The organism is Aldersonia sp. NBC_00410, assembly GCF_026342035.1.
In the GTDB taxonomy this organism is placed as follows: Bacteria; Actinomycetota; Actinomycetes; order Mycobacteriales; family Mycobacteriaceae; genus Aldersonia.
In genome coordinates, this window is record NZ_JAPENM010000008.1 from 115,166 (window position 1) to 230,508 (window position 115,343).

Below are 115,343 nucleotides of genomic sequence, written 5' to 3' on the forward strand. Positions count from 1 at the left end.
TGGAGGCTTCCCTTCCGGGGGAAGTCGACCACAACAGGTTTGACGGCGATGATCGACGGACTCCGGGCCGCTGCGCCCTGGCTCGATCTCGGTGCCTTTCGCGAGCAGGTGTCAACCCAGCACGACGCGTTCGACGCCGTAGTCGCGGCACTACTCGCGCGTGCCGTCGCGATCGGCGCGACCTACCTGCCGGACGAAGCGGAGCGCGCCGTCGCGGTACGGGAGGGCTGGGTGCACGTACCGCGCAATCCGCTCTCGGCCTTGATCTCTCAGGCGGGCTCGACCGACGAAATCACGTAGCGCTGCACCTCGGCGGCGACGATCCGGGTCTGCTGTTCGTCCGACGGACCGGAGCCGCGAAAGGCCAGCAGCGAAGGCTCGTCGGTCCACCGTTCGTAGATGGTGATGCGTTCGGTATCGACCACATCGGCGGCGATGGCAAAGTCGAGGCAGCCCGGCGCGGCACGCGCGGCGCGGACCACCTCGGCGCTGTCGGTGACGTATTGGTCGCGCTCGCCGGCGGCGACGCGGAGCCACCCGGAAACGATCAAGCCGGTCTGTGCAGGATCCGTCATGGTGTGACGGTATCCCGGCATGCGACACCTACCATGGGTGGACATGACGGCCCCTCCGCTCGCGGCGTCCGTAACCGCCGCCAACGACCTCACCGCGCGCTGGTGCGCCGCGGCCCGGCGGGGCGAGTTCGTCCTGTCCGGCGCGGGATTGTGGCCGCTGCTTGCCCTCCTGGCCTCGGCCGCGGACGGCCCGGCCCGTGACGAGCTACAACGCGCGGCCGGCGAAGGCCACGGCACAACCGAGGCGATCGAGGTGCTGCGCGCCCTCTCCGGTGGAGTCGCCACCTCCGCTGCACTCGGCGTGTGGGTGCGCGCCGACCTGCCGCTTCATCGGGACTGGGTTTCGACGCTGCCGGTCGGTGTCGTCGAAGAATTGACCGGCCAGCAGCGCCTCGACGCCTGGGCCGCCGAGCACACCCGCGGCATGATCGAGCGGTTTCCCCTTCAGGTGCGTCCCACCGACCTGCTGGTGCTCGCGACGGCGCTCGCGGCGAAGACGCGCTGGCGCGAGCCCTTCGACCCCGGACCGGTGCTGACCCGATCGACTCACGACCTGGACCAGATCGCGGTGCTCGGCGGGTCGGTGACCCGGGTGGTCGTCGAGGGCGAAGACGAACTCGACGTACACCTGCTGCTCGGCCACGACGCGTTGGGTGTCGGGATCGCCGCGCTCGATGGCACGGTGGGACTGCGCTCGGGCAGCTCGCTCGAAGATGGGTCGGCGGCCCCGGGCCTGACCGTGCGAACGACACGGGGTGAGGCCGACTCGGTGCGAGTGTCGTTGCCACCGTTCGAGATTCGCTCTTCGCACGATTTGTGCGCAGATCCCGAGCTGTTCGGACTCACGAGCGCGATGGACACCGAACACGGCCACTTCCCCGCGATCAGCCCCGAGCCGCTAGCCATCAGCCAAGGCGCACAAGACGTCTACGCGGCGTTCTCCGCCGAGGGTTTCGAGGCGGCAGCGGTCACCGCGTTCGCCATGCAGCTTGCCGGAGTGTTCATGCCGCCGCGCAAGCGGGTGCGGCTGATCGAGGTGAAGTTCGAGCCCCCGTTCGGGTTCCTCGCCGTGCATCGGCCGAGCGGGCTGGTCGTGGTGGCGGGACAGGTGGCGCCGTAGGCTGCCGCTCAGCCACCCTCTGGCAGGCGTCGCTCCACCTCGACCGCCAGGCAGAGCTCGGCAACATCGCGGGGCCGCGACAATGATTTGCCGGTCCGCTCCTCGATGCGACGCAGGCGATGCCGCACCGTATTGGGGTGGCAGAAGATCTTCGCGGCGGTCTCGTTGGCGGATCCGCCGGCATCGACCCAGGCCTCGAACGTCGTCACCAGGATCGCGCGTTCCTCCGCCGGTAGGTCGTCCAGTCCGGCGAGTAACCGACGCCCGATCCGCGTCATCGCCTCGGGCGCACTCAACGCCGCCAATGCCAGCGGCGAGTCGTCGAACACGGTGATCAGCGAACCGTCCGGCGATCGTTCCGCAGCCGCCGCGCGGGCCAGCAGGAGCGCCTCACCGGTGCCGGACAGTTCGTCGAACTTGGGGCTGACGCCCACCCGCTCCCCTGCCGTCGCGCTCAACACCTCGATCAAGGCGCGTTCGGAACCCGCACGCGGCAACGCGACGAGGCCGATCTGCAGGTCGGGATCGAGCCGCCAGGCCGAGCGGACGTCTCGCGCGTCCAGCTTTGCCGCGATCTGCGGCAACGCGGTCTTGCCGATCGCCGCCAGCCGGGCCGCCACCACGACATAGGGTCCACGGGTCGGCATCCGGAGCGCATCCGCGACCTCCCACAGGCTGCGGGTATCGGTGATCTGTCCGTACAGCAGCGCTTCCACCAGCGCCGCTCGCTCGGCTTCGTCACCGAGGATCTGGATCGTGAGCTGATCGCGGTAGGCGTCCGTCATCGCCTGGGTGAACTCGTCCTGCGTGATCATGATGTGCGTGGTCGCGTCGAGAATTGCGTCCGGTGTCAGGTCGGGGTTGCGCCGCGCCTGCGCGAGCGTCTCCTCCCACATGAACCGGAAGCCGACCCGGTAGGCAGCCATCACCGAGGCCAGCGGTGCCCCCGCCGCCGCCCGTGCCGTGCCGGTCTCCCGCGCCGCCGATACGTCCGCTCCGGGCTCCCCCCGGATCGACCGGAAGACGAATCGCATGTTCGCCGCACAGCTGGTCACCAGCTCGTCGCGGGATACCAGGTCGCTGTTCGCATAGAACGGGATCTCGGCACAGATGCGCTCGGCCAGCTGATCGGCCAGCTCGGAAATCCGGGCCAGCATCGCCGAGGCCAGGTCCACGATGTGCTGATCGGGTCCGGTACTCGCCGGCGAGCGAACTGCCATAGGGGACACCCTAGGCGCGCCAAGACCTGCGCGGATGTGCTCGGGAACATTCTGCGGGGCCCGCTGTTGTTTGCGCCACCATCGACTATGCCGCCGGACCGGCCCAGGATTGGAGTAACGGAAATTACACCCGACCCTGGAGGGCGATGTGACCAACATCAGCACGAATCTTGTTGCCTCGGCACAGAAGTACGCGGACAAGGCCGCCCTTCGCTGCGGCGAGGCGACGTTGTCGTTCGCGGAGTTCGACGCTGCCGCCGCTCGCGTCGCGACCTTCTTGGAGCGCGCCGGCATCGGCCCCGGCGACCGGGTGGGCGTGATGTTGGGCAACACCCCCGCATTCGCCATCGCTTTCTACGGCATCATGCGTCGCGGCGCAGTCGCGGTTCCGATGAATCCGCTGCTCAAAGCGCGCGAAATCGAGTTCTACCTGACCAACACCGGCGCCGCCGCGCTGTTCGCGACTCCCGCATTCGAGGCCGAGGCCACTGCGGCAGCCGACTCGACCGACACCACGCTGTGGGTCGTGGACGACGCCCGCCTCGCCGCCCTGATCGCCGATCTGCCCGAGCAGGACGCGCCGGTGGAGCGCACCGACAGCGACACCGCGGTCATCCTGCACACCTCCGGTACCACCGGGAAGCCCAAGGGTGCCGAGCTCACGCACGGCGGCCTCGGCCACAACGCGGACGTCACCGCGCACACGCTGCTGAACCTCGGCCCCGACGACGTGGTGATGGGCTGCCTGCCGCTGTTCCACGTATTCGGTCTCACCTGCGCGATGAACACCTCCGCGCTCGTCGGTGCCACCCTGACGCTGATTCCCCGGTTCGATCCGCGGGAGGCGATCGAGGTCGTGCGACGCGACGGCGTCACCGTGTTCGCCGGTGTGCCGACGATGTACTCGGCACTGCTCGGCGTCGCCGCCGAGTTCGACAAGGCCGCCACGTCGACGCTGCGCGTGTGCGTGTCCGGCGGTGCGTCGCTGCCCGTGCGCGTCATCACCGACTTCGAGCAGACCTTCGACGCCATCATCCTGGAGGGTTACGGCCTGTCCGAGACCTCGCCGGTCGCCTCCTTCAACCACCCCGACCGTGAGCGCAAGGCCGGTTCGATCGGCACCCCGATCGCGGACGTACAGATGCGTGTCGTCGACACGGCCGGCGTCGAGGTCGCGGTCGGTGAGCCCGGCGAAATCCAGATCAAGGGCCCGAACATCATGGCCGGCTACTGGGGCCAGCCCGAGGCGACCGCAGAAGCGATCTCCGCGGAGGGCTGGTTCTCCACGGGCGACGTCGGCAAGGTCGACGAAGACGGCTACTTCTACATCGTGGATCGCAAGAAGGACATGATCATTCGCGGCGGCATGAACGTCTACCCGCGCGAGATCGAGGAAGTGTTCTACGAGCATCCCGCCGTCGCCGAGGCCGCCGTGGTCGGTATCCCGCACGACTCGCTCGGCGAAGACGTCGGTGCCGCAGTCGCATTGAAGGCCGGCGCGCACGCCGAGCCCGAAGAGCTGATCGCGTTCGTCAAGGAACGCGTCGCCGCCTACAAGTACGCACGCGAAGTCTGGATCGTCCCCGCCCTGCCCAAGGGCCCCACCGGCAAGATCATGCGCCGCGAGATCTCCATTCCCACCTTCGAAACGAGCAAGTGATACCCATGGCCACCTCCGCCCCGAAGAAGACGACCAACCGTCCCGACGAGCTCGCCGCGCCCCTGGATTTGCTGCTCACCGGCTCGACGCGCAGCGTCGCCGGCCGAATGCTGCCGAGCCGCTCGTGGACCCGGATGGCGACCGGGCTCGCCGGCAAGCCCCGCACCGTCGCGGGCCGCGGCACCGCGCTCGTTCGCGAGCTCGGTTCCGTCGCGACCGGCAGCTGCACCCGTGCCCCGGCGCGCGCAGACAAGCGTTTCGCCGACCCGGCCTGGAATCAGAACCCCTTGCTGCACCGCACCATGCAGGCCTACCTCGCGACCGCCGACACCGCGAACTCGCTGCTCGATGACGCCGAGTTGGAGTGGCGCGATCAGGAGAAGATGCGCTTCGTCTTCGACAACCTGCTCGAGGGCCTGTCGCCGAGCAACAACCCGTTCATCAGCCCGCTGGGCTGGAAGGCGATGATCGACACGGGTGGACTGTCGATGGTGCGCGGCCTGAGTGCCTTCGCTCGCGACATGGCGTCCAAGCCACGGGTGCCCGCGATGGTGGAACCCGACGCGTTCGAGGTCGGCGAAACGGTTGCGGCCACGAAGGGTGCGGTCGTGTTGCGCACCCGCGTGTTCGAGCTGATCCACTATGTGCCGCAGACCGAGAAGGTCCGCGAGATCCCGCTGCTGATGGTGCCGCCGGTGATCAACAAGTACTACATCACCGATATCGCGCCTGGCCGCAGCATGATCGAGTACTACGTGCAGCAGGGCCAGCAGGTGTTCACCATCTCGTGGCGCAACCCTCAAGCGCGGCACCGGAGTTGGGACCTCGACACCTATGGTGCCGCAATCATCGAGGCGATGGACGCGGTGGAGGCGATCACCAACACCGACAGCACCCACCTGTTGGCGAGCTGCTCCGGCGGCATCATCGCGGCGATGGTCGCTGCACACCTGGCCTCGATCGGCGAGGGCGAACGGGTTGCCGGGCTTGGCCTCGCGGTCACCGTGCTGGATCAGAGCCAGGCCGGCTTCGCCTCGGCGGCGCTGAGCGAAAGCGCCGCCGAGAACGCGATCAAGCAGTCCGCGAAGAAGGGCTACCTCGACGGCCGCACCCTGGCCGAGATCTTCGCCTGGTTGCGTCCTACCGACCTGGTTTGGCGTTATTGGGTGAACAACTACGTGCAGGGCCGCTCCCCCGCCGCGTTCGACGTGTTGTTCTGGAACGCCGACACCACCCGCATGGCGGCCGGCCTGCACCGCGACATGGTCCAGCTGGGTCTGCAGAACGCCCTGACCACGCCGGGCGCGGTGTCCATGCTCGGCACCCCCATCGACCTCGCGACGATCGCCGCGGACGCATATGTGATCGGCGGGATCGCCGACCACATCTCGCCATGGCAGGCCTGCTACCGCAGCGCGCGGCTGCTGGGCAGCAAGGACAACCGGTTCGTGTTGTCCACCAGCGGGCATATCGCCGCGCTGGTCAACCCGCCGGGGAACCCGAAGGCGTCCTTCCGTGCCGGTCAGGTCGGCGAGGGCACGCCCGAGGAATGGCTCGACACTGCCGAGACGAGCAAGGACTCCTGGTGGCCCGACTATGTCGCGTGGCTCGCGGAGCGTAGCGGCGCCGAAGTCGACGCTCCCGCGGCACTCGGCAACGCACAGAACCCCCCGGTCGCACCTGCGCCCGGCGTCTACGTCCACCAGAAGTGAGGGCATTAGCTGTGTCGACAGTGCACACCGTCGACGGCGACGAGGTGCACTATGTCGCCGTGGGCGGGCAACGGATTCGCGTGGCTGTCCGCCGCGGTACGGGAGTACCGCTGGTGGTGTGCAACGGGATCGGCGCGAGCCTGGAGGTGCTGACGCCGTTCGTCGACGGACTCCACGGTGAGTCCACGGTGATCCGCTTCGACGCCCCGGGTACCGGCGGATCGGCAAAATCGTTCGCGCCGTATGGCTTTCCGTATCTCGCCTGGGTGCTCGGCCAGGTGCTGGACAAGCTTGGCTTCGGCGTCATCGACGTGCTCGGGCTGTCCTGGGGTGGTGCGCTGGCGCAGCAATTCGCGTTCCAGAACCCGCGTCGCTGCCGGCGACTGGTCCTCGTGGCGACCGGCACCGGCGCAATGATGGTGCCGGCGCACCCGAGCGTTCTGGCGAAGATGGTCACCCCGAAACGGTTCGCCGATCCCGAGTACGCCGCCGCGATCGCCGGTGAAATCTACGGCGGTACCGCGCGCAAGCGCGGGCGCGAGATCGCCGCGATTTTCGACGAGCAGGAGCACGCCGGGTCCCAGATCGGCTACGTGCATCAGTTGCTTGCGGGTGCGGTGTGGACGAGTCTGTTCGCGCTGCCGGCGATCCGGCAGAAGACGCTGATCGTGGCAGGCAAGGACGATCCGATCATCCCGCTTGTCAACGCGCGCATCATGAATCGGCTGCTGCCGCATTCCGTCCTGCATGTGCACGGCGGTGGGCACGTCGATCTGATCACCAATGCGGGCGAGCTGGCGCCGGTGATCGAGAAGTTCCGCAAGAGCTAGCGATCGGCGAACTCCGATACGGGCGGCGCGCCGGTTTGGCAGGATCGAATGCGTGGAGACACTCGGCTCGCGTCAGGTGTACGCCAACGCGTGGATGACCGTCCGCGAGGACGATGTGCGTCGCGACGATGGTTCGCTCGGCATCTACGGGGTAGTGGACAAACCGCACTTCGCACTGGTGATCCCGCTCGACGGCGACCGTGTGCACCTGGTTGAGCAGTTCCGCTATCCGGTGGGCGAACGGCGCTGGGAATTCCCGCAGGGCACCGCGCCGAATCGCGCGGAGTTGGCCGCCGCCGAACTTGCCGGGCGTGAGCTGCGCGAGGAAACCGGGCTGCGGGCGGGACGGATGGACAAGATCGGCGAACTCGATGTGGCGCCGGGTATGTCGAGCCAGCGCGGCTCGGTGTTCCTCGCCACCGAACTCGTCGAGGGCCCGCACGAGCGGGAGGACGAGGAGCAGGACATGCGGAACGCGTGGTTCAGCCGTGCGGAGTTCGAGGCGATGGTGGCGCGCGGGCAGGTTTCGGATGCGCAGAGTATTGCGGCGTGGGCTTTGCTGGGGTTGTGGGAGAAGCGCCACTAGAAGGCGGCTACCACCGCGGGGTTACCTGGCAGGGCACACCCTCTACCGGCATTAGCGTGACCCCGGAGATCAGCCGGACTTGGCCGGGCGGCGTTTCGAAATCGAACTGCTGCACCAGCCGCGCCAATGCCAGGCTGGCCTCCAGCATCGCGAAGTGCTGTCCGATGCAGCCGCGTGGACCGTGCCCGAATGGGAACCACGCGTACTTGTGCATGACCTTCTTGCGTTCGGGAGAGAACCGATCCGGATCGAACACCTCCGGATTCTCGAACAGATCGGGCCGGCGTTGGATGACCCAAGCCGACGGTGCCACGTCCGCGCCGGCGGGAATGCGATAGCCGCATAGGTCGACTTCCGCGGAACTCCGGCGACCCAGGAAGGGCACGGGCGGGTACAGCCGGGTCGCCTCCTCGAGCACCATCGTCGTGTAGGCCAGATGCCGTGCGTCTTCGGAGGTCGGGGATCCGGTGAGCACCTCGTCGGCTTCCGCGCGCACCCGCTGCTGAATCTCCGGATGGCGACCGAGCAGCCACAGCGCAAAGGTCAGCGCCAGCGACGTGGTTTCCTGGCCGGCGAACAGGAAGATCAGAATCTGGTCACGAACCTCGCTGTCGCTCAACGCGTCTGCGCCGTCACGCGCCGCGACAAGGCGACCGACCAAATCGTCGGTGCTGGCGTCGGACGCTCGCCGCTGCTCCACAATCTCGTCGCAGATGCGGTACACCCGCTCGCGTTCGCGCCGTACCCGGTGGTTCAAGGGGGTTGGAAATCCCAGCGGCGTCCGCACCGCTGCGAATCCCCGGAGTGTGACGGCCCGGCTCATCACCGGAAAGGTCTCGTGCAGCACCTGCGTCATTCGACCGGCGTCCTCACCGAACAGAATCTGTACCGCCAACGGCAAGGTCAGGTTCGTCATCTCGTCGAACAGGTCGACGATTCCGGCCGGCCGGGAGCGCCGCTCCGACACATAGCGCTCGATTTCGTCCGCCATCGTCGCGGCGTAGCCGTCCACCCGCCGCGTGGTGAACAGCGGCTGGATGAATCGCTTCTGCCGCAGCCAATCATCGTCCTGACTGGTCACCAGCCCGTTGCCGAAGATCTTCCGCATCTCGTTGTACGGGTTGGTTTCCTTGCGAAACTTCTCCGAGCCCGACGCATCCAGCACCGCGGCCGCCGCATCCGGGTGGTACCCACCGATGAACGACGCGCGCAGTCCGGGCGGACCGACCTCGAACCGCACTACGTCGCCACACTCGCGGTTCGCGCGGACGCTCAGACCGAGCGGGTCGCGCAGCAGCTCACGTAGTGATCCGAGCAGTCGGGGAGCCGGTACGAGCGGCACCTCTCGCAAAGCTGTCGTCATGGTGACCTCTCGATGCAGATTCGCCCGGTGCACCGAGTATCGGGGACAAAGCGGCTGAGCACACCAGTACCGCACTACCCGATTGTCCGGACCGGCCGGCGGGACGCGAGCGTCTCCGTACACAGCGAAAGTGCCCGGTCGGGGAACCGGGCACCTTCGTCGAGAGTCAGGCTCTTGGGCGCTGGTGACCATGTGGCCTACATGGTCGACATTCTGTCCAAAGTCTTGGCGGCTCTTCACTTTTTGCGGGTGTTCATCGCATCCGTGTTTTCAACCGCGCCTTCGTGCGTATTCAGTCCCCCGGGGTCGCTGGATCCGGATCCATCGGCCGGGCTATATGAAGGTGTACGACCATCTGCAGCAGGTCCTACCGCACTCCGGTTGGTCTGTCGATTTTACGGCGACGGCCGCGCAACGACAAGGGAAATTGTGCCGCCTGATCGCCGAGCGCGTAGCCCCCGACTGCGCATCGCGATCGGCACGCAGAGGATCGTCGAGGCGGTGTAGTACAGCCGGCCGACGGTCGTGAAGTTGTCCTCTACCGCATCCGTGGCGAATGGTTCCACGAGCAGCCAGGTGTCGTCCGGTGCCAGCGCCTCGCGCACGTGCTCGGTGGCCGCACGCGGGTCGCCCATGTTGTGCAGGCAGTCGAACATGGTCACCGTGGCCTGCGGATAGGCCTGCGCAAGCAGGACCGAGGACGACCCCCAGTCCGCAGCCGACGTCGGCGACCCGCGCTCCCGTCATCGTCGTGCTCGTGCCAGGCAACGCCCTCCCCCGGTACGGAACGCCTCGGCGATGTGGGGTTGGGCGCGTGTCCAACGCGGCGACGAATGCCGCGGCTACGTCGGGGCCGATTGTGTTTGCAAGGCAGGTTCCAGCGCGCTATCCGGCAGCGCACGGGTTGCCCTGCACATTTCACGAATTGTCATCAATTGCCTTCGAAATCATGGCGTTTCGGGTCACCGGCGCGGTCAACGGTCATGGTCAGGAAGCCCGGCAAATCACGATTTGATCTGTAGATCGAACCCATCGTGCCGTCGGCACGTGTGACCACAGTCCAGCGAACGACAAGGATCGGAAAATAACGATGCCGAAGTATCTGATCGAACGGCCAGTCCCGGGAGTCGGCAAGTTGACCGCCGATGAACTCCAGGCGGCAGCGCGGAAGTCCAACGAAGTGCTCGACGTGATGGCCGGGCGGGCGCAGTGGATTCAGTCCTACGTCAGCGACGACACGCTCATGTGCGTCTACATCGCCGCCGACGAGGACGCTGTCCGTGAGCACGCCGAGACCAGCGGGTTCCTCTACGACAAGCTCTATCAGGTGCACGGGATCATCGATCCAACCACCGGAGAGGGCTGATCGTCGGCCGGGCGGCGAGGGTGGCGCCGCCCGCCAGGGCTCAGCGGCCCGAATTCCCCGTCACCCAAAATGTCTGTGACCTCTCACCACCAAGACTTCGGAGGGGCGGAACGCCGGGCGATCCGCCGCCCTGAAGCACGATCCACTCCCTCGACACCTGCAACGGACGCGCCGGCAGCGGCTTGGTGGCAGGCCCGACAGCGACGCTGCCGTCGAGATTGAAATTGCTGCTGCGGCAGGGGCAGTTGACCTCTCCGGCGGAGATCGATTCGACGGCACAACCCAAATACGTACACACCGAGATTATTCCGCGAAGGCGCGGGCTCTGGCTGAGTCACCACGATATCCCCGCGATCACGCCCGCGCCCACCTGGACGTCAGTTTGGTGCTCGAGCCGGATGAACTCGATGTCCTGCAGGCGCGGGCGCTGTTCGCCGAGGCGCAGCGGTACAAGACCGACGCGTACACGAAATTGGAACAGGCGCACGCACTCTGGCGCGGACCCGGTACTGGCCGAACTCACTGACATCGTGCCGATCGCGACCGCGGCGCAAGGGTATTCGCAGCTGCACGAGGAGGTGACGGACGCGCTGATCGCGGCCGGACTCGCCGACGGGCGTGCCGACGAAATCGGGCAGCACGCCGCGGCGGCTGCGACTGCCGATCCACTGCGTGAGCCCGCGATCCTGCTGCATATGCGCACGCTGGCGGCGAGCGGCCAGGTGCCGGAGGCACTGCGCACCGGGAGGGCATTTCGGCGCCGCCATCGACGATGACAGGACATGATCCGACCGGGCTCTGGGCGAGTCCGAACACGAGATCATCAGTGGTACAGCGGGTATCAGCGAATGCCTTTCTCACGGATCCAATGCGACCGCCCACGCGTCTGCTCGGGCGTGAGGATCAACTGGTTTCTGCATCGGACAAACCCTGCAACGCCTGCAGCATGATCACCGCAGCCATCACATCGCCCGGCACACTGGGCCACCCTCGGCGCGAGGGGAACAAGTCCACGAGCATGTCTTCCGGGAACAACCGCTGCCGATGCCCCGCCACAAACGCGAACACACTGCCCGGCCTCAACAACGGCCCGCCACCGATTCCGCGTCGAGCAAATCCCGCCGGCTCTCCGAACGACCTTGCACAACCATAATTGTCCCGAACAACCAGGTTCGACATGCGCACCGGCAGGCCGAATTATTCAGGAGTCTCCTAGAGCGCCTCGACCAGCTCGACCGGCTGCGCCACCGGCTCCGCGGCAACGGTCGCAGCGCACTCCCCGTCTCGGTATGCGAGCCAGTGATGCTCGGTGACGCCGCGGATCTCCAGCGAGCGGATCAGCTAGGTTGTGCGCGCCGCGGCGAGGCGGTGCGGTGGCCATTTCTCCGGATCGGGCGTACCGAGTTCGCCTCGGGTTGCGCCCAGATTCCGAGGATGGTGCCGAGCTCAGCGACTCGCGCCACCCTGGCGATGCATTCGGTGTGGGCGGCATCGGTGGTTCTCATCGTGCCTCCTTGAGGTGGTTGGCATCGATGGTCGAGGGGCGGGCTTGCAGCGGGCTAACGCGGGGCTGTCACGGATTGTGTCGGCCGAGTTCTTTGTCGAGCGAGCGACATTGAGCGGGTTGTTCGACCAAGTCTTCGACTAGTGCGCTCACGGACTCTCGGACCGGCTCGCTCGCTCGCAACGGCCAGGTACTGCGGCAAGAGCTTCCGTGTCCTCCTTTCGCCTGTCGTCCACTGTGAGTAACGTCAACTAAGTTTGGTCTCTACGCGGTCGAAAGGGGAGGTCGCATGGACGCCTTCGGTGTCCTTGACGAGGTTCTGGGCGACTACGAGAACTTCGTCAAGGGCTTTCTGGAGATCAAGGATGACCAGATCCGCGACAAGGTCGAAAGTGAGATCGCCAGCGGGCTGCTGTGGCCGGAACCGTGGCTCGCGCTCAATCCGGCGTTCGAGTCCGGCGGAGCAGTCGGTGAACTGGTCAACAGCCAAATCCTGCATCCCGATGCGATCAAAGTGTTCCGGGCACGATCCGAGCAAGACCCGCTCGGCCAGGAGATCACCTTCCACCGCCATCAGTCTGACGCTTTCGAGATCGCCAACCGTCGCGAGTCCTATGTGCTCACCACCGGAACCGGCTCAGGCAAGTCGATGGCATACATCGTTCCGATCGTTGACCGGGTGCTGCGCGAGGGCTCGGGCAAGGGCGTTCGGGCCATCATCGTCTATCCGATGAATGCCCTGGCCAACAGCCAGCGCAACGAGCTGGAGAAGTTCCTCGGAAAGACGAACCCCAAGGTCAGCTTCGCGCGGTATACGGGGCAGGAGAACAGGGAGGAACGTGAGAAGACCCTCGCCTCTCCCCCGGACATCCTGCTGACGAACTACGTCATGTTGGAACTGATGCTCACCCGCCCGAAAGAGCGCCAGGCCCTGATAAGTAGCGCAGAGAACCTCTCATTTCTGGTTCTCGACGAGCTGCATACCTATCGCGGTCGGCAAGGGGCCGATGTGGCGATGCTGGTTCGCCGGTTGCGGAGCGCCGTCAAGTCGAATGACGTCCAGTGCATCGGTACCAGTGCGACGCTCGCCGGTCCCGGTACGAAGGCCGAGCAGCGTCAGCAGGTCGCCGAATTGGCGACGAGGATCTTCGGGGTCGAGATCCCTGCAGCCAACGTCGTCGGAGAAACCCTACGACGTGCGACGGCGGGCGATGCAGAACCGGCTACGCTCACGGCACGGCTGGCAGCACCGACGCCGGCGGAGTGGGAAGACCTTAAGGCCGACCCGCTGGCCGTCTGGACCGAGCAGCACTTTGGGTTGCACACCGACGATGAGGGCAAGCTCGCCCGGCGCCTACCTTCCAAGCTCAGCGATGCCGCCATGAAGCTGCACGACGAGACCGGCGTAGACGAGGTCGTCTGCCGGGAGAAGCTGCAGGAGCTACTGCTCGCGGGCTCACGGGCCCGCGGCCCGCAAGGAAGCTCGCTGTTCGCCTTCAAGCTGCATCAATTCATCGGTAAGGGCGACACGGTCTACACCACCCTGGAACCCGCGGCGAAGCGGTTCCTCACCACCCAGTACCAGCGCAGCGCACCCAACAGGCCTACGGGTCAACCTCTGTTCCCATTGGCGTTCTGTCGCGAATGCGGCCAAGACTTTCTCGTCGTGAACCTAGAGCGCGGCGGTGAGAGCTTCAGCCCCCGAATCCCGAATTCCGATCTTGTTGAAAATCCCGACGCTGACGGTCTGTTGCTCCTGACAGAGAAGCCATGGCCCGATCCCCACGATCCCGCTTTGCTCGACCTCGTCCCTGAGGATTGGGTGGTGTCCAGCGGGAGCGGTCAGGTTCTCGATAAGGCCCGAATTACTAAGCTGCCCAATTCATTACGTGTCGACCAGTTCGGAACCATCACCGACGACGGTATGCCGGTCGCGTTCTTCGAACGGCTCGAATTCTGTCCGTCATGCAAGACCAGTTACGAGAGCAGCCGCCAGTCTCAGTTTTCCCGCGTCGCCAGTCTTGGTACTGAGGGTCGCGCGAGCGCCGTGACGGTTCTCTCGCAGTCAATCGTCCGGACCCTCAGAAGCGAGTCCGACCTGGATCACGATGCACGAAAGTTCCTGGCATTCAGCGATAACCGCCAGGACGCGAGCCTGCAAGCCGGTCATTTCAACGACTTCGTGCTGGTTGGGCTCATCCGTTCAGCCTTGTACCGAGCGGCCTGCGATTTCCAGGAACAGAACCCCGGAGAACCGCTGACCGACGAGAACCTCGGACCCGAAGTGGTGAAAGCGCTTAGCGGCAAGAGCCTGAAGTTCTTCGCCCGTGACGAGGAGACCGCCGATGAGCACGTCCCGCGGAAGAAGATTGCTCGCGCCCTGCGCGATGTCGTCGCGTATCGCTTGTGGGCCGATCTCAAGCGGGGCTGGCGTATCACCATGCCGAACTTGGAACAGACGGGACAACTGCGCCTTGCGTATGAGGGCGTGGACGAGCTGGCTGCCAACGACGGCAAATGGGCAAGCTATGGCGAGCCGCTCGCGGGCGCCAGCACCGAAACACGACGTGAGGTAATGCATGTCCTCCTCGACGAACTTCGCCGAAACCTCTGCATCGACACGGAGTTCCTGACCGACGAGAAGTTCGATGCCGTCCGGCGTGCCAGTAGGGAGTGGTTGAAAGACCCGTGGGCCATCTCCGACGATGCCGGGACGTACAGCGGCCTGGCATACCCCGGTGGCCGGCCGAAGGGCGTGGCCGGAATCGGCGCGGACCTACACCTCTCAGGGTTGGGTGCCTACGGGCGGTGGCTGCGACGCCCCAATCGCTTCCCCGGTTTCCAGCATGCCCTCAAGACCGCCGACGCCCAGGGCCTCATCGATAGCCTGATGGACGTCATGGCCGGCGCCGGGATCTTGGTGCGCATTCCGATTCCCAAGCGACCGACCGGCTACCAGCTACGTGCCGATCTCATCGCCTGGCATCCGGGCACCGGCGAACATCGCGCCTCCGACCCCATTCGCAGCAATCAAACCGAAGGCAGGGTCAACCCGTACTTCCGCGATCTCTACGCCGAGACGGCCAAGGCGCTCATCGGCTTGGAGGCACGCGAACACACCGCTCAGGTCGAGCCGTCCAAACGTCAGAAGCGGGAGGACGAGTTCAGCGAGGCCAGGCTTCCGGTGCTGTACTGCTCGCCCACGATGGAACTCGGCGTCGACATCAAGAGCCTCAATGTGGTTGGCATGCGTAATGTTCCGCCCACCCCAGCCAACTACGCGCAGCGTTCGGGACGTGCCGGTCGGTCAGGTCAGCCAGCGATCGCCCTGACGTACTGCGCTACCGGTAATGCGCACGACGCCTATTACTTTCGGCGCAGTCAGGACATGGTCGCCGGGGCGGTCGCCCCGCCGCGGTTGGAACTTGGCAACCAGGATCTGGTGCGCGCACACGCCCACTCGATCTGGCTGGTGAAGTGCGGCCTGGACCTGAAAGCCAGCATGGTCGACCTGCTGGATATCGACGAGCCTGGCCAACCGCTGCGCGCCGAGGTACTCACGACGATCGAATCCCCGTCGAGTCGCAGCGCCGCCACCGCCGCGATCACCGACGTCTTGACGGCGACTACCGAAGTGACCTCCGCTTCATGGTGGACGGCGACTTGGATCGCTGACACCGTCGAGCAGGCCCCATCTCGCTTCAATCACGCTGCGGACCGGTGGCGCGGGCTCTATAACGAAGCCCAGAACGAGCTCGACAGTGCAAACCAGGTCTTGAAAACCATCGGCGCGTCTGAAAGTTCGAAGCAACGTGCCCGCGGCCGCATTTCAGAGGCGCGTGCTGCTCTCGACCTCCTCAAAGGCCAGGTCGACGACGTGTTTCAAGGCGATTTCTACACCTACCGTTACTTCGCGTCGGAGGGCTTCCTGCCCGGTTATTCGTTCCCGCGACTGCCGCTGTCGGCGTTCATTCCAGCGGAGCGTCGCACCCGTAGCGGCGGTGAAGGCGACTTCATCCAGCGCCCTCGGTTCATGGCGATCAGCGAGTTCGGCCCCGGAGCATTCATCTACCACGAGGGGGCGCGGTACGAAGTCAACCGCGTGAGCCTGCCCGCGCGAGACGACGGCACTGGTGTCAACATCACCGAGAGCAAGCGCTGCAGCGCGTGCGGGTACCTCCATGAGTCCACCGACGCCGATCTCTGCCAGCATTGCGGTGCGCCGTTCGCGCCGGAAAGCACACTGACCAACTTGATGCGGCTGCTGTCGGTCAAGACTCGTCGCCGTGACCGGATCAGCGCCGACGAGGAGGAACGCCAGCGCGCCGGACACGAAATCGTCACGACCATTCGCTTTGTGCCACATGGAGTTCGGGCCGGGCAACTCACCAGCACGATCACCGAGGGCGGACACGAGCTCGGCACCATGACCTACGGCGACAGCGCGCTGATCCGCCGGATGAACGTCGGTCTGCGACGCCGCAAGGACAAGGACGTCCGCGGATACGTGCTGGACACCGTGGAGGGGCGCTGGTGCAAAGAGGCAGACCTGGCCAAGAACGTACACGGCGAGGCCCCGCGGTATCAGCGGGTGATCCCCCACGTCGAAGACCACCGCAATGCGCTGCTGCTGAACCTCGACCCAACGATCGGCACGGATCAGCGGATGGCCGCGATGTATGCACTCAAACGTGGCATCGAGGCCGCATACCAATTGGAGGGTTCCGAGCTGGCGGTGGAAGCACTGCCCAGCAACACCGGTGACCACGCCTGGTCGCGGTTGTTGTTCTTCGAGGCCGCCGAGGGCGGAGCCGGCGTGTTGCGTCGCCTTGCCACAGAAGATGGCCAGCTCCGCCGGGTGGCACGAAAGGCATTGGAAATCCTGCACTTCGACCCCGACACCGGACACGACCTGCACCGCGCGCCGCACGCGATCGAAGACTGCGCGCAAGCCTGCTACGACTGCCTGCTGTCCTATAGCAACCAGTGGGATCACCAGCACTTGGACCGACATTGCGTTGTCGACCTGCTCAGGAGCCTTGCCTCGTCGAGTGTGGCTGTCGGAGCCGGCGGCGAGGACCGTGCCGAACAGCTCGAACGCTTACGAAAAGCCTGCGACAGTGAGCTGGAGAAGAAGTTCCTTGCTTTGCTCGAAGAGCGCGGCTACCGGCTACCGGACGACGCCCAAACGATCGTCGAGGGTTACTACGTCCGGCCCGATTTCGCATATCACAGCGACGGCATGGATGTCGCCATCTTCATCGACGGTCCCATCCACGACACCGAACACCAGCACGAAAAGGACGAACAGGCACGCATGAAGCTCGAAGACGAGGCGGGATGGCTGGTGCTGCGCTTCAACCACAACAACGTTGAGGCCGGTTGGCTGACGGCCATAGCGGAGAACCAAGGCATTTTCGGCGAGGCGAAGGCGGCAACCGCATGACAGTCGTCGATTACCCCGCCGGCAGCCTGGTCAACGCCCGTGGCCGGGACTGGCTCGTTCTCCCCGGCTCCCCCGAGGGCACGCTGCTGGTTCGCCCTCTCGGGGGTCACGAGCACGAAACCACCGTGTTGCTGCCGGAGATCGACGACTTCGGGGCCGCCACATTCGGACCACCCACGGTCGACGACCGCGGGGACGCCGGCCGGGCCCGCCTGCTTCGCGACGCGCTCAGGCTCTCGTTTCGCGCCAGCGGCGGCCCGTTCCGCTCGTTCGCACGCCTGGCCGTCTCGCCCCGCAACTACCAACTGGTTCCCCTGATGATGGCGGCCAACCAGGATGTCACCCGACTGCTGATCGCCGACGGCGTCGGCATCGGGAAGACGGTCGAGGCGGGACTCATCGCCGCCGAGCTGCTGGCCACCGGCGAAGCGCAACGCCTGGCGGTGCTGTGTTCACCCCAGCTGGCCCCGCAATGGCAGGGCGAGCTCCGACACAAGTTCGGCATCGACGCGCAACTTCTGTTGCCGTCCACGGTCAACCGGCTGATGCGCGGCGTCCCGTTCGGATCCAACGTCTACGAGCACTACCCGTATCTGGTGATCTCTACTGATTTCATCAAGCAGAAGTCCCGCCGTGACGAATTCGCCTTGTACTGCCCGGAATTGGTGATTGTCGACGAGGCGCATACCTGCGTGGCATCCGCTGGCGTGGGCAAGTCCTCCCAGGCGCATCTGAGATATGCATTGCTTCGCAAACTCGCCGACGACCAGCAGCGTCACCTGCTGCTGCTGACCGCGACTCCACACAGCGGCGACGACACCGCCTGGCAGTCGCTGATCGGCTTGCTCGACGACCGCCTCGGTGACCTGCCGGCAGACCTGTCCGGCCGCGCCCGCGAAGAAGACCGCAAACTGCTGGCCAAGTACATGATCCAACGCCAACGCGCCGATATCCGCGAGTACCTCGACGAGGACACCCCGTTCCCCGACCGCGAAACCACCGAGACCGCGTACAAACTGACCGCGGGATACCGCCAACTGTTCGACGACGTGATGGACTATGTCCGCGAACAGGTCGCCGACCCGAAGCTCAGCGCCGTGCGGCAGCGCGTCCGGTGGTGGTCGGCGATCGCGCTGCTGCGGTGCCTGGCCTCCAGCCCCGCAGCGGCCGAGCAGACCCTGCTCAACCGTTCGGCGGTCGCAGCCGCTGACGACGCAGTCGAGGTCGACGCCTACGCCGAACCCCGAGTACTGGACACCGATCTCGACGACACGCTCGAAGCCGAGGACGTCACCGTCGGCGCCGACACCAGTGACACCGACACGCCCGACACGAGGAACCGAAAGCGACTGCGCGAGTTGGCAACTCAGGCTGCATCCCTGAAGGGTCCGCGGTCCGACGCGAAGCTCAAACGGCTCATCCCGCTGCTCAAGGAACTCCTCGACGAGGGCTACCACCCGATCGTCTTCTGCCGCTACATCCCCACCGCCGACTATCTCGCCGAACACCTGAGTTCAGCCCTGTCGAAGGTCAAAGATCTCAAGATCGACGCCGTGACCGGAACTCTCCCTCCGGAAGAACGTGAATCCCGCGTCGACACCCTCAGCGCCCAGGACGGCCCCAGCCTGCTGATCGCGACCGACTGCCTGTCGGAGGGCATCAACCTGCAGGACGGCTTCACCGCCGTGGTCCACTACGACCTGGCGTGGAACCCCACCCGCCACGAACAACGCGAAGGCCGCGTCGACCGATTCGGCCAGCAGGCCCCCACCGTGCGGACTGTGACGTATTACGGCGAGGACAACGGCATTGACGGCATCGTGCTGCAGGTCCTCATCCGTCGCCACGAGAACATCAAACGCAGCATTGGCGTCTCGGTGCCGATCCCGGTCGATCCCACCACCGTGATGAAGGCGATCTGGGAGTCGCTGCTGTTGCGCGGCAAGGATGCCGAACAGCTGACCCTCGACTTCGCCGAGGCCACCTCCAAATCTCTGGCCGAACAAGTCGACGTCGAATGGATCAACGCGGCCGAACGGGAGAAGGTGTCGCGTACGCGGTTCAGGCAGGCCGGACTCAAACCCGACACCGTCGAACACGCCCTGGCCGAGGTGCGCCGCGCCCTCGGCGGGCCGGCCGATGTCGAAACCTTCACCCGCACAGCCCTATCCATTCTGGGTGCTCCGGTCAGCGACACCGACGATGGGTTCACCGCGATCATCACCGCCCTCCCGGCCGCGGTGCGTGATCAACTCCCGCCCACCAAGAACGGGCAACTGCAGTTCCACCGCTCGCTGCCCGTCCCGGCCGGGCACAGCGTGCTCACCCGCACAGACGCCACGGTCGATTCGCTGTCGCGTTACGTCCTTGACGCCGCACTCGACTCCCGGCTCGACCCGACGGCCCGGCCGGCCCGCCGCGCGGGCGTGATGCGCACCCGCGGAGTCGCCAAGGTGACGACCTTGCTGATGGTGCGGCAACGGCTGGAGATCACCATCCCCGGCTCGGCCAGCACCGTCACCCAGGTCGCCGAGGAAGCCAAGTTCCTTGCCTTCACCGCGAGCGGCGACACCCTGACCTGGTTACCGCAGGCCGAGGTCGACGCCCTGCTGTCCTTGACGCCCTCGGGCAACGTCGACGACGCACTGGCCCGAATGCAGTTGAGCCGTGCGCTGGGGCGCTTGGACGCGCTCACCGGGCACCTCACCACAACCGGCAAAGACGCGGCCAAGGACCTGGTGTCCGAACATCAGACGGTGCGCAGCGCCTCCAAGGCCGGCGGACGCGCACCCACCGTCCAGTTCCTGCCGCCTGCCGACGTCCTCGGCCTCTACGTGTTCCTACCGGAAGCAGGTGCCCGGTGACCGCGCTAACCGTCTTCCGCGCCGTCCGCACGGTAGGCACCGCGCTTCCCGCCGAAGCCCTCCCGCGGGCCAACGAACTGCGCATGCCCGGCCAGACCGCGGACGCCTACCAGCTGTCACCCGGGATGGCGGTCAACGGTGCCATCGCCCGCGCGTGGGAAGCCATGCTCGCCGCGCACCACACCTGGCGCGCCGCCCTGGAGCGGCTCCCGGACGGTGACGCCGCCACCAAACTCACCCGGGACAAATGGCTGCTTCCGCTGCTCTACGAACTGGGCTGGGGCCGGCCCGATGTCATCAGCGGCGGCCTGCCCGTACCGCCTGGCCTCGGCGAGACCGAGGCGCCGCACTTCCCTATCTCGCACCGGGTCGCCTGGCCCGACGCCGCGAACGCCACAGCGTGGGTGCCGCTGCACCTGGTGGGTGCCGGAATCGACCTGGACACCAAGACCGCGGGGGTGACCGCCCGGGCGCCGCAGGCCATGGTGCAGGACTACCTCAACCGGGAAGACCACGCGCTGTGGGCGATTGTGTCCAACGGCCACCAGCTGCGGCTGCTGCGCGACGCCTCCAGCCTCACCCGGCAGTCCTTCGTCGAATTCGACCTGGACGCGATCTTCACCGACCAGCTCTACGCCGACTTCCGCATCCTGTTCCTGACCATCCACGCCAGCCGGTTCGCGCCCCGCTTGGATGACAAGTCCGCCAAAATCGTTTCCGGCAGCGAGGACTCCGGTGAGGACGCCGAGGTCGAGCAGGCCGAACCCAAACTCGACAACTGCTGGCTGGAGCGCTGGCGCACCACCGCCATCGACGATGGTGCCCGCGCCCTGCTGAACCTGCAACACGGCATCGCGGTCGCGCTGCAAGAGCTCGGCACCGGGTTCGTCGCACACCCAGCCAACGCCGCCCTGCGCGAGACGCTGGCCGCCGCCACCGATGCCGACCGCGACCTACAGCGCGCCCTGTTGCGCATCGCCTACCGGCTCATCGTGCTGTTCGTGGTCGAGGACCGCGATCTGCTGCACCGCTCCGACGTCCCCGAGAGCGCCCGCACCCTGTACGCGGACTACTTCTCCACCGCACGGTTGCGGCGGATGGCTGCCGAGCCGATCGGCGGCTGGCACACCGACCTTTGGCAGGCGCACCAGATTGTCACCGACGCAATTGCCGGCGACGGACTGCCCACACTGGGGTTGAGCGGCCTTGGTGCCACCCTCTTTTCGCGGGACGCGCTGAGCATCCTCGCCAGTGCCGAGTTGCCCAACCGAGCGCTGCTCGCTGCGGTGCGAGCGCTGTCGCAGATCGACGACCCGGTCACCGGGCTTCCGCGCCCGGTCGATTACCGCAACCTCGACAGCGAAGAACTGGGCGGCATGTACGAAGGATTGCTGGCCTACACACCCCGGTACCACGCCGACGAGCGAGCCTTCACCCTCGACGTGTCCACCGGCAACGAGCGTAAGAAATCCGGCTCGTACTACACCCCCTCAGATCTGATCGCGCTCGTCCTGGACGAAGCGCTGAACCCGCTGATCGACGAGGCCATTCGGGGATCCAATCCCGAGCAGGCGCTGCTGGGTCTCAATGTGGTCGATCCAGCCTGCGGCAGTGGACATTTCGTCGTTGCCGCGGCCCGCCGGATCGCAGCCGCGCTGGCCACCGTGCGCACCGAAGAGACCGAACCCACGCCCGCTGATCTTCGGTTGGCCACCGCCGATGTCATCGAACGCTGCGTTTACGGCGTAGACCTCAACGACCTGGCTATCGAGATCACCAAGGTGGCGCTGTGGCTGGAAGCCTTCGACGCCGACCGGCCGTTTCCGTTCCTTGATGCGCACTTCCGGGTCGGCAATGCACTGCTGGGCACCACCCCGGAACTGCTACGCCACAACATCCCCGACACGGCATTCGTGCCTCTGGGTCACGACGACAAGACGTGGACATCCAAGCTCAAAGCCCGCAACAAGTCCGAACGTCGAGCCGACCAGGACCAATTGACTCTGACCTTCGGCCCCGAAACCCTCAACGTCGAAACCAGCCAGTTCACCAAAGCCGCCCACAAAGCCGATACCGGCACGGTCGCTTCGGTAGCCGCCCTGCGCGCCCGGGCCGACGCGTGGCGACGGCTGGAAGCCGACCCCGACCTGTTGGCCGCCAAGTTGGTGGCCGATGCGTGGTGTGCGGCGTTCGTGCAGCCCAAGTCCGGGGCGACGGCCTCGGGTCAGGGCATCACTCATGCGATCGTGCGCGCTATGTCCGAGACCCCGGAATCAGTGCCAGACACCATCATCACGTTAGTCAGTGCGCTGGCCCGGCAGTACCGGTTCTTCCACTGGCACTTGGAGTTCCCCGGCATCTTCACCGTTCCCGACGACGGCAGCGCCGACGCCGGTACTGGGTGGACAGGCGGATTCTCCTGCGTCGTTGGCAACCCGCCCTGGGAGCGGGTGAAGATCCAGGACAAGGAGTTCTTCGGCAACGCCGGTCGCCCTGATATTGAGGGCGCGGCGACCGCGGCGATCCGCAAGAAGATGATCGACAAACTCGCCGAAACCGACCCCGACCTGCATTACGCATACCTGGCGGCGCTTCGGCAGTCGGACGGCACCGCGCACCTCCTGCTGAAGAGCGGCCGCTACCCGTTCACCGGGCAAGGTGACGTCAACACCTACAGTGTGTTCGCCGAAACCATGCGCACCGTCACCAATCCCGAGGGCGCGGCCGGAATCATCACCCCGACCGGCCTGGCGACCGACAAGACGACGTCGCCCTTCTTCGCCGACACCTTGAGCAATCACCGGCTCTATGCGTTCTACGACTTTGAGAACGAAGCCAAGATCTTCCGCGACGTACACCACGCATACCGATTCGCCGTCACGACCATGACCGGAACTCAACGCACGGTGCAGCGCACCAAATTCGCATTCCTCAACCGCCACATCTCCGATGTGCCGGACAACCGATTCCAGTTGGCAGCCAAAGAAGTTCTCACGCTCAACCCGAACACAGGCACGCTGCCGATGTTCCGCAGCCGCAAGGACGCCGACATTACCCTCGGCATCTACTCGCGGTACCCTGTGCTCATCCGCGACGAGGACCCCGACGGCAACCCGTGGGGATTATCTTTCGCGCGATTGTTCGACATGGCCAACGACTCTGCCCTCTTCCACACAGCAGACGACCTCGCCGACGCGACGTTCAACGGCTGGTCCTACAAGGGCGACGGCAAGGAATATGTGCCGCTGTACGAGGGGAAATTGCTGTGGCACTTCGACCATCGCTTCTCGACCTACCGCAATGCGACGCAGGCGCAGCTAAGAATGCAGACTCTGCCGAGACTCACCGACGCAGAACATGGCGATCCGAATTTGGAGTCGCTCGCGCGCTACTGGGTCGACAATGCGGAAGTAGCCGCGCGACTCGAGAGTCGATGGGAAGATGAGTGGCTTCTTGGCTGGCGAGATATCACGGGCACCGAGAAGGCACGCACCTTCGTACCTTCCGTCTGCCCAACATCAGCGGTGGGCCATAAGTTCCCCCTCGCCTTCCCTGCCGAACCGCGATACGCGCCCTTGCTCCACGGGGTTTGGTCATCCATGGTTTTCGACTACGTTGCCCGGCAGAAGCTCAGCGGCACGGGTATGACCTACTTCATATTGAAGCAGCTTGCCTGTCCCCCACCCGATCAGTTCTACGCCCCAACACTGTGGCGTCGTGGCGAGTGCCTCGATACGTGGCTCAAGCCTTATATTCTCGAACTGGCATACACGTCGTACCGCCTGCGGCCATACGCCCAAAACCTCGGCGATGAAGGCCCGCCTTTCCACTGGCTCTCAGAGCGCCGTGCACGATTGCGGGCGGACGTCGACGCCGGCTTCCTCCATACTTACGGTTTGGGTCGCGGCGAAGCTGAGCACGTGCTCGACGCCTTCCCGGTCGTCCGCAAGTATGACGAACGCGACTTCGGCGATTACCGCACCAAACGCCTCGTCCTGGAAGCCTACGACCGCATGGCCGAAGCTATTGCCAATGGCGGCAAAGGCTGGAAGCCGCTCGCCGATCCCCCGGCCGGGCGCGGTCCCCGTCACTCCGAATAGTCAAGTAACGGAGGAAGAATGCCACTCGCGATCGACAAAGGATTCCTCAAGGACCTGGGCAGGCTGGAGAAGCCCGTCTACAACCGGGTCACGGAGGTCTTCGACGAGTTCGACGCCGCGACCCACACCGGCCTTCATCTGGAGAAGATCGCCAACGCCCGCAACCCGCGGTTCCGGTCTATTCGCATCGACCAGGCCTGGCGGGGCATCGTGCTCGCCCCTGCCACCGGCGATGTCTACACCCTGTTGAAGGTGCTCCATCACGACGACGCGTACGCGTGGGCGCAACGCAGCAATATCTCGGTCAATTCCGCCACCGGCGGTATCGAGATCCGCGACGAAGCCGAACTCGACCGTCAGATCCCCGAAAGGGCAGAAGCGGCCAAGTCTGCCGGCACCCCGATCTTCGCCAACGTCAAGGACGGCGAGCTGACCAAACTCGGTATCGACCAGAAGGTGCTTGCGTTCGCGCGGACCGTCACCGATGCCGCACAACTCGACGCGGCAAAATCCTTTCTGCCCGAAACACAATGGGATGTGTTGTTCGGTCTCGCCGCCGGCTTCACCCCGGAAGAGGTGTGGGCAGATCTCGGCGCGCAAATCCTGAACGAGCCCGTCGACACCGAGGACATCGATGCGGCCATCCTGCGCAGCAGCGACCGTGTCGTCCTCGTCAGCGGACCCGACGAACTGATGGACGTGTTCGCCTACCCGTTCGCCACGTGGCGGGTGTACCTGCACCCGACCCAGCGCGCCGTCGCCGACGCGGCCTACAAAGGCCCTGCCCGCGTCACCGGCGGCCCCGGCACCGGAAAGACCGTCGTCGCTCTGCACCGCGCGCACATGCTCGCCAAGCGGGGTGGCGGCAAGGTTCTTGTCACCACCTTCACCTCCACCCTGTCCGACACGCTGCAGTCCGGACTCGACATGCTCGTCGACGACGAGAAGGTCGAGGACCGGCTCGAGGTGTCACACGTCGACCGGATCGCCCACCGCGTCTTCCGCAAGGGCCACGGCGCACCGCACATGCTCGGTGCCGAGGACGAGAAAGCGTTGTGGGCCGGTCTGATCGACGAACTCGGGCTCACCTTCACCCCCACGTTCCTGTCCGAGGAATGGCGGCAGGTGGTCCTGGCGCGTCGCATCGGCACCGCGGACGCCTACCTCGCCGCTAAGCGGACCGGGCGCGGACGAGCGCTTGGAGCGGCCCAGCGGGCCCAGGTCTGGCAGGCCATCTGGGAGTTCGAACAGGCCCTCACCCAGCAGGGCGTCTGGACGCACGAAACCATCCGACGCGAAGCGACCCGCCTGCTGGAGGAGTCGTCCGATAAGCCGTTCCGCCACATCATCATCGATGAAGCGCAGGACCTCAGCCCCGACCAATGGCGGCTGCTGCGGGCCGCGGTCGCCGAAGCACCCGACGACATCTTCATCGCCGGTGACACCCACCAGCGCATCTACGACAACCGCGTCAGCCTGCGCGAGGTCGGAATCAACATCGCCGGCCGGTCCTCACGATTGAACATCAACTACCGCACCACCGCCGAGATTCTCGGCTGGAGCTTGGGCCTGCTGCGCGGCGAGCCGATCGACGACATGGAAGGCGGGCTGGACTCCATCGCCGGCTGCAAGTCCTACGTGCACGGACAGCCGCCCGCATTGAGTGGATATCAAAGTGCCGATGCCGAGGCCAAATTCATCGCCGCAACCGTCAGGGACTGGATCGACAGCGGAATCGCACCGTCCGAGATCGGAATTGCGGTCCGCGCCAAGTGGTCGACCTCAAAAATCGAACACGCCCTCAAGGCGGCCGGGATCGACAGCGTCGACCTGGCGAGGGCGGCGGATGACGATAATGCCGTCCGCGTCGGAACCATGCACCGCATGAAGGGCCTAGAGTTCCGCTGCATGTGTGCCGCCGGTGTCAGCGCCAAGCAGGTGCCCGCCGCCAACGCCGTCACCCCGATCGAGGACGACAAGCAGACTCATAACCAAGACCTGGAAAGGGAACGCTGCCTGCTCTTCGTGGCCTGCACGCGGGCCCGCGAGGAATTGCTCGTCACCTGGCACGGCGAGCGCAGCCCATTCCTGACCGCCCTAGAGAAGAACCGAACAGGAGATATTGAGTGACCCGCCTGTCTACCCTGCTGGACGAAATCGATTCCGGCGTTGTGCTTCTGCCGGAGTTCCAGCGCGGCTATGTGTGGAACCGCGACCAAGTCCGCGGCCTGATGCGGTCGCTTTACCGTAGCTACCCGGTCGGCGGCCTGTTGGTGTGGGAAACAATGTCGGAGGACATCACCGTGCGGGGCGCCGCGGTGGGTACCGGCACTCGGCAGCTCCTGCTCGACGGCCAGCAGCGCGTCACGTCCCTGTACGGGGTCATCCGCGGTACACCTCCGCCATTCTTCGAGGGCGACAAGTCCGCGTTCACCGGGCTGTACTTCAATGTGGAGACGGAGTCCTTTGAGTTCTATGCGTCCACCAAGATGGCCGGCGACCCGACCTGGGTGAACGTAACCGAGTTGTTCGGCAAGGGTCCGACGAAGTACCTCAGAGCCTTTCCCGACGTCGATGACGACACGCTTGACACCTACATCGACCGGTTGAACAGGATCACCCAGATCGCTAACCGCGACTTCAACTCCGAGAAGATTACGGGCGCGGGCAAGACTGTCGACGAGGTGGTCGACATTTTCAACAAGGTCAACTCCGGCGGCACCAAGCTTTCCAAGGGCGACCTCGCCCTAGCCAAGCTGTGCGCCGAGTGGCCGGATGCACGGAAGGAACTGCGCGACAATCTTGACCGGTGGCACAAGGCTGGATTCCGGTTCTCCCAAGAGTGGCTCTTGCGCAACGCCACCGCGGTGGCGCGGGGACGCGCGTTGTTCTCCTCACTCGGCGACGTCTCGGCCGATGAGTTCCAGTCAGCCTTGAAGCAATCTGTCAACCACATCGGTACATTCCTGGATGCCGTCTCCGGCCGCCTCGGTCTAGATCATGATCGGGTTTTCATGGGCCGCTACGCCACGCCCGTCATCAGTCGGCTGCTGCAGCTCAACGGCGGGGGCTTCACCGATAGCGCTCACCGGGACAAAGTGTTGTACTGGTATGTCCATTCCGCGCTGTGGGGCCGGTTCAGTGGGAGCACCGAGACGGTGCTGCAGCAGGACTACGAGGCAGTCGAACGCGGCGGAATCGATGCGTTGATATCGAACCTGGAGCGGGCCCGCGGCGGCCAGCTGTCGGTCGCGCCGGACGATTTCGCCGGTGCCACGCGGGGCGCTCGTTTCTATCCCCTGCTGTATCTGCTCACCCGCGTCGACGGTGCACGCGATTTCGGCAGTGGGCTGCAGCTGCGCGCTGAGCTTCTCGGCAAGCTGACGTCGTTGCAGGTTCATCACATCTTCCCGAAGGCTTTGCTACGCAAGCACGGCCTCGAGCGCAACCAGATCAACGCACTCTCGAACTTCTGCTTTCTCACGCAGGACACCAACCTCAAGATTGGCAAGCGTGAGCCCTCCCAGTATCTACCTGAAGTGCAGGCCAAGCATCCCGGGGTGTTGGAATCACAGTGGATTCCCACTGATCCCGAATTGTGGCACGTGGATCGCTACCTTGACTTCCTCGCGGCTCGACGAGAATTGCTCGCCTCGTCCGCGCAGACGTTCCTCGAAAGTCTCCGCAACCCTGAGGCGCAGCACGAAGAGATAGCGCTGGAGCGTCTGCAGGTCGCCGAGGAAGATGTCGATGATCCACGCGCTGAACAGATCAGAGCGCTGATCAGCACTCTCGAAAGTCGCGGTTTCGCAACGCCAGATATCGATACCGAGATCGCCGATCCCGTAAATGGCACCGAACTGGCGGTCGCCGAGGCGTTCTGGCCAGACGGGCTTCAGCGCGGCCTCGGTTCACCGGTCGTGCTGGAACTCGACCCCGAGGATGCCGACCTTCCCCGGCTGGAGGAGCTTGGGTATCAAGTGTTCACCTCCGTCGATGCACTTCTGGGTTTCGTTGAAAATGAGGGGGCCGCCGCGGCCGGTGAATCCCCGGCGACGCGCGAACTCTCCAGCGAGTCACAAGAAAGCGCCCTCGAATCAGAGTTCTCGCAACGGATGAGAGCTGTCTACGACCGCGGCCGAGCGGAAGCCGGCTACAACGCCACCTACTTTCTGGGCATGTTGTCGCAATACGGACCCAAGGAGACCGCGCACAGGCTCCTGGCATCTCGGCGCCTGTCCGATGGATTCTCCGAGCTCTGGGAGCGCGGGCGCCTCGACCTCACTGTCGAGGCGGTTGTCCTCGATTCTAGATTTTCAGAGTTATTCAGTGCGAACGAGATCGCGGTCGCCCAGCGCAGGCTCGAGCAGTTCGGGTACAAGTCTTAGGAAGATCGTGGTGTCGGAACGCGCGACCACCACACGCACCGTCAGCGCACTCACGGCGTTCGAGCAGGCCGTTTGGAAGGCCGGCGTCGACTTGACCGGATCGGTGAAAGCTTTGCGCTGGTCGCTGGACGGTCGCGCCTACCGCGCCTTGGAGCGTGCGGCTATCGCCGAGGTGCGTTCGCCGGGCTCGTTGACGTTTGTACATCCGACCTACGTCGACGCAAGCGACGTGCCGGCGTTCCTGGCGCTGGGAGTCCTCGGAGGCGACGGATTGAAGGTTCGGGTGTTCCGGAACCGGTACGACGCGGCCGCGATCGCGCCGGGCACGGACGAGCTCGAAATCGCGCTCGCAGGAGCAACCGACTCTCGAATCGGCGATCTCGGGGAAGAAACTGCAGCAATCTATCTCGCCGATGTCCATGGCGCGACGATCGTGACGATGGGTGATTCGGGCATCCCCCGCTCGGTGGGGCGGCAGGACCTCGACCTCGTCGTAGTGATCGGCGGGGAGTTGGCCGTAATCGAGGTGAAGACCCGGTCTCGGCGAAGGGCGCAGGCCGCCTGACCCGCGCCGGGAACTTGTCGCGGTCAGCATGCGCCGACCAGCTTTACTGCGAGGGCGCCGGCCGGGCAGCCAAGCCTATGCGTCCGACCGACTCCACGATGTCATCAATATCGATGCCGGTTATGCCGGTGTCGAAGTTCGCCTCCTAGCGATCGACCTCATAGCCATGCTCTTACAACAATTTACCGTGAGCAACGTTGGCAGACGGACGACACCGCTTGCGCCGCCAGATGATTGCCGCGCCCCGCTCGGCGAGCCTTGGCGGCGATCATCGAACAGAGGTCCCACCTGTAACGCCGCCACCCCGCTTGCCGCGAACGAGACAGTGCATCGTGAAGTTCACAGTGCCAGCTACTTTGAAGCGTCGGAGCGGTGACGCCAGATCTCGATGACGAACCTCGTGGTCTCTTGCTCACAAACGCATAGTATGCTGGCAGTCGGGCGCCGAAACGCCGACCGCGACACCAGTATCGGTAGGAACTCCCTCATTCGACTGCGCTGGATTCGGTCTCGGCAACGACGTTGATCACGCATCCGATCGGCGACGGCCTTGCCTAGGAACACGCGTATCGCGAGAATACGACTCCGGGGGTCGCCCTCGGTAGCCGTCGCGCCGGGCAGTGCGCTGTTGCAACGCATCGCTTCGTGCACGAAAATTAGTCGAAGCGTGACTACCGTCGGGCACGGCGGTTGTATCAATCGCTGATTTGATTCAGGGTGTCGGGAGGGTATGGGGTGGCGAAGCCTACCGGAAGATGCACCAAGCGATCATCTCACCAGCAGCGCGCACGAGTTGCTCCTCGAAGCGGACCACACTGCAAGGGCAAACGGATCCCCCGGAACAGCAGCAGCTTGCCGGGATTTGTTAAGTAGTTGCGGAGAAGAACGCGCAGCACCCGGACTGCCGACGCACCCCAACTCGATCGGATGAGTGTTTGAAGACTGGCGGCGACCGCAACGTAGCTGCTGGAACATAGAAATTCGTGAATTAAGGCGAAGGGAGAGACGCGTATGCGGGTTGCGCGACTGCGGCTTCAGCGTTTCAGGGGCTTCGAATCAGCGGTCTTTGTATTCGACAGCCACACGGTAGTCGCAGGCGAGCCGCGAGCTGGCCGCAGCGACCTCATCGAAGCGTTGCGTCGGGTACTCGACTACAGAAGCACGCGAAGCCGCGTGAATCCGCTCGACATCTACCGCTCCGTTCGGTCCGACTCAGTGACGGACCCAAGTGGTGTCGGCACGAGTTCGGCCCCGACGAACAACGTGGATCCAGGAGTGACAGATGAACCCGATCGGGCAGGCACTGAGCCCGCCACGGAAGCGGTGGGCACGGTTGCTTCTGGCACGAGTCAAGTAGGCCCTGGTCCGGAGTCAGAAGAGGATTCCGGCGCGGAAACCGCGCCGCTGGTTACCGAAGTGGAAGTCACGCTGCTCGATCTCGGCGTCGATCTCGAAGATCTCTTCGACGACTATCTCGAGGCATTTAATCCACATACCGGCGAACTAGCAGCAAGCGACACCGCAGGTGAGGCCGTGCTCGGGATGCGCATGTGCTACCGCGCTCAATACGATTTTGAGACCGACACGGGCGACCATTGGGTGGACAGCCCGGCTCGCAGCGATCCCCCAGCCAATCGCTTCAAGAGGATCCCGCGATCTGATCGGGCGGCAGTACCGACCCTCTTCATCGAGCCCGGGCTACCGTTCCAAGTCCGGGCCGAAGGCGCCTTTCGTGAGCTGATCGCCAACGCGGACTCGACGGGACTTGACGATGCTCTCGCCGAGCTTGATCGAGGTGTTCGAGAAGCCACACAACGGTTCTCACGGACAGATCCAGTCAGCTATGGGAGCGTGCAGGTCATCGAGTCCGGCGCTTCTGACCTGCTCGGTGTTACGTCGGCTGACGAAATAGAACTTGTGGCGGACGATGGATCGCTAGCTGGGCTCCTCAGGTCCTTCCAGCCCGCAATCAGCCTGGACCACGCGGGTGTGTTGCCTTTGCGGTCGCACGGGTCGACCGCGCAGAGTGTCCTGTCAACCGCCGAGGCGATCTCAGCCACGTCTGCCATGAGCGGCGAACTCGTCGTACTGGCAGATGACTTCGGTGACGGCCTTGACGCGCCGGCATCTGAGCACTTGGCCTATCTGCTACAAAAGGCTTCGAACCAAGTCATCCTCACAACTCGGAGACCGGAAGTGGTGCGCGCGTTCGCGCCCGAGCAACTGCTGCGGCTCACTCGAAGTCACGGTCGACGGCGACAGCACAGGCTCAACACGGCCGATAAGCGCACTCGCATCGTCCGGCGCTTGGCGCTCGACCAGTTGTTAGCAGCACTTACAAGCCGAACAGTCGCGCTGCTCGAAGGTCCGCTCGACGTTGAGGGCTACGGTACGCTGGCTGCCCGGCTCGCCAAGAAGACGGGCTCACGTCAACACAGCTTGCCGGCGAATGGAATCCGCCTCGTCTGCCCACCAGGATCGGACGGAGGCATTACGCGCCTGAAAGGTCTAGCTGAGCTTGCAGTTGAGATGGGATTCCATGTCAAGGCGGTCGTCGACAGCGACAAGCCAGGTGCTTCGGATTCTGTAATCGTTGATTTGTTGAACACCGTCGAGCAAGTCATTGTCTTGCCCACACGGACCGCCGTCGAAGCGGCGTTGATTCGCGGAGTGCCCGCCAGGCGGCTTCGGGCAACTGTGGCGGCGCTCCAAGAAGGAGTTGGCTTTCCATCCCTGCCTGCAGACTTACCCGATGCTGAGGTTGCCAAGTACCTCATCGACAAGAAGATTCTGAAGACTCAAGGGCTACACGTTCTTTGGGCCCAGTCCGTAACTGCGCGGCCTCCCGTCGCATGCGCGGTTATTGAAGCGTTGTGCAATGACGGAACTGGGCGGTTCGATGTTCCGGACGCGACATGACCTTCACGCCTCGCGGGTCGGAACAGAAACAGATCATCGAATCGGAAGCCAAGCTGGCGGTCGTACTCGGCGGCGCCGGAACTGGTAAGACAACATGCGCGCTTGCCGCGGCCAAAGCGCATCTCGATCGGGTGACACGACCTGACCGTGACCGTGTGCTGTTCCTGTCGTTCTCGCGTGCGTCAGTTGCTCGTATATCTGATCGCTCGAACGGCATCCTCGGTACCCATACAGACCATATCGATGTATCGACCTTTCACGCCCTGGCCTACTCGATCGTGCGCAGGTTCGGCCGCCTAGTTGGGCGCGCAAACGCAGTGCTAGTAAGCCCTCCTCGCGAACGATTTGGAACGGATCCGGAGAGCATTGGCTACTCACAGCTAATGCCTCTAGCGCTCAAAATTATTCGGTCGGCACCGGCGGTTGCGGATCACCTTCGTTCACGTTGGGGACTTGTCATCGTTGACGAGTTTCAAGACACAGGCGACATGCAGCACGAGCTACTAAACGAAATCGCCTTCGGCGCTCGCGTCTTGTTGCTTGGCGATCAGAATCAATGTATATACACCTGGCGCACCGAAGATGGTGTTCGACTCGAGCGCATCTCCGAGGCCGTCGAGGCTGCCGGTGCCGAGAATACAATCCAGTTACCCGAGGTGTCGCACCGCGACCCTAGCGGAATCATTCCAAGTGTGGCGCGTGCAGTCCTGCAACGTGACTTCGCGTCACCAGCGATTGTGACGGCGGTTGATGACCATCGACTTGAAGTCAGGTCGGGTATACGCCTTGAACATGAGGTCGAAGTAGTTACGCGAGTGGTGAAAGACCTGCAGGACGAACAATATGGGGTTGCGGTATTCACCCACCACAACGACATGCTGGCTGCCTTGTCCGATGGCCTAGAGGCCGACGGCATCCAGCACGAGATAGCAGGACTCAGTGATGCACTAGCATGCGCGCTCGATACACAAGTGGCAATGTTGCAGGTCACGGTGGGAACCGGCGCGTGGTCGAGCGTGCTCGATGCGCTCGCGGTGTTTGTGACCAGCGCCCAGCGGGGAAGAGCTATTCCTCAGCTTGCCACCGAGATACTTGACGCGACCGGGACGTCGAATCTGCATTCCAGACTGAGCGAAATACGTACGCGGCTCGAAATCGCTTCTAACTGTGAAGAGGCCCTACACGTTGCCTCCCACGCACACGAATCCATCGGCCTAACAAGCAAGTCAGCTGCATGGGAACAAGCAGCGAAAATAATACGCCCCATGCGGGCTCGCGCAGTACGGCAACTCGGCGCCGCGGCGAGCGAGCGGCTGATCGCGCGCAATATAGCCTCAGCCGCAAGGGAAGCCACCTACTCGGCGCTGACCGACATCAGTGTAAATCCCAAAGACGTACAGCTCATGAACCTCTACCAAACCAAAGGGCGGGAAGCTGACGCAACAGTTGTGGTCTTGCGCGAAGGCGACATCATGGGATTCGAGCGCGAGCCGTTTCCGAGCACGAGTCGACTGCTCTATGTCGTCTTCTCCCGTGCGCGGCACCGTATAACAGTGCTGCTCGTCGGTCACACGCTGCACCCGGCGGTGGCTCCACTCGCACATTTGACCACCATTGCCCTTGTCTCAGATGGGTCTTCGGATCCGTGAGCGGGGCTAGTACGCGGTCAAATCGGTCCTTGCGGCGTGTCCCCAGTGGATGAGTCCGGTGGTGTTCTAGTGGAGGGAGACCTTCGTCGCCGCCAATCGGACGAGGCCGGCGGACTGGCCGTTGATGTGCCACCAGGTCCGGCCAAGCCACCTTGTCGGCGTCGGCGCACTGGCAAGATTCGCATGAGGGAATAGGCCTACGGCGCTGTCGAGGTCCGTGTGGGCACCAGCGCATCCGGGAACTGGTAGTCACACCCGATCTCGTCCGTCGATTCGACCGCACAGTGGTGCCGCAACCACGCGACGCACGCATCGGCGACGAGACGGACGTCGCGGGTGGACAGGTAGCCGTCGGTGCAGTCCTCGAAGTGACCGTCGAAATTCCACTGGTCGAGCTCGAGCCTGTCGATCGAGTAGTCACCGAGCAGCAGCCGGCCGGTGCAGGAAGGTTCGCGAACGGCGCACCATCAGCACACCGTCGGCCAGCATCTGTACTTTGGGCGCAGACGACAACATCGGGGTCGTCGCCCGAAACGAAGGACCGCGGACCCAGGTCGAGCACGAAGGCCACCGGCTTACCGCGCAGGGTGTCGACTAGCCACGTGGTCATGGCCTCGCACGACGTCGACGGGGAACCGGTGAACTCGGTCATGCCGGAGTTGTATCAGCGAGCACCGACCAGGTCGGGTCAGGACCGCCGACCACCTGCGCATATCAATCCCCCGCGCTCAGGTAAACCGGCAAACTCGCCACATCGTTCTGCGTCAGCACCGGCAGATTGGGGATCTCACCTAAGGGGACGGCCAGTCGCAGATCCGGGAAACGCGCGAACAGCGCCGGCAGCGCGATGCCGGCCTCGAGTCTTGCCAGCGCCGCACCCGGGCAGATGTGCGGACCGTAGCCGAAGCTGATGTTGCGCTGCGCCGTACCCCGGTGCACGTCGAACACATCCGCGTCCGCGCCGTGAATCTCCCGGTCTCGGCCGATCGCGCGGTAGGAGATCACCACCCCGTCGCCCTTGGGAATCGTGAAACCGTCCAGCTCGATGTCCTCGATGGCGAAACGCATCAGCAGATGACTCACCGGGCCGTCCCAGCGCAGCGTCTCCTCGATCACTGCCTCCCACGGCACCTTCCCCGACAGCACATCGGCAAGCTGCACGGGATTGCTCAGCAGCGCCCGCACCGCGGACAAGATCAGGCTCACCGTAGTTTCATGGCCCGCTGCCACCAGAGCTTTCAGGTTGCCGACGACCTCCTCCTCGGTCAACGGTTGACCTCCAGCGTCGGCCAGGATCAACCCCGACGTGAGGTCGTCTGTCGGTTCGGCCGCCTTCTTCCGCACCAAATCCACGTAGTACTCGTCGAGTTCGGCCATGATCCGGAGCCGGTCCTCGTGCGGGGTCAGCACCGAGAAGAACGCCTTGTACGAGCTGAGCAGCATCGGCTGATCGGCCCGGTCAACACCCATCAGCCGACTGACCACCTGCATCGGTAGTGGGTAGGCGAACGCCGTCTTCAGGTCGACGATCTCGCCGTCGCGCCCCGCCTCGGCCACCGCATCCAGCAGCTCGGCGGTGTAGCGCTCGATACTGGGCCGGAGCTCGTCGAGTCGCCGCCTGCTCAACGCCTGATTCGTTTCAGCGGCCAGTCACGCGTCACGGTGCCGTTGCGCCACAGCGACCAAGCGTCGATGGTCTTCACCAATCGCGCATCCACCAGCAACTTCCGGGCCAGCGGGTGGCTACGCACCGCCCACGCCGGAACACCCAGCAACTCAACGGGACTCACCGGGTCAGCAGTGACCAGATGCGCGGTCTCCCCCGCGAGATCACCCACAATGGGATCGATGACGAGGGGCTGGGCGTGCGGGCAAACCTGGGTCACAGCAACCTCCTACAGAAGGGACTGGGGTCGACCTCAAACTGGGTGATTCAAACGGATGCAAAGTCATACCGCGCAGGAATACTGCCGATTTCCCCCGGCAAGCCTCGGCGAGCAGTCTAGTTGCAAAGACCCGCAGCCCGTGTGGGAGACCGCGTTCGACCCACACATACCCGCATCGTGTTCAATATCGGCATGCTCGACGGCCTCCATATGCTCTTCCACCTCGCCCGCGGCAACCGCGTTGCCGAGGACCGGCAGACGACGCACACCACGATCGACGACCGTCCGCACCGTGTGCTGCGTCGCTACGGCACCCTCGCCCAGCTCGACGCTGCACGCGCTGCCGGCGCTCCCGCGGTCCTGCTGATTCCGCCGCTTGCGGTCTCGGCCCGCTGCTACGACCTCGCACCGGGCATGTCGCTGGTGGAGCATCTGCTCGACACCGGCCGGGTCCCGTATGTCGTCGATTTCGGCGACATGACCTATGCCGACCGGCACCTCGGTTTCGAGGACTTCTTCGATGACATCGTGCCGGGCGCCATTCTCGCGGTGCTGGACGACCACGGCTGCGACGAAGTCGATCTGGTCGCGTGGAGCATCGGCGGCACGATCGCGCTGATGGCGACCGCGGCGCACGCCGACCTTCCGGTGCGCTCGATCACTGGGATCGGAACGCCGCTGGACTACAGCCGGATCCAGCCCTATCCGCTGGCCAAGCAGCTCACCAAACCGACTGGCGGCAAGGCGGTCACACTGGGGCTGCGCTCGTTGGGCGGTATCCCTGCACCGCTGGTCCGCATCGCCTATCGCGCCACCGCGTGGCAGCGCGAACTCCGCAAGCCGCAGTACATCGTCCGCAACGCCGACAACCTCGACGCGCTTGCCCGCATGCAGGTCATCGATCGGTTCCAGGAGACCATGCCTGGTTATCCGGGCAGGGTGGCCGAGCAAATGTGGGAGAACCTCATCTACCGTGACGAAATCGCCAGCGGCGTACTGCGATTCGGTGAACGCACTGTCGACCTCACCTCGATCGCGGCGCCGATCCAGTTGTTCGGTAGCCATCGTGACGCGATTGTCAGCTGGCCTGCGGCGTACCACGGGGTCGAGATCTTCACCGGCTCCGCGCATGTCGAGTTCGCCACCGTGGAGACCAGCCACCTGGGTCTACTCGCAGGTGCCGATGCCGCCGCGTTCACCTGGCCGCGGATCGACGACTTCCTCGCGTCGTTGGATCGCGCGGTCGTCACTGCGGACGCGTAGACGCCCGCAGGATCAGCCGGCCGGGCGCTACTCCCCTGCCGGAACATCCGGGTCAGGAGTACTCGCCGTCGCCGCAGCCGCCGCCCGAACCTGCGGCGCGACCAAAACAATCTGCCCCAGCACCCCGTTGATGAACCCCGGCGAGTCATCGGTGGACAGCGCCTTCGCCAACTCCACCGCCTCGTCGACCGCGACGACAGGCGGAACGTCCGTGGCGTGGAACAACTCCCACACCGCGATGCGCAGGATCGCGCGGTCCACGGCCGGCAGCCGCTCCAGCGTCCACTCCTGCAGATACGACTCGATCGTCCCGTCGAGCCGGTCGAGATCGTCGGCGACGCCGTTGAGGATGGTCGCGGTGTAGGGGTTCACCGGCGCGACCTGGTCGTCCGCGATCGAGAGTTCGATGCGCTCGGTCACCAGCACCGCGGGATCGATATCGCGCGCTTCGGCTTCGAACAGCAAATCCACTGCGCGCTTGCGGGCCTTGTGCCGGGCGCCCAGCTTCTTCTGCGGAGCCGCCACCGTCCGTCCCCCGCCCGTGCTCAGGAGTTCACGCGGCCGAGGTAGTTCCCGTCGCGGGAATCCACCTTCAGCTTGTCGCCGGTGTTGATGAACAGCGGAACGTTGATCTCGGCGCCGGTCTCGAGGGTCGCCGGCTTGGTGCCGCCGGTCGAGCGGTCACCCTGCAGGCCCGGATCGGTGTGCTTGACCACGAGCTCCACCGTGACCGGCAACTCCACGTACAGCGGCGCGTCCTCGTGGGTGGCGACCTGCACGGTCATGTTCTCGAGCAGGAACCGCGCGCCGTCACCGATGGTGGCCTCATTGACCGAGATCTGATCGAAGGTCTGGCCGTCCATGAACACGTAGTCGGTGCCGTCGTGGTACAGGTAGGTCATGTCGCGACGGTCGACGGTGGCGGTCTCGACCTTCACACCCGCATTGAAGGTCTTGTCGACGACCTTGCCGGACAGCACGTTCTTCAGCTTGGTCCGCACGAACGCGGGGCCCTTGCCCGGCTTGACGTGCTGGAATTCGATGATCTGCTGAAGGTTGCCATCGATCTTCAGCACGAGCCCGTTCTTGAAATCGCTGGTGTCCGCCACTTGACTCGCCTGTCTCCTGTTCGCATGTGTCGTCTCGCTCAGACGACGGTCAGTTCCTTGCTGGTGAGGGTCAACAGTTCGGGACCCTGGTCGCGCACGACGAGTGTGTCCTCGATCCGAACGCCTCCACGTCCGGAGAAGTACACGCCGGGCTCCACGGTCACAACTGCGCCGGTAAGGAGTGTACCGGTGCCACCTTTGCCGATTCCCGGCGCTTCGTGGATCTCGAGCCCCACGCCGTGCCCGAGACCGTGCAGGAACAGCTCCCCGTGCCCGGCGGCATCGATGACGTCCCGCGCCGCGGCGTCCACCTCCGTCACCGGCGTCCCCGGTACGAGCGCCGCCCGACCCGCGGCCTGCGACTGCAGCACGAGGTCGTACACCTCGCGCTGCCAATCCGCGACCGAGCCGAGCACGAACGTGCGGGTCATGTCGGAGTGGTAGCCGCGCAGCGTCGCACCGAAGTCGAGTTTGACGAAATCTCCGTGCGCCAGGATCGCCTCGGTGGGCCGATGATGCGGGACCGCCGAGTTCGCCCCCGCGGCGACGATCGTCTCGAAGGAGATGCCGTCCGCCCCCTGCTCGAGCATCAGGAATTCCAGCTGTCGGCCGACCTCGCGTTCGGTGCGCCCCGGCCGCAGTCCACCGTTCTCGATCAGCAAGCTCAGCGCCGCATCCGCCGCCGCGCACGCCCCGCGCAGCAGCGCGACTTCCTGCTCGTCCTTCACCATCCGCAGCTGCTCGATCAGCCCGCCCAACCGCACCAATGCGACCTCACCGGCCACCTCGGTGTAGGCGCGATGCTGGTCGACGGTAATCACGTGGCTTTCGAAACCGAGCTTGCCGACGCCGTCCTTTCCCGCGAGTTCGATCAGCCGGGTACCGACCGCGCGGGTGATCTCGGCGCGCAGATCCGGCACCTGTTCGGAGACCTGGGTCAGGTACCGGCCGTCGGTGCTGATGATCGAGCGGGACTCGTCTTCGGTGTCGTCGGTGACCACCAGCAGTGCGGCGTTCGACCCGGTGAAACCGGTGAGGTAGCGGATGTTCAGCAGGTTGGTGACCAGCAGCGCATCCGCGTTCCGGTCGGCCAAAAGGGCGCGCAGCGCAAGGCGGCGGCGACGGTGGTCCTCGGACATGCGTCCAAACCTACCGCCGCACCGAAAACGCTGGTGTGCATCCCGAAACCGCGATCGGGATGTGGCCTCTGCCACAGCCCCTACCTCTACGGCTACTGTGTATCCCTATGAATGCGTGGTTGGTGCGGGGTCTCACCCTCGCTGTGCTCATTGTCGCCGTCCGGACCCTGCTCGGATTCGGGATCGGCGAATGGCCGCTGCACGGTACGCCGATGCGATTGCTGTCGTTGCTCGTCGTGATCGTCGCTGCCTTGGTGTGGGGCCTGCTCGATGCGCGACGCGACCGTGCGGCAAACCCCGGGGGCTCGGACCAGGGCACCGACCTGACCATGCTGTGGCTGAAGGCGGGTGTCCTCGCAGGTCTCGCCGGTGGGGTGCTCGCGTGGATCGTCGACAAGATCGGAAGCTTCGACCTCGGCGACAATCCGCTGTTCTTCGAGCTCAGCGCCAGCGCCGCCTTCTTCATCCTGCTGACGTTCATTCCGGCCATGATGGGTGTCGGGATCGGGCACCTGCTCGCGAACCGGGCCGAGAACAAGGAACCGGTGCGCAAACGCGAGCGTTCGCCCGAGCCGGTCGCGGTCGGCGCCTCGGGCGGCTACGAGAACGAATCATCCGAATACGACGAGTCGATCTTCCCGTCGCACTCGAGCGGCAGCGAAGCATCCTCACACTCGCGCCGCGGTGAGGCGGACGCGGTCACCGAGGAGTTCCCCGCGATCAACGACGAGTCGCAGAACGGCCGCAGCAGCTAGAGCAGGATCGCGCCGCCGCCGTTCGGGGTGTCTTCCCGAGCGACCGCGGAGTACGCGGCGGCGAGCAGCGCCGGGTCCGGACCTTCGAGCCGACCCGGCTTGGCCAGCCCATCGAGCACGACGAAGCGCAGGATCCCGGCCCGATTCTTCTTGTCGGTCTGCATGCCTTCGAGCAGCTGCGGCAGCGCGTCGGCGTCGTAGCCGACCGGCAGACCCACACTCGTCAGCACACGGCGGTGCCGGTCGGCGGTCTCGTCGTCGAGCCGGCCCGCGAGGCGACCCAACTCCGCGGCGAACACCAGGCCCACCGACACCGCGGCGCCGTGGCGCCAGCGGTAGCGCTCACGGCGCTCGATGGCGTGGCCGAGCGTGTGACCGTAGTTGAGGATCTCGCGCAGGCTCGACTCCTTGAGATCGGCGGCGACGACCTCCGCCTTCACCTGAATCGAGCGGCGGATCAGCTCGGGGAGCACCGATCCGGTCGGGTCCAACGCGGCCTCGGGATCGCGCTCGATGAGCTCGAGAATGACCGGGTCCGCAATGAACCCGGCCTTGATGATCTCGGCCATACCCGCGACGATCTCGTTGCGCGGCACCGTCTCCAGCGTCGCCAGGTCGACCAGCACCGCGGACGGCTCGTGGAACGCCCCGACCAGGTTCTTGCCTGCCTCGGTGTTGATTCCGGTCTTGCCGCCGACGGCGGCGTCGACCATTGCGAGCAGCGTGGTCGGCACGTGCACGATCCGCACCCCGCGCATCCAGGTCGCCGCGACGAATCCGGCGAGGTCGGTCGCCGCTCCTCCGCCGAGGCTCACCACGGCGTCACTGCGGGTCAGCCCGATCCGGCCGAGCACCTCCCAGCAGAACCCGGCGACGGCGAGGTCCTTACCGTCCTCGGCGTCGGGGATCTCCACCCGGTGTGCGTCGACGCCCTGTGCGGCCAATGCCTCGCGGATCGCCTCGGCGGTCTGTGCGAGCGGCGGCTGATGGAAGATCGCAACGGTGCGCACCGACTTCAACTCGTCGACGAGTTCGCCGAGCAAGCCGCGACCGATGATCACCGGGTACGGGCTCGCCGTCCGGACCTCTACGGTCTGTGGCTCTTTTGCAGTCTCCGCGCCTGACGACGGCTCGCTCACGACTTCTGCTCCGTTTCCTTCGGTTGGGCGCTCAGCTTGGCGACGATCTGTTTCACCACGCGACCCGGGCTGCGGCCGTCGGTTCGCACGCGGATCGTGGCGACCTCGCGGTAGAGCGGGCGCCGTCGCCGCATCAGTTCACGGTACTTCGCTCCCGGGTCGGGCCCGGCCAGCAGTGGTCGCTTCGTGTTCGCGCCGGTGCGACGCAGGCCCTCGGCAACGCTGATCTCGAGGTAGACGACGGTGTGGTCCTTCAGCAGTGTCCGCGTCTCGCGGGACAACACGGCGCCACCACCGAGTGACACCACACCGGTCTGCTCGTGCACGGCCCGCCGGACCACGTCCGCCTCGATTTTCCGGAACGCCGGTTCGCCATCGTTGGCGAAGATGTCCGCGATCACGCGGCCGGTCTCGTGCTCGATGGCGTGGTCGGTGTCGTACAGCGGCACCCCGAGGGCGCGCGCGAGCCGGCGCCCGATCGTCGACTTGCCCGCGCCGGGTGGGCCGACCAGGACGGCCCGCGGACGCCGCGCGAGGGCGGCGTCGGTCATCGCGGCGGACGGGCGGCGGCCCGCTCCAGGTAGGCGGCGACGTTCGCGGTGGTCTCCCGCAACGAGTCGCCACCGAACTTCTGCAGCGCCGCCTGGGCGACCACGAGCGCAACCATCGCCTCGGCAACCACACCGGCTGCGGGCACCGCACACACATCGGAACGCTGGTGGATCGCGACCGCTTCCTCGCCGGTGCTCATGTCCACCGTCGACAGCGCACGAGGCACCGTCGAAATCGGCTTCATCGCGGCGCGAACGCGAAGCGCCTCGCCGTTGGTCATTCCGCCTTCGAGTCCGCCGGCGCGGTTGGTCGAGCGCAGCACTCCGTCGCGGCCGGGCTTCATCTCGTCGTGCGCTTGGCTGCCGCGGCGGCGTGCCGTCTCGAAACCGTCGCCGACCTCGACACCCTTGATGGCCTGAATTCCCATCAGGGCGGCGGCAAGTCGCGAATCGAGCCGGTTCTCGCCGCTGGTGAAGGAGCCGAGCCCGACGGGCAGTCCCTCGATCACGACCTCGACCACACCGCCGAGGGTGTCGCCGTCCTTCTTGGCGGCGTCGATCTCGGCGACCATCGCGGCCTCGGCGTCCTTGTCGAACGCGCGCACCGGACTCGCGTCGATCGCGGCCAGATCGCCTGCGGTCGGCACGACGCCCTGCGGTGCCGCGGCGGTGCCGATGGAGATGACGTGCGAGATCACCTCGACACCGAAGGCCTGACGCAGGAATGCCCGGGCGACGGTGCCCGCTGCCACGCGAGCCGCGGTCTCGCGAGCGCTCGCACGCTCGAGCACCGGCCGGGCATCCTCGAAGCCGTACTTGAGCATCCCCGAGTAATCGGCATGGCCGGGCCGCGGACGGGTGAGCGGGGCATTGCGGGCCAGGTCGGCGAGCACGTCGGGATCGACCGGGTCGGCCGACATGACCGTCTCCCACTTCGGCCATTCGGTGTTGCCCACCTCGATGGCGACCGGTCCGCCCATGGTGCGGCCGTGCCGAACGCCGCCGACGACGGTCACCTTGTCGGCTTCGAACTTCATCCGCGCACCGCGGCCGTAGCCGAGGCGGCGCCGGGCCAACTGCGTAGCGATGTCCTCCGTCGTCACCTCGACCCCGGCGATCATCCCCTCGAGGATGGCGACGAGGGCGGGACCATGGGATTCTCCGGCAGTTATCCAGCGCAGCACGTCCGCAATCTTCCCATGTGGGACGAGGCGCTCGAGCACGCGGCCCATCCGTCTCCTCACACCGACAGTGCCAAGGCGATCACGCTCGCCAAGCACATTCCCGGACCGTGCGCGACAACCGTCGGCGCGCGGGAACGCCCGGCGCGCAACCGGAGCAGCGATCCGGCGAGCGCGGTGCCGACCGGAGCGAGCAGCGCGGCCGTCACCCACGCGCCCGGTCCGGCCAATGCCGTCGCCGCACCAAGGGCGAAGGCCAGCTTCACATCACCCGCCCCGAGCGACTGCGGCGCCGTGAGGTGGACGAGCAGGTAACCGCCGAACAGCAGCAGTCCGCCGACCACCGCGACCGACCAGCGCCCGGTCAGCGCGGCGAACAGCAGCACCGCGACCGACCCGCCCGCGGTGAGTGCGTTCGGCAGTCGGCGCTGCCGCAGATCGATGACGGTGAGCCAGCAGCACCAAGCCACGAAGACCACAGCGACGAATACAGCCATGCGCAGAGTCTGTCCCGCCGCGCGCACGCAGCGACCGCATTCACCGCACGGTTGTGGATGGGCGAGCGCCTGTGGACAAACCGGTCACCCTCATAATCGTGCGCATGGGACTTCTCGATGACTGGACCGCAGGTTCGCACACGTCCGACGCGGGCGTGACGTATCCGACCTATCGCAAGGGCAGCGGCCCGGGGGTCGTCATCATCCACGAGGTCCCGGGCATCTACCACCACGTCGTGGCGTTCGCCGAGGAAGTCGTCGCGGCGGGCTACACCGTCGTGCTCCCCGAACTCTTCGGCACGACCGGCGCGCGGAAGAACGAGTGGACGATGGCGAAATCGATTCTGAAACTGTGTGTCAGCGCGGAATTCAACTGCCTGCGCCGAGGCCGCACCTCACCGGTCACGGCGTGGCTGCGCAGCCTCGCGAACGCGCTGCACGAAGAGATCGGCGGGCCCGGAGTCGGCGCGCTCGGTATGTGCGCCACCGGAAACTTCGCCCTCGCGATGATGCTCGAACCGTCGGTGATCGCCCCGGTCGTGGCGCAGCCGTCACTGCCGTTCGCGATCTCACGTAAGCATGGCGCCGACCTCAACCTGTCCCCCGAGGACCTCGCCGTCGTGAAGGAGCGCGCCGCCGCCGGCTGCCAGGTACTCGGCTTGCAGTACCGCGACGACTTCATGGTCGGCACCCGCTTCCAGACGCTCGGCGACGAGCTCGGCGGCGCGTTCATCCCGTATTGGTTTGCCGGCAAAGGACATTCGACGCTCACCACGGAGCGCCAGCAGGTCGCGGTGGACAAGGTGCTCGAGTTCTTCGCCGACAAGCTCACTCCTGTCGGCTGACCCGGCTACTTCTTGAACAGCGCGTCCGCCATCGCCTCGCGCGGAGCGGGCATGCCGGTGAACTGCTCCACCTGCATGTAGGCCTGGTTGAGCAGCATCAGCAGTCCGTTGACGGCCAAACCCCCGGCGGCGGTCACGGCGTGTGCAAGCGGTGTCGGCCAGGGGTCGTAGATCGCGTCGAGCACGAACGGGCACTTGGCGACCGCTTGGGCGATCGGCGGAGTCGCTGCCGCGGGCATGGTGCTCACCACCGCACCCGCCGCACCGCATGCGTCGGCGACCAGCGCGGGGTCGAGGTCGATGACGCGCGCCCGCATCCCGAGCGTCGCGGACAGTTCCAACGCGAGCCGGGCCCGGTCTGCGTCCCTGGCGACGATCGTGACCTGCGCGGCACCGAGTTCGGCGAACGCGAGCAACGACGGCCGGGCGGTACCACCCGCACCGAGCACCACCACCGATGCGCCGTCGAGGTCGGGCGCGCCGCCTTGCAGCAGCGCACCGCGCACGCCATCGACGTCGGTGCAGTCGGCGTGCCAGCCGTTCTCGGTGCGTACCAGCGTGTTCGCGGAGCCGACCAGCACGGCACGGTCGGACTGCGAGGTGGCGAAGTCGAGCGCGGCGACCTTGCCCGGCATGGTCACCGACAGCCCCACCCACTCGGGACCGAGCACGGACACCAGCCCCGGCAACTGCTGCGCGGTGCACTCGATCCGCTCATAGGTCCACCCGGTCAGCCCCAGTGCCCGGTAAGCGGCCAGATGCAAATGTGGCGAGCGAGAGTGGGAAACCGGGCTGCCCAGCACTGCGGCTTTTCGAACGTCAGCGACCACTGTCGAGAATCCCGCTTTCCCTCGCCTTGTCGATATTGCGGAGGTGTTCGTCGTAGTTGTTGGTGAACAGCGTCGTGCCCTGCTTGTCGACGGTGACGAAGAACAGCCACGGACCCGGTTCGGGTTCCTCCACGGCCTTCAGCGCGTCGATACTCGGTGCCGCGATCGGCGTCGCGGGCAATCCGGCCATCGCGTAGGTGTTCCACGGTGTCGGCCTGGCCCGGTCGTCGTCGGTCGTCGCGACCTCGGTCTCGTCGAGCGCGTAGTTCACCGTCGAATCGAATTGCAGCGGTTGGCCGACCGCGAGCCGGTTCAGGATCACCCGGGCCACCTTGGTGAAGTCCGCGGGCAGCGATTCCCGCTCCACGAGCGACGCCGCGACCAGCAACTGATACGGGGAGAGCCCGCTTTCCTTGGCCGGATCCAGCAGGCCGGTCTGTTCGTAGCGCTGCGCGCTCTCGGTGACGAGTTGGCACAGGATCTGCGTTGGTGTCCCGGTCGGGTCGAAGTCCCACGCGCCCGATGCGATCAGACCTTCGAGCTGCCGGTCCCGGTCGGGGACGGCCCGCACACCGGCGACGGCCCACGCGGGAACGCACAGCGCGTTCAGATCCTCCGACGCGCCCGCGGCGTTCAGCTCGTCATAGGTCACGCATTGCGGCTGGTCGGTCTCGCCGTGGCAACTGGCCTTCGCGATCTTGGTGTAGATGCCCTCCTTGATCGCGGAGGTGCTCACGTCCCGGGAGTCGTGCAGCTGGCGACCCTCCGACAGCACCGTCTGGCCCACCCGCGAGTCCGGACCGACGAGTATCTCGACCGCCTGCTCGGCGGGAATCTTCGTCGGGATCGCGTAGTAACCGGGCTGCAGGCTGTCCATGCCGGAGTCCTGTACCGCGGCCTCGTAGAACGCGGCCGAACTGGCGACCACGCCCTTCTCGGCCATCAGCTCGGACACCTCGGATGCGGTCTCCCCCGGCGCGACCCGGATCACCACATCCGGCCCGGCCGATCCCGCGTCGTAGTCGGGGGCGGCCTCGGGCCCGCCGAGCATCTTGTTCGCGACCAGTGCGACGCCGCCGGCAACGATCAACGCCACGACCAGACCGATGACCACGACGAACCGGGCGCGCCTGCGACGCGCTGTCGCCGCGCGTTCGCGGCGGCGTCGCCCGACCCGTGTCGGCTGCGCGCGCGAGCCATCCACTGGTTGGTCTTCGTCGTCGATCTCCGCCACGTTGCCCCTGGCCGGGTGCGAACGGCTCCAGCCGTCGCTCACCGGCCGCCTCCTGCCTCCGGTACGGCTCCGTCACCTTCGGCTCGTCCCACCCGTGCACTCCGTTCGTCGAGCCATCCCTGCAGGATGGCGACCGCAGCGGCCTGATCGATCACGCCGCGCTGTCCCTTTGCCCGCACGCCGCTGTCCCGTAGCGACCGTGTGGCCGTCACCGTAGTCAGGCGCTCGTCGGACAGGCGCACCGGGATCGGCGCCACCGCCGCGCGCAACCGCCGTGCGAACGCGACGGCCAGATCGGCGGCCTTGCCACGCTCGCCTCGCAGCGTCTGCGGCAGCCCGACGATCACCTCGACCGCCTCATATTCCCCCACGATCTCGACGATCCTTCGGATATCGGGCGCACCGGGCGAGTTGTCCTTGGATCTGGCGACGGTCTCGACGGGCGTCGCGAGGATGCCCTCGGGGTCGCAGGACGAAACGCCGATCCGGACGCTGCCGACGTCGATGCCGATGCGCCGACCCCGACCGGGGTCGTCGTCACCGGGATGCTCGGGTCGCGCGTCGTCCTGTGCGGGCACCTACCCCACCAGCTCGCCGACCCGGGCACGCACGGCGGCCAACCCCGCGGGGATACCCGCCGGGTCGGCTCCGGCGCCTTGCGCCAGTTCGGGCTTGCCGCCACCGCGACCGGAGATCGAGGGTCCGAAGCTTGCGACCAGGTCGCCTGCCTTGATGCCCAGCCCGACCGCGCCCTTGTTCGCCGCCACCACGAACGGGACCTTGCCGTCGGCGCTGCCGAGCAACACCACGACCACGGGCTCGGTGAACCGGCCGCGGATGTCCATCACGAGGCTGCGCAGGTCGTTGCCGGCGACACCGTCGGGCGCCTGCTCGGCGACAAGGAGCAGCTCACCGATCCGGTGCGCCTTGTCGACATATGTGCCGGCGCCGGCCAAGACCGCGGCCGCCTTTGTCTTCTCGAGCTCTTTCTCTGCGACCCGCAACCGTTCGACTAGTTGCTCCACACGGGCGGGCACCTCCTCGGAAGGCACCCTCAGCGACGACGCGACGCCGGCGAGCAGGGCGCGCTCCTTGGCGAGGTACTTGTAGGAGTCGAGGCCGACGAATGCTTCGACGCGACGCACCCCCGAGCCGACCGACGATTCACCGAGCAGCGTGACCGGGCCGATCTGCGACGAATGCTCGACGTGCGTGCCGCCGCACAGCTCCATCGAGAACGGGCCACCGATCTCGACGACACGCACCTCGTCGCCGTAGTTCTCGCCGAACAGCGCCAGCGCACCCATCGACTTGGCCTTGGGCAGATCGGTGACGAAGGTGTTGACCTGGAAATCGGACCCGACGGCGTCGTTGGTCACCGTCTCGATGTCGGTCTTCTGCTGCTCGGAAAGCCCGCCCTGCCAGTTGAAGTCGAACCGCAGATAGCCCGGCTTGTTCAGCGAGCCGGCCTGCACCGCGTTGGGGCCGAGCACCTGTCGCAGCGCGGCGTGCACCATGTGCGTGCCCGAGTGCCCCTGGGTCGCGCCCTTGCGCCAGGACGGGTCGACCTGCGCGAGGACCTCGTCGCCCTCGGTGAGCTGACCCTCCTCGATGGTGACCTTGTGTACCCACACCTTTTTGGCGATCTTCTGCACGTCGTTGACCCGCACGCGCAGTCCCGCCGCGGTGAGAGATCCGTGGTCGGCGATCTGGCCGCCGGACTCCGCGTAGAGCGGGCTGCGGTCGAGGATGACCTCGATGTCCTCGCCCTTGCCCGCGGTCGGGATGCGCACGCCGTTGTCGATCAGCGCGAGTACGTGCGCCTCGGTGTTCAGCTCGGTGAACCCGGTGAACTCGGTGGGGTTCGCGTCGACGAACTCCTTGTAGATGGTCAGGTCGGCGTGCGCGTGCTTGCGGGCCTGGGCATCGTCCTTGGCGCGCTGGCGCTGCTCGGCCATGAGCGAGCGGAAGCCCTCCTCGTCGACCGACAGCCCCGCCTCGGCCGCCATCTCGAGGGTCAGGTCGATCGGGAATCCGTAGGTGTCGTGCAGCGTGAACGCTTCGCTGCCGCCGATCACCTTGCCGCCCTTGGCCTTCACTGAGTCCGCGGCGCCTTCGAACAGCTTCGAGCCCGAGGTGAGCGTCTTGAGGAACGCGGTTTCCTCGCCGACCGCGACCGTCTGGATGCGCTTGAAATCGGTCGCGAGCTCCGGGTACGACGGCGACATCTCGTCGCGCACCACGCTCATCAGCGCGGCCATCGTCGGCTGTTCGGCGCCGAGCAGCCGAGCCGAACGCACGATGCGGCGCAGCAATCGGCGCAGCACATAGCCACGGCCGTCGTTGCCGGGATTGACTCCGTCGGCGATGAGCATCGCGGCGGTGCGGGCATGGTCGGCGATCACCCGGAACCGGACGTCGTCCTCGTGGTTGGTCCCGTAGACCCGGGCCGTGAGCTCCTCGGCCTTGGTGATCACCGGGCGGACCAGGTCGGTCTCGTAGACGTTGTCGACACCCTGCAGTAGGAACGCGACACGCTCGACGCCGAGGCCGGTGTCGATGTTCTGCTTGGGCAGCGGGCCGAGGATCTCGAAGTTGTCCTTTCCGGTGCCGAGCCCACGCTCGTTCTGCATGAAAACGAGGTTCCAGATCTCGAGGTAGCGGTCCTCGTCGGCCTCCGGGCCGCCCTCGAGACCGAATTCCGGGCCGCGGTCGTAGTAGATCTCCGAGCACGGACCGCATGGGCCCGGGATGCCCATCGACCAGTAGTTGTCGGCCATGCCGCGGCGCTGGATGCGCTCCTCGGGTAGGCCGGCGATCTCCTTCCACAGCTCGATCGCCTCGTCGTCGTCGAGGTACACCGTCACCCAAAGCCGCTCGGGATCGAAGCCGTAGCCACCGTCTTCGACGCTGTTGGTCAGCAGCGTCCAGGCGAGTTCGATCGCGCCGCGCTTGAAGTAGTCGCCGAAGGAGAAGTTGCCCGCCATCTGGAAGAACGTGTTGTGCCTGGTGGTAAGGCCGACGTTCTCGATGTCCAGGGTGCGTACGCACTTCTGCACGCTGGTCGCGCGTGGGTACGGCGGGGTCTGCTGGCCGAGGAAGTAGGGCACGAACTGGACCATGCCGGCGTTGACGAACAGCAGGTTGGGATCGTTGAGGATCAGCGACGCACTGGGCACCTCGGTATGCCCGGCCTTGACGAAATGGTCGAGGAAACGGCGTCGGATCTCATGGGTCTGCACGAGTGTCAAGGTTACCGGTCGCTACCGGCGCGCGAACGAGCCGTCACCTCAGCCGCGAACGATCCGGCGCAGCTTGCCGACCCGCGGTCCGATCTCCCGCTCCGCGCCGTGGTCGGTGGGTTCGTAGTAGTCGACACCGACCAGCTCGTCCGGTGGATACTGCTGGGCCAGCACACCGTCGGGATGGTCGTGCGGGTACTTGTACCCGATCGCGTTGCCCAATTTCTGGGCGCCCGCGTAGTGGCCGTCGCGCAGGGGTGCAGGCACCAACCCGGCCTTGCCGGCCCGCACATCGGCGATGGCGGCACCGAGCGCGGCGGTCACGGAGCCCGACTTGGGCGCGGTGGCGATGTGAATCGTCGCCTGTGCCAGAGCGAGCTGCGCTTCGGGCATGCCGACGAGTTGCACCACCTGGGCCGCCGCGGTCGCGGTCTGCAGCGCCGTCGGATCGGCCATGCCGACCTCCTCGCTGGCCTGGATCATCAACCGGCGGGCGATGAACCTCGGATCCTCCCCGGCGACGATCATGCGCGCGAGATAGTGCAGCGCGGCGTCGACGTCGGAGCCGCGCAAGGACTTGATGAACGCGCTGATCACGTCGTAGTGCTGGTCGCCGTCCCGGTCGTACCGCACGGCGGCGCGATCGACGCTCTTCTCCACCAGTTCCAGCGTGATCTGCTCTGCACCGGTCTCGGCGGCGGCCTCGAGCGCGGTCAGCGCCCGCCGGGCGTCACCGCCGGCGATCCGCACGAGGTGGTCGACGGCCTCGTCGGTGATGGTGAACCGGCCGCCCAGACCCCGCTCGTCGGTGAGCGCCCGCTGCAACACCGTCCGAATGTCGTCCTCGGACAGGGACTGCAACTGCAGCACCAGCGAGCGCGACAGCAACGGGGACACCACCGAGAACGAGGGATTCTCGGTGGTCGCGCCCACCAGCAGCACGATCCGGTTCTCGACCGCGGCGAGCAGCGCGTCCTGCTGGGTCTTGCTGAACCGATGCACCTCGTCGATGAACAACACCGTCTGTTCGCCTGCCGTGAGGCGGCGGCGGGCGAGATCGATGACGGCCCGGACCTCCTTGACGCCGGCGGACAGCGCGGACAGTGCTTCGAACCGGCGTCCGGTGGCATGCGAAATGAGCGAAGCGAGCGTCGTCTTCCCGGTGCCCGGCGGGCCGTAGAGCAACACCGACGCCGCGCCCGAGCCCTCGACGAGCCGGCGCAGCGGCGATCCGGGCCCAAGCAGGTGCTGCTGCCCGACCACCTCGTCGAGCGAAGCCGGACGCATCCGCACCGCCAGCGGCGCGCCGGACACGATGCCGGCGAAGTCTGGGCGGTCGCCGCCCTCACCGGGCATATCGAACAGGCTTTCGGTCACGCCTCAAACGGTACCGATTCCCGATCACCGCATGTCGATCGGCGCGCGACTCGAACGACGCACAAGGGAGAGCCAACACTTCAGGAGCCCGCCGATGCGCTATCTGTTTCTCTATCGCAGCCCTACCGGACCCGAGCGGCAGCAATTCCCCCCCGCTGCGCAGCGTGCCGGCGTGCTGCTCGTCTGCGACAACCTCGGACCACCGACTCCCGGAATCCGTTCCCTTCACCGCGCAGACATCGCCGCCGAGCCCTGCGCGCCGACCGGAGTGGCGATCATCGATGTGCGGTCCCTCGATGAGGCGACCGAGTGGGCGAACCGATTCGCCGACGACTTCGATGAGATCGATCTGACGGTGCACCCGATCCTCGAGTCGTGAGCCTCCGCCTGTCGGTGGGACGTGGTGAGATTGGTGACCGTGACCGCCGATCACGAGCCTGCACCCCTTTCCAGCGCCGAGACGCACGCGGCCATCGATGCCGTGTGGCGGATCGAGTCCGGACGGGTGATTGCCGGCCTCACCCGGATGGTGCACGACGTCGGCCTCGCCGAGGAGCTGGCCCAGGACGCGCTTGTTGCCGCGCTCGAGCAGTGGCCATCCTCGGGCGTGCCCCGCAACCCGGGTGCCTGGCTGACCGCGATCGCGAAACGGCGCGCGATCGACCGGTTCCGCCGTCAGGACACACTCGACCGCAAGCACCAGCAGATCGCCCGCGATCTCGAGTCGCAGGTGAGTTCGGGAGCCGACGCCGAGGCGGTGTTCTCCGAACAGATCGAAGACGACCTGCTGCGGCTCATGTTCGTCTCCTGTCACCCGGTGCTGTCCACCGAGGCGCGGGTCGCGCTCACCCTCAAGCTACTCGGTGGGCTCAGCACACCGGAGATCGCCCGAGCCTTCCTTGTCTCCGAATCAACAGTGGCGCAACGGATCGTGCGCGCCAAGCGCAGCCTCGCCGATGCCGACGTGCCGTTCGAGGTGCCCGGCCGCGATGAGCTACCCGCGCGGCTCGACTCGGTGCTCGAGGTGATCTACCTGATCTTCAACGAGGGCTACTCGGCGACCGCTGGCGACGACTGGCTTCGGCCCGAGATGTGCGCGGAGGCACTGCGACTCGGCCGGATCCTGGCCGGGTTGATGCCCGACGCCGCCGAGGTGCACGGCCTCGTGGCATTGATGGAGATCCAGGCGTCGCGGACGGCCGCCCGCCGTGGTCCCAACGGTGAGGCGATCCTGCTGCTCGACCAGGACCGCACCCGCTGGGATCAACTGCTCATCCGGCGTGGTCTGGCCGCGCTCGACCGCGCCGAATCGCTTGCGTCCGTACCGGGGACGTACACGATGCAGGCCGCAATCGCCGCCTGCCACGCACGTGCGGCGACCGCGCTGGAGACCGATTGGCAGCGGATCGCCGATCTGTACGCCGAATTGGCCGCGCGCGAGCCGTCGCCGATCGTCGAGCTCAACCGTGCGGTCGCGTTGTCGATGGCGCGTGGGCCCGCAGTCGGTCTGGCAGTAGTGGATCGGCTGCGCGACGAGCCTTCGCTGCGTAACTACCACCTGTTGCCGAGCGTGCGCGGGGACTTCCTTGCCCACCTCGGCCGGTTCGACGAGGCGCGGGCGGAATTCGAACGGGCCGCGACGCTGACCAACAACCAGGCCGAGCGAGACCTGCTGGCCGCGCGCGCCGCGGCATGCGCAGCGGGTGTCGTTCCTGACTAGACGGGGCGAGAATGTTTTCAGCGCGCCTGTCGATTTCGGCCGGCGCCGTTCGTCGGTACCAATGCCGCAGCCCGGACTTCGGACGCGGACGACACCGGAATACCGCACGAGGAGCATCCGATGAGCAAGTACGTGGTCTTGATCTACGAAAACGAGAAGTCTTTCGCCGACGCCAGCCCAGAGACGTTGGCGGAAATCATGCAGGAACACATGACCTTTTCCGAGGTCGCCGGCCAGGCGGTGCTCGGTGGCGAAGCGCTGGAGCCGACCCCAACCGCGACCTCCATCCGCAAGAACGGCGACAGCGTCGAGGTCACCGACGCCCCGTTTGCCGAGGCGAAGGAAGCACTCGGCGGCTTCTACCTCATCGAAGCAGCCGACCTGGACGCCGCGATCGAGCTCGCAAAGCAGGTTCCGGCGCGGTTCGGGGGAGTCGAGGTTCGACCGGTCATGGTTTTCGACGGGCCGTGACGACACCTGTCGCCCAAGCTGTTTCGCAGGCGCACCGGAGCGAGTGGGCGTTCGTGCTCGCCGCGACGGTGCGCCTGACCCGCAATCTCGATCTCGCCGAGGAGGCCGTGCAGGATGCGTACGAGCGCGCGTTGAGCGACTGGCCGCGCGCCGGCATACCCAGGAACCCGGCGGCGTGGCTGACGACGGTCGCGCACCGCCGCGCGCTCGACCTGATGCGACGTGAGTCCGCACTCCAGCGCCGACTGCCCCTGCTCGTGGCCGATGACCCACCCGGGCTCCTCGATCCGACCGCAGAGGGCGCCTTGGGATCGCTCGACTCCCTCGACGGCATACCCGACGACCGGCTCCGGCTGGTGTGTACCTGCTGCCATCCATCGCTGGGCGTCGACACCCAGGTCGCGCTGACGCTGCGCCTCGTCTGCGGCGTCACGACCGCCGAGGTGGCGCGTGCGTTCCTGGTGTCCGAACCGACGATGGCGGCCCGGATCACCCGTGCGAAGAAAAAGATCGCCGTCGCGCGTATCCCCTATCGGGTGCCCGCGCTGCGCGAGCTCCCCGATCGCCTCGACGCGATCTGCACCGTCATCCACCTGCTGTTCACCACCGGCCACACCGCGCCGATCGGCGAGACCCTGCTGCGCAACGATCTCGTCGAGCGATCGCTGCAACTCGCGCGGATGATGCACGTGCTCGTCCCCGGTGACCGCGCGGTGACCGGACTGCTTGCGCTGATCCTGCTCACCGATGCCCGTCGTGACGCCCGCGTCGGCGCGGACGGCCGGCTGCTCGTCCTCGCCGATCAGGACCGAACCAAATGGGACAGGACGGCGATCGCGGAAGGCACTGCGCTGGCCCGCGCGGCGTTGCCGAGCACCGACCGATACACCTTGCAGGCTGCGATCGCCGCCGTGCACGCGGAAGCCGAGAGCTGGGCGGGCACCGATTGGCGGGTGATAACCGTGCTGTATGAGCGATTACTCCGTGAGTGGCCGTCACCGGTCGTGCGGCTCAACCACGCGATCGCGGTCGGTTTCGCCGCCGGTCCCCAACGCGGTCTCGATCTACTCGACGCGCTCGGCGGCGAACCGGCGCTGGCGGGGTACGGCTACTTCGAAGCCTCGCGCGCGGCATTCCTTGCTGCGCTCGACCGGACCGACGAAGCCAAACTGGCCTACGAAGCCGCGCTGTTGCTCACCGAGAACGCCGTCGAGCGCCGATTTCTGCTGGACAAGATCGCGGCGTTGGCGGACTAACTAACCCACCCACTTGGCGTCGAACGCGTCGGCCACCGTGTCGGCGAACGCGGCTAGCTTTTCCTCGCCGACACGTGCGGCGAACGTCGCGAGCGAGCGCCACCGGCGCGGCAGCGCGACGGAACGGCGGACCGACAGTCCGTGTTCGCGGACCTCGGCGAGCCGGGGATTGTTGTCCGGCAGGTACCAAAACGTGCTGAGCCAGACCCAGATCAGCTGGGCATCGAGAATCTTGCGCCGCAGCAGGTTGTCGTCGGCGAGCTGCGGCCACATGCCGACAACCTCGGCCCGCCAGGCCTCGATCATCCAGCGCGCCCGATCGGCGGACAGGTTGTAGTCGCACAGGCAGCCGGGGAAGGACACCAGCGTTTCGGCGATGTCCAGCGTCGCGTCCCGGAAGCCGCCCCACTCGTAGTCGAGGAACCGCACACCTTCGCCGTTGACGATGATGTTGTCCGGGCACAAGTCGGACGGGCTGAACGCACGCAGCCGGCCACCGGCGAACAACAGACTGCAGCGCTCGACCATCGCAAGGATGTCGGAAGGCACCTCGATGCCGATCTGCTGTCGCAGCAGCGGGGCGACCGCGTGCACGGACGCCTCCGCCTGCTCGGCGAGCTCGTCGTGACGGTCCATATCGGCGCGCCGGGCCAGGGCGATGAAGTCGTCCTCGCGACCGACGGTTGCGGCGTGCATCCGCCCCAGTGCCTGTGCCTGCGCCATCAGGACGTTGGTCACCGCGTTTTCGTCAGCGGTGCGCAAAAGTGACGTCATCTGCCGTTCGTCACCCAGATCGCTGAGCACCAGGAGCCGCGATTCGACGTCGTGGGCGAGCAGTTCCGGGCCAGGGCGGTTGGCCGGCGCCAGGGAGGTGGCGAACTGATAGCAAACAGCTTCGCGCACGAAGGCCGAGGCGAGCACGGACGCTCCGCGGGCGTCCGTACCGCGGTTGAGCACCTCGTATGCCGAGCCGTTGATTTGTTTGAGAATGACGGTTCGAGGCAGTGAGTACGTGTTCTCCACGACCCGAACCCGCAGCACGACGGTGCGTCGCCCCGCCCCCAGTTCGACTGGGTCGGCGAGCTTGACGGTCGAACCCATTCGCTTGGTGAGCAACTGTTGCGCAGCGGCCAGGACTTCGGCTGCGCGTTCGGCCAGAACTGCGGTCATCACCATCCAACCTACCCGTGTCCGAACGAATTGTGCCCGACAGCCAGTCTCACTACGAGCACGCGACGATGACCTCTCCGCGTTGGGCGGTTGCAAAATCATCACGGCTCGCACCTGGCAAACATGAGACCGAGCTAATGCGGAGCAAGATCACTCGTGCCACGCTTGACACCCGATACGGGCTCGGGTTGTGTCGGCGACGTCCGATTTCACCCATTCCCTCCCACTCTCCGCGAAGGATCAGCAGATGACTGAAAATCCCCCGCCGCCACGTGGCGAGGGCGGCGACGAACCGCAAAAAGACCCACAACTACCGCCCTATCCGTCGAGTCCACCTCCGCAGGGAGGTCAACCCGGCCCGCCTCCCCAGGGACCGGGGTATGGCCCACCGCCCCAGGGACCGGGGTATGGGCCCCCGCCCGGCCAGTCCGGACCGCCCCCGGGACCCGGCGGATACGGGCCGCCGCCGGGCGGCGGCGGATACGGGCCGCCGCCGGGCGGCTACGGCCCCCCTCCCGGCGGATACGGCCCGCCTCCGGGTTCGTACGGGCAGCAGCCACCGCAGGGCGGCGGGTATCCCCCGCCACCGGGCTACGGCGATCCCTACCCCGCCGCGCCCGGCGGGTACGGAGCCGGCGGATTCGACCAGGGCCCGCAGTTCTCGGTCGGCGCCGCGATCGGCTACGGCTGGGAGAAGTACAAGAACAACGCACTGGTGTGGATCGGGATCGCGCTCGCGGCGATCCTCATTCAGGCCGTGCTCCGGTTCGTGTTCAACGGCTTCAGCGTCACAAGCACCAACTTCAGCGTGCTCTCGATCGTCGGAGCACTCGTGCTGTTCGTGGTCGGCGTGCTGATTCAGGCGGCGTTCGTCCAGGGTGCGCTACACGAGGTGGACGGGCGCCGACCGAACTTCGAATCGTTCTTCCGGTGGGAGAACATCGGACAATTGGTGATCGCCAGCCTGCTGGTCGGTCTGGCCACCTGGATCGGCTTGATACTCTGCATCATTCCCGGCATCGTCATCGGCTTCCTGTTGTTCTACACACTGCAGTTCGTCATCGACCAACGCCAGGATGCGGTCGATGCGATGAAGTCGAGCTACAAGCTCATTTCGGCGAACGTCGGGCCGCTGCTGCTGCTCGCCCTGGCGTGCATCGGCCTGAACATCGTCGGCGCCCTGTTGTGCCTGGTCGGCCTGCTTGTCTCGGCGCCGGTCACCTTGATCGCGGTCACCTACGCCTATCGGGTTCTGGTGCGCGGCCCGGTGTCACCACCTACCGCCTGAGTCGAAAACGGAGACCCCGCGCCGAGTCGGCGCGGGGTTCTCCGTTTTCCGGTGGATCGAGCGCTACTTCTTCTCCGGCTTCGCGTCGATTCCCGATTCCTTGCGCTGCTGCGCGGTGATCGGCGCGGGCGCGTCGGTGAGCGGGTCGACACCGCCGCCGGACTTCGGGAACGCGATCACCTCGCGGATCGAGTCGGTACCGGCGAGCAGCGCGGTGATCCGGTCCCAGCCGAACGCGATACCGCCGTGCGGGGGCGCGCCGAACGCGAACGCGTCGAGCAGGAAGCCGAACTTCTCCTGCGCTTCCTCCTCGGTGATGCCCATGACGGCAAACACTCGCTCCTGCACGTCTTTCCGGTGGATACGGATGCTGCCGCCGCCAATTTCGTTGCCGTTGCAGACGATGTCGTAGGCGTAGGCGAGCGCCGAGGCGGGATCGGCGTCGAAGGTGTCGAGCGACTCCGGCTTAGGCGAGGTGAACGCGTGGTGCACGGCAGTCCAGGCGCTGTATCCCAGCGCGACGTCACCACTCTCGACCGCGTCCGCCGTCGGTTCGAACATCGGCGCGTCCACGACCCAGACGAACGCCCAGGCGTTCTCGTCGATCAGGTCCTGCTTGCGCGCGATCTCGCCGCGCGCGGCACCGAGCAGCGCGCGGGACGTCTTCACCGCACCCGCGGCGAAGAAGATGCAGTCCCCCGGCTTCGCGCCGACATGCGCGCACAGTCCATCGCGCTCGGCGTCGGTCAGGTTCTTGGCCACCGGGCCGCTGAGCGTGCCGTCCTCGGCGACGAGCACGTACGCCAGGCCCTTCGCCCCGCGCTGCTTGGCCCACTCCTGCCAGCGGTCGAGTTCGCGGCGCGGCTGACTCGCCCCGCCGGGCATGACCACCGCGCCCACATACGGCGCCTGGAACACCCGGAAGGTGGTGTCGGCGAAGAACTCCTTGCACTCGACGATCTCGACGCCGAAGCGCAGGTCCGGCTTGTCGCTTCCGAAGCGGCGCATCGCCTCCGCGTAGGTCATCTGCGGAATCGGGGTCGTGATGTCGTGCCCGACGAGCTTCCACAGCGCGACGAGGATTTCTTCGGCAAGCAGGATCACGTCGTCCTGGCGCACGAAACTCATCTCGATATCGAGCTGGGTGAACTCGGGCTGGCGGTCGGCGCGGAAATCTTCGTCGCGGTAACAGCGCGCGATCTGGTAGTAGCGCTCGATGCCTGCGACCATCAACAGCTGCTTGAACAGCTGCGGGCTCTGCGGCAATGCGTAGAAGCTGCCCGGTTGCAGTCGCGCGGGCACCAGGAAGTCGCGTGCGCCTTCGGGAGTGGACTTGGTCAGCGTCGGGGTCTCCACCTCGACGAAATCGTGCCCGGCGAGTACCTCGCGGGCAGCGGCGTTCACCTTGGACCGCAGCCGCATCGCACGTCCGGGGCCCTCCCGACGCAGATCGAGGTAGCGGTACTTCAGCCGCGCTTCCTCGCCCGGCTGCTCGTCGAGCTGGAACGGCAGCGGCGCACTCTCGTTGAGCACCTCGAGTTCGCGAGCGTCGACCTCGATCGCACCGCTGGGCAGGTCGGGGTTCTCGTTGCCGGCCGGCCGGTTCTCCACCAGCCCGGTCACCTTGACGCAGTACTCGGCACGAAGCCGGTGTGCCTGTTCGGCCACCGCGCCCTCGCGGAACACCACCTGCGACACACCGGACGCATCCCGCAGATCGATGAAGATCACGCCGCCGTGGTCGCGTCGCCGCGCCACCCAGCCGGAGAGGGTCACCGTCTGTCCCGCATGCTCGCCACGCAGTGAGCCTGACAAATGGGTACGGAGCACGAGAGTCCTTTCAAGATGACGTGATCACTAGCGCCGGGTGCGATCCTACGGAGCGAACCGGCGTTGCCCACGACCGGTCCGACAAGCGGAGTGACGATGACATTCAACGAGGGTGCGCGCATGGATTCCGGGCGCGTGCGGGTCGGCGGCGGCGGGCCCGGCCGCGGCGGCAAGATGGCACTCGGCGGCGGTGCCGGTGGGTTGATCGTGTTGGTGCTGTTCGTGCTACTTGGTGGCGACCCGTCATCCCTACTCGGCTCCGACGCGGGCGCCGGGACCTACGGCCAGGCATCGACGGAGACCCTCGAGCAGTGCGAGACCGGTGCCGACGCGAATGCAAACGTGAACTGCCGAGTCGCCTTCACAGCTGCGAGTCTGGACTCGGTGTGGTCGGCCGAACTCGATTCGCAGTCCGGCACGGGTTATCTCCCCCCCGAAGTCACCCTGTTCAGCGGCTCGGTGGCGACCGGGTGCGGAAATGCGACGCGCGCCGTCGGACCGTTCTACTGCCCAACCGACCAAACCGCCTACTTCGACACCGCATTCTTCGACGAACTCGTCCAGCGGTTCGGATCAAGCGCCGGCCCGCTCGCCCAGGAGTACGTGGTCGCTCACGAATTCGGCCATCATCTCCAGAACCAGCTCGGTGACATCGGTCGGTCGCAGGTCGATCCGCGCGGTGCCGCATCGGCATCGGTCCGCACCGAACTCCAGGCCGACTGTTATGCCGGGGTATGGGCGCACTACGCGGACAAAACGCCGGCGCCGAACAGCTCCGAGCCGTTCCTCGAGCCGCTGAGCGACGCCGACGTTGCCGATGCGCTGTCGGCTGCGGCCGCGGTGGGCGATGACCGGATTCAGCAGAGCGCGACCGGTCGGGTGGATCCGGAGGGATGGACGCACGGATCGTCCGAACAGCGGCAACGCTGGTTCTTATCCGGATACCGCACCGGCGAATTGGCCGCGTGCGACACCTACTCGGCGCGGAACCTGGACAAACCGCCGGCCTAGGTCAGCCGACCGTCCAGGTCTCCTTGCCGGTGAGCAAGGTCTGCAGCGTGTCGCCGCCGACCGGCTTCGCCTCGGCGGCGGCGGCGAGCTGTGCGCGGGCGCCGTCGTCGTAGGTCGGTCGCGCGACGGCCCGGAAGACACCGGTGACGACATGGTCGAGGCCCTGGTCCGACAGCCGCGACAGCGCGTAGGCGTACTCGGGGTCGTCGCTGTAGGCGTCGTGCACCACGATGTCGCCGGCGTCCACCTCGGCGGTCTTGGCGACCGCGAGTCCGAAGCCGTCGCGGACCACGCAGAACTCGCCGTCGGGGTGGTCCTCGCTCGCGCCGAATCGGATCGGCTGGTCGTGGCTGAGGCGAATCAGGTGCTTCTCGGCGTCGTCCTTGCGCAGCAGGTCGAACGAGCCGTCGTTGAAGATCGGGCAGTCCTGCAGGATCTCCACGAACGACGCGCCGCGATGCTCGGCCGCGGCCCGCAGCACTTCGGTGAGGCCCTTGCGATCGCTGTCGAGCGCGCGACCGGCGAAGGTGGCCTCCGCCCCGAGCGCGAGCGACAGGGTGTTGAACGGATGGTCGATCGAGCCCATCGGCGTGGACTTGGTGACCTTGCCGACCTCCGAGGTCGGCGAGTACTGGCCCTTGGTCAGCCCGTAGATCCGGTTGTTGAACAGCAGGATCGTGATGTTGACGTTGCGGCGCAGCGCGTGGATGAGGTGGTTACCACCGATCGAGAGCGCGTCGCCGTCACCGGTGACCACCCACACGGACAGATCCGGACGCGACACCGCGAGACCGGTCGCGATCGCCGGTGCGCGACCGTGAATGGAGTGCAGGCCGTACGTGTCGAGGTAGTACGGGAACCGGCTCGAGCAGCCGATTCCGGACACGAACATCATGTTCTCCCGGCGCAGGCCCAGCTCCGGCAGGAACGAGCGCACGGTCGCGAGCACCACGTAGTCACCGCAGCCGGGGCACCAACGCACCTCCTGATCGGAGGTGAAGTCCTTCGCCTTGAGCGGCGCCTCGGTCGTCGGCACGTGCGCGTAGGAGGTCAGGCCCAGGTCGGTGCCGACCAGTGTGTTTTCGTTCTCGATGATCGTCATCGGATTCCCCCGTTCCGGTAGGTCGCCGCCGCGAGTGCACCGGTGGTCTTTGCCAACTCCCATTCACGCAGTGAACCGTCGAATGCGGCGTCGATCACCTCCTCGAGTTCGGCGGCCGAGAAGGCCAGGCCCTGCACCTTGGTCACCGGCAGCACATCCACCAGGTACTTGGCGCGCAGCAGCAGCGAGAGCTGGCCCAGGTTCATCTCCGGCGCCACGACCGTCTTGTAGCCCGCGAGCACCTCGCCGAGGTTCGCGGGGAACGGGTTGAGGTTGCGCAGGTGCGCGTGCGCGACCTTCTTCCCCCGTCGACGCGCGCGACGCACGGCTTCACCGATCGGCCCGTAGGACGAGCCCCAGCCGATCAACAGCAGGTCGGCCTCCCCGGACGGGTCGTCCACGACGAGATCCGGTACCGCGATACCGTCGATCTTGGCCTGGCGCAGCCGCACCATCAGGTCGTGGTTGGCCGGGTCGTAGGAGATGTTGCCCGAGCCGTCGGCCTTCTCCAGCCCGCCGATGCGGTGTTCGCGCCCCGGTGTGCCGGGCACGGCGAGCGGGCGGGCGAGTGTCTCCGGATCACGCGAGTAGGGCGCGAAACCGTGCTCGTCGGCGTCGGTGGCCGACTCGAATGCCGGATCGATCGGCTCGATGTCGCTCACCTGCGGGATCGACCACGGCTCGGAACCGTTCGCGATCGCGCCGTCGGAGAGCAGCAGTACCGGGGTGCGGTAGGTCAACGCGATCCGCGCCGCCTCGATGCCGGCATCGAAGCAGTCCGCGGGCGATCGCGGCGCGATCACCGGGACTGGGCACTCGCCGTTACGGCCGAACATGGCCTGCAGCAGGTCCGATTGCTCGGTCTTGGTGGGGAGCCCGGTGGACGGGCCGCCGCGCTGTACGTCGATCACAATCAGCGGTAGCTCGGTCATCACGCCAAGGCCGATCGTCTCGCTCTTGAGCGCCAGCCCCGGGCCCGAGGTCGAGGTGATGCCGAGGGCCCCGCCCAACGCGGCACCGAGCGCAGCGCCGATTCCGGCGATCTCGTCTTCGGCCTGGAATGTCGTGACATCGAAGTTCTTGTGCTTGGACAACTCGTGCAGGATGTCCGACGCCGGCGTGATCGGGTAGGTGCCGACGAAGACCGGCAATCCGGCGATCCGGCCGGCGGTGACGAGGCCGTAGGCGAGCGCGGTGTTGCCGGTGATCTGCCGGTAGGTGCCTGCCGGCAGCGCGGCCCTGGCCACCTCGAAGGTGGACGCGAACGCTTCGGTCGTCTCGCCGTAGTGGAATCCGGCCTTGAACGCGAGCACGTTCGCCTCGGCCACCTCCGGCTTCTTCGCAAACTTCTCGCGCAGGAAGTTCTCGGTGCCACCGACCGGGCGGTTGTACATCCAGGACAGCAGCCCGAGCGCGAACATGTTCTTCGCGCGCTGGCCGTCCTTCTTCGCCACTCCGGACGCCTCGACCGCGCCGAGGGTCAACGTGGTCATCGCGACCTTCTGCACGGCGAAGTCCTCGAGCGAGCCATCCTCGAGCGGGTCGGCGCCGTAGCCGACCTTTGCCAGATTTCGCTTGGTGAACTCGTCGGTGTTCGCAATGATCGTCGCGCCGCGCGGCAGGTCGCTCACGTTGGCCTTGAGCGCTGCCGGGTTCATCGCGACCAGGACGTCGGGGTTGTCGCCCGCGGTGAGAATGTCGTAGTCGGCGATCTGAATCTGGAACGACGACACACCGGGCAGCGTGCCCTGTGGTGCGCGGATCTCCGCGGGGAAGTTCGGTTGGGTCGCCAGGTCATTGCCGAACGCGGCTGCTTCGTGCGTGAAGCGATCACCGGTCAGCTGCATGCCGTCACCGGAATCACCAGCGAAGCGGATGACGACCCGCTCCAACTTGGTGGCCTTGGTTCCGGAAGTCATCGACACCAACCTTTCACCGAAACGTTCGATCCCTGGACTTGTGTCCAAGCTCACGCGAGGGATCTTTCTAACACAACTCTAACTGCCACATTGCAGCCCCATACCCACCGGAAGTCTGCGAGAATCCGCGCGCGCCGCGCGCAGACCAACGACTCACTGCGAACCGTCTGCGCTGCCAGTCCACTCGCCGAGGCGATTACGGGCGCCCGGCCGACGTGCGGAAAACAGGCGCAGTCCGCCCATCCGGGCGCCGCCGCCCGATTCCTGTGATCTTTGTCACGTCGATCGCCGATTCCGCGGAAAGCGCTGGTCAGAACAGGGTTGGCGCAGGAGGTTGCGGCACAGCGGGCGCCGCCACTACCGACTCCGGCCGCGGCGATCCGTCCCCGCCGCCGAGTCCGTGACGAGCGATCAGCGGGTCGAGGCGCGCCCGCAGCCGGGTGGTGTACTCCGGTGCGACGTTGGCGCCGCGCCCATACAACTGCCGGTAGCGGCGCACCAACGCCGGATGATGGGCGGCGAGCCAATTCAGGAACCACCCGCGCGTGCCTGCGCGCAGATGCATCGGGAACGCGGTCACACCCGAGGCGCCTGCCGCGGCGATTGCGCCCAGCAACGCGTCGAGTTGTCTTTCGGAATCGCCGAGATACGGAATCAACGGCGCGACCATCACGTGCACTCGGAAGCCCGCGTCGGCGAAGGCGTGAATCAGGTCGAGTCTGGCCTTCGGGGTGGGCGTGCCCGGCTCGACCGACCGCTGCAATTCGGCGTCGTACATCGCCAGCGACACCGCGATACCGACGTCGACTCGCTGCGCGGCAAGCGTGAGCAGCGGCAGGTCGCGCCGCATCAGCGTGCCCTTGGTGAGAATCGAGAACGGCGTCCCCGATTCGCTCAACGCGCGGATGATTCCCGGCATCAGGCGATACCGGCCCTCGGCGCGCTGATATGGATCGGTGTTGGTGCCGAGCGCCACCCGCTCGCCCCGCCAGGAGCGCCGCGCGAGTTCCTTGCGCAGCACCGCCGCAACGTTCGTCTTGACCACGATCTGCGAGTCGAAGTCGTCGCCCGCATCCAGGTCGAGGTACTCGTGGGTGCTGCGCGCGAAGCAGTACCGGCAGGCGTGCGAGCACCCCCGCATCGGGTTGATCGTCCACCGGAACGGCAAGCGCGATTCGACGGGCACCTTGTTCAACGCGCTCTTGCACAACACCTCGTGAAAGGTGATGCCGTCGAATTCGGGTGCGGTCACCGTGCGCACGAGTCCGGCGCGACTCAGCCCCGGCAATGCCCCGTCGTCGAGATCGACACCAAGTCCCTGCCATCGCACAGCCGCAAGTCGAACACCCGTTCGAGCCGGGTGTCAAGCGGAACGCCCGGTGGCGATCACCGGGACGTGGCCAGCGCCGCACGTGGGATCTGCCCGGAGTCGCAGAAGAAGTCGACCAGGTCGGCAATCGTGTCGGCGCTGCTGCGCGGGGCGTACCCCAATTCGGCGCCGGCCTTCGTCCGGTCGACGACCGGCGAGTGCAGCATGGCGCCGAGCGACGCGCGCGAGAGGACGTCCGAGCCGAACATTTTGCCGATCGGCTCCGCGACCGGGACGATCGCACCGAAGAAGCTCAGCGGTAGGGCAAACGCCGGACCACGACGGCCCATGCGACGCGCTGCGGCACGCATCGCGTGGTAGATGGTCACCATCTCGCCGCCGAGCAGGTAGTTCTCTCCCGTGCGACCGTGCTCGGCCGCGAGGGTGAGGCCGATCGCCACGTCACGCACGTCCACCAGGTCGAACTGGCCCTGAATCATGGCCGGCACCCGGCCGCGGGCAGAATCGCGCAGCAGGCCGTTGATCCGGGAGGGGCCGTGGTCGACGGGTCCGTAGACGCCGGTCGGATTGCAGATCACGGCGTCGAGGCCCTTGTCGATCACCTTGCGCAGCTCGACCTCGCCGAACCACTTCGAGCGGTCGTAAACGGGGATCTTCGCATCGGTCGAGCGGGCCGAAGTCTCGTCGATGAACCCGCCGGCGGCGTACTGATCGAACGAGTGGATCGAGCTGCAGTGCACGAGGCGACGCACGCCGGAGGCCAGCGCAGCCTCGGCGACGTTGCCGACACCGGTGGTGTTGATGCGCCAGGCGAGGTCGTTGTTCTGGGCCAGCGTGATCATCGCGACCAGGTGGTAGACGATGTCGGTGCCCTCGAACGCCGTGCGCAGCGACTCCGGGTCGAGCACATCGGCACTCTTCCAGGTCACCCGATCGGATTGGATCGCATGGGCAGGCCGAACCCGGTCGATGGCAACAACCTCGTGGCCCTGCTCGACGAGCCGATCGAGGAGATTGGTTCCGACAAACCCGGCGGCACCGGTGACTGCGATCCTCATTCCACTCCCTGGGTACGGCCGCACGATCCGGCCACTAGCGCCCGAGAGTAGTAGAACTTGTTCTAATTTGGAACCTGTTCTATTTCAGTGGTAGATCCTGGCCCGCTCGATACGCCGGCCGAACGCGTCGAACTCGAACAGCGCCACCCCGGGTGCACCGCCGGAGTCGATGGACACCGTCACCGTCCGGCCGGCCGCGAGCATTTTGCTCCAGTGCAGGTCGGGAACGCTTTTCAGCAGCGCGGCAGCAGTCGACGGGCCACCGGTTGGGGCCTGCACGACCGCGTCGGCGAGCAAACGGTGCACACCGACCTCGTCATAGCGCGCAAGCGCGGTCAACACCTGCGTGGTGGTCCGCTTGGCTCGTCGGCCGACCCGCACGAAGCCCTGCGCGAAGCCGAGCGCACCCGACAACCCCTGGTTGCCGAGCAGCTGGGGGGTCAGCACCGCGCACGCCCGCAACCCAGGGACGCCCGCCGCGGCCAGCTGCACGACCATCGCCGGCAACTCCCAGTGCGCGAACAGGCCGCGTACCCGCAACTGCCCGTCCTGTTCGCCGAGTTCGTAGCGCAGATGCATCGGGATCCGCATCAGCGCCCCCGTGGACATCCGGGTGTGCACCACCAGGTCCCGCACCACCGTTGTGCCGCACACGATGTCGTGATCGACCGCGAAAGTGATCTCGTTCGGGCCGATGAAGGTGTCGTAGAACCGGCCGATCGCGACGGGACCGACATGCGGCCGGGACCCGACCGGATCGTTGACGGCGGCGTCTGTGGCGAAAATGTCCAGCCACGCCGCGCGATCGTGCGCGGCCACCGCCACGGGCGAACTTTCCACGAGCTCGAGCAGATTCGTCGCAGGCACAACGAAACCCTAGAACATCCCTCGTTCACAGCGACGACGGTCTACGGCGGTTAGGCTCTGCACGTGAACAAGCCTGGTATGCGTGGGTTATTCGTCGTCTGCGCCGCACTCGCGACTCTCGTGACGCCGATCGCGCCCGCCCTGGCAGCTCCGTCGCCGCTCGTGTCGACGGCATGCGGAACGGCGCTCGACGCGACCGAGATCGACCGGATCGAATTGCTGTCGGACACCACGACGCTCCCGACCGGCGCGACCCTCGTGACACTCGAGGACGCCGTTGCGCGCCACCAGCAGATCACCGAAATTCTGGTGCGCCACCGCGACTGGCGTGGGCTGTTCGCTCTGGGCCTCGACGGCGTCGAGCAGGCGGCCGTCATGCCGCTGCAGCGCGATCCCGGCGCATTCCTCGACCGCGAATATGCCCATCGCATCAGCCTCGACTTGCTGCGACGCTTCCTGGTGAACGTGCACGCCGAGTTCGGCGGCGGGACACTCGAACCGCAGTGGGCAACCTACTTCGACCTCACCCGGCAATGCGATCGATCGCCCGCGCGGGTCGCCATGGCGGGCTACAACGCCCACCTCACAGTCGACCTCACCCACGCGGTCGCGGCCGTCGGCACCCGGCCGGAGAACGCTCCGGACTACTTCGAGATCGTCGATGCGATCGCGCGCAGCGGCGACCTCATCGTCGACCGGACCAAGGCGGTCTACGGCGCCGACCTCGGCCCACTGTGGCGGTTCTATTTCGTCGGCGAGGGCCTCGACGCAGTGCTCGGCAAAGGCGTCGCGACCGGGCCGTTGCTGCGCCTCGCTGATGCCGGGGCCAACGTAGTGATCTTCGGCAATGGACTCGCGCTGCAGGATCCTGCCCTGCGCACGCCCACGGCGATCGAGGTGGACACGCTGTGGAGAACCGTCGACCTGGCGATGGAAACCCTTGCTGAGCTGCACGCTCTGTAAGGACGTCTGCCGGTCGTCGCGCGATCACCGGTAGCGGCTCGGATAGTATTGCGCTCGCCCGGCATCGACTGCCGGGCCGGGCCGGGTGCGACGTGCGCCGCGGCTTCGACGGGGGCGTCGACACATGGGGGGAACATGAGTTCTATCGAGGTGGTACCCGCTGGTATCCGCGCATTTGCGGACACCAGCGCTGCGGTTTCCACACAGCTCGCGAGCGCAGGCGGATTCGATCTCGCCGAGAATCTCGCGGCCGCGACGCCGGTCTTCGGGCTGATCGGAGCGGACTTCCTGGCCATGTTCGCACTCGCACAGGCCAAGCACGCGACGGCCGTCGGCGACCTGTCCTCCGCGTACGGCACGAGTTCGGCAACGGCGCACGCAACCGCGACAAGCTACGAACGATCCGACGATCGCCATACCGCGTCGCTGGGTGGGGTCGCCTCCGGGATGGGAGAGCTCGCATGACCGCGCCGCAGACCGGCGCGGCCGAGCCGTTCGCCGCCCCACCCGCCCCTACGGTGCTCGACGCCTTGCGCGCGAGCCCGGTCGGGCCGCTGCTCGATCAGCCGCTTCCCCAGCTTCCGCAGGTACCGACCCTCGACGGGCTGCCGCAGTTGCCCGGGCTCCCGCAGCTGCCGCCCATGCCGCCGTTGCCTGGCATCGATCAATTCCTCGCGCCGTTCAACGACCTTGCCGGCGGGTTCGGTACCGGCATCTTCGGCGCCCTCGATCCCACGCAGATCCTCGATCAGTCGTCCCAGCTCATCGACACCGCGATGCAGATCGGACTGAAGGGCCTGTCCGCTGTCGATCAGCTGTGGCAGGGCCAATCCGCCGACAACGCCCAGCAGCAGGGCCGCGGGCTGCAAGCCGACGGTGCCGAGTCGTCACAGCAGGGCACCGACATCGCGACGGTCACCCGGCAGGCCGCCGCCGTCGTGCAGCAGGGTAATGCCGAATTGACCGCCGTTGCACAAGCTTTCGCGACCAAGGCCGCGACCTTGATTCCGGTGGCGGCCACCCCGCCCGGCCAGCTCGGACTCATCGCCGCAGCCACCGAATCGCTCGGCGAGGCACTCGCCGTGGTCTCGAAGACCCGCGGCGAACTGTCCGGTCCCACCGCGGCAATGGCCGCCATCGCCGGAGTTTCCGGCAGTGCCGGCACCGGGCAGTCGCCGATCGGCATCGCCAAGCAGGTGATCGAGTCGGTCGGACAGCCGGTCATGTCGACGGTCACCGACGGCATCCGCAGCCTCACCGAGTCGCAGACCTACGCCAGTTCCGCCGATCTCGACTCTTCCTCCGGCGCTAGCCATTACACCGGCACGCACGCCGCCGGCGTGAGCGGCTCACACGGCGGTGGCGGCGCGAGCGGCGGCGGAGCCGGCGGTGGACTCACCGGTGGCGTCCTGGGTGCGAGTCCGCTCGGCGCGCCGTCTGCCGGGGGCGCCGGCCCGCAGGGCACCCCGGTCGCCGGCGGCCCGGGCGGTGCCGCGACATCGGCCGCGTTCGGCTCGGGCGTTGCGGCCGGCAGTCCCATGATGGGGCCGACGGCGGGTGCCGCGCGCGGCGTCGGCGGAGGCGACGACACGACGCGCAACTCGCCGGGCTACCTCAACTCGGTGACCGACCCGAACGGCGTGATCGGCGATCTGCCCAACGTCGTATCACCGGTGCTGGGCGCCGACTACGACGATCTCTGATCCGTTCCTGTGGTGCCGGACGCACGGCCTCGCGGTCGTGCGTCGGCGCCGCGCGACTCAGTCGAGCAGTGCCGCGACTTCGGCATCGGACAAGGTGGTGAGCGCGCCGCGCCCGGCGTCGCGCACCGTGCGCGCTGCCGCGTAGAGCGGGCGCTGTTCCAGACCCGCCTCCCGCGCCTCTGCCCGAAGCTGTTGCACCAGAACCGAAGACACGGCCGCGGCGGCGGCGAGATCGCTCGCGGCGAGCGCATCGGCGAGACGACGCAAGGCCAGCACGGCCAGTTCGGCGCCGCCGGTGTCGGTGTAGAGGGCGAGCGGCACCGTCACCACGGCATCACCGTCACCGACCCGCAACGCAACCTGGCTCACCCGTCCGGTCCGCACCTGCACCTCGGCGACCACCGCGGCCGCCGCGTCGATTCGGCGCACTCCGAGCGGCCGACGGGCATGAATCACGTTGCCGGACATCCAAATTCGGCGGCGCAACCCGAGCAGGGCAGAGATCGTCGTCGGACCGCCGATCACCGCGCCAACCAAGAGGCCGATCGGCCAGGACACCAATAGGCCGACCACCACCGCTACGGCGATCCCGATCGCGGCGGCGATGAGCGCGACCCTGCGCAGCCGTGGCGCGATCAGTGCGGGATCGACCAGGTCGAGTGCGGTCAGTTCGTCAGGCTCCGGCAAGGAGCGCTCCGATGGTGTCGATGACCCGTGCCAACTCGACGTCGCGCTGATCGCCGGTTCGCAGATCCTTCAACCCGATGGTGCCCGCCTCCAGGTCCCGATCCCCCAGCACCAAGGCGAATGTCGCACCGGAGCGGTCCGCGGCCTTCATCGCACCCTTCAGCCCGCGCCCGCCATACGCGAGATCCACCGCGATTCCCTGCGCACGCAGCCGATGGGCGAGCACGACGAGTTCTGCCTTCGCCGTCTCGCCGAGCGGCACGGCGAAAACCTCGCACCGCGCGGTGTCACCCGCAGTCTTGCCCTCCGCGGCAAGCGCGAGCAGCGTCCGGTCCACACCGAGACCGAAACCTATCCCGGACAGCGGCTGACCACCGAGCTGCGCCATCAGTCCGTCGTAGCGGCCACCTCCGCCGATGCCCGACTGAGCGCCGAGCCCGTCGTGCACGAACTCGAAGGTCGTCTTCGTGTAGTAGTCGAGCCCGCGAACCATCCGTGGATTGACCACGTACGGCACGCCGAGCCGGTCGAGGTGGCCGAGCACCTCGTCGAAGTGACCCTTCGCCGACTCGGAGAGGTGGTCGACCATCAACGGAGCATCGGCGGTCATCTCGCGGACGGGCGGACGTTTGTCGTCGAGCACCCGCAGCGGGTTGATCTCGGCCCGCCGACGGGTGTCGTCGTCCAGGTCGAGCCGGAGCAGGAACTCCTGCAGCAAGGCCCGGTACTGCGGGCGGCAGGTGTCGTCCCCGAGCGAGGTGATCTCGAGCCGGAAGCCGTCGAGGCCGAGGTCGCGGAAACCGGTGTCCGCGATCGCGATCACCTCGGCGTCGAGTGCCGGATCGTCCACGCCGATCGCTTCCACACCGACCTGCTGCAACTGTCGATAGCGACCGGCCTGGGGCCGCTCGTAACGGAAGAACGGACCCGCGTAGCTCAGCTTCACCGGCAGTTGCCCACGGTCGAGTCCGTGCTCGATGACCGCGCGCATCACCCCGGCCGTACCTTCCGGACGCAGCGTGACACTACGGTCACCGCGATCGGCGAAGGTGTACATCTCCTTGCTGACGACGTCCGTGGACTCGCCGACGCCGCGCGCGAACAGCGCCGTGTCCTCGAAGATCGGCAACTCGACGTGGCTGTAACCGGCGACACGAGCCGCCCGGGTCAGTCCGTCCCGGACCGCGACGAAGCCCGCCGAATCCGGCGGAATGTAGTCGGGCACGCCCTTCGGCGCGACGAATGAGTTCGGCTTGCTCACAGTGGCTGCTGTTCCTCTGCCTCGGTTGCGGTGTCGAAGAAATGGGGGCGGGTCTGCGCATCAAGCCTATGCGGGGTGGTCTGTCAGCCGAGTCTCAGGTGGTAATGGCAGACTTACCCCGCCGGCGTCGGCGCCGGCCGACAGCGATCACGCAAGGCGATGGAGGACTTCGGTAGTGCCCACCAACGAACAGCGACGAGCGGCGGCTAAGCGAAAACTGGAGCGCCAGGTCGAACGGCGAGCCCAGAAGGCGCGCAGGCGCAAGCAGTTGACGATCGCCGGGTCGATCGCCGGAGTTATCGTCGTCGTCGGCGCGGTCGTGGGCGTCGCCCTGCTGACCAACGGCGACGACAGCTCCGAAAACACGGCGGCCAGCGCGAGCGCCACCGCCGAGAACGGCGAATTCGTCTCGGAGAACACCCCCGGCGAGCTGCCCGAGCCGAAGGCGAAGCCGGACACGGTGAACTGCGAGTATCCCGCCTCGGCGCAACCCGCAGCGAAGCCGAACAACCCGCCGCGCACCGACGGCATCCAGACCAGCGGTGACGACGCCACGGTCAGCCTCAGCGTGGCCACCAGTCAGGGCGACCTCGGCCTCACCCTCGACAACGCGCACGCCCCGTGCACCGTCAACAGCTTCGTCAGCCTCGCCGGCCAGGGCTACTTCGACGGCACGTCCTGCCACCGGATGACGAACTCGGAGTCGCTGCGGGTGCTGCAGTGTGGCGACCCGACCGCCACCGGCACGGGCGGACCCGGCTACGAATTCTCCAACGAATACCCCACCGACCAGTACTCCGAGCAGGACCCCGGAATGTCGTCCCCGGTGCCCTACCAGCGCGGTGTGCTCGCCATGGCGAATGCGGGTCCCGACACCAACGGCAGCCAGTTCTTCATCGTCTACGGTGATTCGCAGTTGCCGCCGGCCTACACCATCTTCGGCACGGTCGACGAGTCCGGGATGGCCACGCTCGACAAGATCGCCGCGGGCGGTGTCGAGGGCGGCGGCCAGGACGGTAAGCCGGCGCTCCCGGTGACACTCACCAGCGTCCAGATCGACTAGTCACGCTTGTTGCAAATGTGTTCGCCCGCACGGAATATCGTGCGGGCGAACGCATTTCGCTATGCTGCGGATGTCACACGGTACACGTCGTAGACACCCTCTACGTTGCGTACGACGTTGAGCACGTGCCCGAGGTGTTTCGGATCGCCCATCTCGAAGGTGAACCTGCTGATCGCGACGCGGTCACCGGAGGTCGTCACCGAGGCCGAGAGGATGTTCACCCGCTCGTCGGCGAGCACCTTCGTCACGTCGCTGAGCAGCCGGTGCCGATCGAGCGCCTCCACCTGGATCGCGACCAGGAACACCGACGAGGCCGACGGTGCCCATTCGACCTCGATGATCCGCTCCTGCTGCTCGTGCAACGAGCCCGCGTTGGTGCAGTCGGTACGGTGCACGCTGACCGCGCCACCGCGGGTGACGAACCCGAGAATCTGATCCCCGGGAACCGGGGTACAGCACTTCGCGAGCTTGGCAACCGTGCCGGGCGCACCCGGAATCAGCACACCGGCGTCGCCGGTCGTGCGGGGACGCAGCGGAGTGCTGGACGGGGTGGCCCGCTCGGCGAGCTCCTCCTCCACCGCGCCGACGCCGCCGAGATGGGCCACGAGGCGCTGCACGACGTGGTGCGCCGACACGTGGCTTTCGCCGACGGCCGTGTACAGCGCCGATACGTCGGCGTAGCGCAGTTCGTGCGCGATGACCGCCATCGAGTCGGCGCCCATCAACCGCTGCAGCGGCAGCCCGACCCTGCGCACCTCCTTGGCGATCGCATCCTTGCCGTTCTCCAGCGCCTCCTCGCGCCGTTCCTTGGCGAACCACTGGCGGATCTTCGCCTTCGCCCGCGGTGACTTGGCGAAGCCCTGCCAGTCCCGGCTCGGGCCCGCATTCGGCGCCTTGGAGGTGAACACCTCCACGACCTCGCCGTTCTCCAGCTCTCGTTCGAGCGCCACGAGGCGGCCGTTGACCCGGGCACCGATACAGCGGTGCCCGACCTCGGTGTGCACCGCGTAGGCGAAATCCACCGGTGTGGAACCGGACGGCAACGTGATCACGTCGCCCTTCGGCGTGAACACGAAGATTTCCTTGACGGCGAGGTCGTACCGCAGCGACTCGAGGAACTCCCCCGGATCCGCGGCCTCCCGTTGCCAGTCGAGCAACTGACGCATCCACGCCATGTCGTCGATCTCGCCGACATCTGTGGGTTTGCCGTCCTTCAACTCCTTGTAGCGCCAGTGCGCGGCGATGCCGAATTCGGCGGTGCGGTGCATATCGCGCGTGCGGATCTGCACCTCGAGCGGTTTGCCCTCGGGGCCGACAACAGTCGTGTGCAGCGACTGGTAGACGGCGAAGCGCGGCTGGGCGATGTAGTCCTTGAACCGGCCGGCCATCGGCTGCCAGAGCGAATGCACCACACCGACGGCGGCGTAACAATCGCGCACCTCGTCACAGAGGATCCGCACGCCGACGAGGTCGTGGATGTCGTCGAAGTCGCGACCCTTGACGATCATCTTCTGGTAGATCGACCAGTAGTGCTTCGGTCGGCCCTCGACGTCGGCATCGATCCGTGATGCACCGAGCGTGGAGGTGATCTCCGCCCGCACCTTCGCCAGATAGGTATCCCGCGAGGGTGCCCGGTCCGCCACGAGCCGCACGATCTCGTCGTACTTCTTCGGGTGCAGGATCGCGAAGGACAGATCCTCGAGCTCCCACTTGACCGTCGCCATGCCGAGCCGGTGCGCGAGCGGCGCGATGACCTCCAGCGTCTCCTTGGCCTTGCGCGCCTGCTTCTCCGGCGGCAGGAACCGCATGGTGCGCATGTTGTGCAGCCGGTCGGCGACCTTGATCACCAGCACGCGTGGATCCCGTGCCATCGCGATGATCATCTTGCGGATCGTCTCGGCCTCGGCCGCGTTGCCGAGCGTCACCTTGTCCAGCTTGGTGACACCGTCCACCAGGTGTGCGACCTCGGAGCCGAAATCCACTTCGAGCTGGTGGAGCGTGTAGCCGGTGTCCTCGACCGTGTCGTGCAGCAGTGCGGCGACGAGCGTGATCGTGTCCATTCCGAGCTCCGCGAGAATGCTCGCCACGGCCAGCGGATGGGTGATGTAGGGATCGCCGGACTTGCGCATCTGATGCGCGTGCTTCTCGTCGGCTATGTCGTATGCGCGCTGCAACAGCGCGAGATCGGCCTTCGGATAGACATCCCGGTGCACCGCGACGAGCGGTTCGAGCACCGGCTTGATCGCCGTGTGCCGCTGCGCGGTGATCCGGCGCGCCAGCCGTGCCCGGACGCGCCGTGAGGCGGAGGTCGGGACCGGCGCGGGGCCGGGGCCTTGCGGCGCAGGCGCGGCGGCGCCCTGCGCAGGCGTCGTCTTGCCGGTGGACCGATCAACTTCCTGCGTCACGCCCGCACCTCCTCACCGGTCGCTCACGCGAACGTCGGCATCGTCGGACCAACGCCGATCGGGCCAACTTTAGTCCTCAGACTTGCACCAAGGATGTCAGCGGGTAATCCCCCGCGCGGGAACGTCCGCCGAGCGCGGTCAACTCCAGCACGACACCAACGGCAGTGATGCTCGCACCGGCCTGGCCCAGCAACTCCGCCGCTGCCGCGAGCGTGCCGCCGGTGGCGAGGACGTCGTCGACGAGCAGGACCCGTTTGCCGCGCAGATCGAGCCCGTCGCCGGGGATTTCGAGGCGTGCGGTGCCGTACTCGAGCTGGTATTCGCGGGTGAGCACCGGCGGTGGCAATTTGCCGCCCTTGCGGACGGCGAGGACCCCACGGTTCAGCGCGATTGCCACACCGGCGCCGAGGAGAAATCCGCGAGCGTCGATCCCCGCCACGAGGTCTGCATCCGGCCCGGTGGCCGCGAGGCCGTCGATGATCGCCTTCAGCGCCTCGCCGTCGGCGAAGACGGGGGTGAGGTCCGCGAACCGCACTCCGGGCGTGGGGAAATCATCGCGCCATCGGGTAAGCCGGTTGACCGCCTCCGCAGCGCTCATCGCTTCAGCACCCATCGGTCCATATTCCAGCCCGTTCCCGCCTTGGTCGGGTTCGGAACTCCCGCACCGAGCCCCTGCGCGAAGGCTATCGTGCGTGGCTGCGCGAACAGCGGAATCGACGGCAACTCGCTCCACAGCAGGTTCTCGGCCTCGGTGGACAGGTTCAGCTGGGAATCGGGCGACGGATCCGTACCCAGCTGGGCGACGATCGCGTCGTACCGCGGATTGGCGAATCCACCGAAGTTCGAGGCGCTGCCCCCGCGCAATGCGTTGAGCGCGTCGGTGTCGAACGCGGCACCCGCGGTCCCCGGCGCGCTCGCAGTTCCGGTAAGCACCGCGTCGACCTTGCCCGCGCGCAATTCCTGCGGCCCGAACTGTGGCCCGCTCGCGTCCTCAACGGTAATTCCGGCGGGCTTGCAGGCGTCCGCGATAGCGGTCACCGTCTTGGCACGCCGGTCGTCCGGCGCAAGGTAGCCGATTCGCACAGTCGGGTTGGTGACGCCGGCCCGGCCGAGCGCGTCGACCGCGCCGGGCACATCGCCGCCGGGGAACACGGCCCCACCCGCGGCGACGGGCGGATAGATCAGCGTGTCCTGCTGCACGATCCGGGAATTGAGCACGCCCGAGCCGAGTCCGCGCGCGTTTTCGAAACCCGGGTGCCCGAGCTGGTCGAACAACGCCGTGCGCGGGGCGCACAGTGCGAGCGCTCGACGAGCCTCGGGGTTGGCCAGCACGCCGCCGGTGCTCAGCACGAGTTGCTCGGCATTGCGCGACGGGACGTTCGCCGTGACGAAGTCCTTCATATCGAGGCCGGGCACCGATTCGGCGCCGATGTCGATCACCTGAACCGCGTCGTCATCGACCTTCGCGGCGATGTCGAAGTTTTTCGGCCACAGCACGATTCGCGGGGTTTGGGGCTTGTTGCCCCACCATCGCTCGTTCGCGACGAGCACCAGACCGTCGTCCTCGGAGTAGGAGGAGATGCGGTAGGGCCCCGACGACGGGAACAGCGCGGTGTCGAGCTGTCCCGGTGTCAGGTTCCAGCCCGTGTTCCAGAAGTCCGCGATCCGGCCCAGCCCCTGCTGGTCGCCCGCCTGGACGGTCGTCACGACGCTGTCCACCCCGGCGGCGCGGGCAGCAATATGGGCGGGCATCAGTTCGGTGGCGGAAAACAACGTCTGCCACTCGGTGAACCCTTGCCCCGGCCGGAACACCACAGTGGCGTCTTTCGCACCCGGCTGGCACTCGACGCGATCGATGTCGGAGTAGCCGGCGGTGTCGGCCGAGTCGAACATCGGCAACCGCGCGCCGCCGTCACCCGACCGCAGGAAGCGACCGCTGTTGGCGACCCAGGCCAGAACGAGATCATCGCACGTGGTCGGCGTGCCGTCGGAGTAGACGCCGTCCGGATTCAGTCGGTACTGCACGGTCAGCGCATCCCCTGGCACCACGGTGGCGGTGCCTGCATCCGTGTCGGTCACCGGGCCGCCCAGCGGCCCGACGTAGCTGAGCCCGGTCAGGGTGCGACCGAATGCGGCGAGCGCACCGGAGGACGCGCCCGCGGTGGTATTCGCGTTGTAGGTCGTGATCAGGTTGTCGATCGCGTAGCCGATCGAGGGCACCGGGCTCTCCTGCGAACAGCCGGTCAGCACCCCTGCGGTGACGCCGAACGCGGCCAGCACGGCAACGATGACACGAGCGCGTCGCCCGTCCGCGCCGGACAATCGGGCCCCCACCTCAGTGCCGCTTCTTCTGCCGCTTTCCGGTGGGCCGCGCACCCGGTCTGGGCGCCCCGGTCCGGGCCTCCCGAGCCGAGCGCTCGGCGGCATTGCCAGCGGGGCGGTCGAGAGTCGCGGTCGTGTTTGCGACGCGCACTCCCGCTGCGGTAGCGCCTGCCGGAGACGCGGCGGTTGTCTTCGCCGCCGCTCCCGTCTCCGCCTGTTCCCGGCGCGCGAGCACCTTCTTCGTGTGTGCCGCCACTGGTCCCCACCGTTCCTTGATCGACACGAGCAGCGGTGTCGCGAAGAAGATCGACGAATACGCGCCAACGATCATGCCGACGAGCTGGACCACGGCCAGATCCTTCAGTGTGCCGACCCCGAGCAGCCACACTGCGACAACCAGCAGCCCGATCACCGGCAGAATGCCGATCACTGTCGTGTTGATCGAGCGCATCAACGTCTGGTTGATCGCCAGATTCGCCTGTTCGCCGTACGTGCGCCTATTCAGATGCAGGACTCCGCGCGTGTTTTCCTCCACCTTGTCGAACACCACGACGGAGTCGTACAGCGAGAAGCCGAGGATGGTCAGCAGACCGATGACCGTTGCCGGCGTGACTTCGAGACCGACGATCGAGTACAGGCCCGCGGTCACCACCAGGTCGAAGACCAGGGCCGCCAGCGCGGCCAATGCCATGTCACGTTCGTAGCGGACCGTGATGTAGAGGCTCACCAAGACAAGGAAGACCGCGAGCGCGATCAACGCCTTCTTGGTGATCTGGCTGCCCCAGGTCTCGCTGACATCGGAGGTGCTGATCTCGTTACGACTCGGGTTGCCCGACGAGTCGACCGGCTGGAAGGCGTCGTACAGGGCATCGGTGAGGGTGGCGGCCTCCTGGAGGGTGAGCGCCTCGGACCGGATCTGGATCGTCGACGACGACCCCGACCCGACGGTCTGCACGGATACCGGTTCGGTGCCCAATGCCTCCGCATAGACAGCTTCGACTTGCGCGGTCGTGACGTTGTCCGCAGCGGGAAGCGAAATCTTCGAGCCACCCTCGAAGTCGATCCCGAGCGTGAAGCCACGGAACACGATGCTCAGGAGGCAGATCAGCATGACCACGCCGGTGATCGCGTAGTACACCCGGCGGCGCCCGACGATTTCGAACGCACCGGTACCGGTGTAGAGCCGGGAGAGCCGGCTGTGCTGCGGCGCCTGTTCCGTAATCACGGTTGCGCTCGTGTTCGACTCGCTCATCTCATGCCTCCCGTCCGGCGAGCACGGCCGCCTGCTTGCGTTCACGCGCGACCTGCTGGATCGCACCGAGACCGTTGACCGACGGTTTCGACCAGAACGACGTGCGCGAGGCGATGGTCACGAGCGGCGCGGTCACGAGGAACACGACCACCACGTCGAGGATCGTGGTCAGGCCGAGGGTGAACGCGAAGCCGCGAACCTGCCCGACCGCGAGGGCGTAGAGCACCGCGGCGGCGATGAAGCTCACCGCGTTGCCGGAAAGGATCGTCCGGCGTGCCCGGGCCCAGCCGCGCGGCACCGCGGAGCGGAAACTTCGACCCTCACGCATCTCGTCCTTGATGCGTTCGAAGAACACCACGAACGAGTCCGCCGTCATGCCGATACCGATGATGAGGCCGGCGATTCCGGCGAGGTCGAGGGTGAAGTTGATCCACCGCCCGAGCAACACCATGATGCCGTAGACCATGACACCGGAGCAGACCAGCGACAGGGCGACGATCGCGCCGAGCAGCCGGTAGTACGCGAGTGAGTAGATCAGCACCGCGATCAGGCCGATGAGGCCGGCCACCAGACCCGCCTGCAGGGAGGCGAGACCGAGGGTCGCCGATACCGTTTCCGCCTCCGACGCCGAGAACGACAGCGGCAGCGAGCCGTATTTCAGGGTGTTCGCGAGTTCCTTCGCGGTGGACGCGGTGAAGTTGCCGGTGATCGAGGTGGCACTGCCGGCCGGCGTTGCCCCCTGCACCACCGGTGCGCTGACCACCTTCGAATCCAGCACGAACGCGGCCTGCTTGCCGATGTTCTGCGAGGTGAACTCCGCCCAGGTTTGGCTACCACCGGACTTGAAATTCAGGCTGACCTCGTGACGCGCCTGCTGCGAGTTGAAGCCCGACGTCGCGTCCGCGATTTCCTGACCGTCGATGATGCTCGGACCAAGCAGATACACGTAGTCGCCCTCGGTCGAGCACGCGACCAGCGGGAGCGTCGGGTCGTCGTTGCCCTGCAACGGGTCGGGCGCGCTGCAGTCGAGTTCGGCCATCGCCTGCTGCTGCACCGTTGGATCGGTGCTTTGGCGGGTCGCCTTGGCGGCGGAGATCTCGGCTGCGGCCTGATCGGCGCTGCCGGCTTCCGCCGGCGTCTGTTCGGTCGGCGCCGGCGTCTGCTCACCGCTCGGCGCGGGCGCCTGGCTGGTCGTCGGTTCCTGCGCCGGGAACGGGCGGTTCTGTGGCTGTGGTGCCGGCTCGGCCGGTGCACCCGGTGGTGTTCCGGTCGCGGGCTCGGCCGGCGCCGGTGTGGAGGGCGCCCGGGCCTGGCCGGCGGGCTGGGAGGTGATGACGGGACGGATGTAGAGGCGCGCCGTCTGGCCGAGCGAGCGGGCCTGCGAACTGTTGTCGCCGGGGACCGTGATGACCAGGTTGTCGCCGTCGATGACGACCTCGGAGCCGGAGACGCCGAGTCCGTTGACGCGTGTCTCGATGATCTCCTGGGCGCGGCGCAGGCTGTCCTGGCTGGGTTTGCTGCCGTCGGGGGTCCGCGCGGTGAGCGTCACCCGGGTGCCGCCTTGCAGGTCGATACCCAACTTGGGTGTCGCGGATTGGTCGCCGGTGAAAAAGACGAGTGCATACACCACGGCTACGAGCACTGCGAACAGTGCAAGCAGCCGGGTGGGCCGCACTTCCTGCGAGGATGCCACAGTCTGTTGTTCTCCTAGGTCTCAGCCGTGCCGTCGGCGCAGCTGACTATTACGTGCGCGCGGCGAATCCACCGTTCACGCGCGCCGAAGCCCTCGCGGATGCCCAACTGGCATCTGCGAGGGCTTCGCGTGCATCATTCCTGGTTGAGGCGACGCTCGGTGTCTTCGGGCCGCTCCTCCGCGGTGTCCGAATCCGATACCGAGTCGATGTCCTCGGTCTCGTCCTCGTCCGCGAGTACTTCCCGGATCGCTAGCTTGAGCCAGGTCGTTACGACGTCATGCGCGATCTCGAGATCGACCGTGGTCGTGTCCACCTCGACGACCGTGCCATAGACGCCGGAGGAGGTGACGACACGATCGCCGACCTTCACCGAGTCCTGCAGGTTGGCGGTCTTGGCCAGTTCCTTGCGCTGACGCCGCATGCTCAAAAACATCGGTACGAGCAGGGCAACAATCAGGAGCGGAAACAGGAGTTCCATTGTCGAAATCAGTCCTCGGAGATTTCAGGCGGGTTCGTCACTGACCCCGGTCGGGCCAGCGCAATTACCCAGTGTGCCACTAGCGTGCTTCGATCCCTACTCTGCGGCACCCGTGTCCGCTCGGTGCCCGATGGTGCCGCGCTACTCGAACAGGCCCATCTGCGGCTCGTTCGCGCGGACCTCGATCCCGCCGATCGCCAGATCGGGAGGCGGAACCAGGCCGAGTTGCTCCCATGCGGCTGCCGTCGCGACTCGTCCGCGCGGGGTGCGCGCGACCATCCCGGCCCGGACCAGGAACGGTTCGCAGACCTCCTCGACCGTCGCGGGTTCCTCACCGACCGCGACCGCGAGCGTCGAGACACCGACCGGCCCTCCGCCGAAGCTGCGAATCAATGCGGCGAGCACCGCTCGGTCGAGCCGATCGAGCCCGATCCGATCCACGTCGTAGACGGCGAGCGCGGCCTCTGCGACTTCGACGGTGATGACTCCGTCGGCGCGCACATCGGCGTAGTCGCGCACCCGGCGCAGCAGCCGGTTCGCGATCCGTGGCGTCCCGCGCGAGCGGCCCGCAATCTCTGCCGCGGCGTCGGCGCCGAGCTCGATGCCGAGGATCCGCGCCGAGCGGGCGAGGATCAGTTGCAGCTCCGCGGGTTCGTAGAAGTCCATGTGCGCGGTGAAACCGAACCGGTCGCGCAGCGGTCCGGTGAGCGCTCCCGACCTGGTCGTCGCACCGACCAGCGTGAACGGTGCGACATCGAGCGGAATGGACGTCGCGCCGGGCCCCTTGCCGACCACCACGTCCACCCGGAAGTCCTCCATGGCGAGATAGAGCATCTCTTCGGCCGGGCGGGCGATCCGGTGAATCTCGTCGATGAACAGCACGTCGCCCTCGACGAGGTTGCTGAGCATCGCCGCGAGGTCGCCGGCCCGTTCCAGTGCCGGGCCGGACGTGACACGCAAGGCGGAGCCGAGTTCGCCGGCGATGATCATCGCCATGCTCGTCTTACCGAGGCCGGGCGGACCGGACATCAGAATGTGATCGGGTGTACCGCCGCGCATCTTCGCGCCGCGCAGCACAAGGGCGAGTTGTTCGCGCACCCGCGGCTGGCCGATGAAGTCGTCGAGCGAACTCGGTCGCAGACTTGTCTCGAGCTCGCCGTCCGAACTCAGGTACCTCGCGGTGACCGTCGAAGCCTCGGACTCCGCACCCACCTCGGGCTCGGTACTCATTTGTTTTTCCCGAGCAGTGCCAATGCGGCGCGCAGGGCACGGGAGCTGTCGAGCTCGGGTTGATCGGCGAGGACGGCATCGGTGGCCTGTTCGGCTTGCTTGGCCGGGAATCCGAGTCCGGTGAGCGCCTCCACGATCTGCTCGCGGACGGCGCCGACGGACGGGATCACCGCCCCGGAGCCACCCGGAATATCAGCTGTCGCAACGGCTTCCACTTTGTCGCGCAGCTCGACGACCATTCGTTCCGCGCCGCGCTTTCCGATGCCGGGCACCCGGGTGAGTGCGACGACGTTCCCTTCGGCCAGGGCCTTGCGCAATGCCTCCGGTTCGAGCACCGCCAGAATCGCCATCGCAAGCCGCGGCCCGACACCGGAGACGGTCTGCAACAATCCGAACAGCTCGCGCGACTCGGTGTCGGCGAAACCGTAGAGCGTCATCGAATCCTCGCGGACGACCATCGCGCTGAACAGCCGGACCTCCGCACCGCGCTGCAACGTGGCCAGTGTCGCGGGGGTCGCGTTGAGCCGGTAGCCGACGCCTGCCGCCTCGAGCACCGCATGGTCGAGGCCGATGTCGAGTACCTCGCCGCGTACCGATGCGATCATCTGGTCCCTGTCTCCTTCCGTGCGCGCGCCAGCGTCGCCGCATATTTGCGCTTCTGCTCGGCCGCAAGCTCCTCGGCCTGCGCCATCCGCTCCAGCATCGGCGCGCGCCAGCAGTGACAGATCGCAAGCGCGAGCGCGTCGGCCGCGTCGGCCGGCGTGGGCTTGGTCTGCAGCCCGAGAATTCGCGTCACCATAGTGGTGACCTGAGCTTTATCGGCCCGTCCGCTACCGGTCACCGCGGCCTTTACCTCCGATGGGGTATGAAACCGCACTGCCACGTCCCGCTGCGCCGCCGCCAATGCGATCACGCCACCGGCCTGGGCCGTCCCCATCGCCGTCGAGACCTGATGCTGCGCGAAGACCCGCTCGATCGCCACCACGTCCGGTTGATGGACGTCGAGCCAGTGGCAGGCCGCGGTGTAAATGGCGAGCAGGCGCGCGGAGAGGTCCATATCGGTGGCGGTGCGCACGACGTCGACGTCGAGCGCCGTCACCTGCCGCCCGCCGCCGGACTCGACCAGCGCGATTCCGCATCTGGTCAACCCGGGATCGACACCCATCACGCGCAATGACCCACTCCCACCCGTTGCGAACAGCTGTTCGAGAGCCTAGCGGGTGGATCGGACGCCGCCCCTGCACGACACGGCGGTGAAGCGGGCTGCGTCCCATTGCTTCGCCGAGAGTGGACCTACTGCTTCGGGAGCGGCGGATGACCCTCGGAGGCCTGCACCACGACGATCCCATTGCCGGACAGCTGCAGCTGATAGGCCTCCCCCGAACCACGACCGATCGCCGCGGCCATCTTGGCGGTTTTGCGAATACTCGACTGCAGCGAGGTCGACCACAGCACCGCACTTTGCATGTCGACGTACGTGGGTACGTCGACGCGCAGAACGACGGGAGTGCCGTACACGTTGATCGCGAGAACTCCACGGCCGGTGAACGTCGTGTTGAACAATCCGCCGCTGAGCATCGAGGCGCCCTCGACACGGTTGATGTCCCAGCGAAGTGAATTCTCGAACGCGAGGACGTTGGTGCCATTGACGGTCACCGACTCGTCCTCGAGCTCGACGAGGAAGATCTCGTCCGCGTCCCGGGCGAGGAACACGTCGCCGCTGCCGCTGACCTTCATCAGCGACATGCCCTCACCGGTGAGCGCCTTTTTCAGGAACCGGCCGACACCACCGCTGCCCTCGTAGGCGAAGTCGACCTCGCCCTGGTAGGCCACCATCGACCCCTGCCAGGCATAGAAGTAACCACCGGTGCCGGCGAGATCGACCTTCAGCATCCGGGAGTTCTGCAGGACGAACGTGCCCGGCGTGCCGGTCTGTTCGGCGTTGTCGAGGATGTCGCTTCGCATACCGCGACCCTACGACCCCGGGTCGGCTCAGACGTCGAGTTCGGCCAGCACGTCGTCGGAGACGTCGACGTTCGAGTAGACGTTCTGCACATCGTCGCAGTCCTCGAGCGCGTCGATGAGCTTGAACACCTTGCGCGCACCGTCGGCATCCACGGGCACCGTCACCGACGGCTGAAAGCTCGCCTCGGCCGAGTCGTAGTCGATGCCGGCGTCCTGCAGGGACGACCGCACCGCCACCAGATCTGTCGGCTCGCTGACCACCTCGAAGCTGTCACCGAGGTCGTTGACGTCCTCGGCGCCGGCCTCGAGCACGGCGAGCAGGACGTCGTCCTCGGACAGGTCGTGCTTCTCGAGCAGCACGACACCCTTGCGGCTGAACAGGTACGCCACCGAACCCGGGTCGGCCATGTTGCCGCCGTTGCGGGTCATCGCGGTGCGCACCTCGCCGGCCGCGCGGTTGCGGTTGTCGGTCAGGCACTCGATCAGCACGGCGACGCCGTTCGGGCCATATCCCTCGTACATGATCGTCTGCCAGTCGGCGCCGCCCGCCTCTTCGCCGCCACCACGCTTGCGGGCGCGCTCGATGTTGTCGTTGGGCACCGACGACTTCTTCGCCTTTTGAATGGCGTCGTACAGCGTCGGGTTGCCCGTCGGGTCACCGCCACCGGTGCGCGCGGCCACCTCGATGTTCTTGATCAACTTCGCGAACATCTTGCCGCGCTTCGCGTCGACAACGGCCTTCTTGTGCTTGGTGGTGGCCCATTTGGAGTGGCCGCTCATGCGCCCCTTCTTTCAACTGGCAGTCCGAACAACCATGCCAGTTTACTCGCCGGCCGAACGCTGCTTGCCCCGCAGTTCGGCAATAGCGCGGTCCTTCTCCGCATCGGTGAGATCCGGGTCCGACCGGACGATCTCGATTTTGTGCTCGATGAACTCTTCGGCGCTCGGGGCGGCCGACCGTCGCGAAAGCCGTTCGAACAGTTCGCGGCGGTCGGCGATCTCGTCATCGCTCACGACATCAGCTTTTCACGACGAGGGAGTAGTTGGGGTCGAGGAACAGCGGCGTGAAGCCCTGCCCGTCGTTGCGGACGGTGCTCTGGCTGCTGCCCAACAGCCCCCAGTTGCCCCAGTTTCCGGCGCTGTCGCGTGCGATCAGCATGGTGTTCAGGAAGCCGAGCCAGCGCAGTCCCGAATAGCTGCTCTGGAACGTCTCGACGATCGGTCCCCAGCTGCCGACCCAGCCCGCGATCTGTTCGGCCGGATTCGAGTTGTAGTCGAAGCGGTAGACCAGGTCCCAACGGTTCGCGGCCCGGTTGTGCAGCAGTACCTCGTTGCGCCAGCGCCCGGCGCCGATCTCGTAGGTCGAATTCCACACCTGGATCGTCTGCAGTCCCCACCCGTGCGCGACGGCACTGTGCAGGTAGGGGCCGATATCCGCGAAACGCACATCGGTCTGCCAGTGATCCGTACGCGCCCAGTCGAACACCTTGAACCTGGTGTCGTTCTGGCCGTTGTAGGACACGAACGCCTCGACGCCCTTCTGCGCCCGGTTGGTTGACGTCAGGTAGAGGTACGTGTTGACGTTGCCGGCGGGCTGGGTCGGGCAGACGATCTCGTAGTACAGCGAGGTACCACGGTTGAACGCGGTGCGGAACGCGGCGGTGTAGAACATCCCATAGCCGACGCCGCCGGGTGTGGGTGCCGACTCCGCCGCGAGCGCCTCTACTGCCGGGTAGCCGAGGGCAGCGGCCAGCGATTCCTCGGCCGCCGAGCGGGCAAGATTTTTGTGCGACCTCAGGGTTGCCAACTTGGCGGCGACGAACGCCCTAGTCGCGTCGGGCTCCTTCGGTGTCGTGCGGGTGATGGACCGGAACCTCGAACGCCGATCGGTGATATCGCCTTCGAAGGGGTAGGGCGGTTGTTCTGTTGCGGGGGCGAGGACGGTGGTCATGTGGACTCCCTGGTCGGTTGCGAATGTGCGCGAACCAGAGTCGGTGCACACGCCCGCCCGAGCGCGAGTGGTCGACTACTCGATTCGACCGTCGCCTCCCACTCGACTACGCAGCTGCCCGCACGATTGCGGTGAACAGTTCGTGCACGCGCAGATCCCCGGTCACCTCGGGGTGAAACGCGGTGGCCAGCACATTGCCCTGGCGCACCGCGACGATTCGGCCTGCCGCCGGCCCGTCGGGCACGGTCGCGAGCACCTCGACGCCGGGCCCGGCCCGCTCCACCCACGGCGCGCGGATGAAAACGGCTCGCACCGGATCACCGGTGAGTCCGGCGAAATCGAGGTTGGTTTCGAACGAGTCGACCTGCCGGCCGAACGCATTGCGCCGCACCGTCATGTCGATGCCGTCGAGATGCTGTGCGTCCGGCCTGGTGTCGAGCACCTCCGCGGCGAGCAGGATCATTCCCGCGCAGGAACCGAACGCCGGCATCCCATCGCGCAGCCGTTTGCGCAGCGGCTCCAACAGGTCGAACACCTCGAGCAACTTGCTCATCGTCGTCGACTCGCCGCCCGGGATGACAAGTCCGTCGACACTGTCGAGCTCACCGATCCGCCGCACCGGCACCGGCGTCGCACCACAGGAGTGCAGCGCGCCGAAATGCTCGCGAAAGTCGCCCTGCAGGGCGAGCACGCCGATCCTCGGCCCGGCGGCATTGTCACGCCGTTCCACTTCGCTACTCGGCGGCACTGTCGCACCGTTCCGCTTCGCTACTCGGCTGCACTGTCGCACCGTTCCGCTTCGCTACTCGGCTGCACTGTCGCACCGTTCCGCTTCGCTACTCGGCGGGCGGGATGCACGCTCGGGGTCGTCTGCACGCAACGAGGATACGGACCACGGCGCGATCGCTCAGCGCAGGCGAGCGATCAGCCCGGGTCGTCCGTGCGAAGCAACCGCTGCAGCCCCTCCTGGACCACGGCGGCGACCATCGCCCCCTCGCGGTTGTAGATCCGGCCCTGCGCCAGCGCCCGGCCCATCCCGGCCGACGGTGAGGTCTGGTCGTACAGCAGCCACTCGTCGGCGCGGAACGGTCGCAGAAACCACAGCGCATGGTCGAGCGACGCCACCTGCGTGTCCACACCGGGATGGATGGCGTTCGCCGACCCGATCAGCGTCATGTCGCTCATGTAGGTCAGCGTGCAGACGTGGAAGACCGGGTCGTCGGGCAGTTCGCCCCGATAGCGGAACCACACCTGTTGCTGCGACGCGATGCGTCCGTAGCGAACGACCTTGTCCTCCGGGACGATCCGGATGTCCCAATCCTGCCAGTGACTCATCCACTCGCGCCGTTCCGGGAGTTGGTCGCGCGAATCGGGCAACTCCTCGGGGCCGACCACCGCGGGCATGGTGTCCTGGTGCTCGATGCCCTCGTCACCGACATGGAACGACGAGGACATCGTGAAGATCGCCTTGCCGTCCTGCACACCGGTGACCCGGCGGGTGACGAAGGACCGGCCGTCGCGGATCCGGTCGACGAGATACACGGTGTGCGCGTCCGGATTGCCGGGGCGCAGGAAGTAGCCGTGCAAGGAGTGCACGCTGAACTGTGGCTCCACGGTGCGCACCGCGGCTACGAGCGCCTGTCCGGCGACCTGTCCGCCGAAGGTGCGCTGCAGGTGCGTTTTGACGATAGCGCCACGGAAGATGTCCTTTTCGAGCCGTTCGACCTCGAGGGCCTCTTCGATCGTCGCCATGTGTCTCCTTCTGCTGGTCAAAGGCTAGCAATCCGCCGCGGTCCGAACTTGCGCATTCGGTACGACCCGCGAAGTCGGCAAGATGGACCGGTGCCGACCTTCACGCCCATCACCGTCGACGGTTTGATCACGCTCATCGAGACGCGACTGCAGAGCATCGAAGGGCGGGCCGCGGTGGCCCTCGACGGCGCCGACGCTGCACATCCCGGCGAACTGGCAGACCGACTCGCCGCCAGCGTGCGCAATATCGGCAGGCCGGCTTCGGTGGTGTCGGTGCACGACTTCGTCCGACCGGCGTCGGTGCGGCTGGAATACGGCCACACCGACGAAACCTCCTATCGCAGTGCGTGGTTCGACTATGCCGCACTACAACGCGAGGTGATCGACGGACTGCGGTTGCACGGTAGGTGGCTGCCCCGGCTGTGGGACGAGCACACCGACCGCTCGCCCCGCGCAGCCGCACTGGACGCGGGCGGAACCGACGTCGTGATCGTGGCGGGTCCGATGCTGCGCGGGCGCGGCCTCGGTTTCGATCTCACCGTGCGGCTCGACATGTCCGAGGCCGCGCTGCGGCGCGCCACCGAGCCGGAGCAACTCTGGACTGTGCCTGCGCTGCTACGCCACGAACGCGACGCCGAACCCGCCGACATCGTTGTGCGCTGGGATCATCCGCAGCGACCCGCGGTGCAGCGCTAGCCGGACCGCCTACCAGCCCCGCTCGGCCAAGCGGTGCGACACCGGGAGATCGTCGACGTTGATGCCGACCATCGCCTCACCGAGGCCTCGCGACACCTTCGCGAGGACATCCGGATCGTCGTAGAACGTGGTCGCCTTCACGATCGCGGCCGCGCGCTCGGCGGGGTTGCCGGACTTGAAGATTCCGGATCCGACGAACACGCCCTCGGCGCCGAGATGCATCATCATCGCGGCGTCGGCGGGGGTGGCGATGCCACCGGCGGTGAATAGCGTCACCGGCAGCTTGCCCGCCTCGGCGACCTCACGCACGAGGTCGTAGGGCGCCTGCAGTTCCTTTGCCGCGACGTACAACTCGTCGGCGGGCAATGAGGTGAGCCGCCGGATCTCGTCGCGAATCTTGCGCATATGCGTCGTGGCGTTCGACACGTCGCCGGTGCCGGCCTCGCCCTTGGAGCGAATCATCGCCGCTCCCTCGGTGATCCGGCGCAACGCCTCGCCGAGGTTGGTCGCACCGCAGACGAACGGAACGGTGAACGCCCACTTGTCGATGTGGTTGGTGTAGTCCGCGGGAGTAAGCACCTCGGACTCGTCGACGTAATCGACGCCGAGGCTCTGCAGGATCTGTGCCTCGACGAAATGTCCGATGCGGGCCTTGGCCATGACCGGGATCGACACGGCCGAGATGATGCCGTCGATCATGTCCGGGTCACTCATCCGGGAGACGCCACCCTGGGCGCGAATGTCCGCGGGCACCCGCTCGAGCGCCATCACGGCGACCGCGCCGGCGTCCTCGGCGATCTTTGCCTGCTCCGCGGTGACGACGTCCATGATCACGCCACCCTTGAGCATCTCGGCCATTCCGCGCTTGACGCGCGCCGTACCGGTGGTCTGGGTCGCTTCGGGCGTGCTCACTGCCAACTCCTGCTCGTTGCTCTCGGTTGTCGGCGCACCGGACTCGGCGCGCAGCGCGTTACCCCCACGATTCTAGGCTGCGCCCGTCACGTGCCGATATCCAGTCGAATTCGACTGGTCCGCCAGGTCAGTGGATCGACCTGACCTCGGGTTCCAGCACGGCGCCCGCGACGCGCTGCGCCTCGGGCAGCAGATCGGCGAGTTCGCGCGGATAAACGGTTTCGCCGAGCGCATCCAGTCCCGCGATGTCCTCGGCTGTACACCACCTGTGACCGGTGATGGCGCGGCGTTCGAGCTCGGTCCGTCCGCCGATGTGCGGCTCGAAGGCGGGCGATTCCAGCGCGAAGAACAGTTCCTCGGAACGGATCAGCTCACCGTTGAACGGGAAGACCGCGACGCGGCGCCACATCGGGCCGCGCAACTCCGTTTCGGCGACGATCCGGCCCGTCTCCTCGCGGATCTCCCGCACGGCCGCCATTCGCAGCGTCTCGCCCGGCTCGACGCGACCACCGACGGTGAACCAGAACGACACGTCCGGCACCACCGGGTCGTGCCCCTGTAGGAGCAACGCCCTGCCGTGCTCGTCGAGCAGTACAACCCGCGCGGAGGTGCGCGTGGAGTCCAGGCTCAGTCCGGTCGCCGCAGACGGCGCGGACCGCTCGGCAATCTCGAAATAGATTGGCAGTGGCGCGGTGCCGCCGAGGTGCAGCCAACGCACCGGCCGACGGGTCCGCAGCGCGAGCGTGTCGCGCACCGAGTCGTTGTGGAACCGTCGCGCGATCAGCACCCGGGCTTCCGCGTCGGCCAACTCGGCTACGAGCTGCGGCCGCAGGGTTTCGATGTCGATACGCGACAGCGCCGCCGAGAGTTCGTTCTCCACCCATTCGCGTTCGTCACGGTCGGCCCGCTCGGCGCGGTCGGCCAACGAGACGAGTCGCTTGCTCTGTTCGACGTTGGAGACCGAGGTCGCGCCCGACACCGCACGCGCCACCACGGCGCGGCGGGCCAGCGCGGCATCGAGGGCGTGCCATGACAGATCGGTCCGCACGTGCAGGCGGTCGAGCCGGTTCGCCGTCGAATACGCCAGCAACACCGCGGCGAGAATGAGCGCGGCGATCAGCGCCAGGATGAGGATGGTCAGCGCGGAAATCGTCATTACGATGCCACCCGCACCCGTACATCGCCGACCGTGACGGTCTCGTACACGCGCAGAATCTGGTCGGCCACGACCGGCCAGTCGTAGTCGCCGACCGCGCGGGACGCGGTCGCGATCAGGCTGTCGCGGCGGTCCCGGTCGGCCAGCACGCCATCGATCGCCTCACCGAGCCGGACCGAGTCCCCGGTGGGTACCAGCACCCCCGCCGTACCGTCGCGCAGCACTCGACGGAACGCATCGAGATCGCTCGCCACCACCGCGGTGCCCGCGGCCATCGCCTCGACCAGCACGATGCCGAAGCTCTCCCCACCGGTGTTCGGTGCGCAGTAGACGTCGGCACTACGCATCGCGGAAGCCTTCTCGGCATCGCCGACCTGTCCGAGGAAGCGAAGGTGCTTCGCGCACCGCCCCGCCTCCCGACGGAGTCGATCCTCATCGCCACGGCCGACCACGAGCACCTGCAGATCCGGGTGGCGTTCGACCAGGAACGGCAGGGCCGCGAGCAGGATCGTCATACCCTTGCGCGGTTCGTCGTAGCGGCCGAGGAACAGTATGGTTCCGCCGTCGCGCGGATAGCCGGGCAGCGGTGCCGCATTGCGGAACATCGGCACGTCCACACCGTTCGGGATCTCCACCGCGTCCGATCCGAGGGCCTCGACCTGCCACCGGCGGGCGAGTTCGGACACCGCGATCCGACCGCTGATCTTCTCGTGGTACGGCCGCAGCACACCCTGAAATGTGCTCAGCACAAGCGATTTCGTCGTCGAGGTATGAAATGTGGCGACGATCGGGCCTTCGGCGATCTTGAGGGCGAGCATCGACAGGCTTGGCGCATTCGGTTCGTGGATATGCAGGACATCGAAATCGTTGTCGGTGATCCAGCGCCTGATCCGGCCGTAGGCGGTCGGGCCGAACGACAACCTCGCGACCGAGCCGTTGTAGGGGATCGCGACGGCGCGGCCCGCGGAGACCACATAGTCCGGCAGGACCGTGTTGTCATCGGCCGGCGCGAGCACGCTCACCCGGTGCCCACGCTCGATCAGCACCGCGGCGAGCTCGGCGACGTGCGCCTGCACACCGCCGGGCACATCGAACGAGTACGGGCACACCATGCCGATTCTCACGACTCGGTCCTGCCGTCTGCGGCGATCCGGGCGCGCCGCGCATCGGACAGGTCGGCCATCCAGAGTGGCTGCAGCATGTGCCAGTCGGCCGGGTGTGCGGCGATGTTCGTGGCGAAGCGGTCTGCGAGCGCCTGCGTGGCCGCCTCGACCCCGGCCGAGACGTCGATCTCCGGATGGATCGAGGCACCCCAGCCGTCGTCGGTGAACCAGCAGTGCGCCGGCAGCAGAGCGGCACCGGTCTCGATCGCGAGTTTGGCGGGACCGGCCGGCATCCTGGTCGGCTCGCCGAAGAAGGTCACGGGAACTCCGCGGCGGGCGAGGTCGCGCTCACCGAGCAGGCAGATGACTTTGTTGGTTTGTAGCCGCTGCGACAGCGCGGCGAACGGCGGCTGCGCGCCACCGGTGAGCGGAAAGATCTCGAACCCGAGCGATTCGCGGTAGGCGACGAACCGGTCGTACAGCGACTCCGGTTTCAATCGTTCGGCCACCGTCGCGAACTGCCCGAAAGTCTGCACGAGCCACACTCCAGCCATGTCCCAGTTGCCGCTGTGCGGTAACGCCACGATCGCCCCGCGGCCCTGGTCGAGCGCCGCCTGGATGTGTTCGCGCCCGGCGATGGAGGAATCCACGTCCGCGGCAACGCGCGGCAGATCCATTGCAGGCAGCCGGAAGGCCTCCCGCCAGTACCGTGCGTAGGACCGCAGCGAGGCGGCAATCAAGTCGTCGGGCACGGCGGAAGCATCGACACCGAGCACGCGAGCCAGGTTGCGCCGCAACTGAACCGGTCCCCCGTTGCGGGCGGCAAAGTTCGCGCCACGGTCGAACGCGCCGCGGGCGACCGGCTCGGGCAGCGCCCGCACAAGTCGCCAGCCGCCCGCGTATCCCAGATCCGACAGGCGTTCGCGGACATTCACGATGGTGCATTCTCCGTGCCGTCGGTGGTTGCATTCTCCGTGCCGTCGGTGGCTGCATTCTCCGTGCCGTCGGATGCCGGGCGCTGCGTCGAGATCACGTCGCGCGCCCCGGGCGAGCGGCGCACGGCGAGCACGCGCTGGAACACGGTGACGATGCTGGCCGCCGCGAGCAGCCACATCGCGACGTATACCGCCCATTCCAGCCAGTCGACTCCCCAATACCCGGCGATACCGGTGAGGCCGGTGCCGATGAGCACGATGACCAGCCGGTCGGGCCGCTCGATCAGGCCACCATCGGCGGACAGCCCGCTCGCCTCGGCGCGCGCCTTGGCGTACGAGATCACCTGCGAGGTGACCAGGCAGATCAGGGTCGCGATGAGCAGTGACTTACTGCCCTCGTGGTAGACCCCCCACCAGGCGAGGCCGGCGAAGATGGCACCGTCGGCGACCCGGTCGCAGGTCGCGTCGAGCACTGCGCCATATTTCGTTCCACCACCCCGAGCCCGCGCCATCGCGCCGTCGAGCATGTCGAACATGACGAACAGCCAGATCGCGATCGTGCCCCAGAACAGGTGGCCCGACGGAAACAGCGTGACTGCAGCGGTGATGGACCCCGCGGTGCCGATCAGCGTCACCGCGTCCGGCGTCAGACCGGTGCCGACCAGTGCCCTACCCAGCGGCGCGGTGACCTTCTGAACCGCCTCCCGCCCGAAGAAGCTCAGCACCGCGACAACTCCCGTTCTCGTGCGATCGAATCCACCGCACTGTAACCGGTCACGACTGCCATGCCGAGGCGAGCAACGCCCGCGTCTCACGCAGCAGCTGCGGCATCGTTTTCACTCCGCCGATGATCGTGATGAAGTTGGCGTCCCCACCCCAGCGCGGCACGACGTGCAGGTGCAGGTGTTCGGCGAGCGAGCCGCCCGCGACCCCGCCGAGGTTGAGACCCACGTTGAACCCGTGCGGCCGCGACACCTGCTTCATCACAGTGATAGCGCGCTGGGCGAACGCCATCAGCTCGGCGCTTTCCTCGGCGGTCAGATCCTCGAGCTCGGACACCCGCCGGTACGGCACGATCATCATGTGCCCGGGGTTGTAGGGATACAGGTTGAGCACCGCGTACACCAGCTCCCCACGCGCCACGACGAGCCCGTCCTCATCGGCCATCTTGGGGATGTCGGTAAAGGGCTCCCCCGTCGCGTCGGCCGGTTTCACGGCCTCGGCGATATAGGACATCCGATGCGGGGTCCAGATTCGTTCGAGCCGGTCGGGGTCGCCCGCCCCGCGGTCGACCAACTCCTCCTCGCTCATGCCGGACGCACCGGCTCGGCAGGAGCGGAGCCTGCGGCATCAGCGGAGCCTGCGGAGCGAACGGTTTCCGAAGTGGGCGAAGCATTCTCGCGGCGTGCGATCCACTCGGAGATCAGCGTCACCGCTTCCTCGACCGGGACACCGTTGGCCTGGGTGCCGTCGCGGAAGCGGAAACTCACCGCATCGGCTTCCACGTCCCGTTCGCCGGCGAGCAGCATGAACGGCACCTTCTGCGTGGTGTGCGTGCGGATCTTCTTCTGCATCCGATCGTCGGTGACGTCCACCTCGGCGCGCACGCCCGCGCGCTGCAGCCTCTCGATGACCTGCTCGAGATGCGGTACGTGCGCGTCCGCGACGGGAATGCCCACCACCTGCACCGGCGCAAGCCAGGCCGGGAACGCGCCCGCGTAGTGCTCGGTCAGCACGCCGAAGAAGCGCTCGATCGAGCCGAACAGCGCGCGGTGGATCATCACCGGGCGTTGCTTGGCGCCGTCGGCGCCGGTGTACTCGAGCTCGAACAGATCGGGTTCGAAGAAGTCGAGCTGGATCGTGGACATCTGCCAGTTGCGGCCGAGCGCGTCCTTGGTCTGCACGGAGATCTTCGGACCGTAGAACGCGGCGCCGCCCGGATCGGGCACCAGGTCGAGCCCGGACGCCTGCGCGACCTCGGCGAGCACCGCGGTCGCCTCGTCCCAGGTGGCGTCGTCGCCGACGTACTTCTCCGGGTCCTTGGTGGACAGCTCGAGATAGAAGTCGTCGAGCCCGTAGTCCTTCAGCAGGTCGAGAACGAAGTTCAGGATCGAGGTCAGCTCGTCGCGCATCTGCTCCTTGGTGCAGTAGATGTGCGAATCGTCCTGCGTCATGCCGCGCACCCGGGTGAGTCCGTGCACGACGCCCGACTTCTCGTACCGGTACACCGAGCCGAACTCGAACATGCGCAGCGGCAGTTCGCGGTAGGAGCGCCCCCGCGACCGGAAGATCAGGTTGTGCATCGGGCAGTTCATCGGCTTGACGTAGTAGTCCTGCCCGGGCTTGCGGACCGTGCCGTCCTCGTTGTACTCCGCGTCGAGATGCATCGGCGGGAACATGCCGTCGGCGTACCACTCGAGGTGTCGCGACACCTCGAACAGATGGCCCTTGGTGATGTGCGGAGTGTTGACGAACTCGTAGCCCGCCTCGACGTGCCGCTTGCGTGAGTAGTCCTCGAGCTCCTTGCGGATGATGCCGCCCTTGGGGTGGAACACCGGCAGGCCCGAGCCGAGCTCGTCGGGGAAGCTGAACAGGTCGAGCAGCAGCCCGAGCTTGCGGTGGTCGCGCTTTTCGGCCTCCTCGAGCAGCCGCACGTGCTCGTCGAGCGCTTCCTGCGATTCCCACGCGGTGCCGTAGATCCGCTGCAGGTCCTCGCGATTCTGGTCACCGCGCCAGTACGCGGCGGAACTGCGGGTCAGCTTGAAGGCAGGAATGTGCTTGGTGGTCGGAATGTGTGGGCCGCGGCACAGGTCGCCCCACACCTTCTCGCCGGTGCGCGGGTCGAGGTTGTCGTAGATCGTCAGCTCGTTCCCGCCGACCTCCATCACCTCGGGATCGTCGATGCCGGACTTGTCGGTGATCAGCTCGAGTTTGAACGGCTCGTTCGCCAGTTCGACCTGGGCGGCGTCGACGTCGGTGACGCGGCGGGAGAATCGCTGCGAACCCTTGACGATCTGCTTCATCCGCTTTTCGAGCTTTGTCAGATCCTCCGGCGTGAACGGGCGATCGACGCGGAAGTCGTAGTAGAAGCCGTCCTTGATCGGCGGACCGATACCGAGCTTGGCCTCCGGGAACTCCTGTTGCACGGCCTGGGCGAGGACATGCGCTGCCGAGTGCCGGAGGACGCTGCGGCCATCCTCGGTGTTCGCCGCGACCGGCTCGACCTCGGCGTCGGTATCCGGTACCCAGGACAGGTCGCGCAACTGCCCCTCGACGTCGCGCACGACAACGATCGCGTCGGCGCCCTTGCCCGGCAGGCCGGCTTCCCGCACGGCCGCGCCCGCCGTCGTCCCGGCCGCCACCCGGACCGACTCGAGTGGGACTGTTGAGGCTGGCGTGGTCACGGCAGTGTGCTCCTCGGCTTGGGTTGGGATGGATCCGGTCGATACTCGAGAACTCATCGGCCGACGCTCATGTTATCGGCCGGGCTCGAATGGGAATGGAATGCCATAGGACAGCGCGGTGCCAGTCCGGGCGTCCAACCGCCTCGGAGGTGGCCAGAAATGAGAACACGTTCTAATATTGGTCAAGTCCGGACCAACTATGGGGGAAACATGACCACCGTCCGAACAGTCGATTCCGACGTAGAAATTGCTGAGCCGGAAGCCGTCGACCTGCAAGAACCCGAGGACTACGACGTCACGCCGCCGTCGGGCGGCCGCCGTGACCCCGAGTTTCTGGAACGAGTGATGCCGCTGCTGAAGCTCGCGGTGAAGGGTTGGTTCCGTTCCGCCGTCGAGGGTATCGACAACGTCCCAGCCGTTGGTGGGGCGCTCCTGGTGTCCAATCATTCCGGCGGCCTGCTCGCGATGGACGTCCCGGTCATCGCCGTCGCGTTCGCCGAGCGATTCGGCGTCGAGCGCCCGCTCTACACCCTCGCGCACGACATGTTGTTCGTCGGTCCGGCGAAGTACCTGATGGACCGCGCCGGGTTCGTGAAAGCCGACCGCAAGACGGCCGCGCAGGTGCTGCGCTCCGGCGCCGTCACGATCGTTTTCCCGGGTGGCGACTACGACGCCTACCGGCCGACCGCGGAGGCGAACACCATCGACTTCGCCGGGCACACCGGCTACGTACGCGCCGCGCTGGAAGCGGACGTGCCGCTGGTACCGGTGGTGAGCATCGGCGGCCAGGAAGTGCAGCTGTTCCTCACCCGCGGCGAGGGACTGATGGAGCGCCTCGGGATGGCGAAGCTGCTGCGCTCGAAAATCGCACCGATCACCTTCGGGCTGCCGTTCGGCTTCACCCTCGGCGTGCCGCCCAACTTCCCGTTGCCGGCCAAGATCAGCACCAGGGTGCTCGAACCGATCGATATCCGCGCGGAGTTCGGCGACGACCCCGACATCGCCGAGGTGGACCGAGAGGTACGCAAGCGGATGCAGACCGCGCTCGACGAACTCGCGGCCGCGCGCAGGTTCCCGGTGCTGGGATGAGTACCGCGGGGCGCCCCGGTATCCGAGGACGGATCGGCCACCTGGCGTGGCTGGCCCGGACACTGGTCGGCAGCGGAATGATCGCACCGAGCACGCCTGCCAAGTACGTACGGATGATCGCCCTGTTGCGCAGGCAGGGCACCACTCCCCTGACCGGCCTCAGCCTGTCGGCCATTCGCCGACCGGACGCAACGGCCATCGTCGACGAACGCGGTGAGCTCACCTGGGCGCAGCTGGACCGTCGCTGCGACGCACTCGCCGCCGGCCTTGCAACCTTTGGACCGACCCGCCCCACGACCGTTGCCGTATTGTGCCGCAACCATGCCGGGCTCGTCGAAATGCTCGGTGCCGCAGGAAAACTGGGCGCGGATGCACTGTTGCTCAACACCGGCTTCTCGGGGCCGCAGCTGTCCGATGTGCTGCGCCGGGAGTCGGCAGAGGTGATCGTCTACGACGAGGAGTTCGCCGGGATCGTCGACCAGGCTCGCCAACACAACCCCGACCTGCGCGAGTTGATCGCGTGGACCACCGGAGCGAGCGACGCAGTTGACACCGGAGCGAGCGAGATCCCCACCATCGACGACCTCATCCGGGCCAACCTCGGTGCGCGTGCCGCAAAGCCGGCGACACCCGGCCGCGTCGTGCTGCTCACCTCGGGTACGACGGGCACACCGAAGGGGGCACGACGATCGGGTAGCAGCGGCGGCGCCCTGTCGCTCGCGGCGATGCTGGCCCGAATCCCTTGGAAAGCCGAGCAGACCACGGTTGTGGCCGCACCGATCTTCCATGCCTGGGGGTTCGGCCAGCTCGCCATCGCCGCGAGCATGTGCTGCACCGTCGTGATGCGACGCAAGTTCGATCCGGTGGAGACACTGCGCATGGTCGAGGACAACGACGCCACCGGCTTGGCGCTCGTCCCGGTGATGCTGGAACGCATCATGGAGTTGCCGAGCGAGAAACTCGACGAGTTCCGGCTGCGATCACTGCGTTTCGTCACGGTCAGCGGCTCGCGCATGCGCCCGGAGGCGACCGTCGCGTTCATGGATCGCTTCGGCGATGTCGTCTACAACAGCTACAACGCCACCGAGGCCGGGCTGATCAGTACGGCGACGCCCACCGACCTGCGCGCCGCACCCGATACCGCCGGACGGCCGTTGGACGGCACGTCGGTGCGCATTCTCGACGAGGCCCGCAACGAGGCCCCGGTCGACACGATCGGCGCCATTGCGGTCTACAGCGAGTCCCAGTTCGAAGGCTATACCTCCGGTGACACCAAGGACTTTCACGAGAATTACATGCTCTCCGGGGATCTCGGCCGCATCGACGAGAACGGCCGGCTGTTCGTGGTCGGACGGGACGACGACATGATCGTCTCCGGTGGCGAGAACGTCTATCCGCTCGAGGTCGAACAGACCCTCGACGCCCACCCGGCGGTCCTCGAAGCCGCGGTGATCGGGGTCGACGACGACAAGTTCGGGCAGCGACTGGCCGCGTTCGTCGTGCTGCGACCGGGCGAGGACGCCTCCGCGGAGGATCTGCAGAGCTATGTGAAGCAGCAGCTGGCCGGCTACAAGGTGCCGCGGGCGGTGTCGTTCCTGGACACGTTGCCGCGCAACGCAACCGGCAAAGTGGTCAAGCGTGAACTGATCGAGGAGGCGAATTGACCGACGCGGCGCTGTCGTTCTCGGTATTGACCGGCGGACGGGCACCGGCGCTCGTCGCCGCATCGTCCGGGCCGGATCTCGGCGAGGCGGGATACTCCGAGACCGAGTATCAGGTTTCCGGAATCGCTACGTCCTACACCGCACCCGAACTGCCCGCCGATGGGCGGTATGAACTGTCCGATTCGATCGAGGCGGCATTCACCACCCGCGTCGTCGTCCGGCGTCCCACCGAACCCGCCGGATTCAACGGCACCGTGGTGGTCGAGTGGCTCAATGTCAGCAGCGGACAGGACGCCGCCCCGGACTACACCTACCTGGCCGCCGAACTGGTCCGCGGCGGGTACGCGTGGGCCGGTGTCTCGGCCCAGATGATCGGCGTCGAGGGTGGACACTCCCTCGTCGGCCTGGACGTGGCGGCCGGAAACGGCCTCAAACAGGTTGATGCCGAGCGCTATTGGGCGCTCGACCATCCCGGCGACGCGTTCTGCTACGACATCTTCAGCCGCATCGGCGCCGCGCTCGGCGCGGGTGCCGCGGACGATCCGCTCGCCGGCCTACGCGTCGAACGCCGCCTCGGCATCGGCGAATCGCAATCCGCGTTCGCACTCTCCACCTATGTGAACGGGGTCGCGCCGTTGCGCGGTGTGTTCGACGGCTACCTCATCCACAGCCGTGGCGGCGCGGTTGCGCCGCTCGGCGAGGTGGGCGCGGGAGTGAACCTCGCCTTCGCGAAATCAGGCGTGCCGACCCGGATCCGCGACGATCTGAAGGTGCCGGTGATCGTGGTGCAGACCGAGACCGATCTGTTCGACGACCTGGCCTATCTCCCGGCGCGCCAGCCGGATTCGGACCTCTTTCGGCTCTGGGAGATCGCCGGTACCGCGCATGCCGACAAGTTTCAGATCGGCGAGTTCGAGTCCTTCCTCTCCTGCCCCGAACCGGTCAACCGCGGTCAGCAGGCCTACGTGCTGCGCGCCGCGCTGCGCCACCTCGACACGTGGGCACGCGGCGGCGCGCCCGCGCCCGCGGCGGCACGGCTCGCGATCACCGGCGAGGACGAGGACAGTGAGTTCGTCCTGGACGCGAACGGCAATGTCGAAGGCGGTGTGCGTACTCCGGCCGTCGAGGCACCGGTCAGCGTGCTATCCGGATTCACCGATCCCGAGGCGTCCCGAATCTGCCGATTGTTCGGCAGCACGACCCCGCTCGACAGCGGTCGGCTCGGGGAGTTGTACGCCTCGCGCGCCGATTATCTCGACCGGTACGCACGGGCCGTCGATGCCGCCATCGCCGTGGGATTCGTCCTGGCCGAGGATCGCGACGCGCTACTTGCCGAGGCCGAGCCGGACCTCATCCCGGAGTGAATCCGTATCGGCGCCAATCTCGCCGATGAATTCGTCGAGCACCGAACGGGTCTCGTGGGACAGGATCGTTCCGACATGACCGCCGGGGTGCCAGTGCACCCGGCCACCCCAGGAATCGTGCAGCCGGGCTGCCGCGATCGGCGAGGTCACTCGGTCGTTCGTCGCCGCGACGACGAGGCGCCGCGCTGCGGGGGCGCTCGGTGCGACGGTCGCCGGGTCGACGGCAGCGTTCGCGGTCCGGATCGACTCGGACCGCAGCAATGCGGCCAACCGTGCCCCGCGCCCGCCGGCGCGCTCGAGGTGGTGCGCAAGCGTCTCGTGCAGGTCGAGCATCGGCACGACGACGGCGATGCCGGACACCTCGGGCTCGAGCGCCGCGGCGAGCGCGGCGGTCTGTCCGCCGAGCGAGAGTCCGACCAGGGTGATCGAGCGGGCACCTTGGTCGGCCACCCACCGAATCACGGCGCGCACGTCGGACACGGCACGGAGCGCGGTCGCGATGTTCTCCAGCGGATCGAATCCCGGGTACGGGTGGCCGCGACGGCGACGATTTCCGTGCAATGGAAGCACCGGCAATGCGACGTTCAAGCCGAGTTCTTCGTGTAAGTGACGGGCGCGCAAGGAAACCAGGTCATCGGGGCGACCCTGACCGGCGCCGTGCAGCCAGACCACCCAATGCCGCGGCTCGTCGAGCTTGCCGACGAGACGCAGGGTCGCGTTCTCGGGCTCCGCGTGGCCGGCCCGGGCCAACACGTCCGGAAGCCGCGGCGCGCTGCGGAAATTCAGCCGTTCGAAACGAATCCCGCCGAACTGCCGCTTGACCAGCGTGTGTCGTTCGAGCGGGCCCGGCGCAGGATTACAGCCGGCGACGCCCAATTCGGCCAACTCGTCCGCGACGGCCGCGCACCGGTCCACGGCCCGAGCCAACGTCGGTTCATCGGGTACACGGCGCACGAAGGAGCTGGCGGCGACGAAGAATTCGTCGATCACCGTCTCACCGAACGGCCGCATCGCCACCGCGCCCGGCGGGACGGCGGCATCGGCACTGCGCCGATTCGCCGCGACAACGCTGGCAACCGAGCGCGGCAGCACCGCCGCGAGCAGCCCGAACCGGCTGAGCATCAGCTCGACGGGTTCGGCACAGGGCGCCGCGTTCGACCGCTCAGCCATACGCGCGCTCCGGCGTCGACACGGCGGCGGACAGTTCATCCAGTGCTTGCTCGAGGTAGCAGGCGAACCGCGGCGGGTCGGGCAGCGACTCCGGGGTGGCCACGATGCCGACCGAGAGCCGTCCCGCATAGCTGTAGGCGGTGAGGTTGACGTCGGCCGGCGCGACCGCGACGGCGAACGAGATCCAGTCGACGACCTCGATGTCGCCGATCCAGCGGGTATGCGCCGGACCGGACACGTTCGCGGTGGTGATGTTGTTGACGATGCGTGGCAGCCGGTCCGCGAATAACGCCCGCAGCCGAGGCGCGATGCGGGCGGTGTAGGTCGTGGTGCGTTCGGTGAGGTCGAAACCGAGGCTGCGCCGCAGTCGGACGGCCTGATCGCAGCTTCGCGAGGTCGCTTCCAACCGCTCGGCCGGGTCGGCGAGCTCGGTGCGCAGGTACACACTCGCGGTCGCGATCGCATTTCCCCAGCGCCGCTTGGACTTCAGGTCCGCGGCCACGCCGAAGGTGGCGACCGACGGCCGATCGGGCGATTCGCCGCGGGCGAGCAGTTCGGACCGGACCGCGCCCGCCACGACCGCGTGCAATACTCCGTTGACCTTCGCTCCGGTGTGGTCGGCCACCGACTTGATCGCACCGAAGTCGAGCGACGCGGAAACGCACACGCGGTCCGCGCCACTCGGCGTGTTGAAGCCCGTACGGCGTGCACCGAACCGGGGCGGCAGGTCCTCGCTCCGTCCGAATTCGGCGGCCCTGCGCCGACTGCGCCCCAGCTCCCCCGCCAGTCCGCCGAGCCCACGCAGCGACTGCACGGCGTCGACCACGGCCGACCTGCGCAGCGCGGCGGGCGTAGCGTGCACCGGCGTCCGTGGCGCGCATTGCGTCGCGATGGCACCTGGATCGGGAGCGGTGGCGGCGATCATCGTGTTTAGTGCCGCGAGACCGTCGCAGATCGCATGGTGCACGCGCACAACGACGGCCTGACGGCCACCGGGTAGACCGTGCACCAGCGTCATCGCCCACAACGGTCGGGCACGGTCGAGCTTGCGCTCGGCGAGCCGGGCGCACAGCGGGTCCAGGTCTTCGCCGGTCAGCAGCGTGACCTCGTCGAGGTGCGCGGCGAGGTCGAAGTCGGGGTCGTCCACCCAGAACGGCCGCGCCCCGAAGCCACGCACCGAGGTGACACGCTGTGTGCTGCGCGGCACGAGCCCGAGATAAGGCTGGACTGCCGCCCGCAGCTCGTCGAGCGTGATCGCCCGTCCGCGCCGCGACGAGTCGAGCACGGCGACCTTCAATGTGTGCATCGGCGTGTTGGCGTCTTCCATATTCAGGAAGAGCGCTTCCGATCCCGTGAATCGCTCCATGTGTCGAGCCTTCCCCCAAAAGCAGGCGCGGAAACCTATAAACATGACACCTCGTTACGAATATCATTCGTACCAGCACGTGTGGGTTGCGTCAATTCGAGAGCGCAGGCCGCGCAAGTCCGGCATATCCGCGGAAATCTTGCCGTTATCACCACGGTGAATTGCTAAGGTCATTCACAGATGGAGGACCGTCGATGACCGAACTACCACTCCGCGAGCGCCGGCGCCGACTCGACCACGAGAGCGTCATCGCCGCTGCGGAGACCCTCGTCGATCGCAATGGGTACGACGCGCTGACGATGACCTCGCTCGCGCTCGAACTCGATGTTCGCGTGTCGTCGCTCTACAACCACGTGCACAACCTCGATGACCTGCGCGCCGCCATTCAGACCCGCGCGATGCGTCGACTCGGCCACGAGATGCGCACCGCAGCCATGGGTCGGACCGGCGTCGACGGGGTGCACGCCCTCGCTGAGGCATTCACGGCGTTCGCTCGCGCGGCTCCGCATCGCTACATCGCGATGACCAGGACCCCGCTGGACCGGCATGCCTATCTGGAAGCGAGCACCGATGCGGCGGCCGCGCTCGCGGTGATGATCCGCACTGCGGGCGTGCCCGATGATCTCGTCCTGCAGACTCAGCTCGCATTGTTCTCGGCCATTCACGGCTACATCTCGCTCGAACTCACCGGTTTCTTCGTCGGCGCCACCGACAACCTCGATTCGGTGCTCGCGCAGGTCGTGCGCGGGGCCGTGACGGCGGCGGTGCTCACCGCCAGTGACGCGGCGGCGCCCGCACACCGCTGAGTGCCTGCCGCTACTCGGCCGCCATGCGCGCGAGCAGTTCGGCGCGTTCGGCCCCGTCCCGGCGAGGACAACTGATGCACATGTCGGCACCGGACATCCGATCCACCATGCAGCAGGAGACCCGGTGCACAAACCGGCGACCCGTGACGTCGACGAAACGTGACCGCGGCAGGTCGCCGATACCCTCGATGAGCGCGCGCGCCACGGCAACCGCGCCATCCTGATCACGGGCGGCGGTAAGCGCGAGGTTGCCGATCGCGTCGGTCACCACCGCACGCAGCGCCGCGGGCGCGGCACCACTCACCGCCGCGAGCGGTTCGATGACCTGCTCCAGAGTCTCGTGCAAGGCCTGCTGCGCGTGCTCCGGCGACGCGCAGGTTCCGAGGTAGCGGACAGCGGCGACACCAGCATCCGGACGCAGTGTGACGACGGCCCGATCCAGCGACGGGTCGGGAATCGCCTCGGCGCGCGCGATCGCACGAACGGGGCCGCCCAGCAGCACGTCGCAGGCCATGTACCACCACAGCGTGCCCGCCACCCGCGGGTCGGGCAGACGCCATTGCGCACCGAGTTCGTGAATCAGCGATGACAGCGTGTCCGGCTGTGTCAGGTACACGCCACCGACGGCGGTCGGCGCGGTGGTCATCAGAAGATCGGACTGCCCAGCCAGTCCTGCTCGAAGCCAAGCCAGCCACCGATCAGGCCGAAGGTGCCGAGCAGCCACAGCGTGAGCACGACAACCGCGAAGGTGAGCACCAGGCTGAGGGTCTTGACGATGGCCCCTTGGCGGCCGAACCACTCCATGAATCGGTCGTATCGTTCCCGAACGAAGCTGAGCACGCGGTGCGCCCAGGCGAATTCGGAGGCGAGGATGCCGAGACCGGCGAAGACGATCAACCAGCCGGGACCGGGGTACGGAATCGCGACGATGCCGGCCGCGAGCACCAGCGTGCCGATCACGCCGACCGCGATCCGATAGACCAGATTCGCGGTCCGGCGTTGGGCGATCCGGGCCCGCCATTGCCCCCAGCGGCCGCGGGATTCGTCGGTCGGCTGATCGAGTCGAACTTCCTGCTCGCTCAGCGTGCCCTCCCCGATCGGTTCGATTGATTGCTGCCGTCAGAATACCGTCGGCACGCGGTCATCGGAGCGCGCCGTCCAGGTAAACCCATCGTCCGTCGAGTCGGGCGAATCGGCTCCGCTCGTGCAGTTCGCCGCGACCGGCCGGGTCGCGGTAGTGCGCGCGAAATTCGACGACGCCGTCGGTGTCGAGTAGGCCGCCCGCGGCCGTCTCGAGGATCTCCAGAAACAGCCAGCGTTGCTCGGGATCGAGATCGATGTGTTCCGGCCGGGTCCGAGGATGCCAGCTGACCCGCAGATAGTCGGCATTACCGATCGCGAACGCGGTGAACCGCGAGCGCATCAACCGTTCTGCGGTCGGCGCGGCCATCGTCCCGGCGAGTACCGGCCCACAGCAGTTGTCGATAACCTCCCCCGTCCCGCAGGGACAGCGTCGCGTCCCGACCGGGTCCACTGTCCGGTCGGCCGCCATCACGGTTTGGGCACCGGGAACTGAGCCCGCATCGCGAGATCCCACACCCGATCCGGAGTGACGGCATGCTGTGCGATACCGAGTTTGGCCGACGCGGTCACCGTGTACCGCGCCCGCGGCCGGTTCGCCTCGAGCGCCTTGCGCACGACCTTCGCGACCGCATCCGAATCCCCGCCGAGCGCCTTCCCGATCGGGCCGTTGTACACGCTCGCCATGGTGTCCGCGAGTTTGGAGTTGAAATGCGCGTACGGGCTGTCGGTATCGATCGCGTCCATCGAGGCGGTCGCCGCGCGCTCGAATTCCGTTCGGATCAAACCGGGTTCGATCAGCACGACATTCACACCGAACCCCTGTACCTCGAAGCGCATCGCATCGGAGACGGCCTCGACTGCGTACTTGGTGGCATGGTAGATCCCACCACCGGGGAACGTGAGCCTGCCGCCCATTGACCCGATATTGACGACGCGTCCACGCCCTGCCTCCCGCATTCCGGGCAGGACGAGTTGACTCATCCGGATCAGACCGAAGACATTCGTCTCGAACTGGCGGCGGATCTCGTCGAGTGGGATCGACTCGACCGCGCCCGACTGCGAATAGCCGGCGTTGTTGATCAACGCACCGATCGGGCCGGACTCGCGCTCGACCTCGGCGACAGCAGCGGCCATCGACGCCTCGTCGGTGACGTCGAGTGCCATTGTGCGGCAACCGAGTTCGGCCAACTCCTGCAGCGTCTCCGGTTTGCGCGCGGTGGCGTAGACAGTGAAGCCGTGCCCGGCCAGTTCCGCCGCGGTCGCGGCGCCGATTCCGCTCGAACACCCGGTGATCAGTACCGCACTCGACTTGTCCACCGAACTCTCCCTTCGCCGTCGGGTCCGATAGTAGAGCTGGATCTCGACTGTCTCCTCAGCCCTCGACCAGAACCGGTTCCGCAGCTTGGGGCGCAGACTTGCGCGGTCCGAGCTTCTCGCCCTCGACGTCCATGCTGGGCACGATCCGATCCAACCAGTGCGGCAGCCACCAGGCGCGATCCCCGACCAACACGAGCACCGCCGGCACGAGCACCATGCGCACGATGAACGCGTCGAAAAAGACGCCTGCGGCCAATGCAAATCCCATCGACTTCGCGGCCGTGTTGGATTCCAGCAGAAATGCGCCGAACACCGAGATCATGATGATCGCCGCGGCCGTCACGACTCGGGCACCGTGGTGGTAGCCACGCACCATTGCTTCCGTGGCAGGAGCACCGTGTACGTGTTCCTCGCGGATCCGCGTCACCAGGAAGACCTGGTAGTCCATCGCGAGGCCGAAGACGAGCCCGATCAGCATGATCGGCAGGAACGTTGTGAGAGGGTGTGGATCCTCAACCAGACCCAGTGCGCCGTCCTGGAAGATCAGCACGGTCGCACCGAAGGTCGCCGCCATCGACAACACGAACCCGAGCGCGCCCAGCAACGGCACGATGACCGACCGGAACACGGCTATCAGCAGCAGGAACGCCGCAATCACAATGATCGCCAGATACGGCACGATCGAGCCGAGCAACTTGCCATCCACATCGGCGAATATCGCCGTGGTGCCCGTGACGCCGTACTCGATGCCGAACTGCTGGTTCAGTGCCGCCTCCTCGGCGCGCACATCCTTGACGAGATCCTTGGTGTCCTGGTTGTTCGGTCCCGATTGCGGCACACCCTGGAACAGGGCGCCTGAGCCGTCATCGCTGCGCTGCGGACCGACGACGTAATCCATCTCGTCGAAGGACTCCAACTTGCCGCGCAGCGCGGCGAGTGCCTCGTCGCGCTGCTCCTCGGGGACCGCGGACAGGTCCGCGGCGATCTGCAGGATGCCGTTGGTGCCCTCGCCGAAGCCCTCGGTGCGCAAATCGTAGGCCTGCCGAATGCTCGTGTCGGCCGGCATGCTTTCGTCGCCGGGCAATCCGATCTGCAGTCCGATAGCTGGGATTGCGAACGCGGCGAGTATCGCGACGGCGCCGGTCAGCGCGATCGCAGGTTTCCGCGCGATCAGTTCGGCGATCCGCTGGCCAACCGTGCGCTGCGTGTCGTCCTCGGGATCGACCTTCCCAACGAACGGAACCTTCGGACGGAACAGGAAACGTCCGAACGCGCCGAGCAGCGCGGGCATCAGTGTGAGCGCGACGATAACCGCCATCAGCGCCGCGACTGCTCCGCCGAGACCCATCCACGTCATGAAGGAGACGCCGATGATGCTCAAACCGCACAGGGCGATGAAGACCGTCAAGCCGGCGAACACCACTGCGGAACCGGCGGTGCCCACCGCCCGGCCGGCAGCCTCTTCGGGGGTCTCACAGACCGCGAGTTCGTGCTTGTACCGCGAGACGATGAACAGCGCGTAATCGATCGAAAGCGCAATACCGACCATGGTCGCGAGGAAGGTGGTGAAGGACGGAATCGTGGTTATCGACGTGCCGACGGTGATGAGCATCGTCGCGGCGGCAAGGCCCACGATCGCGGTGATGATCGGCACGACGGCGGCCAGCAGCGCACCGAACGCGATGATCATCACGATGAACGCGACGCCCATGCCGATCAGTTCGGCGCTACCACCCGGATCATCGCCCTCTTGCGCGATGCTGCCCGCGAGCTGGACGTCGAGTCCCGCGGCGCGAGCCGCGTCGGCCGCAGCATTCGCGGCCTCGCGGTCTGCGGCGGTGACGTCCTGCCACTTCTCGATCCCGAATGACACGTCGAGCAACGCGACCGAATCCGGGGTGGCCTCGTTCAGAACGTTGAGCGGGGCGCCCGAGCAATCCTCGATATAAGTGGGCCCCGATCGGTCGGCGACCAGGCACCCCATATCGGCTGCCGAGGTGAGCGGGCTGGTCAGCGGCTTCTTGTGATCCACGATGTCGAGCCCATTCAACTCCGTCACCAGGCCGTCGAGGGCGGCGCTGTACTGCGGATCGGTGAGCTTGCTGCCCTCCGGCGCCGCGATGACATAGGTGCCGGTCACGGCATCGAACGCGAATGCAGCCGACCTGCCCGGGAAGTGCTCATCCATGATTTCGGTCGCGCGTTCGGATGGCAGGTTCGGGATGTTGAAGTCGTCCTCCATCGGCTGCGCGATCGTGCTGGACAGCACGCCGAGACCGACCAGGAGCAGCAGCCAGACCGGCAGCACAATCCATTTCCTGCGGAAAGCAAATCTTCCGAGGCGGTAGAGATAGACGGACAATTTTTCCCCTCGATAGCCGGACGCGACACCGGCGGCTCGCTAACGGCGGCACGCCGCTTCCGATCATTCCGAACAGCACCAACAATTGCATCCGGGAGAACCCTGAGCTGTCAGCGGGGCCGAGTAGGCTGCGCGTTCGTAAACGCCCGCGTTCGTAAACCCGGCGTTTGGGGAAGGGGGAAGGATGGACGCAGAAGCCTGGCGCCGGTTCCGCGGCCGGCTCGCGGACCATGTCGCCGCCATGGAAGACGGCGACGTGTTGCTGCTCGAATACCGACGCTCGGCTGCCGCCGCAGATAGTCCCTGCGTTCAGTTCTTCGCCTGGGGTCGCGATCTCGTGCGTTGCGAGGTGCCGGCCAACCAGTTCCTGCACCCGGTGTACCGGCTCGACGAGGAGCGGCGCGAGCAGCTCACCGCCCTCGGCTGGGAGCCGCCGAATCCCGGCCCCAACGGGTCATCCTCCTACCACCTCGACCGCACGCGGAACCGGTCCGACGAACTCGCCGCGATGACGGTCCGGGTGCTGCGCGAATTGTGGGGCGTCCCACACCCGACGTTGCTCGACAGTGTCACGGGCGGTCGCGGGACCACCCCGGCCTTCGCACTGCGCGATCCGGGGCCGGTACCCGAATTCGACTTCGGTCAGGCCGTCCAGCCGTCGAGCCGGCGGCACCTGCAGATGCTCGTCGAACGCACCATGCGCCAGGCCCTCGGCCACGAACCGCATCTCGTCGAAGACGGGATGATCGAACTCGATGCCGCTTTCGGGCCGTTGTGGATCGCGGCCGCCCGGCACGAACCCGTGGTGGAGATCTCCACGTTGCTCGACCGCAAGATCGAGGACGAGGAACGTGCGGCGGCCGAGGTGCTTGCCCTCGGGCTGCGATTGCCTGCGGACTGGCTGGTCGACGAGTCGGGCATTGTGGTCACGGCCCGGGTGGACGGATCCCCTTTCGTGCCGCGCCATCTGGTGAACGCCTTGCACGATTTCTACGCGGCGATGCACGAACTCGATGCACATCTACCGCCCACGCTGGGCGATTCGTCCCCGGGATCGGTGAATCCGCCGGGTCCGCGCGCCTCCGGCGGGACCGTGCAGCTAGGCCTGTTCGACAACCCCGGCGAATCGACGCGCCCCGACGAGTCGGGTGATTGACCGACAGCCTCAGGCTCCAGGTGCACGGACCACCAGCGGCACCCCCGGGAAGTACGCCGCCAGCTCGGTCCGCGACTTACGCAAGGCCGCAAGTCCGAACCCGTGCTTGCGGAACTCGGGATGGATCCAGATCCGCACGTCGACCTCCCCGCCCGTGAGCTCGCCGAACACGATGCCGACCTTGTCGGCGCCCTCGAGTACCACCAGCCACACCGCGTCCTCGTTGTCCACCCGCGCCGTCGCCTGCGCGAGCTCGTCCTCGATCTCGCCGGCCGGGGCGCCCGACCCGTCGCCGGCCACACCGAGCTCGGCGGTCCGTGCCGCGAAGATGTCGGCATCCGCGTCGCGTGCAAACACCCGCAATGTCAGAGTGTCCCCGCTGCTGGCCGGCCGTTCGGCGAGGGTGAAGGTCAGCTGGCTGTTGAGGTCGTCCAGCTCTGCCTGGTTCTTGCGGCGCTCGGACTTGGTCAGCTGTCCCAGCGACATTTGCAGAATCGCTTCGGCGCCGAGTTCGGATTTTTCGAGGAGCGAAGTGATCGCCGCGACTGCCTCAGCGCGGTTCTCCGCGTCGACGATCACGTCGAGGACTTCGTGGCGGCGCTCCAGCGCGGTGAGCAAGGCATCGGTGATGTCACGACGGGTTGCGGCGCGATCGAGGTCGGTCATTGGCACATCGTAAGTGCCATCTCAACCGACCGCCGGGCGCGCCGACTTTCCCGACGGGCACGCGCGGACGAGGCGCAATTGACCATACATGGGATTAAGGATGTATGGTCGTGTGGTCAGCGGAGCGCGCGAGTGCGAGAGGAGCCAGTCGTGACCTACGTCATCACCCAGAACTGCTGCAAGGACGCGAGCTGCGTTCCGGTCTGCCCGGTCGACTGCATCCGCCCGGTCGCCTCCGCTGGCGAGTTCACCGGGACCGAGATGCTCTACATCGACCCGAACAGTTGCATCGACTGCGGCGCCTGCCAGGAGGAGTGCCCGGTCGGCGCAATCTATGCCGATACCGACCTGCCACCCGAACTCGAGCGGTTCCAGGCGATCAACGAAGCCTATTTCGAGCAGAACCCGCTCGAAACCGAAATGCTCCCCATGGCCGCCAACCACCCGCCGGTCGAGGCGGGATCGCTACGCGTGGCAGTCGTCGGCGCCGGACCGGCCGCCTGTTATACCGCGGACGAGTTGGTTCGGATCACCGGTGTGGAGGTCGATCTGTTCGAACGCCTGCCCACCCCCTACGGTCTCGTTCGCGCCGGCGTCGCTCCCGATCACCTGCATACCAAGTCGATCGTCGATCTGTTCGCCAAAACGTTCACCAGCCGGCGCATGGCCCCGCATTTCAATGTCGAGATCGGCGAGCATCTCAGCCACGAGGATCTACTCGCCCATCACCACGCAGTGGTGTACGCGGTCGGCGCGTCCAACAGCCGGGAACTCGGCATTCCGGGTGAGACGCTGGCGGGCAACTGCGCCGCGTCGGATTTCGTCGGCTGGTACAACGGCCATCCGGACCGGGCCGTCGACAACTTCGACCTGTCGGGCGAACGTGTCGTGATCGTCGGCAACGGCAACGTCGCGCTCGACGTCGCCCGGATGCTCCTGCTGTCGCGCGAGCAACTGCACAAGACCGATATCGCCGAGCACGCGCTCGAGGCGCTGGCCGACAGCGGCGTACGCGAGGTGGTCATCCTGGCCCGGCGCGGACCGCGCGAAGCCGCATTCTCCGCCGGCGAGTTCCTGGCGTTGGGCAACCTGCCCGGTATCGACATCGTGATCGAAAGCGACGACCTGACGGCCGATCCCGACGACGACGTCGAAACCGCCCTCAAGCTCGAAGTCGCGCGCGAGTACGCGGAGCGCGAGCAGTCGCCCGAGCACAAGCGAATCGTCTTCCGGTTCATGGCATCACCGGTCGAGATCGTCGGCGATGACGAGGTCACCGGCATCCGGGTGCTGCGCAACACCTTCGGGCCGACGGGCGGACTCGTACCGGGCGACCCCGAGACCGACACCGACGTGATCGAGACGTCGTTGGTGCTGCGTTCGATCGGCTACCGCGGAACCGAGATCGCCGGGCTGCCCTACGATGTCGCCGCCGGCGTGGTGCCCAACGACCGGGGCCGCGTCCTCGACGCGGACGGTGTACCAGTCCCCGGCGTGTACGTGTCGGGGTGGATCAAGCGAGGCCCACGCGGTGTCATCGGAACCAACCGGACCTGCGCGGAGCAGACCGTCGGCCAGATCTGGGAGGATTTCGACGCGGGACGACTTACCCGCGGCGTGCAGGATCGCGATTCGCTCGAGAAGTTGCTGCACGAGCGCGGCGTGGACAAGGTGGAATGGCAGGGCTGGAAGGCGATCGACGCGGCCGAGCGCTCCCGGGGCAGCAGTACGTCCCGCCCCCGCGTCAAGTTCGTCTCGATCGACGAGATGCTCAGCACCGCGAAGGGTGCTGTGAGCGTATAGTTTTCGCCGCCCTCAGGCTATCGGCGGGTCGGGTTCGAACCCGTCGGTGATACCGAAGCGCAGGACGAGTGCGCGATCGAGACGATGCAACTCGTAGAGGTCGTTGCGCAACTCCAGCACAGCGGCCCGATGGCGGCGTTCGGCCTCGACATGACCGAACCGCTGTGCCCGCGAAAGCTGTTGCTCGATCGACTCTATTGCCGCCGACGCCTGCACGATTTCGTACTGCAGGAGTTCGTGAAAGGTCTTGGCCTGGTCGAAATCCGGATCTGGGCTCGACATCGGTTCATCCGCTCCGCGCGAAACATACGCGAGCCGAACGCCGCGCCGACACCCGTCCAACGACCACGCGCGCCATTATGGTCGGCCGGCCCCAAGTGAACAACCGGTGAACACGTCCAGCTGCCCCGCGCACATTCGGACCGATTCCGGCGCCCCGGCACGCACCTTTCGGCAAAATTGGACACGAGTCTGGACGAATGGCCAGATCGATGTGTAGCGTTCGAATTGCGACCTCGTCGAGCGCACGGCATTCGCCTCGCGCGGTCCTGCTGCCGAGGTGTCAGGAAGCCGAGATCATGGGCGCGATCGACCGGGTCGGTGAGCCGAAGGCAATACACGAACTGCTCGAGTGAAGGAACCGGATGAAAACCAAAGGCGCCCTGATCTGGGAATTCAACCAACCGTGGTCGATCGAGGACATCGAGATCGGTGATCCGCATTCCGGCGAGGTGAAAGTCCAGCTGGAAACGGCGGGCATGTGCCACTCCGATCACCACCTCGTCACCGGCGGTGTCCCGATGGGCGGGTTCCCCGTCCTCGGCGGCCACGAGGGCGCGGGCATCATCACCGAAGTCGGACCGGGCGTCGAGGATCTCGCCGTCGGCGATCACGTCGTGCTGTCGTTCATCCCGTCCTGTGGCAAGTGTCCGTCGTGTCAGTCCGGGCTGCGCAACCTCTGCGACCTCGGCGCGGGCCTACTCGGCGGAGCGTCGGTGTCGGACGGAACATTCCGCATTCAGGCCAAGGGGCAGAACGTCTATCCGATGACGCTGCTCGGCACGTTCTCGCCGTACATGGTCGTGCACCAGTCCTCGGTGGTGAAGATCGACCCGAGCATTCCCTTCGAGGTGGCCTGCATCGTCGGCTGCGGCGTGACCACCGGGTACGGTTCGGCGACCCGGGCGGCCAACGTGCGCCCCGGCGAGGACGTCGCGATCATCGGTATCGGCGGCGTCGGCATGTCGGCTCTGCAGGGCGCGGTGAACTCCGGCGCACGCTACGTTTTCGCGGTCGATCCGGTGGAGTGGAAGCGGGAGCAGGCACTCAAGTTCGGCGCCACGCACGTCTACGAATCGGTGGCGGCCGCAACGATGGGCGCGGCCGAAGTGACCGCGGGTGGCATGTGCCGCAAGGTGATCGTGACCGTCGGCGAGGTGCACGGCGAGGAGGTCGACTCCTGGCTCAACCTCACCTCGAAAGGCGGGACCTGTGTCGTCACCGCGATGGGCAACCTGTTCGACAACCAGGTGACGTTGAACATGTCGATGCTGACGCTGCTGCAGAAGAACCTGCAGGGCACGCTGTTCGGCGGGGGCAACCCGCACTATGACATTCCCCAGCTGCTCTCGATGTACAAGGCGGGCAAGCTCAACCTCGACGACATGATCACTCGCGAGTACCGCCTCGACCAGATCAACGACGGCTATCGGGACATGATGGAAGGCAAGAACATCCGTGGCGTGATCCGCTACACCGACGCGGACCGGTAGGCCCGGCGATGTGCGGGCGGTGACTGCGCCGGAGGCTGGGAAGACTGCCTGCGGCGGTCACCGCCCGTTCAGCTTGGTATGCAACTCCTCGATCGACCACGGCGGCGTGTCCACGTGATCGCGGTAGGCCAGGATCGAGGGCGTCGCCCGGTCGAAGCGTCCGACGAATCCGCCCGAGGCGACGAGGATCTGGCCGGTGATCGCCTCTGCGAGATCGCTTGCCAGGTAGGCGTAGGTGGGCGCGACGTACGCCGGCGGGGCCGCATCGAGCGAGGCCTGCTTGGTTGCCTCGTCGAGCAATCCGCGGCGGTGCAGATCCTCGACGTGCTCCTCGTAGGCGACCCCCGTCGACAGTCGGGTCTTCGCGCCGGGGCACACCACGTTCGCGCGGACACCATGTCCCTTCAGTTCCGCTGCAATCGCGAGCGTCAATCCGTTCACTGCGGCCTTGCCCGCGGGATAACCGGTGCCGCCGTAGTCGCCGAGGAAGGCGAACGAACTCGTGTTCACGATCGCCCCCTTGCCGCGAGCCACCATTCGCGGTGCTGCGGCACGGCAGGTGTGGAACACGGTGCCGAGGTGGGCCCGCATCAGTGATTCGAAGTCGTCGGTGCTGATGTTGAGGATCGACGACTGCGGTGGCTCGGCAATACCCGCGCAGTTCACCAGAATGTCGATGGCGCCGAATTCGCGCTCGCACGAGGCGACGAGCGCGTCGGCGATGGCCTCCTCGGTCGGCGAGCCGGCAAACCCGACCGCGCGCCCACCGGTGGCCTCGATGGCGTCGACCGCCGTTTCCACCGCCCGGGTGTCCCTGCCATTGACGACCACGCCGGCACCGAGAGCGGCGAGCAGTTCCGCGACCGCGAGGCCGATACCGCGACTTCCCCCGACGACAACCGCACCGCGACCGGCGAGCAAGGTCGATTCATCCATCATTCCGCTTCACCTGACCTGAACAGCGTTCGCCGTGCGCGGCACGACGGTCGCAGGACCGAATACCCGATCAACATAGACGACGTTCTGTTCGACTATCCAGACATCAGTCCAATAGGGCTGTCGGGGATCGGGATTCGGCTGGGGCGGGTGCCCACCGGCTCAGCCGGGCGCCCAGCAGGGACCGTCCGGTGGCGGCGTATGCACGTAGCCCGGGTAGCACGACAGGATCTCCGGGGCGGCCGGTGCCGGAGCGGCGGGCGCGGGCGCGGGCGCGGGTGCCGCCTGACCCGGCGGGAGCGGCGAATCGGGCGCCCAGCACGGCCCGTCCGGCGGCGGCGTATGCACATAGCCCGGGTCGCACGGGAACACCCCGGGCGCGGGCGGCGGGGGCGGCGCGGGCGGTGGCGCCGGGGCGGCGGGGGCCGCCGACTGGGCAGGCAGGGCCTGCCCGGTGTCGACTGCCTCCGGTTCCTGTGCCGGTTCCTGCGTCGGTTCCTCGACGGGTGCGGCTTCGGGTTCGGTTTCGGTGGCGCCCTGCGACTTCGGCGCGCTCGTCGCCGCCGCCTTCGACGTGACCTGTGTGGACGGTGCGGTCGACCGTTCGGACGAGGTCACCACTTTCGCGACTTCCGAGGACGAGCCGGAGCCGATCAGCATGCCGCTGACGACGGCGACGACGATGACGGCGATGGCAGCGGCGGCACCGATGAGCACCTTCCGGTTCCATCCGTCCGGAACGCGGCTCGGCGGCGGCGCAGCAGTTGCCGGCCGGGAACCCGCGGCCGCGGCACTCGCGGCGCTGATGAGCTCGCTGACGGTGCGATACCGCTGGGTCGGGGCGATTGCGGTCCCCCGCGCGATGACCGCGTCGAGTCCGGTGGGCACGGCGGAGACCACCGTGGACGGTCGCGGCGGTTCGCGATCCGACCAGGGAAACGCCTTGCCGGTGAGACATTCGTAGAGCACCGCGGTGAGTCCATAGACCCCGGATGCGTTGCCCGCGTTCGTCGGTAGCCCGACCTCGGCGAGCATGACCCGCCCGTCGTCGCGGACGATCACGTTCGACGACGCGATTTCCTGCCGCGCGAGTCCGGCGGCCTGCACGGCCTGCAACGCGGTCGCCATCTCGGTGATGACGTCGACCGCCCGTTGCGGTGGCAACGGGCCGGTGGAGTCCAGTTCCTGCCAGAGGTTGGCGCCGTCCACGAGCGGCGACACCCGATAGAGCCGGTTGCCGATCTGGCCGTAGTCCTGCACCGGAACGACGTGCGGGTCGTCGAGGCGCGCCGCGATCGCGGCGTCCCGCTCGAACCGGTCACGGTAGTCGAAGTCGTCTGCGGCCTCCGCTGGAAGCGCGCGCAGTACCACTGTGCGCCGATCCGACGTGTCGTACGCGGCCCATACCTCGCCCATCACGTCCGCGCTCAGCAGACGGTTCAACCGATACCTGCCGAATAGGGCGCCGACCTGCATTTCACCCTCCCCCACTTCGTTTGGGTCACTCGGAAATTTTGGTACCCGCAACCCGGCTCGATTATAGGTACGCCGCGCGCGATGCTCGCGCCGCCGCAGTGCGGCAGCGGTGCCCCCGAGCGCGCGAATATGCCCGCCGACGTGCGGCGCGAGGCAGATCGCTCAACCGGCAACAGTGAGATAGATCAACACCACATTGAGCACGCTGATCACACCGGCAACCACCCAGGCGAGCCCGCTGGTGACGCGATGGTTGACGTCGTCGCCCATCAGCGCGCGGTCGCTGGTGAAGCGGACGAGCGGAATCAGCGCAAAGGGGATGCCGAACGACAACACCACCTGCGACACGATCAGGGCGCGTGTCGGGTCGACTCCGATCGCGAGCACCACGATCGCCGGGATCAAGGTGATCAACCGACGAAGCAGCAGCGGGATCCTGCGGCG

Annotated in this window: 100 protein-coding genes and 1 pseudogene (2 of these 101 running past the window's edge); 39 read left to right on the forward strand and 62 right to left on the reverse strand. The window is 66.7% G+C overall.

Going from position 1 to position 115,343, the window contains the following annotated elements; translation table 11 throughout:
• A protein-coding gene (locus tag OG921_RS18930) for a DUF429 domain-containing protein (RefSeq protein WP_266114068.1) crosses the window boundary here: on the forward strand, positions 1-300 show its end. The gene continues 453 nt to the left of window position 1, outside the view; 300 of the gene's 753 nt are visible here — the last part of the coding sequence; its start codon lies beyond the left edge, outside the window; its stop codon occupies positions 298-300.
• Here the strand turns inward: OG921_RS18930 and OG921_RS18935 are convergent.
• Positions 270-575, reverse strand: a complete 306-nt coding sequence (locus tag OG921_RS18935; protein ID WP_266114069.1) for a putative quinol monooxygenase — start codon at positions 573-575, stop codon at positions 270-272. The genes OG921_RS18930 and OG921_RS18935 overlap by 31 nt on opposite strands.
• A gap of 43 nt (positions 576-618) precedes the next feature.
• Here OG921_RS18935 and OG921_RS18940 point away from each other — a divergent pair, with 43 nt between their 5' ends.
• Entirely contained in the window at positions 619-1,695 is a 1,077-nt protein-coding gene (locus OG921_RS18940; RefSeq protein ID WP_266114070.1) for a serpin family protein, read from the forward strand.
• An 8-nt stretch (positions 1,696-1,703) separates the two neighbouring features.
• On the opposite strand, the gene OG921_RS18945 is transcribed toward OG921_RS18940, so the two are convergent.
• Positions 1,704-2,915: a CdaR family transcriptional regulator gene (locus tag OG921_RS18945; protein ID WP_266114071.1), complete on the reverse strand. Its 1,212-nt coding sequence runs from the start codon at positions 2,913-2,915 to the stop codon at positions 1,704-1,706.
• Between the two features lie 148 nt (positions 2,916-3,063).
• Here OG921_RS18945 and OG921_RS18950 point away from each other — a divergent pair, with 148 nt between their 5' ends.
• The 4 genes from OG921_RS18950 to OG921_RS18965 are packed head-to-tail and all read left to right on the forward strand — an operon-like array spanning position 3,064 to position 7,703.
• Positions 3,064-4,575: a long-chain fatty acid--CoA ligase gene (locus OG921_RS18950; RefSeq protein WP_266114072.1), complete on the forward strand. Its 1,512-nt coding sequence runs from the start codon at positions 3,064-3,066 to the stop codon at positions 4,573-4,575.
• Between the two features lie 5 nt (positions 4,576-4,580).
• Positions 4,581-6,287, forward strand: coding sequence for an alpha/beta hydrolase (locus OG921_RS18955; RefSeq protein ID WP_266114073.1), 1,707 nt, complete (start codon positions 4,581-4,583; stop codon positions 6,285-6,287).
• Between the two features lie 11 nt (positions 6,288-6,298).
• Positions 6,299-7,117: a poly(3-hydroxyalkanoate) depolymerase gene (gene phaZ, locus OG921_RS18960; RefSeq protein ID WP_266114074.1), complete on the forward strand. Its 819-nt coding sequence runs from the start codon at positions 6,299-6,301 to the stop codon at positions 7,115-7,117.
• A gap of 43 nt (positions 7,118-7,160) precedes the next feature.
• Positions 7,161-7,703: an NUDIX hydrolase gene (locus tag OG921_RS18965; RefSeq protein ID WP_266114265.1), complete on the forward strand. Its 543-nt coding sequence runs from the start codon at positions 7,161-7,163 to the stop codon at positions 7,701-7,703.
• A 7-nt stretch (positions 7,704-7,710) separates the two neighbouring features.
• On the opposite strand, the gene OG921_RS18970 is transcribed toward OG921_RS18965, so the two are convergent.
• Positions 7,711-9,066: a cytochrome P450 gene (locus tag OG921_RS18970; protein WP_266114075.1), complete on the reverse strand. Its 1,356-nt coding sequence runs from the start codon at positions 9,064-9,066 to the stop codon at positions 7,711-7,713.
• A gap of 395 nt (positions 9,067-9,461) precedes the next feature.
• A complete protein-coding gene (locus OG921_RS18975) occupies positions 9,462-9,728 on the reverse strand; it encodes a hypothetical protein (protein ID WP_266114076.1) in 267 nt (88 codons plus the stop codon).
• A 152-nt stretch (positions 9,729-9,880) separates the two neighbouring features.
• Here OG921_RS18975 and OG921_RS18980 point away from each other — a divergent pair, with 152 nt between their 5' ends.
• The 4 genes from OG921_RS18980 (at position 9,881) to OG921_RS18995 (ending at position 11,208) form a co-directional block, all read left to right on the forward strand.
• Positions 9,881-10,081: a hypothetical protein gene (locus OG921_RS18980; protein WP_266114077.1), complete on the forward strand. Its 201-nt coding sequence runs from the start codon at positions 9,881-9,883 to the stop codon at positions 10,079-10,081.
• Between the two features lie 75 nt (positions 10,082-10,156).
• Positions 10,157-10,432 (forward strand): DUF4242 domain-containing protein, encoded by a 276-nt coding sequence (locus tag OG921_RS18985; RefSeq protein WP_266114078.1) that lies wholly within the window; start codon positions 10,157-10,159, stop codon positions 10,430-10,432.
• Positions 10,433-10,817: 385 nt separating this feature from the next.
• The gene (locus OG921_RS18990; RefSeq protein WP_266114079.1) at positions 10,818-10,958 is read left to right on the forward strand and encodes a hypothetical protein; all 141 of its coding nucleotides are present in this window, start codon (positions 10,818-10,820) and stop codon (positions 10,956-10,958) included.
• Between the two features lie 4 nt (positions 10,959-10,962).
• Positions 10,963-11,208, forward strand: a complete 246-nt coding sequence (locus OG921_RS18995) for a BTAD domain-containing putative transcriptional regulator (RefSeq protein WP_266114080.1) — start codon at positions 10,963-10,965, stop codon at positions 11,206-11,208.
• Between the two features lie 133 nt (positions 11,209-11,341).
• On the opposite strand, the pseudogene OG921_RS19000 reads toward OG921_RS18995, so the two are convergent.
• Positions 11,342-11,577: pseudogene (locus tag OG921_RS19000) on the reverse strand (IS5/IS1182 family transposase); the annotation flags it as partial.
• A gap of 648 nt (positions 11,578-12,225) precedes the next feature.
• Between OG921_RS19000 and OG921_RS19005 the strand changes: the two are divergent.
• From OG921_RS19005 to OG921_RS19040, 8 genes are all read left to right on the forward strand, one after another.
• The gene (locus OG921_RS19005; protein WP_266114081.1) at positions 12,226-17,382 is read left to right on the forward strand and encodes a DEAD/DEAH box helicase; all 5,157 of its coding nucleotides are present in this window, start codon (positions 12,226-12,228) and stop codon (positions 17,380-17,382) included.
• A complete protein-coding gene (locus OG921_RS19010; protein ID WP_266114082.1) occupies positions 17,379-20,246 on the forward strand; it encodes a helicase-related protein in 2,868 nt (955 codons plus the stop codon). The genes OG921_RS19005 and OG921_RS19010 overlap by 4 nt, the downstream gene beginning before the upstream one ends.
• Entirely contained in the window at positions 20,243-24,346 is a 4,104-nt protein-coding gene (locus OG921_RS19015; protein ID WP_266114083.1) for a DNA methyltransferase, read from the forward strand. Before OG921_RS19010 ends, OG921_RS19015 begins: the two co-directional genes overlap by 4 nt.
• Positions 24,347-24,364: 18 nt before the next feature.
• On the forward strand, positions 24,365-26,476 hold the full coding sequence (locus tag OG921_RS19020; RefSeq protein ID WP_266114084.1) for a UvrD-helicase domain-containing protein: 2,112 nt from the start codon (positions 24,365-24,367) through the stop codon (positions 26,474-26,476).
• A complete protein-coding gene (locus tag OG921_RS19025; RefSeq protein WP_266114085.1) occupies positions 26,473-28,734 on the forward strand; it encodes a DUF262 domain-containing protein in 2,262 nt (753 codons plus the stop codon). The genes OG921_RS19020 and OG921_RS19025 overlap by 4 nt, the downstream gene beginning before the upstream one ends.
• Before the next feature lie 10 nt (positions 28,735-28,744).
• Complete coding sequence (locus OG921_RS19030; protein WP_266114086.1) at positions 28,745-29,299, forward strand: nuclease-related domain-containing protein; 555 nt, start codon at positions 28,745-28,747, stop codon at positions 29,297-29,299.
• Positions 29,300-30,574: 1,275 nt separating this feature from the next.
• Positions 30,575-32,218, forward strand: coding sequence for a hypothetical protein (locus OG921_RS19035; protein ID WP_266114087.1), 1,644 nt, complete (start codon positions 30,575-30,577; stop codon positions 32,216-32,218).
• Positions 32,215-33,867 carry a UvrD-helicase domain-containing protein gene (locus OG921_RS19040; protein ID WP_266114088.1) on the forward strand — a complete coding sequence of 551 codons (1,653 nt, stop codon included), beginning with the start codon at positions 32,215-32,217 and terminating at the stop codon, positions 33,865-33,867. Before OG921_RS19035 ends, OG921_RS19040 begins: the two co-directional genes overlap by 4 nt.
• A 714-nt stretch (positions 33,868-34,581) precedes the next feature.
• Here the strand turns inward: OG921_RS19040 and OG921_RS19050 are convergent.
• Together OG921_RS19050 and OG921_RS19055 are read right to left on the reverse strand one after the other, a co-directional pair.
• A complete protein-coding gene (locus tag OG921_RS19050; protein WP_266114089.1) occupies positions 34,582-35,493 on the reverse strand; it encodes a cytochrome P450 in 912 nt (303 codons plus the stop codon).
• Entirely contained in the window at positions 35,490-35,753 is a 264-nt protein-coding gene (locus OG921_RS19055) for a hypothetical protein (RefSeq protein ID WP_266114090.1), read from the reverse strand. The genes OG921_RS19050 and OG921_RS19055 overlap by 4 nt, the downstream gene beginning before the upstream one ends.
• 186 nt (positions 35,754-35,939) lie before the next feature.
• On the opposite strand from OG921_RS19055, the gene OG921_RS19060 reads away from it, so the two are divergent.
• Positions 35,940-37,016, forward strand: coding sequence for an alpha/beta fold hydrolase (locus OG921_RS19060; protein WP_266114266.1), 1,077 nt, complete (start codon positions 35,940-35,942; stop codon positions 37,014-37,016).
• A 27-nt stretch (positions 37,017-37,043) separates the two neighbouring features.
• Here the strand turns inward: OG921_RS19060 and nusB are convergent, their stop codons facing one another.
• Genes nusB through OG921_RS19075 form a run of 3 tightly spaced genes read right to left on the reverse strand, consistent with a single transcriptional unit; the run spans position 37,044 to position 39,264 of the window.
• Positions 37,044-37,541, reverse strand: a complete 498-nt coding sequence (gene nusB, locus OG921_RS19065) for a transcription antitermination factor NusB (protein WP_266114091.1) — start codon at positions 37,539-37,541, stop codon at positions 37,044-37,046.
• A 20-nt stretch (positions 37,542-37,561) separates the two neighbouring features.
• On the reverse strand, positions 37,562-38,125 hold the full coding sequence (efp, locus tag OG921_RS19070) for an elongation factor P (RefSeq protein WP_266114092.1): 564 nt from the start codon (positions 38,123-38,125) through the stop codon (positions 37,562-37,564).
• A 38-nt stretch (positions 38,126-38,163) separates the two neighbouring features.
• On the reverse strand, positions 38,164-39,264 hold the full coding sequence (locus OG921_RS19075; protein WP_266114093.1) for a Xaa-Pro peptidase family protein: 1,101 nt from the start codon (positions 39,262-39,264) through the stop codon (positions 38,164-38,166).
• A gap of 107 nt (positions 39,265-39,371) precedes the next feature.
• Between OG921_RS19075 and OG921_RS19080 the strand changes: the two genes are divergently transcribed.
• Positions 39,372-40,019, forward strand: a complete 648-nt coding sequence (locus OG921_RS19080; RefSeq protein WP_266114094.1) for a B-4DMT family transporter — start codon at positions 39,372-39,374, stop codon at positions 40,017-40,019.
• Here the strand turns inward: OG921_RS19080 and aroB are convergent.
• Genes aroB through OG921_RS19100 form a run of 4 tightly spaced genes read right to left on the reverse strand, consistent with a single transcriptional unit; the run spans position 40,016 to position 43,387 of the window.
• Positions 40,016-41,158 (reverse strand): 3-dehydroquinate synthase, encoded by a 1,143-nt coding sequence (gene aroB / locus OG921_RS19085; RefSeq protein WP_266114095.1) that lies wholly within the window; start codon positions 41,156-41,158, stop codon positions 40,016-40,018. The two genes, OG921_RS19080 and aroB, sit on opposite strands and share 4 nt — an antisense overlap.
• The gene (locus OG921_RS19090) at positions 41,155-41,709 is read right to left on the reverse strand and encodes a shikimate kinase (RefSeq protein ID WP_266114096.1); all 555 of its coding nucleotides are present in this window, start codon (positions 41,707-41,709) and stop codon (positions 41,155-41,157) included. Before OG921_RS19090 ends, aroB begins: the two co-directional genes overlap by 4 nt.
• Positions 41,706-42,893, reverse strand: a complete 1,188-nt coding sequence (gene aroC, locus OG921_RS19095) for a chorismate synthase (protein ID WP_323182829.1) — start codon at positions 42,891-42,893, stop codon at positions 41,706-41,708. Before aroC ends, OG921_RS19090 begins: the two co-directional genes overlap by 4 nt.
• 56 nt (positions 42,894-42,949) lie before the next feature.
• Positions 42,950-43,387 (reverse strand): prepilin peptidase, encoded by a 438-nt coding sequence (locus tag OG921_RS19100; protein WP_266114098.1) that lies wholly within the window; start codon positions 43,385-43,387, stop codon positions 42,950-42,952.
• Between the two features lie 104 nt (positions 43,388-43,491).
• On the opposite strand from OG921_RS19100, the gene OG921_RS19105 reads away from it, so the two are divergent.
• Positions 43,492-44,232, forward strand: coding sequence for a dienelactone hydrolase family protein (locus tag OG921_RS19105; RefSeq protein WP_266114099.1), 741 nt, complete (start codon positions 43,492-43,494; stop codon positions 44,230-44,232).
• Positions 44,233-44,237: 5 nt separating this feature from the next.
• On the opposite strand, the gene OG921_RS19110 is transcribed toward OG921_RS19105, so the two are convergent.
• The 5 genes from OG921_RS19110 to OG921_RS19130 are packed head-to-tail and all read right to left on the reverse strand — an operon-like array spanning position 44,238 to position 50,894.
• On the reverse strand, positions 44,238-45,062 hold the full coding sequence (locus tag OG921_RS19110; RefSeq protein ID WP_266114100.1) for a shikimate dehydrogenase: 825 nt from the start codon (positions 45,060-45,062) through the stop codon (positions 44,238-44,240).
• Positions 45,052-46,338: an endolytic transglycosylase MltG gene (gene mltG, locus OG921_RS19115; protein ID WP_323182818.1), complete on the reverse strand. Its 1,287-nt coding sequence runs from the start codon at positions 46,336-46,338 to the stop codon at positions 45,052-45,054. Before mltG ends, OG921_RS19110 begins: the two co-directional genes overlap by 11 nt.
• Complete coding sequence (gene ruvX, locus OG921_RS19120) at positions 46,335-46,874, reverse strand: Holliday junction resolvase RuvX (protein WP_266114101.1); 540 nt, start codon at positions 46,872-46,874, stop codon at positions 46,335-46,337. Before ruvX ends, mltG begins: the two co-directional genes overlap by 4 nt.
• The gene (alaS, locus tag OG921_RS19125; RefSeq protein WP_266114102.1) at positions 46,875-49,538 is read right to left on the reverse strand and encodes an alanine--tRNA ligase; all 2,664 of its coding nucleotides are present in this window, start codon (positions 49,536-49,538) and stop codon (positions 46,875-46,877) included.
• Positions 49,539-49,586: 48 nt separating this feature from the next.
• Positions 49,587-50,894: a replication-associated recombination protein A gene (locus OG921_RS19130; protein ID WP_266114267.1), complete on the reverse strand. Its 1,308-nt coding sequence runs from the start codon at positions 50,892-50,894 to the stop codon at positions 49,587-49,589.
• 115 nt (positions 50,895-51,009) lie between these two features.
• On the opposite strand from OG921_RS19130, the gene OG921_RS19135 reads away from it, so the two are divergent.
• From OG921_RS19135 to OG921_RS19150, 4 genes are all read left to right on the forward strand, one after another.
• Complete coding sequence (locus OG921_RS19135; RefSeq protein ID WP_266114103.1) at positions 51,010-51,294, forward strand: hypothetical protein; 285 nt, start codon at positions 51,010-51,012, stop codon at positions 51,292-51,294.
• A 33-nt stretch (positions 51,295-51,327) separates the two neighbouring features.
• The gene (locus OG921_RS19140) at positions 51,328-52,635 is read left to right on the forward strand and encodes an RNA polymerase sigma factor (RefSeq protein WP_266114104.1); all 1,308 of its coding nucleotides are present in this window, start codon (positions 51,328-51,330) and stop codon (positions 52,633-52,635) included.
• Between the two features lie 120 nt (positions 52,636-52,755).
• Complete coding sequence (locus OG921_RS19145) at positions 52,756-53,106, forward strand: YciI family protein (protein WP_266114105.1); 351 nt, start codon at positions 52,756-52,758, stop codon at positions 53,104-53,106.
• The gene (locus tag OG921_RS19150; protein ID WP_266114106.1) at positions 53,103-54,362 is read left to right on the forward strand and encodes an RNA polymerase sigma factor; all 1,260 of its coding nucleotides are present in this window, start codon (positions 53,103-53,105) and stop codon (positions 54,360-54,362) included. The genes OG921_RS19145 and OG921_RS19150 overlap by 4 nt, the downstream gene beginning before the upstream one ends.
• Here OG921_RS19150 and OG921_RS19155 read toward each other — a convergent pair whose 3' ends face one another.
• Positions 54,363-55,532 carry a phosphotransferase family protein gene (locus OG921_RS19155; RefSeq protein WP_266114107.1) on the reverse strand — a complete coding sequence of 390 codons (1,170 nt, stop codon included), beginning with the start codon at positions 55,530-55,532 and terminating at the stop codon, positions 54,363-54,365.
• A gap of 247 nt (positions 55,533-55,779) precedes the next feature.
• On the opposite strand from OG921_RS19155, the gene OG921_RS19160 reads away from it, so the two are divergent.
• The gene (locus OG921_RS19160; protein ID WP_266114108.1) at positions 55,780-56,820 is read left to right on the forward strand and encodes a hypothetical protein; all 1,041 of its coding nucleotides are present in this window, start codon (positions 55,780-55,782) and stop codon (positions 56,818-56,820) included.
• Between the two features lie 63 nt (positions 56,821-56,883).
• Here OG921_RS19160 and aspS read toward each other — a convergent pair whose 3' ends face one another.
• Positions 56,884-58,650, reverse strand: a complete 1,767-nt coding sequence (gene aspS, locus OG921_RS19165; protein ID WP_266114109.1) for an aspartate--tRNA ligase — start codon at positions 58,648-58,650, stop codon at positions 56,884-56,886.
• 96 nt (positions 58,651-58,746) lie between these two features.
• Here aspS and OG921_RS19170 point away from each other — a divergent pair, with 96 nt between their 5' ends.
• On the forward strand, positions 58,747-59,661 hold the full coding sequence (locus tag OG921_RS19170) for a neutral zinc metallopeptidase (RefSeq protein ID WP_266114110.1): 915 nt from the start codon (positions 58,747-58,749) through the stop codon (positions 59,659-59,661).
• A gap of 1 nt (position 59,662) precedes the next feature.
• On the opposite strand, the gene OG921_RS19175 is transcribed toward OG921_RS19170, so the two are convergent.
• From OG921_RS19175 to OG921_RS19195, 5 genes are all read right to left on the reverse strand, one after another.
• On the reverse strand, positions 59,663-60,763 hold the full coding sequence (locus OG921_RS19175) for a 2-oxoacid:ferredoxin oxidoreductase subunit beta (protein WP_266114111.1): 1,101 nt from the start codon (positions 60,761-60,763) through the stop codon (positions 59,663-59,665).
• The gene (locus OG921_RS19180) at positions 60,760-62,682 is read right to left on the reverse strand and encodes a 2-oxoacid:acceptor oxidoreductase subunit alpha (protein WP_266114112.1); all 1,923 of its coding nucleotides are present in this window, start codon (positions 62,680-62,682) and stop codon (positions 60,760-60,762) included. The genes OG921_RS19175 and OG921_RS19180 overlap by 4 nt, the downstream gene beginning before the upstream one ends.
• Before the next feature lie 310 nt (positions 62,683-62,992).
• Positions 62,993-64,012, reverse strand: a complete 1,020-nt coding sequence (locus tag OG921_RS19185) for an Rv2578c family radical SAM protein (protein ID WP_266114113.1) — start codon at positions 64,010-64,012, stop codon at positions 62,993-62,995.
• 56 nt (positions 64,013-64,068) lie between these two features.
• Positions 64,069-65,070 carry an NAD-dependent epimerase/dehydratase family protein gene (locus OG921_RS19190; RefSeq protein ID WP_266114114.1) on the reverse strand — a complete coding sequence of 334 codons (1,002 nt, stop codon included), beginning with the start codon at positions 65,068-65,070 and terminating at the stop codon, positions 64,069-64,071.
• Between the two features lie 84 nt (positions 65,071-65,154).
• Positions 65,155-65,937: a nuclear transport factor 2 family protein gene (locus OG921_RS19195; protein WP_266114115.1), complete on the reverse strand. Its 783-nt coding sequence runs from the start codon at positions 65,935-65,937 to the stop codon at positions 65,155-65,157.
• A 63-nt stretch (positions 65,938-66,000) separates the two neighbouring features.
• Between OG921_RS19195 and OG921_RS19200 the strand changes: the two genes are divergently transcribed.
• The 3 genes from OG921_RS19200 to OG921_RS19210 all read left to right on the forward strand — a co-directional run bounded on the left by OG921_RS19200 (position 66,001) and on the right by OG921_RS19210 (position 68,603).
• Positions 66,001-66,900, forward strand: a complete 900-nt coding sequence (locus OG921_RS19200; RefSeq protein WP_323182820.1) for a DUF5995 family protein — start codon at positions 66,001-66,003, stop codon at positions 66,898-66,900.
• A 135-nt stretch (positions 66,901-67,035) separates the two neighbouring features.
• The gene (locus OG921_RS19205) at positions 67,036-67,365 is read left to right on the forward strand and encodes a type VII secretion target (RefSeq protein WP_266114116.1); all 330 of its coding nucleotides are present in this window, start codon (positions 67,036-67,038) and stop codon (positions 67,363-67,365) included.
• Positions 67,362-68,603, forward strand: a complete 1,242-nt coding sequence (locus OG921_RS19210; protein WP_266114117.1) for a hypothetical protein — start codon at positions 67,362-67,364, stop codon at positions 68,601-68,603. The genes OG921_RS19205 and OG921_RS19210 overlap by 4 nt, the downstream gene beginning before the upstream one ends.
• A 57-nt stretch (positions 68,604-68,660) precedes the next feature.
• On the opposite strand, the gene OG921_RS19215 is transcribed toward OG921_RS19210, so the two are convergent.
• Positions 68,661-69,290 (reverse strand): hypothetical protein, encoded by a 630-nt coding sequence (locus OG921_RS19215; RefSeq protein ID WP_266114118.1) that lies wholly within the window; start codon positions 69,288-69,290, stop codon positions 68,661-68,663.
• On the reverse strand, positions 69,277-70,551 hold the full coding sequence (hisS, locus tag OG921_RS19220) for a histidine--tRNA ligase (RefSeq protein ID WP_266114119.1): 1,275 nt from the start codon (positions 70,549-70,551) through the stop codon (positions 69,277-69,279). The genes OG921_RS19215 and hisS overlap by 14 nt, the downstream gene beginning before the upstream one ends.
• A gap of 175 nt (positions 70,552-70,726) precedes the next feature.
• Between hisS and OG921_RS19225 the strand changes: the two genes are divergently transcribed.
• The gene (locus OG921_RS19225; RefSeq protein WP_266114120.1) at positions 70,727-71,614 is read left to right on the forward strand and encodes a peptidylprolyl isomerase; all 888 of its coding nucleotides are present in this window, start codon (positions 70,727-70,729) and stop codon (positions 71,612-71,614) included.
• A gap of 59 nt (positions 71,615-71,673) precedes the next feature.
• Here OG921_RS19225 and OG921_RS19230 read toward each other — a convergent pair whose 3' ends face one another.
• From OG921_RS19230 to OG921_RS19300, 15 genes are all read right to left on the reverse strand, one after another.
• Complete coding sequence (locus OG921_RS19230) at positions 71,674-74,019, reverse strand: bifunctional (p)ppGpp synthetase/guanosine-3',5'-bis(diphosphate) 3'-pyrophosphohydrolase (RefSeq protein ID WP_266114121.1); 2,346 nt, start codon at positions 74,017-74,019, stop codon at positions 71,674-71,676.
• Positions 74,020-74,095: 76 nt separating this feature from the next.
• Positions 74,096-74,617 (reverse strand): adenine phosphoribosyltransferase, encoded by a 522-nt coding sequence (locus tag OG921_RS19235; RefSeq protein ID WP_323182822.1) that lies wholly within the window; start codon positions 74,615-74,617, stop codon positions 74,096-74,098.
• Positions 74,614-76,341 (reverse strand): ABC transporter substrate-binding protein, encoded by a 1,728-nt coding sequence (locus OG921_RS19240; protein WP_266114123.1) that lies wholly within the window; start codon positions 76,339-76,341, stop codon positions 74,614-74,616. The genes OG921_RS19235 and OG921_RS19240 overlap by 4 nt, the downstream gene beginning before the upstream one ends.
• 13 nt (positions 76,342-76,354) lie before the next feature.
• Positions 76,355-77,593 (reverse strand): protein translocase subunit SecF, encoded by a 1,239-nt coding sequence (secF, locus tag OG921_RS19245; RefSeq protein ID WP_266114124.1) that lies wholly within the window; start codon positions 77,591-77,593, stop codon positions 76,355-76,357.
• Between the two features lies 1 nt (position 77,594).
• Entirely contained in the window at positions 77,595-79,268 is a 1,674-nt protein-coding gene (gene secD / locus OG921_RS19250; protein WP_266114269.1) for a protein translocase subunit SecD, read from the reverse strand.
• A 152-nt stretch (positions 79,269-79,420) separates the two neighbouring features.
• On the reverse strand, positions 79,421-79,765 hold the full coding sequence (gene yajC, locus OG921_RS19255) for a preprotein translocase subunit YajC (protein WP_266114125.1): 345 nt from the start codon (positions 79,763-79,765) through the stop codon (positions 79,421-79,423).
• A 141-nt stretch (positions 79,766-79,906) separates the two neighbouring features.
• Entirely contained in the window at positions 79,907-80,995 is a 1,089-nt protein-coding gene (ruvB, locus tag OG921_RS19260; protein WP_266114126.1) for a Holliday junction branch migration DNA helicase RuvB, read from the reverse strand.
• On the reverse strand, positions 80,992-81,600 hold the full coding sequence (ruvA, locus tag OG921_RS19265; protein ID WP_266114127.1) for a Holliday junction branch migration protein RuvA: 609 nt from the start codon (positions 81,598-81,600) through the stop codon (positions 80,992-80,994). The genes ruvB and ruvA overlap by 4 nt, the downstream gene beginning before the upstream one ends.
• The gene (gene ruvC / locus OG921_RS19270; protein ID WP_266114128.1) at positions 81,597-82,169 is read right to left on the reverse strand and encodes a crossover junction endodeoxyribonuclease RuvC; all 573 of its coding nucleotides are present in this window, start codon (positions 82,167-82,169) and stop codon (positions 81,597-81,599) included. The genes ruvA and ruvC overlap by 4 nt, the downstream gene beginning before the upstream one ends.
• 119 nt (positions 82,170-82,288) lie before the next feature.
• Positions 82,289-82,960, reverse strand: a complete 672-nt coding sequence (locus tag OG921_RS19275; RefSeq protein WP_266114129.1) for an AIM24 family protein — start codon at positions 82,958-82,960, stop codon at positions 82,289-82,291.
• A gap of 27 nt (positions 82,961-82,987) precedes the next feature.
• The gene (locus tag OG921_RS19280; RefSeq protein WP_266114130.1) at positions 82,988-83,740 is read right to left on the reverse strand and encodes a YebC/PmpR family DNA-binding transcriptional regulator; all 753 of its coding nucleotides are present in this window, start codon (positions 83,738-83,740) and stop codon (positions 82,988-82,990) included.
• Positions 83,741-83,782: 42 nt separating this feature from the next.
• Complete coding sequence (locus tag OG921_RS19285; protein ID WP_266114131.1) at positions 83,783-83,974, reverse strand: hypothetical protein; 192 nt, start codon at positions 83,972-83,974, stop codon at positions 83,783-83,785.
• Positions 83,975-83,978: 4 nt separating this feature from the next.
• Positions 83,979-84,911, reverse strand: coding sequence for a hypothetical protein (locus OG921_RS19290; protein ID WP_266114132.1), 933 nt, complete (start codon positions 84,909-84,911; stop codon positions 83,979-83,981).
• A gap of 106 nt (positions 84,912-85,017) precedes the next feature.
• Positions 85,018-85,659 (reverse strand): pyridoxal 5'-phosphate synthase glutaminase subunit PdxT, encoded by a 642-nt coding sequence (pdxT, locus tag OG921_RS19295; protein ID WP_266114133.1) that lies wholly within the window; start codon positions 85,657-85,659, stop codon positions 85,018-85,020.
• 176 nt (positions 85,660-85,835) lie between these two features.
• Positions 85,836-86,663 (reverse strand): acyl-CoA thioesterase II, encoded by an 828-nt coding sequence (locus tag OG921_RS19300; protein ID WP_266114134.1) that lies wholly within the window; start codon positions 86,661-86,663, stop codon positions 85,836-85,838.
• Positions 86,664-86,753: 90 nt separating this feature from the next.
• On the opposite strand from OG921_RS19300, the gene OG921_RS19305 reads away from it, so the two are divergent.
• Positions 86,754-87,359 (forward strand): hypothetical protein, encoded by a 606-nt coding sequence (locus OG921_RS19305; protein ID WP_266114135.1) that lies wholly within the window; start codon positions 86,754-86,756, stop codon positions 87,357-87,359.
• Positions 87,360-87,368: 9 nt separating this feature from the next.
• Here OG921_RS19305 and pdxS read toward each other — a convergent pair whose 3' ends face one another.
• From pdxS to thrS, 7 genes are all read right to left on the reverse strand, one after another.
• On the reverse strand, positions 87,369-88,271 hold the full coding sequence (gene pdxS / locus OG921_RS19310) for a pyridoxal 5'-phosphate synthase lyase subunit PdxS (protein ID WP_266114136.1): 903 nt from the start codon (positions 88,269-88,271) through the stop codon (positions 87,369-87,371).
• A gap of 127 nt (positions 88,272-88,398) precedes the next feature.
• On the reverse strand, positions 88,399-89,427 hold the full coding sequence (locus tag OG921_RS19315; RefSeq protein ID WP_266114137.1) for an NUDIX domain-containing protein: 1,029 nt from the start codon (positions 89,425-89,427) through the stop codon (positions 88,399-88,401).
• A complete protein-coding gene (locus OG921_RS19320; protein ID WP_266114138.1) occupies positions 89,427-90,551 on the reverse strand; it encodes a glycosyltransferase family 4 protein in 1,125 nt (374 codons plus the stop codon). Before OG921_RS19320 ends, OG921_RS19315 begins: the two co-directional genes overlap by 1 nt.
• Positions 90,548-91,465, reverse strand: a complete 918-nt coding sequence (locus OG921_RS19325) for a phosphatidylinositol mannoside acyltransferase (protein WP_266114139.1) — start codon at positions 91,463-91,465, stop codon at positions 90,548-90,550. The genes OG921_RS19320 and OG921_RS19325 overlap by 4 nt, the downstream gene beginning before the upstream one ends.
• Entirely contained in the window at positions 91,462-92,190 is a 729-nt protein-coding gene (pgsA, locus tag OG921_RS19330; RefSeq protein WP_266114140.1) for a phosphatidylinositol phosphate synthase, read from the reverse strand. The genes OG921_RS19325 and pgsA overlap by 4 nt, the downstream gene beginning before the upstream one ends.
• Positions 92,191-92,239: 49 nt before the next feature.
• Positions 92,240-92,776, reverse strand: a complete 537-nt coding sequence (locus OG921_RS19335) for an HIT domain-containing protein (RefSeq protein ID WP_266114141.1) — start codon at positions 92,774-92,776, stop codon at positions 92,240-92,242.
• Positions 92,773-94,869: a threonine--tRNA ligase gene (thrS, locus tag OG921_RS19340; protein ID WP_266114142.1), complete on the reverse strand. Its 2,097-nt coding sequence runs from the start codon at positions 94,867-94,869 to the stop codon at positions 92,773-92,775. Before thrS ends, OG921_RS19335 begins: the two co-directional genes overlap by 4 nt.
• A gap of 345 nt (positions 94,870-95,214) precedes the next feature.
• On the opposite strand from thrS, the gene OG921_RS19345 reads away from it, so the two are divergent.
• The 3 genes from OG921_RS19345 to OG921_RS19355 are packed head-to-tail and all read left to right on the forward strand — an operon-like array spanning position 95,215 to position 98,986.
• Positions 95,215-95,958 (forward strand): lysophospholipid acyltransferase family protein, encoded by a 744-nt coding sequence (locus OG921_RS19345; RefSeq protein ID WP_266114270.1) that lies wholly within the window; start codon positions 95,215-95,217, stop codon positions 95,956-95,958.
• Positions 95,955-97,622 (forward strand): AMP-binding protein, encoded by a 1,668-nt coding sequence (locus tag OG921_RS19350; RefSeq protein ID WP_266114143.1) that lies wholly within the window; start codon positions 95,955-95,957, stop codon positions 97,620-97,622. Before OG921_RS19345 ends, OG921_RS19350 begins: the two co-directional genes overlap by 4 nt.
• Positions 97,619-98,986: an alpha/beta hydrolase domain-containing protein gene (locus OG921_RS19355; RefSeq protein WP_266114144.1), complete on the forward strand. Its 1,368-nt coding sequence runs from the start codon at positions 97,619-97,621 to the stop codon at positions 98,984-98,986. Before OG921_RS19350 ends, OG921_RS19355 begins: the two co-directional genes overlap by 4 nt.
• On the opposite strand, the gene OG921_RS19360 is transcribed toward OG921_RS19355, so the two are convergent.
• Together OG921_RS19360 and OG921_RS19365 are read right to left on the reverse strand one after the other, a co-directional pair.
• Positions 98,948-100,156, reverse strand: coding sequence for an alpha/beta hydrolase family protein (locus OG921_RS19360; protein WP_266114145.1), 1,209 nt, complete (start codon positions 100,154-100,156; stop codon positions 98,948-98,950). The genes OG921_RS19355 and OG921_RS19360 overlap by 39 nt on opposite strands.
• A complete protein-coding gene (locus OG921_RS19365; RefSeq protein WP_266114146.1) occupies positions 100,149-101,522 on the reverse strand; it encodes a wax ester/triacylglycerol synthase domain-containing protein in 1,374 nt (457 codons plus the stop codon). Before OG921_RS19365 ends, OG921_RS19360 begins: the two co-directional genes overlap by 8 nt.
• 194 nt (positions 101,523-101,716) lie before the next feature.
• Between OG921_RS19365 and OG921_RS19370 the strand changes: the two genes are divergently transcribed.
• Positions 101,717-102,328 (forward strand): TetR/AcrR family transcriptional regulator, encoded by a 612-nt coding sequence (locus OG921_RS19370; protein WP_266114147.1) that lies wholly within the window; start codon positions 101,717-101,719, stop codon positions 102,326-102,328.
• A 10-nt stretch (positions 102,329-102,338) separates the two neighbouring features.
• Here the strand turns inward: OG921_RS19370 and OG921_RS19375 are convergent, their stop codons facing one another.
• From OG921_RS19375 to OG921_RS19395, 5 genes are read right to left on the reverse strand one after another with little or no spacing between them, the layout of a single operon-like run.
• Positions 102,339-102,974: a (2Fe-2S)-binding protein gene (locus tag OG921_RS19375; protein ID WP_266114148.1), complete on the reverse strand. Its 636-nt coding sequence runs from the start codon at positions 102,972-102,974 to the stop codon at positions 102,339-102,341.
• A complete protein-coding gene (locus OG921_RS19380) occupies positions 102,974-103,411 on the reverse strand; it encodes a TIGR02611 family protein (protein WP_266114271.1) in 438 nt (145 codons plus the stop codon). Before OG921_RS19380 ends, OG921_RS19375 begins: the two co-directional genes overlap by 1 nt.
• Positions 103,412-103,469: 58 nt before the next feature.
• Complete coding sequence (locus OG921_RS19385) at positions 103,470-103,880, reverse strand: YchJ family protein (protein WP_266114149.1); 411 nt, start codon at positions 103,878-103,880, stop codon at positions 103,470-103,472.
• Positions 103,880-104,728, reverse strand: a complete 849-nt coding sequence (locus tag OG921_RS19390; RefSeq protein WP_266114150.1) for an oxidoreductase — start codon at positions 104,726-104,728, stop codon at positions 103,880-103,882. The genes OG921_RS19385 and OG921_RS19390 overlap by 1 nt, the downstream gene beginning before the upstream one ends.
• 55 nt (positions 104,729-104,783) lie before the next feature.
• Positions 104,784-107,090: an MMPL family transporter gene (locus OG921_RS19395; RefSeq protein WP_266114151.1), complete on the reverse strand. Its 2,307-nt coding sequence runs from the start codon at positions 107,088-107,090 to the stop codon at positions 104,784-104,786.
• Positions 107,091-107,274: 184 nt separating this feature from the next.
• Here OG921_RS19395 and OG921_RS19400 point away from each other — a divergent pair, with 184 nt between their 5' ends.
• Positions 107,275-108,246, forward strand: a complete 972-nt coding sequence (locus OG921_RS19400) for a hypothetical protein (protein WP_266114152.1) — start codon at positions 107,275-107,277, stop codon at positions 108,244-108,246.
• A gap of 9 nt (positions 108,247-108,255) precedes the next feature.
• Here the strand turns inward: OG921_RS19400 and OG921_RS19405 are convergent, their stop codons facing one another.
• A complete protein-coding gene (locus OG921_RS19405) occupies positions 108,256-108,912 on the reverse strand; it encodes a GNAT family N-acetyltransferase (RefSeq protein WP_266114153.1) in 657 nt (218 codons plus the stop codon).
• A 150-nt stretch (positions 108,913-109,062) separates the two neighbouring features.
• On the opposite strand from OG921_RS19405, the gene OG921_RS19410 reads away from it, so the two are divergent.
• Positions 109,063-110,715 (forward strand): FAD-dependent oxidoreductase, encoded by a 1,653-nt coding sequence (locus tag OG921_RS19410; RefSeq protein WP_266114154.1) that lies wholly within the window; start codon positions 109,063-109,065, stop codon positions 110,713-110,715.
• Positions 110,716-110,727: 12 nt separating this feature from the next.
• Here the strand turns inward: OG921_RS19410 and OG921_RS19415 are convergent, their stop codons facing one another.
• Positions 110,728-110,997 (reverse strand): hypothetical protein, encoded by a 270-nt coding sequence (locus OG921_RS19415; protein WP_266114155.1) that lies wholly within the window; start codon positions 110,995-110,997, stop codon positions 110,728-110,730.
• 362 nt (positions 110,998-111,359) lie between these two features.
• Between OG921_RS19415 and OG921_RS19420 the strand changes: the two genes are divergently transcribed.
• On the forward strand, positions 111,360-112,487 hold the full coding sequence (locus OG921_RS19420) for an NDMA-dependent alcohol dehydrogenase (protein ID WP_266114156.1): 1,128 nt from the start codon (positions 111,360-111,362) through the stop codon (positions 112,485-112,487).
• A gap of 57 nt (positions 112,488-112,544) precedes the next feature.
• Here OG921_RS19420 and OG921_RS19425 read toward each other — a convergent pair whose 3' ends face one another.
• The 3 genes from OG921_RS19425 to OG921_RS19435 form a co-directional block, all read right to left on the reverse strand.
• Complete coding sequence (locus OG921_RS19425) at positions 112,545-113,423, reverse strand: SDR family NAD(P)-dependent oxidoreductase (protein ID WP_266114272.1); 879 nt, start codon at positions 113,421-113,423, stop codon at positions 112,545-112,547.
• 162 nt (positions 113,424-113,585) lie between these two features.
• The gene (locus OG921_RS19430) at positions 113,586-114,899 is read right to left on the reverse strand and encodes a serine/threonine-protein kinase (RefSeq protein ID WP_266114157.1); all 1,314 of its coding nucleotides are present in this window, start codon (positions 114,897-114,899) and stop codon (positions 113,586-113,588) included.
• Between the two features lie 162 nt (positions 114,900-115,061).
• Positions 115,062-115,343: the 3' portion of an Nramp family divalent metal transporter gene (locus tag OG921_RS19435; RefSeq protein WP_266114273.1), read on the reverse strand. 954 nt of this gene lie beyond the right edge of the window; the window shows 282 of its 1,236 coding nt (coding positions 955-1,236); its start codon lies beyond the right edge, outside the window — the gene reads right to left on this strand; the stop codon is at positions 115,062-115,064.

Coding starts and splice junctions, on each gene's coding strand:
- OG921_RS18935 (WP_266114069.1), bottom strand. CDS start 575: ATGACGGATCCTGCACAGACCGGCTTGATCGTTTCCGGGTGGCTCCGC.
- OG921_RS18940 (WP_266114070.1), top strand. CDS start 619: ATGACGGCCCCTCCGCTCGCGGCGTCCGTAACCGCCGCCAACGACCTC.
- OG921_RS18945 (WP_266114071.1), bottom strand. CDS start 2,915: ATGGCAGTTCGCTCGCCGGCGAGTACCGGACCCGATCAGCACATCGTG.
- OG921_RS18955 (WP_266114073.1), top strand. CDS start 4,581: ATGGCCACCTCCGCCCCGAAGAAGACGACCAACCGTCCCGACGAGCTC.
- OG921_RS18970 (WP_266114075.1), bottom strand. CDS start 9,066: ATGACGACAGCTTTGCGAGAGGTGCCGCTCGTACCGGCTCCCCGACTG.
- OG921_RS18985 (WP_266114078.1), top strand. CDS start 10,157: ATGCCGAAGTATCTGATCGAACGGCCAGTCCCGGGAGTCGGCAAGTTG.
- OG921_RS19005 (WP_266114081.1), top strand. CDS start 12,226: ATGGACGCCTTCGGTGTCCTTGACGAGGTTCTGGGCGACTACGAGAAC.
- OG921_RS19010 (WP_266114082.1), top strand. CDS start 17,379: ATGACAGTCGTCGATTACCCCGCCGGCAGCCTGGTCAACGCCCGTGGC.
- OG921_RS19020 (WP_266114084.1), top strand. CDS start 24,365: ATGCCACTCGCGATCGACAAAGGATTCCTCAAGGACCTGGGCAGGCTG.
- OG921_RS19040 (WP_266114088.1), top strand. CDS start 32,215: ATGACCTTCACGCCTCGCGGGTCGGAACAGAAACAGATCATCGAATCG.
- OG921_RS19075 (WP_266114093.1), bottom strand. CDS start 39,264: ATGTCCGAGGACCACCGTCGCCGCCGCCTTGCGCTGCGCGCCCTTTTG.
- OG921_RS19080 (WP_266114094.1), top strand. CDS start 39,372: ATGAATGCGTGGTTGGTGCGGGGTCTCACCCTCGCTGTGCTCATTGTC.
- OG921_RS19090 (WP_266114096.1), bottom strand. CDS start 41,709: ATGACCGACGCCGCCCTCGCGCGGCGTCCGCGGGCCGTCCTGGTCGGC.
- OG921_RS19100 (WP_266114098.1), bottom strand. CDS start 43,387: ATGGCTGTATTCGTCGCTGTGGTCTTCGTGGCTTGGTGCTGCTGGCTC.
- OG921_RS19105 (WP_266114099.1), top strand. CDS start 43,492: ATGGGACTTCTCGATGACTGGACCGCAGGTTCGCACACGTCCGACGCG.
- OG921_RS19130 (WP_266114267.1), bottom strand. CDS start 50,894: ATGCCCGGTGAGGGCGGCGACCGCCCAGACTTCGCCGGCATCGTGTCC.
- OG921_RS19135 (WP_266114103.1), top strand. CDS start 51,010: ATGCGCTATCTGTTTCTCTATCGCAGCCCTACCGGACCCGAGCGGCAG.
- OG921_RS19145 (WP_266114105.1), top strand. CDS start 52,756: ATGAGCAAGTACGTGGTCTTGATCTACGAAAACGAGAAGTCTTTCGCC.
- OG921_RS19155 (WP_266114107.1), bottom strand. CDS start 55,532: ATGACCGCAGTTCTGGCCGAACGCGCAGCCGAAGTCCTGGCCGCTGCG.
- OG921_RS19160 (WP_266114108.1), top strand. CDS start 55,780: ATGACTGAAAATCCCCCGCCGCCACGTGGCGAGGGCGGCGACGAACCG.
- OG921_RS19170 (WP_266114110.1), top strand. CDS start 58,747: ATGACATTCAACGAGGGTGCGCGCATGGATTCCGGGCGCGTGCGGGTC.
- OG921_RS19175 (WP_266114111.1), bottom strand. CDS start 60,763: ATGACGATCATCGAGAACGAAAACACACTGGTCGGCACCGACCTGGGC.
- OG921_RS19180 (WP_266114112.1), bottom strand. CDS start 62,682: ATGACTTCCGGAACCAAGGCCACCAAGTTGGAGCGGGTCGTCATCCGC.
- OG921_RS19190 (WP_266114114.1), bottom strand. CDS start 65,070: ATGAGGATCGCAGTCACCGGTGCCGCCGGGTTTGTCGGAACCAATCTC.
- OG921_RS19205 (WP_266114116.1), top strand. CDS start 67,036: ATGAGTTCTATCGAGGTGGTACCCGCTGGTATCCGCGCATTTGCGGAC.
- OG921_RS19210 (WP_266114117.1), top strand. CDS start 67,362: ATGACCGCGCCGCAGACCGGCGCGGCCGAGCCGTTCGCCGCCCCACCC.
- OG921_RS19235 (WP_323182822.1), bottom strand. CDS start 74,617: ATGAGCGCTGCGGAGGCGGTCAACCGGCTTACCCGATGGCGCGATGAT.
- secF (WP_266114124.1), bottom strand. CDS start 77,593: ATGAGCGAGTCGAACACGAGCGCAACCGTGATTACGGAACAGGCGCCG.
- yajC (WP_266114125.1), bottom strand. CDS start 79,765: ATGGAACTCCTGTTTCCGCTCCTGATTGTTGCCCTGCTCGTACCGATG.
- ruvB (WP_266114126.1), bottom strand. CDS start 80,995: ATGAGTACCGAGCCCGAGGTGGGTGCGGAGTCCGAGGCTTCGACGGTC.
- ruvA (WP_266114127.1), bottom strand. CDS start 81,600: ATGATCGCATCGGTACGCGGCGAGGTACTCGACATCGGCCTCGACCAT.
- OG921_RS19275 (WP_266114129.1), bottom strand. CDS start 82,960: ATGCGAAGCGACATCCTCGACAACGCCGAACAGACCGGCACGCCGGGC.
- OG921_RS19280 (WP_266114130.1), bottom strand. CDS start 83,740: ATGAGCGGCCACTCCAAATGGGCCACCACCAAGCACAAGAAGGCCGTT.
- OG921_RS19290 (WP_266114132.1), bottom strand. CDS start 84,911: ATGACCACCGTCCTCGCCCCCGCAACAGAACAACCGCCCTACCCCTTC.
- OG921_RS19300 (WP_266114134.1), bottom strand. CDS start 86,663: ATGGCGACGATCGAAGAGGCCCTCGAGGTCGAACGGCTCGAAAAGGAC.
- OG921_RS19315 (WP_266114137.1), bottom strand. CDS start 89,427: ATGACGATTTCCGCGCTGACCATCCTCATCCTGGCGCTGATCGCCGCG.
- OG921_RS19335 (WP_266114141.1), bottom strand. CDS start 92,776: ATGAGCGAGGAGGAGTTGGTCGACCGCGGGGCGGGCGACCCCGACCGG.
- OG921_RS19345 (WP_266114270.1), top strand. CDS start 95,215: ATGCCGCTGCTGAAGCTCGCGGTGAAGGGTTGGTTCCGTTCCGCCGTC.
- OG921_RS19350 (WP_266114143.1), top strand. CDS start 95,955: ATGAGTACCGCGGGGCGCCCCGGTATCCGAGGACGGATCGGCCACCTG.
- OG921_RS19360 (WP_266114145.1), bottom strand. CDS start 100,156: ATGGCTGAGCGGTCGAACGCGGCGCCCTGTGCCGAACCCGTCGAGCTG.
- OG921_RS19365 (WP_266114146.1), bottom strand. CDS start 101,522: ATGGAGCGATTCACGGGATCGGAAGCGCTCTTCCTGAATATGGAAGAC.
- OG921_RS19370 (WP_266114147.1), top strand. CDS start 101,717: ATGACCGAACTACCACTCCGCGAGCGCCGGCGCCGACTCGACCACGAG.
- OG921_RS19375 (WP_266114148.1), bottom strand. CDS start 102,974: ATGACCACCGCGCCGACCGCCGTCGGTGGCGTGTACCTGACACAGCCG.
- OG921_RS19385 (WP_266114149.1), bottom strand. CDS start 103,880: ATGGCGGCCGACCGGACAGTGGACCCGGTCGGGACGCGACGCTGTCCC.
- OG921_RS19400 (WP_266114152.1), top strand. CDS start 107,275: ATGGACGCAGAAGCCTGGCGCCGGTTCCGCGGCCGGCTCGCGGACCAT.
- OG921_RS19405 (WP_266114153.1), bottom strand. CDS start 108,912: ATGACCGACCTCGATCGCGCCGCAACCCGTCGTGACATCACCGATGCC.
- OG921_RS19415 (WP_266114155.1), bottom strand. CDS start 110,997: ATGTCGAGCCCAGATCCGGATTTCGACCAGGCCAAGACCTTTCACGAA.
- OG921_RS19420 (WP_266114156.1), top strand. CDS start 111,360: ATGAAAACCAAAGGCGCCCTGATCTGGGAATTCAACCAACCGTGGTCG.
- OG921_RS19425 (WP_266114272.1), bottom strand. CDS start 113,423: ATGGATGAATCGACCTTGCTCGCCGGTCGCGGTGCGGTTGTCGTCGGG.
- OG921_RS19430 (WP_266114157.1), bottom strand. CDS start 114,899: ATGCAGGTCGGCGCCCTATTCGGCAGGTATCGGTTGAACCGTCTGCTG.